This is a genomic window from Blautia sp. AF19-13LB (assembly GCF_003479105.1).
Taxonomy (GTDB): domain Bacteria; phylum Bacillota; class Clostridia; order Lachnospirales; family Lachnospiraceae; genus Fusicatenibacter; species Fusicatenibacter saccharivorans.
The window spans coordinates 358,868-467,599 of the sequence record NZ_QUGO01000001.1 but is presented as its reverse complement, the minus strand read 5'-3'; the positions used below and the strand labels follow the sequence as shown (position 1 = coordinate 467,599).

Annotated in this window: 97 protein-coding genes and 5 pseudogenes (1 of these 102 running past the window's edge); 11 read left to right on the top strand and 91 right to left on the bottom strand. The window is 44.6% G+C overall.

The features are described from left to right. Positions 1-524: 524 nt before the first annotated feature. Positions 525-1,628 (bottom strand): RNA-guided endonuclease TnpB family protein, encoded by a 1,104-nt coding sequence (locus DWX32_RS02240; protein ID WP_055265145.1) that lies wholly within the window; start codon positions 1,626-1,628, stop codon positions 525-527. Next, on the bottom strand, positions 1,609-2,046 hold the full coding sequence (gene tnpA, locus DWX32_RS02235) for an IS200/IS605 family transposase (RefSeq protein WP_117812949.1): 438 nt from the start codon (positions 2,044-2,046) through the stop codon (positions 1,609-1,611). The genes DWX32_RS02240 and tnpA overlap by 20 nt, the downstream gene beginning before the upstream one ends. A gap of 210 nt (positions 2,047-2,256) precedes the next feature. Here tnpA and DWX32_RS02230 point away from each other — a divergent pair, with 210 nt between their 5' ends. The 4 genes from DWX32_RS02230 to DWX32_RS02215 all read left to right on the top strand — a co-directional run bounded on the left by DWX32_RS02230 (position 2,257) and on the right by DWX32_RS02215 (position 5,221). Beyond that, positions 2,257-2,571: a hypothetical protein gene (locus tag DWX32_RS02230; protein ID WP_117812948.1), complete on the top strand. Its 315-nt coding sequence runs from the start codon at positions 2,257-2,259 to the stop codon at positions 2,569-2,571. A gap of 141 nt (positions 2,572-2,712) precedes the next feature. Next, positions 2,713-2,877, top strand: a complete 165-nt coding sequence (locus tag DWX32_RS02225; RefSeq protein WP_117812947.1) for a helix-turn-helix domain-containing protein — start codon at positions 2,713-2,715, stop codon at positions 2,875-2,877. A 132-nt stretch (positions 2,878-3,009) separates the two neighbouring features. After that, a complete protein-coding gene (locus DWX32_RS02220) occupies positions 3,010-3,582 on the top strand; it encodes a recombinase family protein (protein WP_055265151.1) in 573 nt (190 codons plus the stop codon). 19 nt (positions 3,583-3,601) lie between these two features. Then, entirely contained in the window at positions 3,602-5,221 is a 1,620-nt protein-coding gene (locus DWX32_RS02215; protein WP_055265153.1) for an AAA family ATPase, read from the top strand. A 66-nt stretch (positions 5,222-5,287) separates the two neighbouring features. On the opposite strand, the gene DWX32_RS02210 is transcribed toward DWX32_RS02215, so the two are convergent. The 53 genes and pseudogenes from DWX32_RS02210 to DWX32_RS20025 all read right to left on the bottom strand — a co-directional run bounded on the left by DWX32_RS02210 (position 5,288) and on the right by DWX32_RS20025 (position 65,028). Next, positions 5,288-6,469, bottom strand: a complete 1,182-nt coding sequence (locus tag DWX32_RS02210; protein WP_055265155.1) for a hypothetical protein — start codon at positions 6,467-6,469, stop codon at positions 5,288-5,290. Positions 6,470-6,562: 93 nt separating this feature from the next. Continuing rightward, positions 6,563-7,588 carry a hypothetical protein gene (locus tag DWX32_RS02205; protein ID WP_118659179.1) on the bottom strand — a complete coding sequence of 342 codons (1,026 nt, stop codon included), beginning with the start codon at positions 7,586-7,588 and terminating at the stop codon, positions 6,563-6,565. Positions 7,589-7,603: 15 nt separating this feature from the next. After that, a complete protein-coding gene (locus tag DWX32_RS02200; protein ID WP_117812944.1) occupies positions 7,604-8,986 on the bottom strand; it encodes a relaxase/mobilization nuclease domain-containing protein in 1,383 nt (460 codons plus the stop codon). Then, on the bottom strand, positions 8,968-9,363 hold the full coding sequence (locus tag DWX32_RS02195) for a hypothetical protein (protein WP_117805178.1): 396 nt from the start codon (positions 9,361-9,363) through the stop codon (positions 8,968-8,970). The genes DWX32_RS02200 and DWX32_RS02195 overlap by 19 nt, the downstream gene beginning before the upstream one ends. Positions 9,364-9,713: 350 nt before the next feature. Beyond that, the gene (locus DWX32_RS02190) at positions 9,714-9,998 is read right to left on the bottom strand and encodes a hypothetical protein (protein WP_117805179.1); all 285 of its coding nucleotides are present in this window, start codon (positions 9,996-9,998) and stop codon (positions 9,714-9,716) included. A gap of 64 nt (positions 9,999-10,062) precedes the next feature. Next, complete coding sequence (locus tag DWX32_RS02185; protein ID WP_118659178.1) at positions 10,063-10,458, bottom strand: hypothetical protein; 396 nt, start codon at positions 10,456-10,458, stop codon at positions 10,063-10,065. Between the two features lie 94 nt (positions 10,459-10,552). Next, positions 10,553-11,128, bottom strand: coding sequence for a hypothetical protein (locus tag DWX32_RS02180; protein WP_117805181.1), 576 nt, complete (start codon positions 11,126-11,128; stop codon positions 10,553-10,555). A gap of 12 nt (positions 11,129-11,140) precedes the next feature. After that, positions 11,141-12,196, bottom strand: coding sequence for an ArdC family protein (locus DWX32_RS02175; protein WP_117812942.1), 1,056 nt, complete (start codon positions 12,194-12,196; stop codon positions 11,141-11,143). A gap of 26 nt (positions 12,197-12,222) precedes the next feature. After that, on the bottom strand, positions 12,223-14,538 hold the full coding sequence (locus DWX32_RS02170; RefSeq protein WP_118595993.1) for a VirD4-like conjugal transfer protein, CD1115 family: 2,316 nt from the start codon (positions 14,536-14,538) through the stop codon (positions 12,223-12,225). Positions 14,539-14,552: 14 nt separating this feature from the next. Then, positions 14,553-16,241 (bottom strand): hypothetical protein, encoded by a 1,689-nt coding sequence (locus DWX32_RS02165; protein WP_118659177.1) that lies wholly within the window; start codon positions 16,239-16,241, stop codon positions 14,553-14,555. Between the two features lie 14 nt (positions 16,242-16,255). Further along, positions 16,256-17,821: a DUF6674 family protein gene (locus DWX32_RS02160; protein ID WP_118659176.1), complete on the bottom strand. Its 1,566-nt coding sequence runs from the start codon at positions 17,819-17,821 to the stop codon at positions 16,256-16,258. 18 nt (positions 17,822-17,839) lie between these two features. Further along, positions 17,840-18,085 carry a hypothetical protein gene (locus DWX32_RS02155; RefSeq protein ID WP_117805186.1) on the bottom strand — a complete coding sequence of 82 codons (246 nt, stop codon included), beginning with the start codon at positions 18,083-18,085 and terminating at the stop codon, positions 17,840-17,842. 22 nt (positions 18,086-18,107) lie between these two features. After that, complete coding sequence (locus DWX32_RS02150) at positions 18,108-18,584, bottom strand: hypothetical protein (RefSeq protein WP_117805187.1); 477 nt, start codon at positions 18,582-18,584, stop codon at positions 18,108-18,110. Positions 18,585-18,697: 113 nt separating this feature from the next. Beyond that, on the bottom strand, positions 18,698-19,192 hold the full coding sequence (locus tag DWX32_RS02145; RefSeq protein ID WP_117805188.1) for a hypothetical protein: 495 nt from the start codon (positions 19,190-19,192) through the stop codon (positions 18,698-18,700). Positions 19,193-19,283: 91 nt separating this feature from the next. Then, on the bottom strand, positions 19,284-20,237 hold the full coding sequence (locus tag DWX32_RS02140; protein ID WP_118659175.1) for an LPD25 domain-containing protein: 954 nt from the start codon (positions 20,235-20,237) through the stop codon (positions 19,284-19,286). 376 nt (positions 20,238-20,613) lie between these two features. Further along, on the bottom strand, positions 20,614-21,609 hold the full coding sequence (locus DWX32_RS02130; RefSeq protein WP_147398469.1) for a hypothetical protein: 996 nt from the start codon (positions 21,607-21,609) through the stop codon (positions 20,614-20,616). A gap of 66 nt (positions 21,610-21,675) precedes the next feature. Next, on the bottom strand, positions 21,676-21,939 hold the full coding sequence (locus DWX32_RS02125) for a hypothetical protein (RefSeq protein WP_117805192.1): 264 nt from the start codon (positions 21,937-21,939) through the stop codon (positions 21,676-21,678). Positions 21,940-22,546: 607 nt separating this feature from the next. Continuing rightward, positions 22,547-22,954, bottom strand: a pseudogene (locus DWX32_RS20830) (helicase); the annotation flags it as partial. Next, positions 22,947-24,803 (bottom strand): recombinase family protein, encoded by a 1,857-nt coding sequence (locus tag DWX32_RS02115; RefSeq protein WP_001820670.1) that lies wholly within the window; start codon positions 24,801-24,803, stop codon positions 22,947-22,949. The pseudogene DWX32_RS20830 and the gene DWX32_RS02115, both read right to left, overlap by 8 nt. A gap of 54 nt (positions 24,804-24,857) precedes the next feature. Beyond that, on the bottom strand, positions 24,858-25,049 hold the full coding sequence (locus DWX32_RS02110; RefSeq protein WP_001820669.1) for a hypothetical protein: 192 nt from the start codon (positions 25,047-25,049) through the stop codon (positions 24,858-24,860). 71 nt (positions 25,050-25,120) lie between these two features. Beyond that, the gene (locus DWX32_RS02105) at positions 25,121-25,351 is read right to left on the bottom strand and encodes a YdbC family protein (RefSeq protein WP_001206986.1); all 231 of its coding nucleotides are present in this window, start codon (positions 25,349-25,351) and stop codon (positions 25,121-25,123) included. Between the two features lie 45 nt (positions 25,352-25,396). Continuing rightward, on the bottom strand, positions 25,397-26,251 hold the full coding sequence (locus tag DWX32_RS02100) for a ParB/RepB/Spo0J family partition protein (RefSeq protein WP_000743700.1): 855 nt from the start codon (positions 26,249-26,251) through the stop codon (positions 25,397-25,399). A gap of 8 nt (positions 26,252-26,259) precedes the next feature. After that, positions 26,260-27,225, bottom strand: a complete 966-nt coding sequence (gene mobV / locus DWX32_RS02095; RefSeq protein ID WP_001820668.1) for a MobV family relaxase — start codon at positions 27,223-27,225, stop codon at positions 26,260-26,262. A gap of 517 nt (positions 27,226-27,742) precedes the next feature. After that, a pseudogene (locus DWX32_RS02090) lies at positions 27,743-28,775 on the bottom strand (AAA family ATPase). Positions 28,776-28,929: 154 nt separating this feature from the next. Further along, positions 28,930-29,404: pseudogene (locus tag DWX32_RS02085) on the bottom strand (RNA polymerase sigma factor). A gap of 83 nt (positions 29,405-29,487) precedes the next feature. Further along, entirely contained in the window at positions 29,488-29,913 is a 426-nt protein-coding gene (locus DWX32_RS02080) for a sigma-70 family RNA polymerase sigma factor (protein ID WP_000323895.1), read from the bottom strand. Between the two features lie 94 nt (positions 29,914-30,007). Continuing rightward, positions 30,008-30,517, bottom strand: a complete 510-nt coding sequence (locus DWX32_RS02075) for a sigma-70 family RNA polymerase sigma factor (RefSeq protein WP_105116765.1) — start codon at positions 30,515-30,517, stop codon at positions 30,008-30,010. Between the two features lie 490 nt (positions 30,518-31,007). Continuing rightward, entirely contained in the window at positions 31,008-31,178 is a 171-nt protein-coding gene (locus tag DWX32_RS02060) for a cysteine-rich KTR domain-containing protein (RefSeq protein ID WP_004614788.1), read from the bottom strand. 54 nt (positions 31,179-31,232) lie between these two features. Next, the gene (gene tet(O), locus DWX32_RS02055) at positions 31,233-33,152 is read right to left on the bottom strand and encodes a tetracycline resistance ribosomal protection protein Tet(O) (RefSeq protein WP_015521635.1); all 1,920 of its coding nucleotides are present in this window, start codon (positions 33,150-33,152) and stop codon (positions 31,233-31,235) included. Positions 33,153-33,518: 366 nt separating this feature from the next. Continuing rightward, on the bottom strand, positions 33,519-33,893 hold the full coding sequence (locus DWX32_RS02050; RefSeq protein ID WP_001129922.1) for a TnpV protein: 375 nt from the start codon (positions 33,891-33,893) through the stop codon (positions 33,519-33,521). After that, complete coding sequence (locus DWX32_RS02045; RefSeq protein ID WP_118659173.1) at positions 33,874-41,052, bottom strand: DUF3849 domain-containing protein; 7,179 nt, start codon at positions 41,050-41,052, stop codon at positions 33,874-33,876. Before DWX32_RS02045 ends, DWX32_RS02050 begins: the two co-directional genes overlap by 20 nt. A 15-nt stretch (positions 41,053-41,067) precedes the next feature. Continuing rightward, the gene (locus DWX32_RS02040) at positions 41,068-43,872 is read right to left on the bottom strand and encodes a C40 family peptidase (RefSeq protein ID WP_158579540.1); all 2,805 of its coding nucleotides are present in this window, start codon (positions 43,870-43,872) and stop codon (positions 41,068-41,070) included. Positions 43,873-43,955: 83 nt separating this feature from the next. Further along, positions 43,956-46,703 carry a VirB4-like conjugal transfer ATPase, CD1110 family gene (locus tag DWX32_RS02035; RefSeq protein WP_118659171.1) on the bottom strand — a complete coding sequence of 916 codons (2,748 nt, stop codon included), beginning with the start codon at positions 46,701-46,703 and terminating at the stop codon, positions 43,956-43,958. A 51-nt stretch (positions 46,704-46,754) separates the two neighbouring features. Next, complete coding sequence (locus DWX32_RS02030) at positions 46,755-47,093, bottom strand: PrgI family mobile element protein (protein WP_117805197.1); 339 nt, start codon at positions 47,091-47,093, stop codon at positions 46,755-46,757. A gap of 20 nt (positions 47,094-47,113) precedes the next feature. Continuing rightward, on the bottom strand, positions 47,114-47,974 hold the full coding sequence (locus DWX32_RS02025; RefSeq protein ID WP_118659170.1) for a hypothetical protein: 861 nt from the start codon (positions 47,972-47,974) through the stop codon (positions 47,114-47,116). 42 nt (positions 47,975-48,016) lie between these two features. Next, positions 48,017-48,352, bottom strand: coding sequence for a hypothetical protein (locus DWX32_RS02020; protein ID WP_118594779.1), 336 nt, complete (start codon positions 48,350-48,352; stop codon positions 48,017-48,019). 202 nt (positions 48,353-48,554) lie between these two features. After that, entirely contained in the window at positions 48,555-48,944 is a 390-nt protein-coding gene (locus tag DWX32_RS02015; protein WP_118594778.1) for a single-stranded DNA-binding protein, read from the bottom strand. Positions 48,945-48,955: 11 nt separating this feature from the next. After that, entirely contained in the window at positions 48,956-49,588 is a 633-nt protein-coding gene (locus DWX32_RS02010) for a hypothetical protein (protein WP_118659169.1), read from the bottom strand. Positions 49,589-49,600: 12 nt separating this feature from the next. After that, on the bottom strand, positions 49,601-50,746 hold the full coding sequence (locus tag DWX32_RS02005; RefSeq protein ID WP_118659168.1) for a hypothetical protein: 1,146 nt from the start codon (positions 50,744-50,746) through the stop codon (positions 49,601-49,603). Then, on the bottom strand, positions 50,728-51,093 hold the full coding sequence (locus tag DWX32_RS02000) for a hypothetical protein (RefSeq protein WP_147398468.1): 366 nt from the start codon (positions 51,091-51,093) through the stop codon (positions 50,728-50,730). The genes DWX32_RS02005 and DWX32_RS02000 overlap by 19 nt, the downstream gene beginning before the upstream one ends. 136 nt (positions 51,094-51,229) lie before the next feature. Continuing rightward, positions 51,230-52,027, bottom strand: a complete 798-nt coding sequence (gene srtB / locus DWX32_RS01995) for a class B sortase (RefSeq protein ID WP_117805203.1) — start codon at positions 52,025-52,027, stop codon at positions 51,230-51,232. 73 nt (positions 52,028-52,100) lie between these two features. Then, positions 52,101-54,770, bottom strand: a complete 2,670-nt coding sequence (locus DWX32_RS01990) for a SpaA isopeptide-forming pilin-related protein (RefSeq protein WP_118659166.1) — start codon at positions 54,768-54,770, stop codon at positions 52,101-52,103. Then, positions 54,767-56,167 carry a hypothetical protein gene (locus DWX32_RS01985; RefSeq protein ID WP_118659165.1) on the bottom strand — a complete coding sequence of 467 codons (1,401 nt, stop codon included), beginning with the start codon at positions 56,165-56,167 and terminating at the stop codon, positions 54,767-54,769. The genes DWX32_RS01990 and DWX32_RS01985 overlap by 4 nt, the downstream gene beginning before the upstream one ends. Beyond that, a complete protein-coding gene (locus tag DWX32_RS01980) occupies positions 56,167-56,697 on the bottom strand; it encodes a hypothetical protein (protein WP_022461030.1) in 531 nt (176 codons plus the stop codon). The genes DWX32_RS01985 and DWX32_RS01980 overlap by 1 nt, the downstream gene beginning before the upstream one ends. 63 nt (positions 56,698-56,760) lie before the next feature. Then, the gene (locus tag DWX32_RS01975; RefSeq protein WP_022461031.1) at positions 56,761-57,561 is read right to left on the bottom strand and encodes a TasA family protein; all 801 of its coding nucleotides are present in this window, start codon (positions 57,559-57,561) and stop codon (positions 56,761-56,763) included. Continuing rightward, entirely contained in the window at positions 57,558-58,064 is a 507-nt protein-coding gene (locus DWX32_RS01970; protein WP_117812927.1) for a signal peptidase I, read from the bottom strand. Before DWX32_RS01970 ends, DWX32_RS01975 begins: the two co-directional genes overlap by 4 nt. A 790-nt stretch (positions 58,065-58,854) precedes the next feature. Continuing rightward, positions 58,855-61,086 carry an Ig-like domain-containing protein gene (locus DWX32_RS01965; RefSeq protein WP_118659164.1) on the bottom strand — a complete coding sequence of 744 codons (2,232 nt, stop codon included), beginning with the start codon at positions 61,084-61,086 and terminating at the stop codon, positions 58,855-58,857. Positions 61,087-61,186: 100 nt separating this feature from the next. Continuing rightward, entirely contained in the window at positions 61,187-61,516 is a 330-nt protein-coding gene (locus DWX32_RS01960) for a hypothetical protein (RefSeq protein WP_055265160.1), read from the bottom strand. Positions 61,517-61,630: 114 nt separating this feature from the next. Beyond that, complete coding sequence (locus tag DWX32_RS01955; protein WP_158579539.1) at positions 61,631-62,884, bottom strand: leucine-rich repeat protein; 1,254 nt, start codon at positions 62,882-62,884, stop codon at positions 61,631-61,633. A 113-nt stretch (positions 62,885-62,997) separates the two neighbouring features. After that, positions 62,998-63,300, bottom strand: a complete 303-nt coding sequence (locus tag DWX32_RS01950) for a DUF6017 domain-containing protein (RefSeq protein ID WP_330378103.1) — start codon at positions 63,298-63,300, stop codon at positions 62,998-63,000. 127 nt (positions 63,301-63,427) lie between these two features. Beyond that, a pseudogene (locus DWX32_RS20680) lies at positions 63,428-63,721 on the bottom strand (transposase); the annotation flags it as partial. A gap of 15 nt (positions 63,722-63,736) precedes the next feature. Continuing rightward, positions 63,737-64,015, bottom strand: coding sequence for a hypothetical protein (locus DWX32_RS20030; protein ID WP_227093454.1), 279 nt, complete (start codon positions 64,013-64,015; stop codon positions 63,737-63,739). Between the two features lie 65 nt (positions 64,016-64,080). Then, positions 64,081-65,028: a transposase gene (locus DWX32_RS20025; RefSeq protein WP_227093453.1), complete on the bottom strand. Its 948-nt coding sequence runs from the start codon at positions 65,026-65,028 to the stop codon at positions 64,081-64,083. Positions 65,029-65,231: 203 nt separating this feature from the next. Here DWX32_RS20025 and DWX32_RS01940 point away from each other — a divergent pair, with 203 nt between their 5' ends. After that, positions 65,232-65,870 carry an EFR1 family ferrodoxin gene (locus DWX32_RS01940; RefSeq protein ID WP_118594765.1) on the top strand — a complete coding sequence of 213 codons (639 nt, stop codon included), beginning with the start codon at positions 65,232-65,234 and terminating at the stop codon, positions 65,868-65,870. An 88-nt stretch (positions 65,871-65,958) separates the two neighbouring features. Here the strand turns inward: DWX32_RS01940 and DWX32_RS01935 are convergent, their stop codons facing one another. From DWX32_RS01935 to pfkB, 5 genes are all read right to left on the bottom strand, one after another. Then, entirely contained in the window at positions 65,959-66,714 is a 756-nt protein-coding gene (locus DWX32_RS01935) for a DeoR/GlpR family DNA-binding transcription regulator (protein WP_118659162.1), read from the bottom strand. Then, positions 66,708-68,357 (bottom strand): phosphoenolpyruvate--protein phosphotransferase, encoded by a 1,650-nt coding sequence (gene ptsP, locus DWX32_RS01930; RefSeq protein ID WP_055265171.1) that lies wholly within the window; start codon positions 68,355-68,357, stop codon positions 66,708-66,710. The genes DWX32_RS01935 and ptsP overlap by 7 nt, the downstream gene beginning before the upstream one ends. A 263-nt stretch (positions 68,358-68,620) precedes the next feature. Next, the gene (locus DWX32_RS01925; protein WP_118659161.1) at positions 68,621-68,878 is read right to left on the bottom strand and encodes an HPr family phosphocarrier protein; all 258 of its coding nucleotides are present in this window, start codon (positions 68,876-68,878) and stop codon (positions 68,621-68,623) included. A gap of 68 nt (positions 68,879-68,946) precedes the next feature. Then, a complete protein-coding gene (locus DWX32_RS01920) occupies positions 68,947-70,860 on the bottom strand; it encodes a PTS fructose transporter subunit IIABC (RefSeq protein WP_118659160.1) in 1,914 nt (637 codons plus the stop codon). Between the two features lie 15 nt (positions 70,861-70,875). After that, a complete protein-coding gene (gene pfkB, locus DWX32_RS01915) occupies positions 70,876-71,784 on the bottom strand; it encodes a 1-phosphofructokinase (RefSeq protein ID WP_117804080.1) in 909 nt (302 codons plus the stop codon). A gap of 354 nt (positions 71,785-72,138) precedes the next feature. Between pfkB and DWX32_RS01910 the strand changes: the two genes are divergently transcribed. Next, entirely contained in the window at positions 72,139-72,930 is a 792-nt protein-coding gene (locus DWX32_RS01910) for a hypothetical protein (protein WP_022463094.1), read from the top strand. Between the two features lie 96 nt (positions 72,931-73,026). On the opposite strand, the gene feoB is transcribed toward DWX32_RS01910, so the two are convergent. Next, on the bottom strand, positions 73,027-75,372 hold the full coding sequence (gene feoB, locus DWX32_RS01905) for a ferrous iron transport protein B (RefSeq protein ID WP_055265179.1): 2,346 nt from the start codon (positions 75,370-75,372) through the stop codon (positions 73,027-73,029). Positions 75,373-75,448: 76 nt separating this feature from the next. Beyond that, positions 75,449-76,978, bottom strand: a complete 1,530-nt coding sequence (locus DWX32_RS01900; RefSeq protein WP_117508985.1) for an ASKHA domain-containing protein — start codon at positions 76,976-76,978, stop codon at positions 75,449-75,451. Positions 76,979-77,191: 213 nt separating this feature from the next. Between DWX32_RS01900 and DWX32_RS01895 the strand changes: the two genes are divergently transcribed. After that, positions 77,192-78,670, top strand: a complete 1,479-nt coding sequence (locus DWX32_RS01895; RefSeq protein ID WP_118594762.1) for a S1C family serine protease — start codon at positions 77,192-77,194, stop codon at positions 78,668-78,670. Positions 78,671-78,788: 118 nt separating this feature from the next. Here DWX32_RS01895 and DWX32_RS01890 read toward each other — a convergent pair whose 3' ends face one another. Then, positions 78,789-80,450, bottom strand: a complete 1,662-nt coding sequence (locus DWX32_RS01890) for a Na/Pi cotransporter family protein (protein WP_055265183.1) — start codon at positions 80,448-80,450, stop codon at positions 78,789-78,791. A 312-nt stretch (positions 80,451-80,762) separates the two neighbouring features. Here DWX32_RS01890 and DWX32_RS01885 point away from each other — a divergent pair, with 312 nt between their 5' ends. Then, complete coding sequence (locus tag DWX32_RS01885; RefSeq protein WP_118594792.1) at positions 80,763-82,178, top strand: NCS2 family permease; 1,416 nt, start codon at positions 80,763-80,765, stop codon at positions 82,176-82,178. A 101-nt stretch (positions 82,179-82,279) separates the two neighbouring features. On the opposite strand, the pseudogene hisI reads toward DWX32_RS01885, so the two are convergent. The 14 genes and pseudogenes from hisI to DWX32_RS01815 form a co-directional block, all read right to left on the bottom strand. After that, positions 82,280-82,591: pseudogene (hisI, locus tag DWX32_RS01880) on the bottom strand (phosphoribosyl-AMP cyclohydrolase); the annotation flags it as partial. Between the two features lie 55 nt (positions 82,592-82,646). After that, positions 82,647-83,183 carry an imidazoleglycerol-phosphate dehydratase HisB gene (gene hisB, locus DWX32_RS01875; RefSeq protein ID WP_243030477.1) on the bottom strand — a complete coding sequence of 179 codons (537 nt, stop codon included), beginning with the start codon at positions 83,181-83,183 and terminating at the stop codon, positions 82,647-82,649. A 54-nt stretch (positions 83,184-83,237) separates the two neighbouring features. Next, complete coding sequence (gene hisD, locus DWX32_RS01870; RefSeq protein ID WP_118659159.1) at positions 83,238-84,536, bottom strand: histidinol dehydrogenase; 1,299 nt, start codon at positions 84,534-84,536, stop codon at positions 83,238-83,240. Then, on the bottom strand, positions 84,533-85,171 hold the full coding sequence (gene hisG, locus DWX32_RS01865; RefSeq protein WP_022461875.1) for an ATP phosphoribosyltransferase: 639 nt from the start codon (positions 85,169-85,171) through the stop codon (positions 84,533-84,535). Before hisG ends, hisD begins: the two co-directional genes overlap by 4 nt. Positions 85,172-85,192: 21 nt before the next feature. Further along, on the bottom strand, positions 85,193-86,434 hold the full coding sequence (hisZ, locus tag DWX32_RS01860) for an ATP phosphoribosyltransferase regulatory subunit (RefSeq protein ID WP_118600646.1): 1,242 nt from the start codon (positions 86,432-86,434) through the stop codon (positions 85,193-85,195). A gap of 107 nt (positions 86,435-86,541) precedes the next feature. Next, a complete protein-coding gene (locus tag DWX32_RS01855; protein WP_117509155.1) occupies positions 86,542-87,090 on the bottom strand; it encodes a Holliday junction resolvase RecU in 549 nt (182 codons plus the stop codon). Positions 87,091-87,115: 25 nt separating this feature from the next. After that, positions 87,116-87,694: a signal peptidase I gene (lepB, locus tag DWX32_RS01850; RefSeq protein WP_022461878.1), complete on the bottom strand. Its 579-nt coding sequence runs from the start codon at positions 87,692-87,694 to the stop codon at positions 87,116-87,118. Then, positions 87,691-88,677, bottom strand: coding sequence for an RluA family pseudouridine synthase (locus DWX32_RS01845; protein ID WP_055226359.1), 987 nt, complete (start codon positions 88,675-88,677; stop codon positions 87,691-87,693). The genes lepB and DWX32_RS01845 overlap by 4 nt, the downstream gene beginning before the upstream one ends. Positions 88,678-88,689: 12 nt before the next feature. Continuing rightward, on the bottom strand, positions 88,690-89,307 hold the full coding sequence (locus tag DWX32_RS01840; protein WP_118659158.1) for a DUF4191 family protein: 618 nt from the start codon (positions 89,305-89,307) through the stop codon (positions 88,690-88,692). Positions 89,308-89,358: 51 nt separating this feature from the next. Next, entirely contained in the window at positions 89,359-91,302 is a 1,944-nt protein-coding gene (locus tag DWX32_RS01835; protein WP_055226360.1) for a YgiQ family radical SAM protein, read from the bottom strand. Positions 91,303-91,305: 3 nt separating this feature from the next. After that, on the bottom strand, positions 91,306-92,064 hold the full coding sequence (locus tag DWX32_RS01830) for a pseudouridine synthase (RefSeq protein WP_055218018.1): 759 nt from the start codon (positions 92,062-92,064) through the stop codon (positions 91,306-91,308). Next, on the bottom strand, positions 92,061-93,434 hold the full coding sequence (locus DWX32_RS01825; protein ID WP_055218352.1) for an RsmB/NOP family class I SAM-dependent RNA methyltransferase: 1,374 nt from the start codon (positions 93,432-93,434) through the stop codon (positions 92,061-92,063). The genes DWX32_RS01830 and DWX32_RS01825 overlap by 4 nt, the downstream gene beginning before the upstream one ends. Positions 93,435-93,458: 24 nt before the next feature. Then, positions 93,459-94,271: a GTP pyrophosphokinase gene (locus DWX32_RS01820; protein ID WP_118659157.1), complete on the bottom strand. Its 813-nt coding sequence runs from the start codon at positions 94,269-94,271 to the stop codon at positions 93,459-93,461. Positions 94,272-94,429: 158 nt separating this feature from the next. Continuing rightward, on the bottom strand, positions 94,430-95,890 hold the full coding sequence (locus DWX32_RS01815) for an aminoacyl-histidine dipeptidase (protein WP_082424449.1): 1,461 nt from the start codon (positions 95,888-95,890) through the stop codon (positions 94,430-94,432). A 76-nt stretch (positions 95,891-95,966) separates the two neighbouring features. Here DWX32_RS01815 and DWX32_RS01810 point away from each other — a divergent pair, with 76 nt between their 5' ends. Continuing rightward, positions 95,967-96,917, top strand: coding sequence for a nucleoside recognition domain-containing protein (locus tag DWX32_RS01810; RefSeq protein WP_118659156.1), 951 nt, complete (start codon positions 95,967-95,969; stop codon positions 96,915-96,917). Here DWX32_RS01810 and DWX32_RS01805 read toward each other — a convergent pair. The 4 genes from DWX32_RS01805 to DWX32_RS01790 are packed head-to-tail and all read right to left on the bottom strand — an operon-like array spanning position 96,891 to position 99,055. Then, the gene (locus DWX32_RS01805) at positions 96,891-97,514 is read right to left on the bottom strand and encodes an ATPase (RefSeq protein ID WP_117508991.1); all 624 of its coding nucleotides are present in this window, start codon (positions 97,512-97,514) and stop codon (positions 96,891-96,893) included. The genes DWX32_RS01810 and DWX32_RS01805 overlap by 27 nt on opposite strands. 11 nt (positions 97,515-97,525) lie before the next feature. Further along, the gene (coaD, locus tag DWX32_RS01800) at positions 97,526-98,038 is read right to left on the bottom strand and encodes a pantetheine-phosphate adenylyltransferase (protein WP_022461888.1); all 513 of its coding nucleotides are present in this window, start codon (positions 98,036-98,038) and stop codon (positions 97,526-97,528) included. Further along, positions 98,035-98,613 carry a 16S rRNA (guanine(966)-N(2))-methyltransferase RsmD gene (gene rsmD / locus DWX32_RS01795; protein WP_118659155.1) on the bottom strand — a complete coding sequence of 193 codons (579 nt, stop codon included), beginning with the start codon at positions 98,611-98,613 and terminating at the stop codon, positions 98,035-98,037. The genes coaD and rsmD overlap by 4 nt, the downstream gene beginning before the upstream one ends. Before the next feature lie 40 nt (positions 98,614-98,653). Further along, entirely contained in the window at positions 98,654-99,055 is a 402-nt protein-coding gene (locus DWX32_RS01790) for a methylglyoxal synthase (RefSeq protein WP_118659154.1), read from the bottom strand. A gap of 296 nt (positions 99,056-99,351) precedes the next feature. Between DWX32_RS01790 and DWX32_RS01780 the strand changes: the two genes are divergently transcribed. Next, positions 99,352-99,573 carry an alpha/beta-type small acid-soluble spore protein gene (locus DWX32_RS01780; RefSeq protein WP_022461891.1) on the top strand — a complete coding sequence of 74 codons (222 nt, stop codon included), beginning with the start codon at positions 99,352-99,354 and terminating at the stop codon, positions 99,571-99,573. A 112-nt stretch (positions 99,574-99,685) separates the two neighbouring features. Here DWX32_RS01780 and DWX32_RS01775 read toward each other — a convergent pair whose 3' ends face one another. The 4 genes from DWX32_RS01775 to DWX32_RS01760 all read right to left on the bottom strand — a co-directional run bounded on the left by DWX32_RS01775 (position 99,686) and on the right by DWX32_RS01760 (position 104,601). Next, complete coding sequence (locus tag DWX32_RS01775) at positions 99,686-100,204, bottom strand: DUF6465 family protein (RefSeq protein WP_055265199.1); 519 nt, start codon at positions 100,202-100,204, stop codon at positions 99,686-99,688. Positions 100,205-100,467: 263 nt separating this feature from the next. Then, complete coding sequence (gene recG / locus DWX32_RS01770) at positions 100,468-102,522, bottom strand: ATP-dependent DNA helicase RecG (RefSeq protein WP_118659153.1); 2,055 nt, start codon at positions 102,520-102,522, stop codon at positions 100,468-100,470. An 18-nt stretch (positions 102,523-102,540) separates the two neighbouring features. Then, positions 102,541-104,220: a DAK2 domain-containing protein gene (locus DWX32_RS01765; RefSeq protein WP_118659184.1), complete on the bottom strand. Its 1,680-nt coding sequence runs from the start codon at positions 104,218-104,220 to the stop codon at positions 102,541-102,543. A 24-nt stretch (positions 104,221-104,244) separates the two neighbouring features. Beyond that, the gene (locus DWX32_RS01760; RefSeq protein WP_022461895.1) at positions 104,245-104,601 is read right to left on the bottom strand and encodes an Asp23/Gls24 family envelope stress response protein; all 357 of its coding nucleotides are present in this window, start codon (positions 104,599-104,601) and stop codon (positions 104,245-104,247) included. A 244-nt stretch (positions 104,602-104,845) separates the two neighbouring features. Here DWX32_RS01760 and rpmB point away from each other — a divergent pair, with 244 nt between their 5' ends. Beyond that, a complete protein-coding gene (gene rpmB / locus DWX32_RS01755) occupies positions 104,846-105,031 on the top strand; it encodes a 50S ribosomal protein L28 (RefSeq protein ID WP_022461896.1) in 186 nt (61 codons plus the stop codon). 393 nt (positions 105,032-105,424) lie between these two features. On the opposite strand, the gene DWX32_RS19760 is transcribed toward rpmB, so the two are convergent. From DWX32_RS19760 to DWX32_RS01730, 6 genes are all read right to left on the bottom strand, one after another. Then, positions 105,425-105,571 (bottom strand): hypothetical protein, encoded by a 147-nt coding sequence (locus DWX32_RS19760; protein WP_167622772.1) that lies wholly within the window; start codon positions 105,569-105,571, stop codon positions 105,425-105,427. Between the two features lie 6 nt (positions 105,572-105,577). Further along, positions 105,578-105,982, bottom strand: coding sequence for a GerW family sporulation protein (locus DWX32_RS01750; RefSeq protein WP_118659152.1), 405 nt, complete (start codon positions 105,980-105,982; stop codon positions 105,578-105,580). A gap of 3 nt (positions 105,983-105,985) precedes the next feature. Then, positions 105,986-106,969, bottom strand: a complete 984-nt coding sequence (locus DWX32_RS01745) for a DUF2953 domain-containing protein (RefSeq protein ID WP_118659151.1) — start codon at positions 106,967-106,969, stop codon at positions 105,986-105,988. Further along, positions 106,966-107,295, bottom strand: coding sequence for a hypothetical protein (locus tag DWX32_RS01740; protein ID WP_022461899.1), 330 nt, complete (start codon positions 107,293-107,295; stop codon positions 106,966-106,968). Before DWX32_RS01740 ends, DWX32_RS01745 begins: the two co-directional genes overlap by 4 nt. Continuing rightward, positions 107,279-107,755 (bottom strand): NUDIX hydrolase, encoded by a 477-nt coding sequence (locus DWX32_RS01735; RefSeq protein WP_117508996.1) that lies wholly within the window; start codon positions 107,753-107,755, stop codon positions 107,279-107,281. The genes DWX32_RS01740 and DWX32_RS01735 overlap by 17 nt, the downstream gene beginning before the upstream one ends. A 203-nt stretch (positions 107,756-107,958) precedes the next feature. Further along, positions 107,959-108,732: the 3' portion of a peptidoglycan D,D-transpeptidase FtsI family protein gene (locus DWX32_RS01730; RefSeq protein ID WP_243037534.1), read on the bottom strand. The gene runs 585 nt beyond the window's last position; 774 of the gene's 1,359 nt are visible here — the last part of the coding sequence; its start codon lies off the right edge, out of view; it ends in the stop codon at positions 107,959-107,961.

Genomic DNA, 108,732 nt, shown 5'->3' with positions numbered 1-108,732 from the left:
GGATGTAGTAGTGAATTTATCACAATTTAAATGACGACTTGCAAGTCGCACACTATGACATCTGCTGACTTCCTATGATTCGTTGTTACTATGGCTGATGAAACCACTCATAGGATCTCCCCGGTTAAAATACGCTATCTTTCTCATCACCTATCCGCCATGTCTACTACCAGTCCTCTGTTAGCTATTGGACTTCAACTTGTTCAGCAGTCTTATCCGAACTGTAAGCCTTATACATGATTTCTGTCCGTCGGACCAATGGTTTGCCTCAGGCTTCCTTCAGATTCCATCTCACAATGGACACCCTTGCCTTGTTGGCTATGTGCTTCCCGCTAACAGGCGCACTTAGGACTTTCACCTTTAAGAATAACGTTCGCGCCGGGCGAACTGACATCCTCCCCCGCCTACAGAGGCGGGGGCTTCCTTTCGCAAAAAGCGAACCGTCGGTTCTCGTTCGATGACACCACTGTGTCAAGCATAAGCGAGCTATCCCCGTGTGCCCCACGGTTTTTTCTATATTCCTGTCACTGCAGGCTGTACATAAGACGCATACCCTCATTCCGGATATTGACTGCAGCATTGACATCCCTGTCATGGTGTGTACCGCATTTCGGACAGATCCATGCACGGATTCGCAGATCCTTCGTTTCGGTATTCTTATACCCGCATACACTGCACAGCTGGCTGCTTGCAAAGAAACGGCCTACTTTCACCAGCTGTTTTCCCTGTTCTTCCATTTTGTACTTCAGGAAATTCACAAATATCCCCCAGCCGTTATCCAAAACGGATTTGCCAAAGTGCAGCGCCTGTGACATTGCTTTCATATCGAGATCTTCTATACAGACGCAATCATACGCATCTGCAATCTTTCGCGATTGTTTGTGTAAAAAATCTCTGCGCTGGGCCGCTACTTTCTCATGCATTCTGGCAACCCGGATCCGCTGCTTTCCACGGTTTTTGGAACCTTTCTGCATTTTTGAGAGCTTTCGTTGTTCTCTCTTTAATTTCTGTTCCGCTTTTCTGTAATATCCCGGATATTCCGGTTCTCTGCCTTCACTGTCCCTGTACAGTTCCTGCATGGAAAAATCCAAACCAAGAAATTGATGCATGGGCTGTTTTTGTACTTGGTTTTCGTACTCGAACAGAACGCTTGCATAATAGTCCCCGCCCGGATTTTGACTGATGGTGACCGATTTGATCCGGTAATCTTCCGGTATCGCTCTGTGCTGTTTGACCTTCACATACCCTGCTTTTGGAAGCTTCAGGTGCCCATTTTCAAGGGCTACCGTGCCCTTCTGGTTATTCGTTGTATAAGAAGCGCGGGTTTTATGTCTGGATTTGAATTTCGGAAATCCAACTTTCGGATCCCGGAAGAAGTTATTATATGCCTTTTGCAGATTCATCTGTGCATTTGCAAGGGCTAGACTGTCAACCTCTTTCAGCCACGGAAATTCTTTTTTGTACTGCGCCGGGGTATTGTTCCGTTTCTTTTTCGTTTTCTCGTAATATTTGATTTTATCATCCAGCATTTTATTATAGATGAACCGTACACAGCCAAACGTTTTGGCAAACAGTGTTTTTTGTTCCCTGTTCGGATATATCCTGAATTTATATGCTTTGTTTGCCATAAGACCTGCCCCTTTTGCGGCTTTTTTCTCCCTGTGACTCAATATATTTTCTGATGACTTCTATTGGTGCGCCGCCTGTTGTAAGCAGGCAGAAACTCTGGCTCCAGAAACATTCTTTCCACAGTTTCTGCCGTATCTGCGGAAATTCTTTTTTCAGGAGTCTGCTGCTTGCACTTTTATATGCATTTATGAATTTGCTGATTTCTGAATTTGGGTGCGCCCGAAATAAAATCTGGACATGATCTTTATCATAATTCCATTCCTGCAACATAATGTTATACTTCGGTGCAATATACACAAAGATTTCCTTTGAACGTTCGGAAACCGTTTCATCAAAGACCTGCCTGCGGTATTTGACAACAAGGACAAGATGGTAATACAGCAAAAATACCGAATGTGCATTATTGTCTAATTCCATATATGTTCAGCCTTTCTTTTTTTCTTCGACTGATTTTATTATAACGCTTCTTATCCTGTATTTCAATATTTTATGACGGACGCAATTCATCCCCCACTTTAGAAGTCGGGGACTTCTTGCTGAGCATAGTTAAAAACTGAAAATGATACCTTCTATATTGTTTGCGATGAAAAAAGCGTATATCTGGTTACAGAACAACTTCCCATTGATATGGATTTAGCGCTCATTATTGATGACACGATAAATCAGTATAAGCATAAAACTCCTATGCCACTCAAGTCAAAGTTTAAAAAAATTTTTGATGATGCCTGGGGAAAGGCTCATTTGATGCAAATGGAAGATCTGCCGGCTGAAGAAAAATATGCTTTCTCTCTCTTTTACAAAAAGGCAAACGACACCATGACAGATGAAGAGAAAGAAAAAGATGAGTGGAGTTGGGATGATGAAGATCCTGTTGCTGATAAAGCAGACTTTTTGTACAGCTATAAACTCGCTGCTGACGTATTACAAAAAAAACGGTTATAGCTATGAATACGTAAAATTCGTTGCCGAATTAGACCATCACGATGTGCCAACTTTTAAAAACGATCTTGAGTGGTTGTATGACGGATTCTTTTGGCGGAGCACAATGGCAAAGTATATGTAATATCAAATGAGGAAGAAAAAATGGAAATAAGAGAGATGCTTTCTGAATCAAGAGCTGAATTCTCCAGGCAGTATAATATTCCTGTGCGAACTTTGGAAAACTGGGAATCCGGTAAGAGCAGCTGTCCTGAATATGTTCGTCAGCTTCTTGAAAAAGCTGTAAGGGAAGATGTGATGTCACAATAAAAATATCTAAATAGGGTGTACGTTTTTATACATTGTCAAATGGACAATAAAATGTTAAAATAAAGTCAGAGATTCAATTATTGAACAAAATGTAGACCATATCTAAGAAGTTATTTGTACAAAGAGGAAAAAATGAGTAAAGGTAAGAATATTGCTTATGTAAGAGTATCAACGGTTGAACAAAATGAAGCCAGGCAACGAGAGGCACTGGGAAAATATAATATTGATAAGTGGTTTATTGAGAAGGCATCCGGTAAAACGATGAAAAGACCTAAACTTCAGGAAATGCTGGGGTTCATTCGTGAAGATGATGTCGTATATGTGGAAGAATTTTCCAGACTCGGCCGGACTGCATATGATCTCTTAAGTATCGTGAAAAGAATCGAGAATACTGGAGCAAAGTTCGTAAGTCTCAAAGAAAACTTTGATACATCGACACCGACAGGACGTTTGCAGCTCACCATGATGGCAGCCATTGCAGAGTTTGAGCGAGAAATGATTCTGGAACGGCAGCGGGAAGGAATAGCCATTGCCAAAAAAGAAGGACGCTACAAAGGAAGAAACAAAATCGTTGTTCCTGGAATCGAAGAATACTATAATCGTTATATGACCCGACAGGCAACGAAAACGCAGATTGCAAAAGAATTGAAAATAAGTAGATGTACGCTTGACCGCTTGTTCCGAGAATATAAAATAAGTCAATGAAGAAATGGAGGCGCAATTTATGTATGAAAAAAATATTAATATTATTATGGGAAACCAAATCGCCACTTCATATGTTCGGAAAAGGGATTGTTATAATCAATTGAAAGGTTTCATGCAGCATGAATATCCTGGAAAGATTTGTGCTTTATATGGCCTACGAAGAACCGGAAAAACAGTAATGATGTATCAGTATATATCAGAACTATCGGATAAAGACAAAGAAAAAACAGTATATATTCTTTGCCTACGGGAATGTGATATGCTTGAATTGCGGCAGGCAATGGAAGATTTATACGATAAAGGCGTTCGCAACTTTTTCCTAGATGAAATAACGGAAGTTACAGACTTTCAAAAATATGGAAATACTTTTTCAGATTATTTTGCAGCAAAAGGAGCTAAAATCGTTATCGCTGGAACGGACTCATTGGGAATTATGCTTGCGCAATCCGATATTTTATATGATAGGATTCAAATGATACATACATCCTATATTCCTTTTGCGGAGTTTTCAAAACTTATCGAAAATGATTCCGTAGATGAATATATTGAATACGGAGGAACATTAACAAAAAGTCCATATAAAACATTGCAGGCCAGCGAAGAATATCAAAATACCGCTATTGTTGGAAATATTTTACATTCATTGGAGAAAAGCGAAGATGCAAGAAGGTATGGAGCTGCAATAACTGAGTTGTACGAACAGAATGAATTGAAATCTGTTTTGAATAAAATGATTAATAAGTTCAGCTATTACACTACGGTCAAAGCAGTTAACAAGTGTTTTAAAAGTGCCCCGCTGTATTCTACGATCCATAATATTCAAGAACCATCTTATGTGTCACTAATTAACACGGAAGAAGCCAATCAGGCAACCAAGAATGCTTTGGGAATTAAGGATTTGGATGAAATGCAAACGTCTTTAAGTAAGCGACATCTGGATGAACTAAAGAATTACTTGTTGGAACTCGAACTATTTCTCGAAATTCCATCATATATTTCATTGAATAGTGGGGAACGTTCTGAAGATTTAGAAATTTTTATGCAACCAGGTATGATATATGCCCATTCAACTGCTTTGATCAAAAATTTGGCGGATGATTCTATGTGGAAGGATACTTGTGGTATAGCTGACAGAAATTTATTTATTTTAAGAGCAGATCATTTCGTAAAAGGAATTTTACTTGAAAATATAATTCTTGCGGAAACATATAAAACATTCCAAAAGATTGATCTGGATCGTTATTACGTATCACAATTAAGCATCACCTTGAGAAACAACAACCAGCATGTTGAAGCTGATATGATACTGGTTGATAAGCAAAAAGGAGAAAGCTATCTGTTTGAAGTAAAATACTCTAATCAGATCGTAATAGATCAAACAAAGCATTTAAGAAACACTGATTTTTTGGAATATATAGATGAAAATTTTGGAAAGGTGAAAAGCCGTTTGGTACTTTATACGGGAGCTTCTTCAAAACAAAATGATGTACTTTATTTGAATGCAGCAACGTATTTAAAACGACTTTCGATAGTTTCCAATACTCCACGGCCAGAGATAAAACAATTACTTAATGAAAACTGCAATACTTCCAAACCAAATCTCAAGACTACATCAAGAAAGAAACCACGTAAACTATAATGAATAGAGAGCTATCATAATCACATTAACTTTAAAATCCGTGTCAATTATTGACACGGATTTTTTTCATAGACGAGGAGTTGATTTTTTAATATTTTTCTTTTTAGGTTGATCGGGAGACATATATATTTTTTTTGATTTAAGGATAGATCTTGATTGATGGACTATTAATTTGTTTAATTCAGTTACTCTCCATTTTGGTAAACCGTTTGATGAATCAGAAAATTCAAAGTCCTGTAAATTTCTTAGATCTGATCTTATATCTGGAGTCATTACCATGGCTGCAGTTTCTGAAAAGTCTGTACCGATTCGTGGAATTTTTTCGCTCAAATAGGAATCGAGATCACGAAAATCATCTTCCATTGCGTATGGTAATAAACTTTGATTGTGATCGAATACAGGTGCCATTTTTATCGGTTGAAGAGTATCAGTTTGAAATAATATTCCATAATTTCCTTTGTGACGGTCAGTGTTGACTATAAGGGCATCTAAAACTAGCATTCTACGAAAAGCGTTTTCGCTACCAATAGAAGAAAAGTATTGCAGGGTTTGGGCAATACCGGCTTCTACTCCGATGCATTTATAAGTTGGAGCGAAACCATATTGCTCATTTGTAAAAAGCGGACATTTAGAGGCTTTTTTTTCATGGTAATTTACAACATCGTATGGAACGGAGTCTGGACAAAATACAGCGGCTAGTTGTGAAGCATACATCTCACTGTATGGCTCAAACCCAGCATTCGCACCACCTTCAGACCCTCTTTTCATGAGGAAAATTTGATTGTCTAAACGAGTCCAACACTTTGCAAAAGTTCCATCAGTAGAAAATTCAGGGGAAGCTGTTGAAAAATGTTCACCATATAAACCACCTTCAAAGGCTATCCGAGCAACAACGTCATCGAAAGGATTTTGGAATAACGAAACATTATTCCAGGAAAGATGACTCTTTGCTAGACGAACCCAAAACGTATCATTTAAAGTTGCAGCATGTGTAACTTGAAGGAAGCCTTCTAAATCATAACAGTTGCAACGCTTAAGCAATTTTTCAATGTGCTGGCGATTGCTAGGTGCTCTACGATTTTCGATCCAGTCTTTAAATGTTTTGAAACCAATTGGTAATTGTGAAAATATATGATGAATTTCAAAATATAAGTCATTAAATTCATCTCTTGTACAGCTTACAGTTGCAACAATATTATCTTTATTCATTAATTCATATTCGTTTGTATTAAAATATGATACTGACATTTTTAAATCACCTCCGTAGTAATGGAACTATATTAATTTTATCATTTTCCTCAAAATAAAACAACAACTGTAAATGTGGAAGAAAGCTATTTATTATTTTTTTTTCTGTGAAGCTTTATGCAGCTGTTCTATTTTACGCTGTAATATTTTCATGCTGTCAATATCTGATTGTGCAGCAAGTGTTCGAAGATCTTCTAAGGTCCACTCTTCTGTTCCTGCTGCATCGAGAAAAAGCGCAGCCTGTTCTTCAGAATGGGATGGATCATAAATGTATTCCTTTGCAAGTCTCTCACGTTCAGCCTGTTCTTGAATGTATAGTTCTTCTTTGCGTTTTATTTTAGAGTCATGAAAAAAAGATGACCAGATTATTCGACGTTTAACGGGAATCTGTTCAAGCTGCTTCTCTTCTTCCTGGGCAATTTCATTTTCTTTAGCTTGATATACTTCCAACTGCTTTTCAAGTTCATCAATTCTATTATTCAGAATAGCAATTTGTTTTTCATAAGAAGCTGCAGTTCCCTGAGATTTCTGCAGCGATTCAGTCGCATCAACGAGTTGTTGCTGAATGGAAATTTTTTCTTTCTCTGAATCCTGCAGCTGATGAAAAATATCTTCCTTCTCAATGGAAATTTTTTCATGCTCCTTCTGCATAGCATTTATTCTTTCTTGCAGGTCACCTTTAGATTTATGTAGATCATCTTTCTCTTGCTGGACGGCAAATTGCTGCTGCAACAAAGCGGACATTTCGTTGTAAGCGTCTAGTTGGTTATGAATCAATGGAACGTATTGCTCCATTGATTTTTGAATCTGTTCAATATCTGCACTGCTTTTTTTTTCAATATAATATTTCTTCCGAATAGACTGAAAAATTTCTACAGAAGAATTTTTTACGGAATCTTCCAACATGGCTACGAGATCTTCCGGATCTTGATCGAAAAGACTGATCATGCGTAATTGCCATGATGTAGTATCCTCATTTATATAAGGAAGCATTTTTTCAATCCAATCTTTGGAAAATCCCAAATTCAGTAATAAACTTATTTTTCCACGCGCATTTTTTTCCTGTTGAGAATCTAAAATTTCATTACGTTTTTCTTCAGAATATTTTTGGAAAGCCATTTTCACTACTCCTCTTTATCTCTTTTGGATCTTTTTTAATTTTGATAAACGTCTGGATGCCTGTTGCAAATTTTTGATTTCTTTCTGTAGTTGTTTTTCTTTTTTACTATTAGATTCTTTTTGGTGTATCAATTCTTCGATCGGATAGTTTTCTTCGATCTCATCCAATCGGTTTTCAAATTTCCCTTCCATTTCAATAGGAACAGCGGCATTCGCAAATGCACTTTGAATGGAAAGATATTCGGAAATGACATTCTCTGTTTCTGAATCTTCACGGCTAGACTGTATTGCACGAAGTTCTCTTCGAATGGAATCGGTCATTTGATTCAATTCATCCAAGCGGGAGGACAAATCCTGAACGGTTCGAATTTTATTATCTTGCACGGTTTGCAGGTCACGCAAATTTCTATCAGCCTCTTTTGAATATTCTCGAATGTTCCCTGTGCCACTAGTAACTGTGCGTTCGGAATTTTTTAACCTCCAGTATGGAATCATATAACGTTTTTGATGCTGCGTAAGGTATAAACCATTTGCTGAACGAAAACCAGAGCCGATGGAAGATTCAAAACCTCGAATATGTGGTGGCAGTCGTTTTAATGATTCTGGAATTTCCATCTTATTTAATGAAATGCGCTTTTGAATACTTGCGACAGTGTATGATTTTCCAAGAACGTAATTTCTACGGTATCGTCCGGCCGGAGTTTTAAAATCTTTAAATGAAAGATATTCAGAATTCCATTTTTGTGAAAACCCAATTTTTACTTGATATGACTTCCTCATTATAGAAAGAAAATCATCGTAGGAATCAGATTGCGCTATTGCCATGTCAATAGCTTCACGTAATCGTTGACTTCCGGATGGATCTTTCTTTTCCCTCCATGTTCCATAATCAACGCCTTTTCTTTTTCCTGGAACGTAAGTCAATTTTTTCAGTCCATATTTTTCGCAAAGCTGATCCGTTATCGGTTGAATGTTACTCTTCCACTGTCCATCTGAATAATGATACTTTACTCCGTCTACTAAACTGACAGAATTAAAAACTATGTGAGCGTGCATATGCGCGTGATCTGTATGGACAGAAAAAACGTATTCATATTTTCCGGCGAGATATTTTTCACAAAAATCCTGAGCAATATTGAAGCAGGTGATAGCATCCGTTTCGCCTGGTGCGAAACTAATAATGAAGTGATAACATTGTCGGCCATCCAATTTGCGAAATTCTTGTTTTGTTGCCATCATCCGGTTATATACTTCCTGTGTAGTGGAACCCGCGTTTCCTCCGATATAACGCTCTTCTGTTTTGTCAGGATTCAAAATATAATCAATGCAATTATAGAGTCCTGCGTTAGGATTTCCGGATTTCCGTTCTTTGACATGACTCAGTTTGGTGATTGCCATTTTGAAATCTCCTCTTCCAATTTTTGAAAATCAAACTCTAATTTTTCAAGCTGCCGTTTACATTCAGAGATTTTTTCCAACATTTCTTCCGGATAAAAAGATCCTGCCGAATTTTTTTCGATCTGCAAAAGTTTGCTGTCAATATTGAGTAAGGCCTGTTCGACTTGACGAAAATTCTTTTTTAAAAAATGAAAATTTGAAATTGTGGAATCGTGTAAAACGCTGCATAAGTATTTTGAAATATTTATTTTTGTGGATTCCGGATTTTCCATTTTTGCTTTTTCTAAAAAAATATCATAATCAGTTTGAGAAATTCGAATGGCAACTACCTTCGTCAGTTTCTCAGAGGCAGTTGCTTTTTTATTTTCTTTTTCCATCAATACTTTCCTCTTTTCTGTACTCGGTGATAAAAATTTTCGAGACAAATCAATTAAAAAAAGCCCATGGACGTTTTACGACCATGACAAAAATATCCATGGACGTTTTATGACCATGGGCTTTTTGTGGAGAAAAATGCGTTTTTTATGAAAATCCCGGAAAGCCGCATAAACACTGGGGCTGCAGGCTCATGGACGTTTTACGACCATAAGAAACACATTCCTATTTCTTAATTAGCAAGATACGCAAATTGTAAACAATTTGCATCTTGTTAGGGAGTCCCCTAAGACCCCTTTTGCTCGATTTTATATCGAGCGTAGGTATAAGGTAATGTAAATTTTTACAATTCTTACTTAATGTAGATGAGATAATCTTCATCACTGTCTTCAAAATTTGTTTTATCACCATCATCAGTTGTGTTTGTTTCTATGTTCAATGCTCCAACAATTCCATCCATCACTGCGTCTGTGATGAGTTTTTTCAAAGAATTTTCTGGAGTGAAAATTGTGTCATATGCTTTTATTGCTTCAAGAAAAAAATCAGTTCGGTTTGCAAATCCATATTCATTGAAGCGTTCAATTTTTGAAATCAATTCGGGATTGCTCACATTGAAATGATAATTTTTGCTTTCCATTTGCTACCTCGATTCTATTTGAAAAACGGGACGTCCTCACCCCAAAAGGATGTCCCGCAAAAAATTAGTCAGCTAAAAACTCAAGATCATTTGAATCATAATGAGAAATTTTTTGTTCCGGAACAGTGCTGGATGTTTCTTCTGTTTCAGAATTTTCTTCTACGTCATCAGTTGATTCTTCTGAAGGTGCAGAATTTCCGGTCGATGGTGAAACTGAATTTTTCAACTCAGGAGAATAAGTGCTCTGCAAAAACTTCCACATCTCTTCAAGATCTGGCTTTCCATTTTTGCTTGCAGACTTCAAATAAGCTAAAGTCTCTTCGTAACTTTCTGTCTGATACTGAACAGTCAAACGTTCCTCTTCTGCCATAAGTTTATTGAGTTTATCCTTTGTCTTTTTGATTTCGGTCTGAACCTTTTTTAACTTTGCTGTTGTTGCCTGAGTTTTTTTTCTTTCCATTTTAGTTACCTCACTTTTAATTTTTTATGAAACACAGAATAGTGATTCTGCATTTTTCTGATTATTTTGAAATGTGTGGTGTGAAAATAATTCATTATTTTTGTATAGGGACAGTCTGTGATGCACGATAATGGACTGTGCAGCGTGATGATAATTTGCTTTGCACTGCAATTTCTTCTTGCGAATGAAAAAAAGTAAACTGCTTAATAACTTTAATATATTTCTCTTTATTGAATGGCTGCAGTGCCTGCAGTACAATGGCAGAGCGTATTTTTTTTGAAAAGAGGCACGGAAGATCGAGCATCCTGGCCCTTAATATTTTTCCGGTTGATGTATCGAAAAGTGCTATGAATAAATTTATTCCGTACTTACAATTCGGAAAAATAAATTGTTTGCTCTGCCATGTGTCTAAGTATGGAGAATATGAGATGCTGCACCAGTCAGAAGATCCAAAGCGAAAAGAGATAAACATGATTTTTGAAAATTCTGTAATTCGAATTTCAAATTTTTTTTCGAATCCATCCAATTCTTTCAAAGAAGGATTTGCTCGAAAAATAAAAAGCACTGCACCAACTTCATCAAAATGTATATACGCACTATCTGGATAGCCGATGTATTTTCTGATACTGCTGGATGGAAATTCGTCTGCGCATCTATTTTTCTTCTTCATAAAAAATCGTATTTACAGTCTTGGTGTTTTCTTTTTCTTTGGTTTTCTCTTAGCAGTTTTATTTACAACTTTCTTTTTTTCTGAATTCACTTCTAGTTCTTGCGGAAGTAATTTTGTTGCAAGCTCTGGAAAAGCTTTAACTATTTTTTGATCCAGGACAGTTGAGTGTTCCCTAAATAAGTCAAACATTTTCCGCATACTTTTATCCGGATGAAAATTGTTCGGATCGGATTTTTTCCAATCTTTGTAATGACCAGAAAGATGACTCTTTCTTTCGTCGGTTATTTCAAGCCCATAGTGTTGACAAAACATAATACTCATAACATCAGCTTCAAATTCTTTTTGATGCAAATTTGTATTCAGAGATTCTTCGACAGATCCATGTGCAAGAGCGTGTCCGAATTCATGTGTTAATGTTGAGAAAGCAGCGGTATCCTGTAAAGTTGAAGCAATATGAATTTCGTGTTCTGACGGACTGTGATAGCCATAAAGGGAAACTCCTTTAATATTTTGTTCCTGGTCTTGCAGAAAAACTTTAAGCCCAAGATTCTCTTCACAGTATTCTTTTAATATATTTGTGCAGCTTCTGTGAAATTCAGATGGAATTCCACGGTCAAGAAGCTTTGGATATTTTTCCGGAGGAAAGTTTGTCTGCGTAATATCAAATGTATATCCTTTTTTGAAATACGAAAGTTTCTCTCCTTCTATTTCTCCGACATCATAAGCGGCCTGCTGTTCTTTGGATGCTTTACTATAAGGAATATCTCCATCATCTGTTTTTAAAATAGTGATCGGTGTATGGACGTACACTTCCATTCCATGCTCACCTTTTTTTACAGAGTAACCAAGTTCTTTCCAGGCTTTAAAGGATTTACAGAGTAAAGCTCCTCTTTGCTGTTGAGCAATGAGCATCATGTTGCGTGGTGAATAAGCGTAAGAAAATTTGCTGGAGAACTGTAAAAATTCAACAATCTCTTCCGGATTTTGATTCCATCCATTAATAATCTCATTGATTTTCTTATCCAGACTTTCTAGTTCCTCTGATCTGTTTTTTTTCTCTTCGGCCATAAGGTATACTTCCTCTCTAAGTTACTTTAGTTTGCTTGTTTCATATAAAACTGCAGCATAAGACATAATTTTTCCGGTGGAAGAGTTAAACAATCTTTGATCTTCTTTTCCGGGATATGCCGATTCATAGCTTCTGTGATGTTTGATACTTCATCTTCGGAAAGTTCGAGTATATATCTTCGGATAACATCTTCCAGATTCCCGGAAAGATCCCAAGATTGACGCACATCATAAACAGAAATGGTTTCTGCGGCAGATTCTTCATCTGCCTCCAAGGAGGATGTGTTGTCTGACGTATCATAAATTACAGAATTCATTTTTTCGTTGACAGCATTCTGTAATTTTAAAGTGGCACTATCATCTTCCAATTTCTTTAACTGTTGAAGCAAAAAAAGATTTCCTTGCGGGCCATTCAGTTTCGGATCATCCAGATCCAGAGAACAAAATTCATCTTCGCTGAGTTCGAATAACATGCCGGAAGATTTCCCTTCTTTTAGATCATCGCGTATTTTTGCTTGAAGACCTTCATCCGGAAAATAAAATTTCTCCTGGTGATTTACTGTATGCAGGTTTCCGTTTTTATCACGGAAAATTTCAACTGGATGGGTATAAGGTCCATATTTTTTTGCCTTCAAATAAGAGGGATCATGGAATGGCTTATATTTTTTGTCGATGATTGGTTTACTTGCAAATGGAAGAATGATGCAACTGTCTTTATCCATTTGTGCAACTTCATTTGCATCCATAAGCGAACGCTGCAGGCGATCGTAGCTTGTGCTGCTGCTTCCGTTTTGACCGTATGAAACACTACCGGATGCCTTTTCGATTGTGGCAGCACCCAACATTTTACTGATAGTTTCCTGGGTGTCATACGCACCACGGCCGGAACCAAGAAATAAAAATACAGCACAGGAATCCATGAATACTTTCCATCCGTCACCCTTGTACATGGTTTGCAGCTGACTAATTGATTGCAGGAACAGCATGACAGCAATGTTACGAGATCGAAGGGTTGTGATTAAATGTTCAAAACCTTCCGGCCGTAACCCGTTGCCAAACTCGTCCATCCAACACTCAACACGAATAGGAAGAACACCATGGTAATTCTGATCTGCTTCTACCAAAAGTTCATCGAACAGCTGTTGATAAAGCATATTTCCCACAAAATTGTAGCTGCTATCGTTTTCTTTTAGGACTAGAAATAATGCTACTTTACTTTTTCCATCCCTGTGCCAACCGGTTCCAAGTTCCCATAAGTTCATATCATCTGCTTCAAAAATGCGCTGAATAGATTTCGAATAAAAGAACTTGAATTTTCCATTTAAAATTAAAAGAACGGAAGCAACTGTTTCGGGCGCACCTTCTTTTAATTTACGATAATCTCTGACAGCTGGATGATCTGGATACATATCTGCTAATGCATCCATTAATAAAGATAATTCTGTGGACTCTTCTTCATCCTCAGAGCGAGGTGGTACTTTTTTACTTTCCAGCTGCATGAGCTTTGTTACTTGATTTAAAGTTTGCGTAGCATATACAGGTTCCCATTTTAAACCGGCTTCTGCAAAAATCTTTTTTTTATCTGGTACAGATACAGCCCACACGAAATAAAAGAGAGACTGCAGATAAAGAGCGCAACCATCATCCCAGAAAGGGTCGCCTTTTTGGGCATCCGGGGGTTCCACAGACTTGAAAATATTCATAATCAATCGTGGAATATCATCTTCTGTTCGGATATAAACAAAAGGATTGTATCGATCAGAAGATTCCATGTTTTTTAAGTTCAAAACACGGATCTGATAACCGTTCTTTTGCAAATAGTTTCCATATTTTTCCACAAGTTCACCTTTAGGGTCCATGAATAAATAGGAAGAAATACATTTTAAAATATTTGGAGCAATCACAAATAATGATTTACCGGTACCAGGAGCACCGACAACAATCATATTATTATTTGGAAAGGATTTCGAACCGGATAAAGCCTGATTTACGTGTTTGGAAAGAATGCGGTTATTTTCCGGATGCTTAAGATCGGCCATGCGTTTATTTGCAGTGTCCGGATCATCCCATTCTGCAGAACCATGTTCGATGTCTGAATGTGTGTTGCGATGCGTATCCAAATAAAACGCAAGAAAAAATACCCATCCGGTCAGACCACATCCAAGACTAATCAATGTGTACTGATTAAAACAGCGCCATGGATGATTCATCCATGACGCTGTTTTAAGATTTATATCATTACCAGGTTCACCCAAAATACCTGCAAATACAAGGCAGATTAATTCGACCAAAATAAGAATAAGCACAAGACTTTTAATTGGAATCTTTTTTTTCTTTATCATTTTTTCTCCTTATATTAAAGCTTTAAGTCTTTTTTCCTTATAGGGGAAGATTTAGGCTTGTGTTTAGAAGCAGGATTTTGAGAAAACTTTAAAATCTTATTTTGATTCTGGCCGAACTGTTTTGTTATGTTTTTGCGTCGAACTGGATCATAATAAGGTAGTATTTGCGCTCCTTTCATATTCAATAAAGGATTCGATGTTGGTGAATCATTTTTAAAAATTTCATATTCCTTTTGTGGATCAATTGCTGAAACAAGAGTTTTTCCGTCATCAGCAATGGAAAAAAGAGGAAGTTTGATATGCAATTTAGAACCAGGAATACGAGAAATAAAAGTCTTGTCATCCATAATATCATCAACAAGACTACAATTAATGGTAACGGGAAAAGCTGCTTCTTGAGTAGAAACATCTGGAGAGCTTTGTGAAACAGTTTTTTCCATAGATTTTGCTTTTGATGATTGCTTTTGAGGAGCTTCGGACGGAGTTTCAGTTTCTGCATACGGAATATAATCTAAACGATGTGTTTCGTCAGATTGTTCTGTATACTTGGAAAATTCTTTTCCAGACAGACTGCCGGAAGGAGTCTGAAGAATCCCTTTTTCATCCGGACGATAGACATTATAATTTTTTTCCGGATCAAGAAAAATAATAAAGCCCTTACCATTGTCAACGGAAAGAGCTTCCTGAATACGAACATATTCTCGGTCACCTGTCTGCAGCGCAATTTCATCTTCTCTTCTGGCAGCTACTCTTTGAGAAGGAATATATCGTTCGATTAACCCTGGTCGGTTCTTTAAGGTTTCATAACGATCGACTTCTTTCCCAGCCAGGGCTTGCTCAAAAGACTGTGCATTCAGATTTTTTCCTTTCTGCCAATTTTTTGGATCGGTTTTTTCCTTTATTTCCGGCGAAGCTGTTTTCATATAATCTTCCTCTGACATACGGCCAGAATCAAAATATTCTTGTTCAGTTATATCTTCTACCAAATTTTTAGCTGCATCCGGAAATTCTTCTAAATATGCTTTAATAGCTGCTGCGAATTGTTGCAGAGATTGATTCGCAACGGCAATCTGGATGTGATTATCTCCATATTTAAGATCCGGAAGAACAGAATAGTTCACGCCACGTTCGTCCAATATATCCAGGAATTGCTCTAGTTGCTCATTATCTTCCGAAGCATCTCCGAGTGCAAGACTTTTGATTTTATAATTTCCGGAAGTAAGAGCTTTCAACTCTTCAAAATCCAGTGGACCACCAAGATCGAGCTGGTTTGTTACATAAGATTCGTATAATGCCTGCCATTTTGCAACGTCTTTTCCACGTATGGCAATTTGCTGGCAGGAATCCTGAATATCCAGATCAGGAAGGAGACAGTAGGTAATTCCAACCTCTGTCATGGAATCCATGAGTTTATCCAACTGTTCCGGATCGCGTGTGGGGAGATTTGCGATAATATAATCTCCATCACAGGCTTTCATGAATTGTGTAAAACTTTTGAAGTCTGACGTGGAGATTATATGTTGCTTATGTAGTTTCATACAAAATTGAATCAGTCGGAAGGGAGAAAGCAGAGCTTTATTTACTACCTTTCCGGTTACACTACCTGCGGAAGCTGCTGCTTTAACAGCCCCTTTAAGAATAATCATTTCTGTGTTGACCAAGATAGCAAGGTCACCACTTCCACCTGCATCTTCAGCTGCCATTTTTAATACCTCCTTTAAATAACCTTTTTAGTTGTCTTTTTTACCTGCTTCTCGGGTTTCTGCTCAGGACGTTGCATTTTAGAAAGTAATGTATTTGTTCTTTCCTGCAAATTACCCAATGTACGCTCCATAGCGTAAATCTTACGCTGGACAGAAGCAATCTTACCCTTTTCTGGGTCCCACGGGACATATTCAAGAAGTTCTTTTCCGGTCAATGCCCGGCCAACGTTTTTTACACTATTGGAAACATCTTGTACGGCCTGCTTTGCATCGTTCAGCCGCTGGAATAGTACATCGAGAGAATCCTGCGTATGCTGCATTCCCTTTTGCAACGAAGCCAAAGCTTTTGGAACATGAATTTTTTCAGCAAACGATAAAAGCGCATTTTTTCCAGCAGTTTTTAATTTACTCTTAGTCTGCAGAACAACATTGGCAAGGCGGGACTTGTTAAGTGTTATGAGTTTTTCACTCTGATCAAGATTATTCTGTACAGTATCAACACTGTCAGAATCATTAAAAAATCTTTCGTCAATAGAATTTACCTGTTCTTTGAGTTCCCTGAATTCTACTTGCATTTTCTGATGCTCTTCTTGTAATTTATCCAGATGACTTCCGAGATATTGCAACAGATTAGCTGCTTGAGACATATCATTTTTCAGAAGAGCCTGTAGTATCTCTTGAAATGGTTCCTGATCAACCAATGGAAGAGATATATCCATAAGATTTTCCATTTTTGCTTGTTGATGTTCTGCCTCCGGACTTTCCGGAGTGGTGTTTTGATGCTGCATAACTTCTTCATTGTTGGATGAAGGGATACTAATTTCAGGTGCAGAATTAAGATCAGGGACAGCAGTTTCTTCTGGAGTTTGTTCGGAAAGCGGAACTGCAACTTCTTCGTTTGGCTTTTCAAGAGTAATAGAACTTCTGGTTGGCCGCTGTGGAAGTTGTTTTCCAGAATTTAAACATTCCCTTGCTTCTCTTACATAGGAAAGTAGAGCATTTGCATAAGATACATTTTTTGAATCACAATTTAACTTCTGCAATCGTTTGGCTCCAAGTTCTGTATCGTTTAATTGTTGATGCCGCTCAAGGTAATCCGATAAAGCAGGTGGAACGCTGTGCGTAACGCCATCCATTAACGTGTCGGCCACTTTAACTTTAGAAAGATCAAGGAATGCATTATACTCCTGCGGCGTACCATTCATCAAATAATGAAGTTCATAATTAAGAACACCGGATTCTTGGTGAATCAAAAAGCTATCTGCGTCTGATAATGGGATTTTGTCTCCGACGGACAACTTTTCTACTGTACTTTGCAATATAAAAATCATAGGCTCTTGTACATCTAATTTACTTTGAGAACCCCATGTTTCACGGCGTTGCTGCATAGTAGCCAAAGGGAGTTTGATTCCATTTTTAATCTCTTCATCTGGCATTCCAGAAGCTTTTTCCAAGTTGATTTCATTAAGCTCATCATTAGTCAGTTGATATATGTACCTTCGAATAACATCGCCCAAAAGCCCGGTCAAGTCCCAGTCTTTCTTTCGTTCTTCAAAATTATTTTCAATTTCTTGTGACATAAGAACCCTTCTTTCTTTTTAGTTCATGTGTTGTAACTGATCCTGAAAGGATGTTGAAGTGTTGGATAAACGATTGGCTGTACGTTTCATTCCATATAATTGCTGAGAGTATAAAGCGATCGCGTGTTCTCTTTGATTTAAAAGGTATAGATTGATTTCCTCTAATTCTTCGTTGGAAAGTTCGAGAGTATGACGATCCAGAAGAGTTTTTAATGTGGATGAAAAATCCCAATCCTTTTTCCGGGGGCCCAGTGACTCTGACATATGGTTTCCTCTTTTCTACAAGTCAAATTTTACTCATCGTTTTTTTGGGACGTTTCAGTGGATGCTGCGTAGGACGTGACTTCTGTTTGCGCTGCTCTTCATATTTGTGGTCAATATATGATAAGTCCTGATCGCGAAGCGCACGTACATTTTCAGCTCGTAATTCATAGTCAGATCCATTACTTGGCTTACCTTCTGCAGCGAGATCTGCCTCGATTTCATCAAGAGATTCATAGTATGATCGGTAAATACTCGCAACTTCTTCCACGTCTTCCGGGGTATAACCATTTTTCAAGGCAATAATTTTATGCTTTTGGACCCGAGGATCTTCTTCTTGCTCAACAGTCTTATTTGGTTCATCAAATGCTATTTCCTGATCTATTTCTTGACGTAATTTTTCTGCTTTCATTAGGTCAAGTGTAGACACCATCGCAGATAAAAGCTGTTTTTGATTTTCAACCAGTACTTCTTGTCGCTCAATTAATGTATCTATATCCATAGTTTCTTTCTCCTTTTTTTGTAATAAAAAAGACTGCTTAGCAGTCTTAAATGATTGGGCGTTTTTGGGAACATTTTGTATGCTTGTTTACTGTTTTTTGCCTTTTGAAAATATTATTTGAAAAGATATTCTTTTTTGATATATTCTTCTAACGTCATTCCTGCGGCAGCAGATTCCTGATTAAGTTCTTCCTCTACAGGAATTAAATCCGGAACATAATCTGTAAATAGCGGCTCATCAGGCAAATCTAAACCAGAATTAAGGCAGTATCTACATTTGGATACATATTTATCAAAATCTGTCAAGTATTTTTGCTGCCATGATCCTTTCTTTACAGATTGCTCGTTAAAAATCTCGTGAATTTTCATGGATTTCTCAGAAAGTTCCGCTTGCATTTTGTCAATAGACTTATAGTATGATCGGCAAATACTAGCAATTTTCTCCGCTTCTTCTGGAGTATAACCCTTTTTCAAGGCATTAATTTTATGTTTTTGAATCCGAGGATCTTCTTCTTGCTCAATAGTTTTTTTCAGTTCAGCAGAAAGCTGTTTTTTATCTTTGATTGGTCTTTTTTGTTTTTGAATTAATGCATTAATATCAAATTTCATATTTCTTTCGCCTCTTTCATTTTTTCTCACTTTTATAATAACAGAAAATTAGGTATATGCAAGAAGCCGGGGATAGATTGCTGAACATAGGTTAAAGGGTTGGCTGTTTTTTTGTGGCTTTCTTATTCGTTGTTTGCTGCTTTGGAGAAATAAAATCATTTGCAGCATATTCCTCTACCGTCATTCCCGCAGCAGCAGCTTCCTGCTTAAGTTCTTCCTCTATTTTTTGCCTTTCTGCAATTAAAGCTGGATCGTAATCTTTTAACATCGGTTCATCGGGTAAATTCAAACCAGAATTAAGGCAGTATCTGCAGTCGGATACATAGTTATCGAAATCTATCAAGTATTTTTCCTTCCATGATTCTATCTCTACAGATGGCTTGTCAAACAGAACATGCACTGTTACTGATTTATCGGAAATTTCTTCATGTGCTCTCAAATACGGCACCAGCTTATTTAAAAGAAACAGTCCATTGGTACGGATTTTCTCTGCAAGTTCCGGTGTATTACTGGATGCCACCGAATCATAATACTCAGAATCATATGCATACATAAGTGCCATATTATGAAGGTGATCGATCAAGGAACCCTCATAATCACCGAAATCCTGGCGGCCTTCATAGGAAAAATTTTCTTTCCCCATATTATAATTCAACAGGAATTTTGTCTTTTCATAATAGTGGCCGCCATATTGTTCTCGAATATCGGCATCAATTAATTCAAACCTTTTATTTGCTTCTGCGAGCGGAATAACCTCGCCATCTTCAAAATCGTTACACTCTGACCAAGTTATTGTAACAGTAGGTTCTTTACAGCGATCCTGATAGTCCTTTGCAACACGTTCGATGCAATCATATTCGGAATAATTACTGCTGTCAGCATACATATCATATGCCTCTTTTGCGAGATCTTTCGAATATTTATGTGGTACATCATATGAATTTTCCAATTCGGCAACCATAAAACTGGTAACAAATTCTTCGTGGGCTTCCATAACTTCTTCGGCCGTCAAGGTATATTCTTTCCCATCTCGTTGTATTTTCATGTTTTTAATTCTTCCTTTTTTTGATTTGTGGTTCAAAAAAGGCAGCCTCAAAATTAGGCTACCTTTTTCGGAAAATTTATAAGTATCAGTTTTCCTTGGAGACTATGAATTCCAGGTTTCGTTCTCCATATACGCTATTAAGATGTTATTGAGGCGCGAAATATTATGTTTATTTTGCTCGATTTGCTTTTGAATCCAGTTTTTCTGTGTCTGATTTGTAATGTCACTTAAATCATACTTAATAATAACGTAAGTATCATCATATTTTGAGATTGCCGGTGAATCCATGGGAAGAAAAACCCACTCGCCAAATATGTCTCCGGTTTTGTATAAGTAATCATCTACAACCAGAACATATACGCCGGTATGTTTGATTTTATTGATTTTGTTCTGCATTTTTCTCCATTTCATTTAAGGCAGATTCAGAAAGTGGTGCATCACCGGCATCAGAAGTATTATTGGAATCTTCCTGGTGCCCTGTGGTGTCTGATGTATTTGCATCCATTTTCTTCATTTCCAGTACCTCACTCTCTGTCATGCCGGCAAATTCAAAGGAAAAGTCCTGGGAATTTTTGTTGTATGTAACCAGAGTTACGGTTCGGTTACTGTCATTCAGTACGAGATAGAATGTTTCCTTACTTGGTTTATAGGTTCCATAGGCCAGATATTCACCTTCCGTTGCTGTGATATTGTTTTCCGTGATCCATTTATGCAGTCTGCAGGGAAGAAACCAGCTTTTATTGTAACCATAAGCGTCTGTACATATGGCTGTGATAGAGTGGGCGGAATCTTCTTTTACCGGTGTGCATTTCTTCAGCCAATCGTCTTTCTCTTCATCAGACATATAGATCCAGTTACTTTGATTGATAACTGGAAGATAGTCGTTATTTTCATAAATATAATCTTCCCCAAGGATATGGTATTTATCTTCTTCTGATACAGAGGAAGAAGTAACCTCCCTTTCACTGGAAGAAGATGTTTCCGTTGTCTGTGTTTCTTTTCGTTGCTCTTCTTTTTCACTCAAACTTCTTTGGTCGATGTAATCGAGTGTTTCCTGCAGCGTGCTTTCTATGGTACGTTCAGACTCAGCTTTTTGGATGTTTTCAATATTCTGTTTGATATAAGAGTCAATTTCGGATTGCTGGTCATCCGATAAGTCTTTTACGGCATCCTGAATCTGCTGGATTGCCTCTTCCTTTTTTTTACTGTAGTCTGATTGCTCCACGGTAATAGAATGTCCAGTATTTGAGTTGCTGGAATCTTTATGGATAGCGACCGCGCCTCCAACCGTTGCTATTGCAAGAGCGGCCGCCGCTATGCTTATGGCAACCTCTTTTTTTGAAAATTTTCTTTTACTCATAAATGCCTCCAACAAAAAATGTCGTAAGAGAAAGATGAAATTTCCCTTAGCGACCTTTTTTTCTTTTTAACACCTTTTTTATTTCGAAACATCAATCATGTAGTCAACAACCTTCTTGTAAAGCTGCCGTTTTTGTTCCGAATAACCGAAATATTCAAATGCAAGATCTGGGGAATATTCGGCTTTTTCGACAAGCCGCTGCATAGCCACCAGTTGCATCAGAACATCCTCTCGTTTTTCTTCCGTATCAAGCTGCAGCTCACTTCCTAGCTGCATCCCAAGAATTAAAATAGCTCCGGCTTTTATCCGTAGGATTTTGCATTCTATTTCTGTTATTTCCATTGAAATCCTCCCCATTTTCTTATAAGCATAGTCCAACCACTTTTTTCTTTAGCATTGGTTTTGTTTTCACGGATGTGATTGGCGTAACTGCCATGTCGGAGTTTACTATTGCAGGTTGTTCATCATCTTCCAGTATAAGAGCATCTGTTCCTTTCTCATCCATGTTCAGGAGCGCATTCAGTTCTGCCAGTCGCTTTAGCTTTTCAGCGAGTTCTTCTTCCTGTTGGAATGGTTTCGTTACTTCTATTTTCGCTGATTCTAATTGATTAGTTAAGGTTTCAAGTCTGTCTTTGGCTTCGGCAAGCTTATCCGGCATGGTTTTCAAAACATTGTTCAATCGAATAATATTTCCAACTGGATCAGGACCAATCTCAACAGGGTGGTTCATAGCTCCCTTAAGTCTCAAAACGAATTTTCTATTAAAGGAATCGAATGCTATATTCATTGAAAATCCGAGATATGTTCCGATTTTGGCAGTTCCATCCGCATCAGTTTGAAAAAATTTTATGATAGCGTTTCCTGCATCCTTTCTTGTGTCATACACACCTGATCCAACCTGCATATGGAACTTATCTTTGCTTGTGGCAGCATTTTGTTCATAGAGAGCTATATCCTGTTCAAGTTTTTCGATTAGTTCTTTCACCATAACGATTTGGCGTGGATAATGCTGAACAATATTATCTTCCATCCGGTATTTTTGACTTGTATAGTTTGCTTTTAACAGTCTTAAACGTGATACCTGAATGTCAAGATCCATTTTTTCTTTGATATATGGATTTCCGGTTGCAAGAGCCTTTACTTCCGCATAGGATAGAGCGGATTCGTCTACATCTTCACAGCTACGGACCGGCGATTTGCTTGTCATGATCTGGCTGATGAATTTTTGCTTGTTTTCGATCAGCTGCCAGGAATAAGCATCAAATGTTCCTTCTGTAACATAACGGAATATTTTTACCTTGCGGTTCCGGTTTCCCTGCCTTAAAATACGTCCTTCCTGCTGTTCAATGTCAGTCGGTCATTTTTTGCGGACAGTTCATACATGCTATCCTTTTCTGTTCTCTGCTCCTGCGTTTGCTCTCGTTTGATTTCTCCCTCCGTATCTTCTTGGCACAAGCAGGACAATACCTTGATGCACCAGAGCCCGGGACATATTCAACGCCGCACACCGTACAATTTTTAGCGGGCATTGCTGCCCACCGTTTTGTAGGTATGATATGTAATTCATCGACAAAGCCGATGAATTTATAGTAAATCTTGATTTCCTGCTTCACTGTTCCGTCTGCCATCTTCTCACGCTCCGAAACAAGTATCTTGTCTATGAGTGCGTTTATAACTGTTGCATCCAGTTCTTTTAAGCCTTGATAATTTCGGATAAGGGCGAGGAAGTCACGGATTCCCCGTGATTTCTCGTAGCTTTCATTAAGAGTTTCCGTCACCTCTTTCAGCCTTGCTTCAATTTCAAGCTGCTCTTTCTGGTATTTCCCCGACATCATCTCAAAATTCCGCTCGGTAATACGCTCCATGACCTTATCCTCGTAGAGAGAGGAAAACAGCCTGTCCAGTTCCGCAAGGCGTTTGTTCAGCTTCTTACGTTCTTTCTCTAATGCTTTCGCCCTGCTCTGGTCTGTTTCCGTGAGCCGCTTTTCTATGGCCCTGACCGCCTTTTCATCATTCACTGCCATATCCGCAAAACAGTTGATGTCGGCAAGAACGGCATTGAATAAATCCCTTGCTTCTATATTGTGGGCACTACACTCGCTTCTTCCGTTTCTTGCATAATTATTACATGAATACTGTACACAGTCGATAATCTCTGGGCGTTTCCTCCTGTGTACGTTCATTGCCCGCAGAGCACATCCGCAGTCCACACACTTGATAACGCCTGCAAAAATATTTACAAATCCTCCCTTGTTCTGTGGAAGCCTACGACTTGTAATAAGCTGTTGGACAATATCAAATTCCTCCTGCGTGACTATTCCCTCATGGGTATTGGGTATCACTTCCCATTCTTCGGGCAGCTTAGAGGGGCGTTTCTTGCTTTTCATATTGGCGGCAATCCGTTTGTAGCCTACAAGATTTCCCGCATATATCGGGCTTCTTAAAATGCTCCTCACGCTGTTCCCACTCCAAATATAGCGTTTGTCCTCGTTCCCCTCAAAATGACGTTCAAAGCCTGTTTCGCCACGCTCCGCCGCATAAGCGGCAGGGCGTAGGATATGCTGTTTATTAAGATGTCTGCAAATTTTGGCAACTCCATTCCCTTTTAATGCAAGGTCGAATATCTCTTTTACAACATGTGCCACTTTATCATCTATCAGCAGATGGTTGTGGTCGGCAGGGTCTTTGATATAGCCATAAGGGGCGGTAGTTCCCATGAATTTCCCCTGTTGAAACCTCGCCCGATATGCCGATTTTATCTTAACAGATATGTCAGCGGCATACATTTCGTTTAAAATGTTGCGGAAAGGCGTGATGTCCATAGCAGATTTATTCAAGGTATCTACGCCGTCATTGACCGCTATATACCTCACGTTATGCTCTGGGAAGAAAACTTCCAGATATAACCCACAATCAAGATAGTTTCTCCCCAGACGGGATAAATCTTTCGTAATCACGCAGTTTATCAGACCGCTTTCAATGTCTTTTATCATATTCTGGAAACTTGGTCTTTGGAAATTTGTACCAGAATAACCATCGTCCACATACGTTTTTGCTATGTGCCATCCCTGCTTTTTCACATAATCCGTGAGGATGGATTTCTGTGTCGCAATGCTCGCACTCTCGTTATCCGTACCATCGTCTTTAGATAAGCGGCAATAAATGCCGACTAAATAGATTTTCTTTTCTTCTTTGATTCCTGCCATACTGTAAAACCTCCGTATCTGTCCTATCTGTTTTCATGTCCCATTGCGTACATTCTAAGCGGACAGCCCCTCATTGTCGAAGGTGTCGCCCTCGGCAATCTTCTTCCGAATATCCTCGGAGATAATCGGGACAAACGCTTCTGTAACGGTCTGTGTGCCGACATATTCACGGCTGATTATCATCTGCACTGGTGCTTTTGGCACGATACGCTTTCTCTTTTTATCTGCTTTCTTATCCTCGCCCATACTTAAATCTTCCTTTCCAGACAGGGCAGGGAAGAGTTTGGAAATGTCCCCGCCCTGCCAATCAGATACCATTAATCCTCGCTGTTTAATTCTTTCTGTAATGCTTTAAGGAGTGCCGCCGCTTCATCAGCGTTCAGCGTGATTCCCTTGCCGCACTTTTCACGGTTCGGGGAAAAGCTGCGGATGTCATACTTCGGCTCTTTCCCATTCCATGAAATGAGATTGATTTCCTTTGTGTAGCCACTGTCGCCCGTAGACAATACTGCGATTTCCTTTACGATTTCATACTGGATTTCTCTCATTCTCCATACCTCAACTCTCTGTATTTACTTCCCGAAAAAAGAAGATTAGCGGCTGTCACGGTTGCGTTTCCTCTGCAACTCACGCTCCAAAAGTTTGATGATGGTTTCCTCCATCTGCTTCGGCGTTGTGTTCTTCGGAAAGTATTTTTTCAGCTTGCTTGTGTTGATTTTCAAGGTTTCTTTCTGGTTGCCCTTTTCCTCCGTCATAATCGCAAATATCGTATCCATGTCAAGCCGCCCGCTCTGGCTTAACTGTTTCATCCGCTGTGCCTGTGAGAGTGAGGGCGTTGCTTCTTCGCTCTCCATCGTGGCAAAGAGGTTTTCCTGCTCGTCTTTCTTCAAGAAGGACAGTTCCACCGCAGGCGTGAGGGCGATTTTCCCCTCGTCCACCATCTGCAAAATCGGCGGTATCAGTTCCGTCAGGCGGATAAAACGCTGCACGGTCATCCTGCCCACGCCGAAGCCCTGTGCCACCTTGTCGTCCGTCCGCAACTTCGTCACAACTTGTGACGAGGTTAAGTCTGTGCGGAAACCCTGCCGCTTCATGGCTTCGGATTTCATCTTGTAAGCAAACGCCCGCTCCGATGGCAGGATATTCTCACGCTGCAAATTGCTGTCTACAAGGGTGATGATGGCTCGGTCACGGTCTAAGGGCAGGACAAACGCAGGCACGGTATTTATCCCTGCAAGTTCAGAAGCACGGACACGCCGCTGTCCTGCAATCACTTCATAACCGTCCCCGTCCTCTTTCGGGCGTGTGATTATCGGCGTGACAATGCCAAATTCCTTGATGCTTTCCGCTAACTCTGACAGTGTTTCATCTTCTGCCACATGAAACGGATTGTCGGGGAACGGGTACAAGTCTTTGGTCTTTAACACCTTAAAATCCTGTTTCTTCATTCACATATCTACCTTTCTTTCGCTCTGCTTCTATGATTTTTCTGCAATTCTTCCAACACTTCGGGCGGTATTTTTGACAGCAGCCGCCCCATCTGCTCGTTGGTTCTCTGCAATTCAAATATCTTCTGATTCGCTTTCTGCACCTTTAGTTCCTGCTCGTACTTTTCATCACGCATACGCCCCGCATAGTCTGATTCCTGCCCAATTCTCTCTTTCAAACTGTCGATATACGCCTGCTGTTTCCCGATTTCCTTAGAGAATTTCTCCACGTCTGGCAGCCATGCAGAGAGTAAATCTAACGCTTTATCCCTTTTCTTCCCTGCGTTAAAGGCGTTGATGTCGGATAGGGCAGACACGATTTCTTCATACTGTTTATCAAGCCTGCCGCCTAATTTATAGAGCCATGTGGGGACGTGTTTCCGCTTGGTTTCCATTGAGGACTGCCCCCGTTCAAGCTGATTCCACCGTGAGGACATCCGCTCATGGTAGGCGGTCTGCCACTCGGATAATGATTTCTGGTTGCCTAAGATAGCTTTCGCTGACAGCTTATTGTCTGGCGTAATCGGCACAAAGCAGAGGTGCATATGGGGCGTTCTCTCGTCCATATGGACGACAGCGGAGAGGATATTCTGCTTTCCAACACGCTCCGAAATGAAGTCAAGAGCCGTCTGGAAATACGCTTTTTGTTCTTCGGGCGGTAACTGGTTCATAAATTCTGGTGAAGCTGTGATGAGCGTTTCCACCATCATCACGCTGTCTTTCCTTGTCCTGCACCCCGCTTCGGCTACCATGCGGTTAATCTCTTTCTTGTAGGTGTACTTTGGTGGTGCTATGAGATGGTAATTGTTTTTAGAGCGTTCCATATCTATATCTGGGTTGCTTTTGTAGGCTTCTTTCTTCCGCTCGTTGTGGCGTTCACAAGCCGCAACGCCGCCCGCTTTTCGTTTCTGGAAACGCAGGATTGCATAAGGCATAGGCGGATTCCTCCTTTCTTTCGGCGGGTGACCGTCCTTTGGGGTGACAGCGGTGACGGTGGTGACAGCAGTTTTGGGATACCCCCTGCCGACTGCCGCAACTGTCACCCTCACCCCCTGCATGACGGTCATGTCGATGATGACGGTGTTTTTGGGATACCCCCCTCGCAAGAGCCGTCACCGTCATGCCGCCATTCTTTTATCCGAAGCCGTAAGGCGTAGGATAGCAGGGCACAGCCCTGCCTTAAGGGAGTCCAGAGGGAACGTCTGGCACACGACTTTGCAGGGCAAAGTGTAGTGTGTTACACCCTGTAAACGCAGTCGGAAAAATCGGAATGATTTTTCTGACCGCAGGGGTGGTTTTACACGACCGAAAAGGGCGAGTAAATCTCACGCCTGCATTTTGCGTTTACGGGGTGTTCTCCCGTAGGGATGACAGCGGCAGGGTATCCTAAAATCACTGTCACCACCGTCACTGCTGTCACCCGCAGGGCAGAGCCGCCAGCTTTACATGGCTTTAAGCGTCAATGACAGTAACAGGGGGGTATCCTAATATCGCTGTCACCACCATCACCGCTGTCACCCGCCCTCCTTGCAAGGGCAATCCGCCTGCCGTCTTTCCTGCGGCTGTACTGGTAGCAGATACGGTTCTCGCTTAAAAATGTGGTGCGGTATTCATTCAGCCATTTCGTAATCACCGTGGGTATGGTTTCCGTTTCCCCCATAGCGGCTAACAGTTCCGTTGCCGTGCCTATCCATTCTTCCTTATCCCTCATAAAATCCACCAACCGAAAAAGGACATCTGGTATCGTTTCTTTCGCAAGCTGCTCCTGCGTTTTCCGCTCCACAAGCTCCCAACGGCAATCACGGAAACGCAGCGTGTATTCCTGATAAGGCGTGTCCCTGCCCGTCACATACAGCTTGGCGGTGTCAGACGCACGTTTCTCCTTTTCCAGAACAAAGGTAGCGTCCGCACTCCCCGTTAATCCTGTCGTCCCAGACACCTTGTTGAACACGTCGCTGTCATTCTGCTTTCGGATGTGGTGTACGACAATGACCGCCAGAGAGTGCCTGTCGGCAAAGTCTTTGATGAGGGAGATGTCCCCATAGTCGCTTGCATAGGCATTGTCTTTTGAAGCTGTACGGACTTTCTGCAAGGTATCAATGACAATGAGCCTGCTGTCTGGGTAATCTTTCAGATAATCTTCAAGCTGCACGATAAGACCGTCTGACAGCTTGCAGCTTGCCACGGCAAAGTGGAGCCGCCCGCTTGCTTCGTCCGTCAAACGAAATAACCTGTCCTGTATGCGGCAGAACGTGTCCTCAAGGCAGAGGTAAAGCACATCGCCCTCCATTGTCGGCATATCCCATAAAGGGATTCCCTGCGACACGCATAAGCATAGCTTCAGCATGAGCCAGCTTTTGCCTATCTTCTGTGAGCCGCAGAACAGCGATAAGCCTGTCGGGATAAGGCTGTCCACCACAAAGGATGGTTTCTCAAGCGGTTCATAAAGGAGCGTTTCGGCGTTGACTGTCTGTAACTTCTGCATGGCTTTCCTCCTTTCGGGCGGTGTCTTTGTTTTCGTTGCACATAGGCGTTGACCTCCTTAAAAATAGATTTACTCCCACGGAAAAAAGTGAGAGTATGTAATGCCGCCAATCCCACACAAATAAAAAACAGATTTCTTTTTCGGGCGGTGTCGGTCACGGTTGGAGATATTTCTTCAATTTCCGCCTTTACTTTCTCCTTTGCAATCGCAACAGATTTCTGTATTGCCGAAGCGGTGCAATGCTCCATAGCGGCGATTTGGTAAAAATTGAACTCATACTCGTAGTAGAGCAGGAAACGCCGCCTTTGTATCTCTGGAAGGCTCCCAACCGCCTTATAGAGCGTTTCATTCCGTTCTTCCTCAACCATGCGTTCATCAAGGCTCTTAGGCACACGCAACGCCCGTCTGTAAAGGGTTTCGTCCCATACCTCGTTAAACTCCCTGTGCCGCTCGTCCCATTAGAAAAGATTCCTGTTCCTGCGCTCCATCTGCCGAAACTCCATAAAGAACTGTTCCGACACTTCCAACTCGTGGGATTTGCCCTGCCCGTCCTTAAAGCTGATAAAATACCTTGTGCCGCTTTCCGTGGATTCCTCCCGAAGCGTGTATGCCTTAACCCTGTATGCCATCCTGTTGTCCTCCTGCAAAAAATGAGTGAGGGGATTTCCATCCCTCACCCAGTAGCCCGCAGGATGGCAGGCTGTTTTAGAAGCTATAAAATTTTCCGCAGCTTCTTCCGCAGATGGTCTAACCTCGCATAGATGGCACCAGTCGTCAAATGCACAAGCGGGGCAATCTCCTTTGTGGAATACCCCTGCATTTTCAGCAGGACGATTTTCAAGGTACGCCCGTCCACCGTGACTAATACTTGATAGAGATTTTCGCTCTCAATCTCTTCCAGTAACTCCGCAACCGTACCCACTTCCGCCTGCCGCTCCCTGCCTGCCATGTCCTCAAGATATTCCGCAACGTCATTCGTCCATCGGTAAAACCGCCTGTTGGAATTGAAGTCTGCCCTGTCCGCCATGCGTATCTGCTCAATGGTCGCTTCATCAACGCCGCACTCACGCAGCAGCTTTTCCTCCGCTTCTTTCCAGATACGCCATTTCCTGTCCTCCCGTCCGTGGTTGTATGCCATTCTTACTTCCTCCAATCAGAATTGATTGAGAGGGCAGAGAAAAGCCCCCTCATCTTCCCAAAGGAAAAAACAAGGGGGCTGAACGCCTTAAATTTTAATTTTCTATTATCTTTCTTAGTTTTATTAGGATTCTGGCTTTGCGTTTGTTTACAACGCTCTGGGTTATGCCCAACCTCGCCCCGACTTCACGCTCGGAAAGTCCGTCAAAAAAGATTGCCTGTATCAGCTCCTGTTCACTATCCGACAGCAAAGGCAGGGCGGCTTTCAGCCTGTCCACCATGACCGCATTGACAACGGTTTCTGCAATGTCCACCGCTTCATCAGTGATAAAGTCCAGAGGATTCCCCTCGCTGTCCGTAAATCCGTCGAGAGATAGCAGTCTATTCTTTGTATCTAATTTTTGCAGATAACGCCACCGTTCCTTGTCACGGTAGAAGTCTGTGTATTGCTCCCTCACGACTTCAAGCAGACAGCCTTGAATGGGGATAAACAGCTTGTCCATATAGGTCTGGTCGGATTCCCTGCAACGGCAGAACTCCGTGTAGGATAATTCCACATAGCCGCCACTTTCTCTGATATATACCTTTCTTGGTGCATATTTCACCATAAATACCTCCCATCTGAATTTTTGAAATGTAAAAAATCCAGATGGAGAGGCGGAGAACGACACCGCATATCAGAAACAGCCCTACGGCACTTTCCAACAAAAATCGACAAAAGAAAAACCGCAAAGGCTCTGTGACCTTTACGGTTATAGGAAATAGTAATTCTATTGTATGGAGATTGTACTTCTACTTTCAAGGTGAGAAGTACCGTTGCACTGGCAGAAATTTTTTTAACTGGTTTCCTGCCGTTCTCTGATATGCTATGTATTGATAAATTTTGCTTCGTATGAGCAGATAGATAACTGCCCGAAAAAAGGACATAAAAAAATCCCTCCAAATTTAAAAACAAATTCAGAGGGTAATTTAGGGTATAACAAAATAACCCACCCGAATATCGTTTTTTTTATTTGGTGAGTTTGTTCTTTCAAATACGAAACAAAAAGAGCCGATGATTCGTGAATTGTTCCACAATTTCATCGGCTCTGCGTCTTAAGCGTCTGGCTCTTTGATGACAGTTATCTTCAAGTTGTCAACTTTAATCAATCTTTCTTGTCTGCATTTTGGACAATAAAGGGGATAATTCTCCAAAACAGTGTCCTTCCTAATTTTATTACGGGTTTTGCTCCCACAAACAGGACACAATATCCATTCGCATTTCATCATAATTAGTCTCTAATCCTTTCAAATCTCATTTTATATGACTTTTGCAAGCTGTTAAGCTAACTTGTGGAACATATGCCGAACCTTATCTATACGGCTATTCGGGCGGCGGGGTTGGCAAATAAATTTACCAATAGCTGGCTGGTATCCTTTTAACTCTGTCAAGCAGACTCCCTGCCCATTTGTGAAATAAGTTAAATCGTTCCTGTATTCTTGAATACATCTAGCAGGGATTTCTCCTTTCAGAATGACCTCGTCATTCTTTATCTGAGTACTTACAATATCTGCACAATACCTTGGAGCATCATGATACGCCCGTGAGAGATATTCCTGCGGTGCATAAATTTCAAAGTGGAGATATGGCTCTAATAGTTCTGTCCCTGCTTTTTTTAAAGCCTGCTCCAATACGATAGGGGAAAGCAGCCGAAAGTCTGCGGGGGTACTTACAGGACTATAATACAATCCATATTCAAAACAGATTTTACAGTCTGTCACTTTCCATCCATACAGCCCCTGCTCGCAGCCATAAAGAACCCCCTCCATAACCGCATTTTGGAACGATTGATTTAAATATCCAAGTGAAACTCTGCTTTCATACTGCACTCCGCTTCCAATAGGGAGCGGCTCTATGGACAACCCGACAGAAGCCCAGAAAGGATTTGGCGGGACTTCTATGTGGATGGTATATTCTGCTTTTCTAAGCGGTCTTTCCATATATATAACAGTAGGCTCTTTTATTTCTGCCTCCACATGATATTTTTCCTCAAGGATGGCACAAATGACTTCCATCTGCACATTCCCCAAAAAAGAAAGTATAATCTCATGCGTTGTAGTATCCACATAATATTTTAAAAGAGGGTCTGTATCAGCAATCTCTGCGAGGGCATTTAACAGGGCTTCCCTTTGCTCCGGCTTTTGCGGCTCTACCGTTGTCCGAAGTAATGGCATGGGATTATCAATCCGTGTTTTGTGAGGCAGGAGTTTTTCATTTCCCAGAATGTCGTTCAGTTTCAAAGTATCATCAGCTAAAATAACAATTTCTCCCGGACAGGCATGGTCAGCCGGGACGATTTCACCATTTGTCGGAACACACATCTCTGTGATTTTTATTTTCTCTTTTTCAGATATTCTAATAACATCCCTCAAATGCAATGTTCCGCTATATATACGCACATAAACAAAACGCCGCCTTTTCTCTGAATATTCAATCTTAAAAACCTGCCCGCATAGTTCAGATTGACCTTCAGGCGTTGATGAATAAAATTTACTGGCAATTACTTCTATAAGCTGCCGAATCCCCAGATTGTTTTTAGCGCTTCCGTGATAAACGGGAAATAACGTTCCGTTTTGGAATCTCCTGTTTTCTTCCTGTTCCAGTTCTGACATTTTAAACGGTTTCCCTGACATATATTTCTCTAATAGTTCATCGTTTCCCATAATTACCGCATCCCACTGTTCCATATCGTCATTGTCCGTTACATTTATATGGGGATGCTGCCCAACCTTTTGCTTCACTATAATTTCCGAAGAAAGCTTTGCTTTCATTTCCCGATATACCATTGGCAAATCAATCCCCTCTTGGTCAATTTTATTGATGAAAAAAATTGTCGGAATCTTCATTATCTGTAGTGCATGAAACAGTATACGGGTCTGTGCCTGTATGCCATCCTTTGCAGAAACTAATAATACTGCTCCGTCTAATACGGATAAAGAACGGTATACTTCCGCCAAAAAATCCATATGGCCTGGCGTATCTATAATGTTGACTTTTACATCCTCCCACTGAAAAGATGTCACTGCTGTCTGGATAGTGATTCCCCTTTGACGCTCCAAATTCATTGTATCTGTCCTTGTTGTGCCTTCATCTACGCTCCCTAGTTCTGCAATTGCACCACTGGTATACAATAAACTTTCCGTTAATGTTGTCTTTCCTGCGTCAACGTGAGCCAGAATGCCTAAGTTAATTATTTTCATGTGATTTTCCTCCTATCAACACCCAAAAAAGGGCATAAAAATACCCAGTGATAAATACTCCTATCACTGGGTAAATAACTCCAATAGCCCCAAAACACTTATATGTTTTCGGGCATATAAAATTACATGATAAAAGTATTCTTAAACTGGGTACAAAAAACTAAGCCCCATATTAAAAGTGAAACGGGACTGCTACTTTTTGTTCCCACTATCAAATTGACAGTTTATTTAAGAATACCTTGCCGCATATTTATTAACTCCTTGTATAATACTGAATCTAATTATATTCCTTAACCCTTTATTTGTCAAGCTGACAAACTAAAGCAGAAAAAGCGGCAGGATTTCCCCCTGCCACTAATCATCTGTTTATGCAAAAATAATTTCCTTTTCCACAATCTCCCTCGCACAAGCCCTTATGTTATTGAGGCATCCTGTCCATTCTAAGGCGTTTTCTGCCTTTAGCTGTTCCGTTATGCCCTGTGCCTGTTTCATACCCTCTATGAGCCTTTCAAAGCGTTCCTGTGCCTGTCTGTTGATGTCGGCAAGGTAGGCGTTTAGCCTGCCGCTTGTAAGAAGATTGGTGTATGTAACTTTACGGTACTGTTTTAGATAATCTAAATGCCGTTGCCCCCAGATGCCTATTGCCTGTTCTTCTTCGGCGGGTACAGTTAAGCACGGTATCAAATAATCCCCTTGCCTTTCGTATTTGCCGCCCAGTTCCTCAAATAATGATTTTGCCATTGTCTGTTACCTCCACATTCTTTTTTATTTTGAATGTCCGCAAAATCCGTCCTACATCGGATGGACGCCACGGTACATCAAGATGGTGCAACGCAATCAAACGATCCTGCACGTTTGTTCCAGCACCCATTTTAGAAGTAGATCCGATCAGAAAACGAACCTGTCCGCTACGGACTTTAGCAAATAATTCAGCTTTTTTCTGATCTGTATTGGCGTCATGAATAAATGCAATCTCATCTTCCGGCACACCCTTTTTCATAAGGAGAGACTTTAACTCATCATATACGCTAAAAGATTCATCCCTATTTTTCCTTGGCGTAGATAAATCACAAAAAATAAGCTGTGTAGATCTTTCTGAAGTGGTTTCTTCCCAGATATGATAAGATTTTTCGGCACACACTGCAACTTTTGAATTTTCATTCGCAGGTAGCATTTCGTTTATCAGACGCTGATCGAGAGCAAGTTTCCGGCCGTCGTTTGTTATCCTCAACATGTTGTCTTGATAAGGTGACACAAGCTGGTTTCTGACTGCTTCAGCGCGATTAGCAAGCGATGCAACCATTTCTTTCTGGTATTCGCTTGGTTTCAGAACTACATTTTCGTATTGAGCCTCCGGAACAGGAAGATTCAGCATATCTGCAGTTTTAATGTCGGCCGCTTCTTTGAATACTGAAATTAGCTCAGGAAGATTGAAAAAGCGAGAAAACCTTCTTTTTGTACGGTAACCAACCCCCTCTGGAGCTAACTCAATCGCTGTTTGTGTTTCACCAAATGATGCTGCCCAGGAATCAAATTGTGTCATTCCCAATCTTTTCAGTGTGCCGTACTGCAGATAACGCATATTTGTATACAGCTCTGTCATACTGTTGGAAATCGGCGTTCCGGTAGCAAAGGTGATACCTTTGCCGCCGGTTAGTTCATCCATATATTGGCATTTTGCAAACATGTCTGAGGACTTCTGGGCTTCTGTCTGCGGGATACCTGCCACATTGCGCATTTTGGTATACAAAAACAGATTCTTATAGTTATGGCTTTCATCCACAAACAGCCTGTCTATACCGAGTTCTTCAAAATTTACAACTTGATCTTTTCTGGTTTGGTCATAAAGCTTGGCAAGACGCGTTTCCAGACTCTTTTTGGTCTTTTCCATCTGTTTAATGGTAAAACGTTCGTCATTCTCTGCTTTTATTTTACGAAGTCCTTTTTCGATCTCATCAATCTGCTGTATGATTGTATTTTTTTGTCGTTCATCGGAAAGAGGTATTTTTTCAAACTGGCTATGTCCGATAATAACTGCATCATAATCTCCGGTAGCAATTCTGGAACAGAATTTTTGCCGGTTTGCCGGTTCAAAATCTTTTTTCCGGGCCGCAAGGATGTTTGCCCCCGGATATAACCGTAGGAAATCAGAAGCCCATTGTTCTACGAGGTGATTTGGGACAACAAATAATGATTTCTGGCATAAACCGAGTCTTTTGCTCTCCATCGCTGCAGCAATCATTTCAAATGTCTTTCCAGCACCAACACACTGGGCAAGTAATGTATTGTTGCCGTATAAAATATGGGCTATTGCATTTTTCTGGTGCGGCTTTAATTCAATATCTGGCGTCATGCCAGGAAATGTCAAATGAGAGCCTTCATATTCCCGTGGACGAACAGAATTGAATAGTTCGTTATACGTTTCTACAATCTTCTGTCTTCGTTCCGGATCACGGAATATCCAGTCTTTAAACGCTTCTTTTATGTTTTCCTGCTTTTGACTTGCAATAGTCGTTTCTTCCTTATTCAGTACCCTCCTTTCATCAAAGGTATCATAAATTTTTATGTCTTTCAAATTTAAGGTATCTTCCAGCAACTTATACGCAGTTACTCTTGTGGTTCCAAATGTGGTATTTGCAAAAGAGCGGGGAGTTTCAGCATTTTTTCCGGCAATGTTCCATGTACTTGTTATATTCGAAAAACTTGTTTTTACAGCACCAGGATCTAATAGATAATGTGGTGTTTGAAAGACTTCCCCCATGAAGTCATCTATATACTTCGGATCAATCCATGTGGCACCAATCCTGATCTCTATCTCTGAGGCATCGAGATTTTGGGGCTGTATCTGTTTAAGTGCCTGCACATTAATGCTAAACTCAGGTTTTGTTTCTGCGTAAGATGTTGCAATTTTGAGTTTTTCCCGGACATTACCGCTTAAATATTCATCTGCAGTCTCCCATTTTCCGGTGATTGGGTCTTCAAATATGACACCGCGAAGTTCTTCCACAATTTCTTTGGTATCTTTTCCGGAAAGTTCACTCATATACGGAAGATCAACAACAGCCTTTTCTGAAAGAGATACGGTCAATGCTTCACTGGCTGTGTCAACGCTTGTAACAACTTTCTCCTGCTTAATTGTACGCTTTTGGAATATAGCAGCCTTTTCCTTGAAATTTCCTTCTTCATCAAGGTTTTCTAATGAGCAAATCAGAGAATAACTGGAATCCTGATCAAATGCGATTCTGTTTGCACGCGAATTCAGTATACCGAATTTTGCTGTATATCCATCATACAACGCACTCAGTTCTTCCTGCTTTTGTTTAATGTCTGCATCGGAATACTCATTCAGCTGCAAATTAATTAACGCACGAGTACAATCCCGGATGCCGATCATTCCCTTGATCCGCTCTTTTGCTGTGGCCGAAACGTCAACAGGACGCATAACAGAATTTTCCCGGTAATAAATTTCCTTTCCAACAACCGTAAAGCTATAATTTTTGACGTTCGGATCTGCAGAAAGTAGCTCTTCTAAGTCCTCCGTAAGAATCTCTTCCGGATCAATCGCATCAAATTCTCCATTGATATTTTGCAGAGACTCCTGTAATTGTTCTTCAAACGGTTGCGAATCATCTGCTGTGCAGGTACTTTCCATTCCATAAGGACCGGATACCATTTCCATTTTTCCAACAATTTGTTCTGGATGTTCAACAAAATAATTGTTCATGGTAATGTCTGATCCATCTTTTCCAAGATAGACCCAATCCGGATCAGAAACAATCATATGATCCCGTTTTTTCAAAAACAAAATATCGGATGTTACTTCTGTTCCTGCATTCGATTTAAAGGCTTTATTTGGAAGCCTGACAGCACCAAGTAACTCGGCCCGTTGTGCCAGGTATTTCCGCACTTCCGGATTGGACTTGTCCAGTGTTCCTTTGCTTGTGATAAAGGCAACAATACCACCGGGACGTACTTTATCCAGTGTTTTTGCAAAGAAGTAATCATGGATCAGGAATTTGTTCCGATCGTATTTCTTATCTACCACCTTGTATTGTCCAAACGGAACATTTCCAATGGCAAGATCAAAAAAGTTATCTGGATATGTAGTTTTTTCAAAACCACATATCTGTATGTTGGCATGTGGATACAGCTGTTTGGCAATCCGTCCGGAAATACTGTCCAGTTCAACTCCATATAAGTTGCTTTCTTTCATGGAGTCCGGCATCATGCCCAAAAAGTTTCCAACTCCCATTGCCGGTTCCAGAACGTTTCCTTTGGAAAAACCCATTCGTTCCAAAGCACTGTAAATTTGCCGGATAATCACTGGACTGGTATAATGTGCGTTTAAAGTGCTTTCCCTGGCCATACGGTATTCATCCGGCGATAATGCAGCCTTTAATTGCTGATATTCTTCAGACCAGTTTGGTTTGCTTTCGTCAAAGGCATCCGCCAGTCCACCCCATCCAATATATTGACTGAGAACCTGCTGTTCTTCTGCTGTAGCGTATCTGTTTTCCGATTCGATCCGGTTAAGCAGCACAATGGCAGCAAGATTCCTTCTGAATTTCTCTTTTGGAGATCCTTCCCCCAAATGGTCATCACTGATCTGAAAATTGGAAGCTGCACTTTTATCCGGTGCAGCTTTACTTTCTTCTTGTTTTTCTTCGGTATCTGGCGTCGTTTCGTCTGGAATAGAATTTTCAATGTCTCTTCCATCTGCAGCAAGTTCATCGGCCCATGCCATGGCATCTTCCAAAGATTCAAAAGTTTCCAATGGCGGATAACCTTCTGCATCATAAATGGAATATACGGCATTTCCTTTGTTGATCCACAAAAAGACATCCGAAAAAAGCCTTGCGCTCCATTTTGTTGGATTTCCAAACGCATCATCTGCCTCATGTACCACCTGCCAGGATAACCGTTGCAGTTCTTCCCCATCAAGTTTGGCACCAACTTCCGCTTCATGTCGATCAATGTCTTCTTCAGCAAGAATGTCGATATAATAGTCCTCTACTTCAACTTTATCTGGCTTATGGTCAAATTCAAAGACTCGATTTTTACACTGAACATAATAAAAGTCCGGATCATCAACACAATTTCCGATCAGATATTTAACGTTTCCAGATTCCCACTGGTCAATCAGAATGCAGAGATGGCCATCCAGTGTAAGCTGTTCCTGTACTACCTGTTCTTTTTCATGCTGCAGTTTTTCATGCTGCAGGTTTCTGACTTGGTTTGTAAATCCATCCAAAATAGTTGGGTGGGTGTTTAAGATCAGTGTATTGCTCCATTCTCCTTCTGTAAGGATGGAACTCGCCCATTCTTTGTTTCTTAGAGAAAACCGACCTTCCTTCCATGCCTGCACAATGGTATTGGCCAAAACAAATTGTACACAGTCTATGCCGTATTTTTCTACAATTTCAGATACCGTATTTTGTGGAACGGAAAATCCATTGTATTTTTCGGCAATCTGTTTTTCGATCTCCTGTTTGCACTCTAACCGGATTCCGTTATTCAGCCGGGTAATTTCGGCTTCTTTTGCCTTTTTTTCCTGTTCTTTTTTATAATTCTTATACTCTTCTTTTTCCTGTGGTGAAAAGTATTTGTCTGCATAAATCAGCTCGCAGATTCTTTCTTCTACGACATTCCAATTTAAAAGGACTTTTGTATATGGATTTAAAAGGCTTCCTTTCTCCAGGAGAATACCTTTCGCATCATGTTCACTGTTGGAACTACTATTGCCAGGTAACGCACCGGATTGGCCACCAATCCCATATTCTTTTTTCAGAAAGTCTGCATTTTCTTTCTGGTTATGCAGGTCCATGAAATATTCGTAGATTCGAAATTTTCCATCTGCAAAACCACTTCCAATGCAAAGGGCATAGTCGATTTCGTCCTGTGTGATGAAATCTTCCTGTCTGACATCTACCGTATCATGAAGTGGAAAATGAATTCTCTCCCTGTCAAGATCCGCGATTTCGGATAATAGATATCCTGGAGATTTCACAGTTTTCGGCTTTAATTCTCCATAGGAAATCCGTGCATCGACATCTTCCAAAAAGCTTTCCAGCTGTTCTCTTCCTTCATGCGTAGAAAGAAGAGTTTCTATTTTTTCTATACTGTTAAGTTCTTCCGGTACATCATCTATCCAATCACGGAGAAAATAGCCGATCTGATAAGATACCCTCTCCATCTCTGTTTTGTCTACGAGTGCTGCCTCGTTCGCATCCATATACAAGCCATACGTAATCATGGCGTGAATGTACTTTTCGATTTGATCCCAGCTTAATGTTGTAACTACAGATTCCGCTGCCTGCATACCATAACCGGCAGTCATTCCGTTTTCATCAAACCATACAGATATTGGATGACCGTGTAATTCAAAACCTTTGCCGACCTGACTATATTCTTTTTTCAGGAAAGCAATTATTTCATCGGTACTTTTTCCTTCGGTATATTTGGCGTAAATCCGTTTCCGGCTATCTTTTTGCCCGCCACCACTTCGGATGATTACTTCAAGATCGGTTTCCGGCAAATAGAAAGCAGCGGGCATAGTATATTTTTTACTTGCTTCCGCTGCTGTAATTGATCCTCTCTGTTCCTCTGCTGATGGAAACAGACTTAATTGTGTGTATGATTCCTCTGGTTTTACAAAATTGGTCGGCTGTAAATCAGTTCTTTCAGTACGACTTCCTCCGCCCGGCTCTGGATGCTGTTCATCTTCTTCACCCAAAGCATCTGATCCTGTGCTTTGAGCTGTTCGTTTACTCCTTCTTTCTCCGCCATCTGGGATGTCAGGACTTCCATCCTCTCTCTTGCCTGTTCCTGAATCTCGAGAAGATGTGCTTTCAGCGTTCCTTCCAGAAACATTGCTGTTCTCGCCCCATCGTATCTCTCCCTCAGAAATTTGTCCCTCAGAAGTCCGTATTTCGTTACCATTCCCTCCGGTTCCGGATTTGCTTTCAGTTTCGGAATCAGATAATCTCCCATCTGTTCGTATTCCAGGTCCATTTTGTTTTCCTCCTTCAATATTATCTTTATCTTTGGAATTACCCTCTTGCAAACTTTCACGCTTTAAAGCATTATATCGCGGTTGTGGTGCATTTGCAAGTTCTTTTTTGGAGATTTCTTTTTCCTGTTCTTTCTCGCGAAGTTTATCATAAATGCGTACTGTTTTTCCGATTTCTGCAAGAACACCTCTGGCAGAATCATTAATTTTTGTTCCTAATACTGACAATGTTTTAATAGAAACAAACTGATTGATATAATCAAATGAAAATTCATGATCGGAAATTTCTATTTCACAGGCCGATAAAATTGTAAAAGAAACACTTTCCGATATAAGTTTTTTTAAGCAAAGAGCAAAGTCCTGTTCGCTCAGTTTATCAAATCCTATCCTATCCTGTAAATCCGGATAATCAATTTGAAGTTCTGTATAGGCATCCGCCGCGAGCTGATCTGAAATTTCAATAATTCTTTCTTCAAAGGGTTTTGTGCTGTCTGTACTGCCATATATTTGTTCGAGCCTATGCAGTACATCACTTTTATGTTCTTCCCGCAGTTTCCACGCCTTCGGATAACGTCCATTTGGCTTTACAGCATGAACATTCGAAACATCAAATACATATTTAAGCTTATGACCGTATGTTGCAGTATCATCCGGAAGTGCAATTCCTGAAGATCCTTTATTTACCCAGCAGTTCATACGTTTATTCCATATCTCGATGGAAGCACACGCTGTTGCATCCGGATTCTGTGCATAAATCAGAAGCTGTTCTTTAAACGGATATTTATAAATCCGTGCAGCGGAGGTCAGGAACTTCATCCAGGATTCCCGGTTCTGTGAAACCCTTTTAGCTGTTTTTTCTGCAAGATTCACTATGTATTCATATTTATCCATCTTATTTTCCTTCTACTATTGTGGCCGACAATATAATTGCGGCGAAAGATTTGATTGTGACATTGCCTGTTTACATACCCCTCTGGATTCATCTGCAGCATGAACCATTTCACCATTTCCAAGATATATGGCAACATGGGATATATTCCTGTATTTTCCGTTGGCCGAATAAGAATAAAAGATCAAGTCTCCCGGCTGCAGTTCACCATAGCTGACAGTCATTCCTTTGTTTACCAGGCATTCTGCTTCGCTTGCTGCATCCATTCCATTCAGATAAGTAATACCAGCTGCAGCATAACTCCGGTAAACCAGGGAAGAACAATCATACCATCCCGGATCATCTCTTCTGCTTTGGGAATAACCACTTCCTACAGCATTCAGAGCTGCCTGCACGGCAGCATTTCCGGACTCTCCGGCACCTATGCTTTTTTTCCAGGACCAGTCAATCCCACCGGCACCATTTTCGGATGGTGCATAAATGTCAAGCGTCCCATCAAGCTGCGCCAGGCAATCCGCTTTCTCATAGCTCCACCTGGATACGTTCGGTCTGCGGGCGATCATGGCATCATATGCCCTTTCAATAATTTCCCGGTCCGTTGATGCAGATGTTGTTCCATCAAAATATCTTTTCAGGCTTACAACATATTTTCCATCTCTGTTGCCAAAAGAAAGAACGCAGCCTTTCAAAGCATCAGACGCGTTTGTAAAATCAAAACCATAATATTCTGTCAGTGATGTAAGAAGTGGCTGCAGTGTTTGTGTATAGACGTATTCGCACTGGGCTGCCTCAAATGCAATCTTATGTTCTATGCAGATCGAATGCCATGCCCCGTAAAATCCGGCGTTATTTTTTAGTTCTGTGGTCATGCCAAGATATGGTTCAAACGGACCATATGTAGTTGGATCTTTTTCATAGCACCACCGAACAAACGGCCCAAGCTCATAACGATTGTCGAACTGAAATTCACCACATGCATTTCCGCCATCGCCACCAACCTGATCCGGGTTTCCGCCGGATTCATATTTTGCCGCCAGATAACAGGCTCCATCATAAGCGGAAGAAGCACTTTGACGTTCAGCCTTTACCCCAAGAAACAGAAGACTCAAAAGAAGAAAAAGCGAAATAATAGGAAGCAGCAAAAAAACATTGGATGCTATAATTTTAATGATGCCTGCGGATATTTTCGCCGTATTAATGACTCCATGCCGAAGTAGCATCCGCTGTTGATAATCAGCCCTTTTTTTTATCTCTTCTTCGTTCCCGGATAACCGGAGGGATTGAACGGTTGTATGGAAGTTCTTTGTTCTCCGAAACCATTTTAAGGATGCTCTAATTTTTCCCTCTTTACGAGAACTTTTTTCATTCTTTTTTCTTTTGCGGTCATTAGAATCTTTTTCATTCTTTCCTGACTTTTCTGTATCACTTTCTTTCCGATTTTTCTTTTTGGCTTTCCGTTTTTTACTTCCGGAATCATCCTCTGAGTCCTCTTCCTCAGCATGATCCATTTCTTTATTCCATTCCTCTACCGCCTGGGACGGTTTTATTTCCTGCCTATCTTTATCTTCTGCCGGATTTTTTTCAGATGTTTTTTCTGTATGTTCCTTATTTTTTATTTCCTTCTTCTGATTGGACGTTTTCTCCTCATCTTCACCAAGAGTTTCCTTTTTCTCTTCTGTTGAAGATTCTTCTGAAATTTCACTATCTTCCGAAGTATTTTTACTCGTGATTTTTTCTTTTTTTCGATTCTTTTTTAATTTTGTCAGATATATAAGTGTTTTTGATTTTTTTAAATCATTCTGGGAGTCCGGCTCATCATCTTCAACCTCTTTTTCTACATTCGCTGCTGTCATACCATGCAGCATGGATGCAGTATTCAAACTTTGATGCTGCTGTCTGAAAGTTTTACTCTGGTTGGATGATAATTCTTCCCCTTTAGAATCTTGTACTGTGGATGATTGTATCCTGCCAATCGTATATTTTCGGCTGAAATCCTTCTTTTTTTCTCTCTCATCCGTATTACTTTCTTCCTCTTCTTGTTGAAAAAGTGTCGGTTTTCCAGACAACGGATTTCCGTTTCGCTTCTCCTCTATTCCAATGCCCTGTGTGTTTTCTGTATCTTGCCGCCGCAGATATTTCCACATGGCCAGACGCATACTTTGTCGTTTTTCTTCTTTTATGTCATTATTTTCCGACATTTCCAGCTGTTCAGTATTCGGGATGGAAGCTCTCATCTTGGCTGCAGCATATTTTTTACCGTGATTTTCCTGAATCCGATTCTCTGATGCAGCCTCAATATTATCTTCCCGTTCTGAACCTGTACTTTTTAAAATAAAATGGGTTGTTTGTTGCTTCTCTTCTGCATGGGAACGTCCCGCTTCTGTTTGCACATATTTCTGTGTTGCCAGTCTTATACTTTTCAACTGCTGTTCCCGGGCAACTTGTCTGTCCGGTTTTTCTGGTATTTTATACGTCTCTGAAACAGGTGCATGGAACTGTGCAGCTTTCGCCTCATATTTTTCACTGGAGCCATTATATACAGGCTGTTCCGGTACATAATTTGATTCATTCTTATACCACAGGATTTCCGGTTGTACAGCAGCCTGTTCCGTATGTCCAGTGTTTTCCGGCAAGATACTTTGTGTATTTACTTGATTTTCCGGCTGCAAATATTTCTGCGTCGCCAGACGCATATTTTGCAGCTGTTGTTCCCGCGTAATATGGTTTCCTGTTATTTCCTGCGTTTCAGAGTGGCTCATAACAGATCGTATCTCTGACGCAGTATAGATTGCAGAAGTAGCACTGTGTACCGTCTTTTCCACAGATCCTGTTTTAACTTCCCGCTGTTTTGCCTGCCATGCAACTTCCGTGTGCTTGTCTTTTGGTGTCATGCGTTATCCTTCCTTTAGTTTTCCGGCATACGGTAACAACCTTGGATCTTTTCGATATATCCTTTTTTCACAAGAGATTCCAGTATCTCTTCTGCCTGTTTATTGGAAACACCGCATAAAATTCCGGCACCATAGCAATCCAGCCATTCATCACATTCGTCAGCTTCTTGTACTTTATGGTACATGAACAGCTCTTCTTCACTGATTGGCTCTTCTACTTCGCCATTTAAAAGCTCAACAGACTCTTTGTCTGGATCAGTGTCAAATGTTGACACCGAGTCTCTGTTTTCATCCGTGTCAATCTTTGACACGGATTCCAGATCATCTTCATGTTCATCTTGATCCGCTTCCTGGCTGTAAAATACGTTCCGATTTTCGGCAGCGGCTTCATGGAAGTTTGTACTGTAGAAATGATACAGCGGATTGTCCCGGCTAATCGTCGAATCACACTGCAAAATATGCCCGCCCCAGACAATCAAACTCTGGCCCGGTGTCGGATCAGAAAGCGCTTCAAACTCTTTCTGTGATAACTCCATAATCTGCAGCAATTCGTTCCGATCATCACCGGCCTGGTCAAGCAGCACCTTGAAATCGGAGTTTGATACAATCTCCATAATTTTCCGGTTGGCCGTTGCTGCTGAAACGTTCTGCAGACAGATCGTACAGATACCACCAAGTTTACGGTACGTCAGATACGCCTTTTCCAGCTCATTACAACTTGTCTCATGGCGGCAGACATATTGAGCCTCGTCAACGATAAAATGCGTTGCCCTTTGCTGTTCAACGTTGTAGGAAAAACGCTGCGTTAAAACATGCATGATTGTTATCATCAGCGGTTCCCACATCAATTCAGGGATATTTTTCATTCCAAATGCAACAAACCGGCTGCTGGTAGACAGTGTACTTTGTCCTTCCAATGTCAAAAAGCTATGCTTTGTATAAGCCTCCAGTGATCCATACAAATCACGCGCTTCCGGTTCCCGCTGTTTCTGGAAAATTGCTTCCAAATCAGAAAGCACCGGGGATATCGGTTTCTTTTTTGAAAACGTATTCTGATATAATTCCTCAACGCACCGGTAAATCAACGATTTATGGATACCGTTTGGACGTATACCGGTCATGATACTGTACAGAAATGCTTCCATATACTGCAGCTGGGAAAGGATATATTCTTCACGGCCCTTTGCATTCTTTTGCAGCAAAGATTCCGGAATCTCAAGAGGGTTCAGGCGCAGATCCGGATCAGAAAGATCAAAATACTGACCGCGGAATCTCTGGGTGATTCCCTTCATCTCATTCTGCGGATCAATCAGGAAAATATCATCTGTACTGTTAATCAATGTTTGTCCGATTTCCGTAATTTTCAGCAGCATGGACTTTCCAGAACCAGTGTGGCCAAAAATAACACCATTACTGTTTTTCAATGTCTTTCGGTTTCCAATGATCGGATTTCTGGTTTTTTTATTTATACCATACCATGTTCCGCCAGGCTGGATCAGATCCCAGGAATAGAATGGCTGGAATGCCAGATAAGAACTTGTCAGGACGGAACGCATATTATTTACACGCCTCGCTCCGATCGGAAGCAACGTATTCAGTGCCTGAATTTGCTGATCGTAGTAAGGAACAATCTGTATAGAATGTTTCCGGCAGCGGCGTCTGACTTCTGCCGTGTTTGCATCCAGTTCCTCTTTATTTGCTCCACGCACTGCCAACAGGATTCCTACATAGAAGCCATTTTCATCATCTTCCTCGATCTGATCCATATATTTTTTCAGATTGGCCTGCTTCTTTTTCTTTGCATAGGACGGCTCACTATAGAAGTTACCCATACTTGCATTGGCCTGTACTTCCTGCCCGATCGCATTTTCATTGTAGAAATTCGTGTTGCTGATTTTTCCACGTAACACTTCCCGTGGGATATATGCCGTATCTATGGTAAGGCAGGTATAAAACGGAAAATCTGTCAGTTCAAAAATCAACTTTTCTTCATTCAATCTGGTTGGCAGAACCGCAGCAAAAAGAATCCGCATACACTCTTCATCAAATTCCATGTAGCTTTTGTGATTCCGCACAGAATGTGGAAGGATTGAATTGCGAAAATCTCTTCCGGCCTGTACCATATCCTGAAACGGAAGAATAAAACTTTCCTCTCCATCATCTGTGAAAAAGTAATTTCTGATTTTCTGAAACCGCTGCACAGCGTTTAAAGGAACCAATTCCGAACCCATTGCATGAAAGATTGGAAGTGCTGTATGCTCGAATGTATCAAACCATCCTTCCGCTTCTTCTATTGACCGGCAATTTGCACTCACAGTCAAATAACGCTGTTTTCGAACGTTTTCCTGTCCCTTTTCAAGAGATTTTTTAATCATTTCGTTATTGTAGCGGGCCAGCTCTGGATACTCACTTTTATTTTCATCCTGCAACAGAGATTTCTGGAAATTTGTTACGTCCCGTGGTTCACACTGTATTGTGATCTTGAAATCTGTGTCCATGGAATTTAGAAATTTCCGTAGTTGAAACAGGATGCCGTCTTTTTGCTGCTTGTCCTGATCCACATAGTTTAAGTCTGAAAAAGAATACACACGATCAAATTTTCTCCGCTTTTTCCCTGCCCCGTTATTCGGTTCTATTTCAAATATTCCATTTTCGTGTACACCTGCAATATCCAGCATTTGTTGAATACTGGCCGGTGTCTGGTAAACTGGCTGTGTACATTTTTTATATCGGATAAATTCCTCATTCGAAAAAAATCCCATTCTGTTCCATCCTTTCCAAGTCTATAAAAAAGTCGGGATTTTTCCCGATCATTATTTTTCTTTTTTCAAATAATTTTTTCTTGCCTGGTTATATTCGTCACTTTTCCAAACAAGTTTGGCTGTGGACTTTCTGTATTTTCTTGCCCGGTAAAACTCTATTGCAGAAAGCCCGCTACGTGACTTCCATACCTGACTGAAAATGATAGCTGCAGCAACAGCAGTTCCAATCAAAAATGATATATATAAGTTCCATCCAAGTATAAAATACAACAAGATAATGATAATACCACAGGAGACAGCAGAAACGGCCATCACACCTAACTCTCTTGCTGTAAGTCCTTTCCAGATGCTATCCTTATATGCACCAAAATCTTCATTCATGTTTACCATAAGCTATGTCCTTCCTACTATTAAAATCCAAATGCTCTTCGAACCATCGCATCCGTACCAGATACTGATCCCGTTATAATAAGGATACCAAGAATAGCTTGAAGTCCTTCCCATCCTTGTGATCCCAACATTCCGCCCAATATATCTTCTGATGCAGTAGGGAACAGCCCACCGGCATTTATTAAAATTGTTCCAAGTCGCATCATTAGCATGATTCCTGTCATTTCAAACAATGCACAAAGAAATGTACGGACCCAGCTTGATCCGGTATGTCCAATTTCATGTGGGCCTGCATAAGTGGAAAGTGCAAGTGGTGCAACAGCCATATAAAAAAACAATTTAAGGAAAACCCTATAAACCGTCCATAATGTAATAACTGCGCCACCCAGGCAGATAAACAAAAACACAAGGCCAAACAGATTTCCAAAAATAAGTCCGGATCCACTCATTTCCCAGTCATCCCCTACTCTTATAACCAGTGAAGCGGCATCTTCCGGAACAATAATACCAAAAAATGCTTGTTCAATTTCAATCAAAAAAACGAGTATATTCGTGAGATTTAAAAAAACAGCATCCACAAGTGCCAGCTTGATAAAAAACTGGATGCTTGCTTCCATGGTCATTCCGTGTTTAATATCCGTTGTTTCTTTGAAAAAATTAATCATAAAGAAAACACTTACAAGTGTCGCACCTAGAATCTGTAGTGCCAGGAAAATCCGGTATCCTTCATCCCAAAGTTCACCATCTGCCAAACTTTGTGGACTCGTTTGCAGCATATCAAACGCATATGCAATTAATGAATTCCAAACATTGCACCCAAGGGAAAAGAAACCACTTCCCGAAAAAACCGTTTTGAAAAAATCTAATATCTCATTTATCATATTTTCTCCATGAGAAAAAGGAGGATAGCTCCTCCCTTTTCATTATCCCTTCAGAGCAGTTGTAATTACCGGAGCAACCAGCATAACTAACGCACCGCCAATCCCTTTTAAAGATCTTGTAATAGCACCTCCGCCTTCCTGTGCCTGCATGGAAGCTCCAAATTCAAATGCGTGCCATAATAAAATAACACCACCCACAGATTGTACCACAGCGCTGATCAGATTCCATAAAATTTCAAATTTCGCATTTATTGCGGTCGTTGCATCTGCAAAAACCATTGGCGCACCTACTCCCTGCAGGAACATCAAAAACGCAAAGCAAGCCGTATATTCCGTGACTTTTTTCAGTTTCTTTTTTACTTCGATTGGCTTTTTCATATCTTTTACCTCTTTTTGATCTAAAAATAGCCCGCACCAAATTTTGGTGCAGGCCTTATTTTCGTTTGTTCTTTCGTGTCAATCCTTCACACGACATTTTTTAATCGTCATCATCATCATGTTTGTGAAATCTTCCAATTAAAAATGCAATAACACATCCTACCACCGCTATAATCGGGATAATATACTGAATCGGCATTCTCTATTTTCCTCCTTTTTCTTCCTGTTTCAGAACCGGAAACTGGGGCAATCCAGTACACAATTCCAGTCCATTAAATTCTTGTTTTTCAATTATCTGCTGATAATCTACTGTCACAGTGACGAAATATACTTTTTGATTGTTGGCATCCCGGCCTTCCTCTGTATGAAGATGTCCCTGGACAAACACTGTCGTTCCTTTTTTTATTCTCTGAAATGTTATCATTGCCCGTTCTCCAAAGGCGACACAGTACATGTAATCGGAATAAGAACTTTTCGGTCGCTGCACGGCCAGGATGTACCGGCATGTTGGAACTGATCTCCCTCTCCTGTCTTTTTCATAGGAAAATTGTGGGACGCAGGTGCAAACACCCTGGATTTTAATCTGATTCATGTTTGCCCTCCTTATACCAGATTGCCAGTTGTATTTTCTTGACGGTAAGGCAGCCTCCGGTATCGCAGAACTTCCATCCGCAGTAAATCATCCCGCAGGGTTTCTGCATCCATGCCCTCAAATAAAATGTCAAGGGTTGTCTCAAAATCCCGGTAACGGCTGCGCTGGCTGTACGTAAGTGCCTTTTCAATCCTTTCCAGAATCGGACCATTTTCATAAAGTTCCTGCAATTCTAAAAGGGATTGCTGCAGTGTGTCTTTTCGCCGGAAATGTTTTATCATCCGGCTTTTAAATTCTGCCACATCAGCCGGGTTTAACACTTCCGGTTCCGTGTCAATGTTTGACACGGGAACTTCTTCTTTATCATTCGGAAGTTCTTCCGGCGCATTTTCCGTTTTTTCCTCTTCTATGACAGGTATATTCTTTTTTCGTTTCAAATCTGGAACATTTAAAACATTTTTCAGCTTTTTGGTATCAACCCCAAGCTTTTTTTCCAACGGCTCTTCTTGAGTTTCTTCCTTTTTCTGTTTTCGCTCTTGTATTAAACTGATTACAGCTGTTGCTGCAAAACCAAACGCTGCGATCGCAAGCACCGCGGTCATCAAGTAATATGGATTTCCCAAAAATGACTTTATACTTTCCATGGCCGATCTCCTTTACTTGAAATTCCGTGATGCATCTACCGCAAGTTCTACCAGCTCCTCTGCCGAAATTCTTCTGTCATACCATCCGGTCAGAACTGCCGCTTTTTCGTATTCATCATAAGATGCCTTATATTCCGGCATTTCTGCGTTCATCTGGTAGATGACTTCTTTTAAGTTCTTGGTTTCGCGGCGTGGAACACTGATTTCATAGCATGGAATGGAATCAAAGCGGAAATGATAATTCTTTTCGCCACATACCGCATCTACAATAATTCCATCCGTATTATGGCGGGTTGTCACATTTTCGAACTCTGGCAGTGTCAGCAAGTAATTCTGCAGTTCTTCTGCACTTAAATCGTGGCTTTCCGGCTGATTACTGTTTTCTTCCAGCTGTCTCTGTAATTCTTCCTTGTCTTTTGCCTGATCATCCAGATCTCTCTGCAAAGATTTTACCTGCTTATTTAGTTCAATGACTTTTCCTTGGAGTTCTCCATTCCGTTTTCGCAACTTTTCTTCTACTTCCGGATCAGTGCTGCTATCCTCTGCTTTTAACTGCAGGTTCGCAAGTTCAGCTTCCTTTGCATCAAAATCTTTCTGTAATTTTTCCATCTGTTCCGTTTTGGAATCACGTTCTTTCTCTGCCATGGAAAGACGGCTCTGCAATGTTTCAATTTTCGCCTGCAGTTCTGTTTCCTTATCCGTTGGAAGTGACATATCCGGATACAGTTTTAAATTTTCTTGCATCATCTTGAGGTTATCCCTCTCTGCCTGCAGCTCAATACTTAAGTTCTGTGCCTGCAGCTTTTCCATTTGCAGTTCCTGCTGTTTCTTAAGCAGCTCATTTTCCTGTTCCTGCTTTGCTTTCGCCAGGGATTCTTTTGTTTCCTGTTCCCAGGTTTTTAAAGCAGTTTCCTGTTTTTCCATGTCCTCTACTTTAGCTGCAAGAGCATCCTGGATCTGGTCCAGTTCTTTTTCCCGGTTATCCAGATCTGTTGCTTTCTGTTCCTGGCTATTTTTCTGCTTTTCCAATGCATTTGCAAGAGACTGCAGCTGCTTGGAACGGTCATCGAACAGCTTTTCACGTTTTTTATATTGCTCTTCTCGTTCCTGATACAGCTGATTCATTTTTTCGGCCATACTTAATGTATTTTCATCCATGACGTATCCTTTCTTCGGGCGCTTAGCCCAATATCTTTCTTACTCTTTTTTCGTATTGCAGTAAGAAACATCAATACACTCCAACTGCCGATAAAAAAAACGGCAAAAAAACAGATATGATTCCTATCTGCCGTATCCACCGGATCAGCCTTTAAAATCATACCTTCTGTATCTGTGTCAATGTTTGACACCTGTTTTGTGGTTTCCATATCGGTGTCAACGTTTGACACCGCTTGTGGCTTTTCCGTACTCGTGTCAACGTTTGACACCGCTTGTGGCTTTTCCGTACTCGTGTCAACGTTTGACACCGCTTTGGGATTTTCCGTATCCGTGTCAATGTTTGACACCGTTTTGCTGCTTTTCTGTCCCGTGTCAATGTTTGACACGGATTTTTCAGCCCGTTTTCCATTCCATAAGGAAACTCCGGTTCCGCAGAGCAGCAGGCAAGCCAAAATCATACAAATTCTGGCTCTTACTTTTGCTTTAAGACGCTTCCTTTTCCGCATTCGCGACCTCTTTCTGGGCAACCGTAACGGCGTGTATAACCAATCTGTAAGGACTGGAGCCATCACCTACGCAGGTGGATAAAGTAAAAACTTTCTCCTTTCCGGTCGGGGCAATATTACAGTCATATTCCGCATTCTGTACGGTTTCTGCAATCCATTGTTTCCATTCCTCGCTGTCACCTTTATATCCCAGTGTAAAAACATCACTGTCATACCGGGTGCTGTATACGCTGTATATCGCACAGGTATAAGTAGTTTCCGGTGTATAAACATATACATAAGGATAAGTGTTCCGGAAGTCCTTATCATGGTACTTTTTCAGGCTTCCAAACATTTTCCCGGATGCCATGTTATGCCCATATAAAATAATGTGGCTTTCTTCGAAATCTGTTCCGGCAGTTGCAAAAATGGAACCAAGAATATTGCTTTCTCCTGTTACGGTATGGTTCAGGTAATAACTGTTGTCCTCTCCTAAAGCAACCGGATAATCAATGGGTGTTCCGGGAACTGTGATCCATGCCAAAATCTCAGGATTGATCTGCTGTAAATTCTGAAAATCAACTATTCTTTCCATATTCGGATCTGTTTCCTCTTCCGGCTCATCTGTAGTTGATTCTGTGTTTTCTTCATCTGTTGTATCCGGATTTTGGATATAGCCACTGATAAGGTTCTGCTGTTCCCGGTCGGTTTGTGCTTCCTGCAAAATCCGTGGAAGATAAGACGCACCCAGCAGACATAAAATTGCCAGCAGGACACACCCAGCAGCTTTTCGCATTTTCACGCCTCCCTGTTCTTTAATGAAATACCCGTGTCAAACATTGACACGGGTATAAATCCGGTTTTGCTGGTTACTTTAACGGAATGATGTTCTTAACAGAAGTATCATGCGTTGTAGTTCCCCAGTCATCTTTCTGGTTTTCAAATGTGATGGATGTACCGGTTGGTTTCGCCTTTAAATTTGCATGTACGGAGAAAATTTTATCCGGAGCAACGCCCTTCGCCGGTTCCTGTAATTTTGAAATCTTTACATTCTCTGTTCCGGTAACGTTCACCAGATGATACCGCAGCACATCCTGTTCTGTTACTGTGTAGTCCTCTCCTACCGGGATTTTGTTCCAGGTGACAGAAAGTTCTACATATCCCTGTCCATCGGTATGTGAATTTACGTAATTTTCCGTGAACTCTACATAATTCTGGAAGGTACGGTCTTTCCCATTAATATCTTTTCCTTTTACGGTGAAGATAAAGGTTGGGTTTCCATGCGCCCAGGTAATATCGCTTGCTTTAATTTTCTTTACTATGGTAAGGTCTGCATAGCGCATATCCTTCATGGTGATGGTCTGCGTATCTGCTTTGCTTTCCAGCGTAAAGGTAATTGGATCAGCAAGTTTATAATAATCCGGGGCCTGATCCTCACGTAAAGTATACTGACCCGGTTTCAGTTTTTCGATCCGGTGCGGTGTGCTTCCGGATGTCCAGCTTTCTACCAGACGGCCATTGCTATCCAGAAGAGAAAGTTTCGCTCCGGAAATATTCTCTCCGGTACCGGAATCTACTTTTGCAAGATCCAGTTTTGTATAATCATTTTCTACCGTGATTGTCAGGTTTGACTGCCCATTGACTTTTCCGTCGGATACTGTGAAATCTTTCACTGCATTATCCAGTACGTATCCATCTTTGGTTGCCGTTTCCTGGTAATGCCAGGTTCCATCCTTCACACCATCAATCGTGATCCGTCCATTGCTATCTGTTTTCTGCGTTTTATCATAGCTCTTGTCATCATTCCAGATATGGAACGTAACACCTTCCATGACTGTGCCATCGTTTTTGCTTACTTTCTGCAGAACGATCGCATTTTTCTGGTTCTGTACGGCTACATTGACGCTGGTATGGCTATCATCCAGGGTAACTGCATGTTCTGTAGTATCCAGGACATATCCATCCGGAGCTGTTTTTTCTTTGACAATGTACTGACCAAGTTCCAGTTGTTTGCTGGCTGCCGATCCATTGCCATCTGTAGTTACGGTATCAACTACCGTATTGGCAGCAACCAGGGTTGTGCCTCCGGCTGTCTTAATATCCTTTGCAGCTTTGATTTCAAATACCGCACCGGAAAGTTTTTTATTATTCTCACCGGTTTTTGTGATTGTGATCTGACCGGTTTTTCTGGCATTTGTCGCATCCAGTGTTAAAGTAACAACACCTTCTTTTTCTGCTGTAAACTCATGTTCCCAGGTTCCGGTATATCCTGTCGGATTTTTGGTTTCTACTACTTTGAATTTTCCACCTTCTGAATCTTCTGCATGGAGATTTAATGCTCGATAAGCTTTATACTCATCTTTCCATTCGGCCTTGGTATACGTTACCCACTGGCCGCCTTGCATCTTGTAAACAGTGAATTCTGCGCCTTTTAGGGCTTCTCCTGTTGTTTCATCTGCCTTTTTGATGACAAGGTCAACATTTTTGGTCTGATGCATAACCATTTCTGATGTATAACCAAACTCAGAAGTATTCCATACGTGCCAATCTGTTGCCTCGGTCCGGCTTGATCCTTTCCATCCATTAAATATGGCATCCCCACCAGTAAATGTAAAGTCTTTTGGATATGATTGCACTGTGGTAAGTCCCTTACCTGGACCGTCCACATTTTGTATGGTTCCTCCATTATAAAAGACCATAGTCTGAGAATCGCCTTCATATGTGTAAGTAACCCATCCTTCCGGGTTATCCGGTGAAGTACCATCATCTGCATTTGAACCCTTTTTTGCTGACCAGATTGCATCCGTTCTTGCATCATAGATTAGACGATCATCAGCTTCCTTCGTGACATAAATGCCATCGACTTTTCCATCAATATAAAATCCCTGGGAATAGTCCAGATCAGATAAAGTGAAATGTCCCTTAACCTTAAGTGGATTTCCATTTTCATCGTAATATGAAAATCTTACCTTAATCCATTTCAAGCCTTTAATATCAATGACAGGAGTTGCACCGCCTTTTGTATTGTCTACAGAAACAACAACATTGTCTACATCTTCATATCCCGGATACCCGCTGATATTAGTATTCTGCCAGTCCAAAAACCAGATCCGCATGGTAACAGGTAAACCATTCGCATTACCTACATTGGTATACTCTGCATACATCTTTCCTTTTAATCTTTCATATGGAATAAAAGAATGCGTATTTCCACCATTGTCGCTAATATTCGATAGCGGCCACCATTTCGAACACACTTGAGCATATTTTTCACCATTAACGCAAAACTGATTATCCCATTTCGTACCATCTGTACTACCGAATGAAACCTTTGTGTTTGCTCCAATGACTGGCGTAAAATTGTAGGTTCCGTCAATCGTGCTGTTTGTATCTACCTTTTTTCCAATGCCAGAATCAACCACAGATGGTAACCCATCCATGCCTGCGCTGACAGCAAAAACATTTTCCGGGAAAGAAATTCCAGTTACCATCAAGGCTGCCATAAGCAGCCCTGACAGTGCCTTTTTCCATCGTTTCACAGTTTTTTCCTCCTCTCTTTCTTCTCTTTACGGGACAGTTTCACGGTTCCAAGAGCCGTTACCGCCGCAATTCCAAGAGGAACAAAAACGTATGGATCTGCAAGACCGGTTTTTGGTGCCGTAGTCTGCGAAATGGCAGGGGACGGTTCGTTTTTGCCCGGTTCTTCAGCACCCTGTACACGGAAAATCCAGTTTACCATGCTTTCCCGTTTTGCATATGCATTTTTCAGTTCTGCCGGTAACTGCAGCGTAAACTGTACCCGCGAATTTTTCCCTGTTTCCAGTGTTCCAAGACTGATTTCCTGATTCAGGGATGCAGCCTGCAAATCACCGTTATACAGGGTTTTTCCGTTTTGCGTGATCGTCAATTTAAACTGTTTTAAAAGGTCAAGTTCTTCATCCGTTAAATTTCCAGGCGTTTCCGTATGGAAGAAAAATTCGGCACTGGTTGCTGTCGTATTGGAAAGCTGAAAACTATCACTGATCGTATCGCCAGGCATTGCCGTCTGTAAATTTCTAAAGAAATCTTCCGGCGCAGCCACCAGCTTTCTGGCAGCCCCTTCATAAGTGACGGACATAGCGGTATACTGTTTTGTCACTTCTGTGATGCTGTTATCCGTCTCATGTACGCACTGTTCAATTTCCGTATCGCCCCATGGGGATTCCGAATTAAAATCCGGTGTAAAGTTTGCTGCCTGCACCGCTTCTGCGGTCACAGTAAGTCCAAGAACCCTGTCCTGTGCTTTTGATGTCCACGCTGCAGGAATCGTTACGTTCTGGAAAAAGTCTGCGGATTCTCCGTTTTTCAACGGCTGCGTATAGTAATAATACTCTCCCTGTTTTACCCAGACATCGGAAATTCCATCCAGCTCTTCATCACTTAAGACATACTCCACAGATGTTTCGCCGTTCTGGTCATCAGAAGGTGTTTCCGTAGGTTCCGGCGTTGTCTCCGGTTCCTCTGGTTCTACCTGTGCTGGTGTTGTTTCTTCTGTTGCGTTCGGCGTTTCCGTGGTTTCTGGATTTTCATCCTGCCTTTTCGTGTCAATGTTTGACACCATTTCTGAATTTTCCGTTCCCGTGTCAATGTTTGACACGGAGTCCGCTGCCTCTCCGGAATAAGTGGTTTTCACCCGGATATAGCAGGTTTCTGCGTAATTTGTGATTCTCGGAATTTTCGAAATGGTCTGGGAAGGAAGAACAATTCCCTCTTTCGGTCCTGCATAAACTTTTTCCGTATTACCATCTTTTTCGTATTCCTGGATTCCAATGTTTACATCACCGGTACTGATGTGGTTTGTAACGGTAACGCTGTCCTGATAGTAAGCATATGATCCACTGATGGTACTTACTGCCGTGACCAGAATTCCGGCTGCTATTGCAATTTTCCTTTTCATTACTGGCCACCTCCTCCAAACCGTTTCCATGCGTCCTGATAAGAAGTGTATTCCTTCTGACCATCTGTTGTCTGAACGGATTCCTCGTAAACTGTTACTTCCAGGTTATCCTGCTCATATTCATCTGCAACAGTAACCCCCGTAAACAGATAAGTTGTTGTTCCTCCAACCGGAACAGCTTTTTTGTAATAGTAATAGCCATCATTTCCCTTGACCCAGTTTGTGGTATCAAGTCCCGTGAACTCTTTTACAGGTTCACTGCATGTAATATATGCCCGGACATAGCAAGGTACATCTCCTGTATTTTTTGCCCTGACTTTTTTTACTACTGATCCGCTGGATGGAACCGGTGTCGGTGTCGGAAAATCCTCATCCGGAATAATGGTGTTATTTCCAGTCCTGATAATGTTTACTACTTCATCATGGTCCGTCTGGTAAGCAGAAGATCCCGATATTGCGGTGGCTGCTGCAAGAAAACCGCAGCAGCACATTCCGGCAATTGACAGCATTCGTTTTTTCTTTTTTTTCATGCTGTTTTCCCTTCTTTTTCAGAACAGTCCGGATGGCTTTCCGGACTGTTCTGAAAAGTATTCTTATGATAAAGTGTTGTTTCCATCCTGTTCCGGCTCAACCTGAACATCATCTGGGGTATTTGTTTTGTTTTCATCCGATGCTGCATTTCCGTTTCCATCAACGGTTGTAACCCCATTATTTCCGCTTTCGTCAGACTGCGGAGTCGTGATCTGTCCTGCCTGGCCCTGGTTCTGCAGTTCATATTTTTTCCATGCGGAAGCTGCTTTCTGTGGAATCGTGGTTCCTTCTCCGGTGTTGAGTTCCTGGATTGCATAGTAATGTACCGGCACATTCAGATCTTTTCCATCCAGCTGTCCCTCTACAATATTGGCAGCTGTCAGGCTTGTAAAGATCGGATCTGTTGTTTTTCCCGGTGCAAGTATTTCGTTATAGCTGTAGGTGTAAACCATATTATCTCCTACACGCTTGTTGTACATCAGAGTCCATTTCTTAGAAACATTGTTCATGGAGAACAGCTCTGTATCTTTTGCAACGCCTCCATTCAAACGGTTACCTGCAGCATTAACAGTAATCACCTTTGCAATCGGGATAGAAACATCCAGATATACATAAGCATCATTTTTTCCAACATTTTCGATCTGCGGGTCTTTTTTGATTACCTGGGTCGGAACGATATTGTTGGTTTTTCCATCATTATCCGGTGTGTAGTTCGGCTCATGGCCAACGATGTCTACTTTACCTACAGAAAATTTGTTGGTTACAGAATCATGATCTGTCAGATATGCCATGGATGATCCAACGGCCAGTGCGCCGCATAGTGCTGCTGCTGTAAAAAATGCTGCTACTTTTTTCTTTGTCATAATCGTAATTCTCCTTTTTTTCTTTTTGTTTTTTTTACCTGTTCCCGTTCCTTTGGTTCAGGTCTTTTCTCCGGAAAATAGAAAACCAGAAGCATAAACAGCGCCAGAAAACCTACGGTTAAAAACATGTGGTTTTTAGCCCACATGAATCCGTAGCCCAAATATGGAATGCAGAACAGATATGTTCCGCGAATGTTTTCTGCCGGAATGGTTCCGGAATCCGGATCTGTGTTTGCATCCCCTTTTGTCTGGTATCCCTCTTCTGTTTTTGACAAAATCCGGTGAGTCACCAGATCCCCGTGCCTCTCAAACGTAGCAATATTTCCTGGACGTACATCCCTCTTCGATGAATCCACAACTGCCACTGATCCTGTGGGAATCACAGGTTCCATAGAACCTGACAGAATCACATAACCCCTTAAATCACGGCACTGATAACAGGTAATACCAAGCACCATACAAACCAGAATCCATAGGAATGCGTGTATTACTTTTGTTTTCATTTTTCCTCTCTCTCCTTTTTTACTTTTTGTTGCCACTTTTTCCGTGCAACGGCGTCACCCCCTAAAAATGGGCATAAAAAATACACCAGCCCATGAAAACCATGTTCTGATGCATGAAAGCCCATTTTTCTTTTTTCCGTGTCAATCATTGACACGAGCAATTGAAAGATTTTTTTGTCCTACCTGCTGTCCCTTCTGTTTTCCTTCTTTTGCAAGTATAACATAGCATACCTTTCTGTGACGTGCAATATGACATTTTTTTGAAAAACATGACATTTTCTCAAAAAACATGACATTTTTTCAAAAGATATGACATTTTTTCAAAAAAGATGACATTTTTATAACTGCCTTTTTTCTAAAAAAGGGATGCACAAAGTTCTGCGCATCCCCCGTACTGCTTGACTTTTTTCGTCCGGCAGCTTATAATCAAATCAGAAGCAATCAAGGATATACCAGTGTCGGTGGTTGCCTTTCTGAAATAATCTAAATTATTACAAAGAGCAACAAGAGACATAGGCTATCCCCTATTTGCGGTAGGGAATAGCCTTCTTTCTACTTGCGGTGGAAGTTTATGTAAGATAACGCCGCAAAAACAACAAGTAAAAGCGTCAACACTTCCATTGTATTCATTGGCATTACCCCCTTTCTGTTTTCAGAAAGGACAACCACCAGACTATCCCTATCACGTTCTGATCTGATTAGATTCAGTATAGCATATCATCGACTATTTTACTACCTCTTCGACATACAAATCCCCTCTCGCAATTCGTCTACGAGAGGGGATTCTTTTTTATCGGATAAAGTAGTTTGTAATCTGATAATAATCGTTTTCTGTCATGCCGAGTACATCACTCATACCATCGTCCATATGTTCCCAGGTTGTTGCATAATCATAATCTTGATCTGAGAAGGAAAATACAGCTGAGAAATTCACAATCTTTCTTCCGTTATACTCCTGCGGTTGTCCATACATTACAGCGATTGCTCCATATGCATTATAATCATCCATCTGGTTTGCTTTATGGCCTGGAGAGGACATCCAAAGGTTGAAGATCTGGCGGGCAAGATCATCGGAATCTGTATATGACAGACCACCGCCGCAGCCGTTCTGTCTGCCACCATGCAGGGCCAGATTATCGGAAGTTCCATATCCTGGCTGTGTGATTGATCTCATGATATGGTATCCGGCAGCGGCAACGCTTCTCGGATAACAATGTTTTTCATCCCAAATCATAGCTGCATGTCCTTCTTTGACACGTTCTTCATTTACCAGGTCGAAAATCTTTCTGGAAACTTCCTGATCGTAAACGGTCATTCCAAGAGCCTCTTCGTTGGTATATGGGATATTAATTTTTACTTCTACGTATCTTCCAACAACACCTCCGTCTGGCTTAGATCCCATTGCATCAGCTGAGATAATAACTTTTCGCATACCATTTTTTTTATGAACGGTTACAAGTCCATTTTCATCTACGCTTGCTACTTCTGGATCATCCGAAGTCCATTTTACCGCTTTGTTGGTTGCATTTTCCGGATATACGGTTGCGGCCAGCTGCAGTGTCTGTCCAACTTCAGTTAATTCCAGATTACTGTTCGGTGTAATTGTTACGCTTGTTGCATAAACGGTTTCTGCTGGTGTCTCTGTTGGCTTCGGTGTCTCTGTCGGCTTTGGCGTTTCCGTCGGTTTTGGTGTCTCCGTCGGTTTTGGTGTCTCCGTTGGTTTTGGTGTCTCCGTTGGTTTCGGTGTCTCTGTTGGTTTCGGTGTCTCCGTTGGTTTCGGTGTCTCCGTCGGTTTCGGTGTCTCCGTTGGTTTCGGTGTCTCCGTCGGTTTCGGTGTCTCTGTTGGTTTCGGGTCCGGCTTTGTGGTCAACACACCATCTTTTCCATAATAGTTCCCATTTACCGTCTGATCCGTTACCATCTTGCAATTTGATCCAAAATAATAGGTCTTTCCGGAAATCTTCATCTGCATATCCTTGCAGGCTCCGCCCCAGCTCCGGATATAGTATTTTGCTCCGTTCTCCTCTTTCCAGCATCCGGAAAGCATAATTCCATTTCCGTCTACAAAATACAGGTTATCTTTGTATGTAAAGCTTGTGTTCACTGCCATGGTGCTGTCTGCCTGGAACCAGTACCATTTTCCGCCGGTTTTCAGCCACTCATTCTGATATGCTGCACCGTTATCATGCAGGTAATATTTTTTTCCGTTCCAGGTCTGCCAGCAGTTTTTATAAGCTCCGCCCCAGCTGCAGAAGAAATAGGTTTTTCCCCCGTCCGTGAAAGATTCATTTGCTTTCATAGTTCCGTCTGCGTTCAGATAGTAACGGTTATTGTCCCAGGTCTGCCAACCCGTTGCAATTTTTCCATCTTTTGCCAGTTTCCACTGTCCATCCATCACGATCCACTGCATGTTGGTTACTTCTGCAGCACTATTGAAGGTATACGAACGTCCATTGATCTTTGCAGACCGGCTTTTATAGGCTCCACCCCAGCTGCAGAGATAGCGGATTTTTCCGGTATCATCCAGTCTCCACTCATTGGAGCGCATACTTCCATCACTATTCATGTAGTATTTATTTCCATCCCAGGTCTGCCAGCCCGTTGCAATTTTTCCGTCTTTCACCAGATACCATTTTCCGCCTTTTACAACCCACTGAGAACCCTGTACCTTACTGTCTGCACCGAATGTATAACTTCTGCCGTTGATTCTTGCCTTGCAGTTCAGGTAAGCACCACCCCAGCTGCGGAAGTAGTAAACCGATCCATCCGTATCAATCATCCACTCATTGGCTTTCATGGTTCCGTCTGCATTCAGATAATATTTTTTTCCATCCCAGGTCTGCCAGCCGGTCTGTTTTACACCGTCTTTGTAAAAATACCAGGTTCCGGACTCCTGCGTCCATCCGGTTTTTCCAGCTGCCTGTACTGTCTGGGCAGAAACGGTTGGGAACATATTTGTTGCGGCCGGTGTGCCTACTGCCAGGCTCAGGCCAAGAAGTACCATTGCGATTCTTTTTCTCATACTTTTTTCCTCCGTCCGTGTCAAACATTGACACCGATTTTTCTGTTTGAATTCCGTGTCAACGTTTGACACGGGATTCCTTGTTTTGTTATTTCACTTTTTATTCCGGAATTTCTTCCAGAAGTTCCCCGGTATAATCTTCCCGTTTTCCGAGTTTTACGGCATCGTCCAGTTCGGACTGTTCCATGCATACACTTCCGATCGGGTGGATTCCTGGATCACAAAGAATCAGATACAGATTTCCCTGGTAATCTTCCGCTACATCACCATCCTGCCGGTAGCCAACAAACTCATGCTCAATCGGTATTTCTTCCGGATGCTCCAGATAGAATGGATCAAGCTCTCCCCAGTCCAGTGTGGAAAAATTGAAGTCCGGAAAACGTTCTGCTATTACTTTTTCTGCATTTTTTCGAAGCTCTTTCATGTCCATATGGTTTCTCCCCCTTTTTTATTTCTTTGGATCATATTATCATATTACCTTTCCAATTCCGTAATTACAAGAGTCTTTTGCTATTTTTCATATTGCATTTTTATTACATTCTAATCACCCCTCTGTTTTATCTGCATTTGTTGTTATTGTAATATGGCTTCCGCTGCTGAATGCGGCTTCCATAGATGCCTTTAATGCGTTCAGGATTTCATCTGCACTTTTTGTTCCCCCGTAGAAGCCCGTATTTGCCGTTTCCTGCGATTTTTCTGCATCGTACCGTAAAATGATCGTTAATCCTGTTCCAGCCGTTGCAGCGTCCGAAAACGAGCTTGAAAGGGTTGTCCTGGATGTACAGAAAACGGTAAGTGTTCCACTCAGGAACTTACAGCCGGAAAACAGGTTCCCGCTATCCGTACAGGAAGATGGGATTTCACCAGTTATGGATTCCAGTACGGTACATCCGAAAAAACTGCTGTTCATTTTCTGTGCAGCTGATGGGATATGCACTTCTTTCAGGTTGACGCAGCCATTGCAGATATTCGAGAGTTCCTTCGCACTGTCCGGAATCTGGACAGATGCCAGGGCCACACAGCCGTAATACATAGAATCCATGTTCTCCAACTGCATACAGGCTGTTGTATCGGCTCCCTCGATCAGCGCCGTATCACCGTAAAATGCTTTTTTTGCCTGTTTTATATTCCCCGGAAGTTCCATGGCCTTCTCCAGTGCAGTACACCCTTCTGCGCAGGATGTAATATCTTCCAGCCGGACCGCACCAGACATATCCGGCATACTGGTCATCGCTGTGGCATTTTTGAATGTTTCCACCATGCTTCTCACTGTGTCCGGAATGCGGCACAATGTTTCCAGGTATTCGTCATTTCCTGTAAACCAGTAGTCCATGCTCTCCACTTCAGCCTCCGGATCAATCCAGGTCAGCCGTTGAACGGAATCTTTCTTCCACGGCGCAGAATCTGATTTGAAATTCCGGACGCTTCCTTTTCCGGTTATTTCCAGATCCCCGTTGGAATACAGGACGGCTTCCACATCATCTGGATTTTCCCTGCCAATTTTGTACCGGACACTTTCATCACGGTCAATAAGCACTGTGATCTCTGCCTTGATGTCCGGATATGCCTTGGAGGAAACCTCTACGGTAACACTGTGACCATGTGCCGGCACTTTAGCCGGTGACACGCTGTATGTATCTGCATCCAGAAGCTGTTTCTGTTTCCCGGATATTCCGTATACGCGGAAATTTTTTTCTGAAAGCCGACTTCCGGCAGCATAGCTTTTCTCTGCAGCTTCCACCTTGATCGTTTCCGGTTTTTCCGGTGCAGCTTCTTTTCGAAATTTTGGCAGTACCAAAAATACGACTCCAACAAGAATCAGCAAAATAACAGAAATCAACGCTATGATCCACAAGCTGCTTTTCTTTTTCTGCCTTTTTTTCGCTGGATGTTTTTTTGATACGGCCATTTTTACTCTTTTTTCTTTTCCGTATTGTGCAGGCACTTCAGGATATAACAGATGTGATCTTTATCCAGCTTCAGGAACATGCTTTTTACAATCGAAACAGGACGTTCCTTTCCTCCAATCCGAATTGTTCCTGCATCCGGCGGCAGCATTAGGGTTTCTACAATCAGATCGATCAGTTCATCCACTTCCTGCTTGTTATAGATCGGCGGGTAGTTCTCGTAATCAATATTTTTCCGAATCAGTTCCCGGTAGGCAGATATCCGATCCATCATATCCATCCCATCTCTTTTTGTTCCCCGCTTTATATTATGATGTTAGGGTCAAAACCATAAATAACTTTGTCCTCTATTTCTATAGCACCTTGAAAAATTCATATTTTGTAGTGTAATACCGGATTTCTTCGGATATACGCTGGTATTCCCTTCCTTGATTTTATACAAGTACCGGATTTTGAGCGTAATGTCCTAAACCCTTCACATAGTTGAAGAGTTTTCTGAAATTCAATGCTGCTATCTTGGAACCGAAAAAGAACTTGCCCCGCTGTTTCCCACGAGGTATCTTTTCCAAGTGGTAATTCTTGCGTATATTCGATGGAACAGTTTCCACTCCATTACGCAGCCTTGTATAATTTTTGAATTCTTTGCTATTCATGTTCCGTTGGATTTTCGCACGTTCATGCGCTGCTTTGGATGTTACTATTTTTGCAACCTTCTTAAAGATCTTCGGCTTGCATTGATCCTGCTACGGACAGTTGGCACACTGCTCATGCAGAGAGGAAACGGCACACTGATTGCTTGGTTTCATATAAGAACAGCTTTTCGGTGCATGGCCGGCTGGACATCGGAGGACTTTTGTTCCCTCTTCGTTGAATTCAAAATCAGCAAGGATATCCGGAGCCGGTTTCCCCGTCAGACTTGTGGTAATCAGTTCTACGTTTTTATGAGCTGCAAGTTGCGTGTTTTCTGTTCCACTATATGCTCCATCCGTGACTATAACAGTCCGTTCTTCCTGGTTATCCATCTGCGCAAGGTGCTCCTGGATAAACTGACTGTCACTATGGTTGTTTTGCTCATACTGGTACTCTGTTACAACAGAACCATTGGCTCCAACGGATTCTTCAAGATTAGCAGCATATCCTCGATGCTCTTTTCCTGTGCTTTATTCCGGATTGTCGCTTCAGGGTCAGAAGGATTCTGCAGCATGGTTGATTTCATGCCGCCGTCTTCTTTCGTGCGGAGTCTTCGGTTTTCATTTTCAACAATGGTCTGTTCTGACAGGCATCTGACAAACAGATCATACTCTGTTGAATCATTGTAATCAGACTCACACAGGGCAAGAAGTTTATCCGCATCCGTTAAGAGCTGCTTCATGCGCTCATCTGCATCGGTACTGCGCTGATGATAAATCACTCTGTTAAAATCGTTAGGATCGATATAATGTTTTAAATCGTCAGACAGAGCGGAACCATTGATTTTATTCACATACATCGCCAGCTTTGCAATGCAGGTGTATATCAGTTCCATTCGGCTGAGCCTGCGGACGTTGGATTCGATCATCATGGAATCCATACGCCTGACTTTACCGCTGATTCCCACCAGTTTTGCAATGGAAGCACTTAAATCTTTCACACAATCATGATAAAGATCCTTGTTGTGAAGTGTTTCATAATCATAGCACCTCTTGGGGAAACGGCTTAAGGTCTTGTCACTCAAAGGCTGTTCTTCAAAACTTGTTGTGTGCAGTGCGTACTGAATTCGAAAATCCAGCATAAGATTTTCGACCATCTCGTCATCGGAATAATCAAAAAGCTCTTTGATAATGAGCGCACCAACAATCACGTTGATCGGAGTATTCGGTCTGGATGCCTTATCGCTGTATAAGACAGAAAAACGCTTTTCATCAATGGCAGGAAATATTTCATCGGCAAAGACTTTTGCCCAGGATTTTTCCAATGCTTTTTGTTCTCTGGCAGTTAATCCAGAAAAACTATCTGTAAATGACATTTGCTGGTAAGTATTTTCTTTGAATGACATAGAGATTGCCTTCTTTCCTACTAAGATATCTCTATTATACAGCAAGTAAACCATTTAGGCTTGTATTTACTACAAAATATATGAACTTTTCAAGGTACTATAGAGGGGCTTTTGACCCCAACATCATAGTTTTAAAATAATATAAAGCAAACGGATAAAAATATTTTCTCCGTCATAAACTTCAAAAAGAGAGGGAAAAACTTATGATTTTTTATTTTACCGGAACTGGTAATTCGCTTTGGGCTGCAAAAGAAATTGGAAAAGAGCTGAATCAGCCTGTTGAGAATATTATAAAACAGAAAACAGAAAGCAATTTTTTCTGCAAAGACGATATAATCGGTTTTGTCTTTCCTACCTACATGAGCGATCTGCCATGGATTGTAAAAGAATTTTTATTGAAGTTAACGGTCAATCCTGACTGCTATACTTTTGTCGTCATGACTTCTAACAATGGAAAAAGCGGAAATTCTTTTGTCAGCCTAAGTCAGGCACTTTCCCGCAGCGGTGCAAACCTGTCGGCTGTCTTTGATCTGCAGATGCCAGGCAACTGTTTAATCAGCTCAGAGCAGGAAAATCTGGAACGACTGAAAAAAGCACCGGAACGGTTAAAATCTATCATATCTTTTATAAAAGAACGAAAAACAAACTTTACATCTGACGGAAGTCTGCCAAAAGAAGATTTTGTTACTGCATCGTATTTTTATGGAGGACATTCCTGTGCAGCCTGTTATGCCTGTCTTCACTGGTGTCCCAAGAATGCTACCCTGCTTAAAGTTCCATTTTTGAAACATCGTCCGCAGTATCATCATCCAGATGTAACGCTGGCGGAAATCAAAGAATAAGTCTGTAAACGGCGCCCCGGTCCTGCATCCAAATGATCTGCAGGACCGGGGCGCTTTGCAATTTATGTGCGTGTAAGATGTTGGCTTTTTATTTTCGCTCCGTCTCGCATACGATGATATGTTTGCTCTTCTCATACCCGGGAACTTTCCGGTCCGTGATAAAAATCGGTTTTTCAAAGTCTGCGAAGGTAACGGAACTGATGCTGTTAAATTTGCTTGCGTCACAGAGGACGTAGCACTGGCGGCACTGCTCCATGGCGGTCTTTTTGATTACTGCTTCATTGACATCCGGCGTTGTGCAGCCGCTTCTTCTTGTGACACCGTTAGTGCCGAAAAAGCCTTTGGTGAAGTGGTATTCTTGAATCGTGCGGATCACCTGGTTTCCCACAACGGCTTCGGTGGAGCTTTTCAGCTCGCCGCCGACCAGAATGACTTTATAGCCGCGGGATGCCAGCCGCTGTGCGTGGGCAACGGCGTTTGTCACGAAAACGGCGGAGGTTGCCCGGATGAAATCGATCATATGCGCCGTTGTCGTTCCCGCGTCGAGAAAGACGAAATCGTCCGGCTCGATGAGGGATGCCGCATATTCTGCGATTTTCCGTTTGGCATCGCAGTTCAGCTCATTTTTCTGCGCAACGGTGTACTCGTGTGCCGTCACCTTCTGGCCGGCTTCCACGGCGCCGCCGAATACCTTTTCCAGTTTGCCCTCCTTGTCGAGCGCTGTGATATCGCGGCGTACCGTAGATTCCGAAGTGTCGAGAAGATCCCGGACTTCCGTCACGGTGATGCTTCCCTTTTCTTTTAACAGTTTCAAAATTATCTCATGTCTCTGCTGTGTTAACATTTCTTTCCTGCCTTATATTCTGCCACGTTTGTTTCCAGAATGATCTTGCGGAGCGGAAGGATGCTTCCCGGAGAAACGGAAAGTTCATCTACGCCCATCGCAAGGAACTCTTTTGTCAGCTCCTGGTCAGCGCCGAGTTCGCCGCAGATACCGGCCCAGATGCCGGCTTTGTGTGCATTCTCCACAACCATCTGAATCATGCGCAGGATCGCCGGGTGATGCGGATCAAAGAACGGATCCAGCTTTGTGTTCTGGCGGTCGATCGCGAGGGTGTACTGACTGAGGTCGTTCGTTCCGATACTGAAGAAATCAACCTCTTTTGCCAGCTCATCGCTGATGATGGCAGCCGCCGGGGTCTCGATCATGATACCCTGCTCTGGATTTCCGTACTCAATGCCCTGCTCAGCGAGAGAAGCTTTTACTTCCTCCACAATCGCTTTGATCTGGCGAACCTCGCCGACACTTGTGATCATTGGATACATAATGGCAATTTTTCCATATGCGCTTGCGCGGAACAGCGCGCGAAGCTGTGTCTTGAAGATCTCCGGCCGCGTCAGGCAGATGCGGATCGCACGGCAGCCAAGTGCCGGGTTCTCCTCTTTTTCCATCTCGAAATAATCGCACTGTTTATCGGCACCGATATCGAGGGTACGGATGATGACGCGTTTTCCCGCCATCGTCTCTGCTGCCTGTTTGTAGATACGGAACTGCTCCTCCTCTGTTGGATAGTGATCCTGCTCAAGATAGATAAACTCGCTTCGGAACAGGCCGATGCCGCCCGCGTCGTTCTGCATGACAGCCGCAAGGTCTTTGATGTTTCCGATATTAGCATACAGCAGAATTTTCTGTCCATCCAGTGTAATATTTTCTTTTCCCTTTAAGGTGAGGAGCAGTTTTTTCTTTTCCTCCTCCTCGGTGCGGCGCTTCTGCATGGCAGCAAGAGTCTCCTCGTCCGGATCAACATAGATGGTTCCATCGGATCCGTCCACGATGCCGAGCTTTCCGTCTACGCTCTCATCCAGCGGAAGCGGTGTTCCGACCAGTGCCGGAATCGCCATGGTTCTTGCAAGGATAGCGGTGTGGGAATTTAAAGAACCGTGTACGGTAACAAAAGAAAGAACTTTGTCCTTATCCATCTGTACCGTCTCAGACGGCGCAAGGTCATCTGCCACGATGATCGCCGGTTCGTCGTTTAAGGATGCGTCGGTGTCGTCTCCGTTTAAGATGGAGATCAGACGCTCGGAAATATCCTTTACGTCTGCCGCGCGCTCTCTCATGTAATCATCGTCCATGGCAGAAAACATCTGCGCAAAGTTGTCGCCTGTCGTTGCAACGGCATACTCAGCGTTGACGCCCTGGCTCTTGATAATATTCTCGACGGACTCGTTGTAGCCGTCGTCCTCCATCATCATCTGATGTACCTCGAAGATCGCTGCATTGGCCTCGCCAACCTCTTTGCATGCTTTTTCATACAGAACGCCAAGCTGTGCGATTCCTTTTGCCTTTGCTTCCTCAAACCGTGCCATCTCCGCATCCGGATTTTCTACTTTCACACGTTTTACCTGACGCTCATTCTTTTTGTATACGCGGATCTTTCCGATCGCAATGCCGGAAAATACGCTTTTTCCCTGATAAATCTGCATAAGTTTTCTCCACCTTTGTTCTCGATATCCGAATTTTCTGTCCAGACAGCCGGAGCGTGTTCAAAAAGGATTTCTTAGTTTCAGAAAGTTTTTCAAACACGCTCCTGCCGATTACTATATTGTAATTCTCCAGAGCCCCATCTCAATTCCGCTTACGCTCCATTTCGATGTGGCTTCTCGCCATATGGAATTCCAGAAAAAAGCACTCATTCATGCAAGCATGATTCGCACTTTTTTCTTCCATTCCGCATGGCTCTGTAGAATTACAAGTTCTCTTTCATGAAATTGCTGATTGCTTCGTATGCAGCATCTTCATCTGCTCCATCGAAGGTCAGGGTAACTTCTTCGCCCTGTTTTACAGCCAGTCCCATGATGCCGAAGATGGCTTTGCAGTTCATGGCTTTTCCGTCTTTTGCGATCTTGATATCACAGGAAAATTCTTTGACTGATTTTACCAGCATTCCTGCCGGACGAGCGTGGATTCCTTCTGGATCTGTTACAACATACTTAAATTCTTTCATGATTTTTTCCTCCCATAGGATCTTTGATATTTTTATTTTACTTTGTTTTCTGTCTTTTTTCTACTCTTTTATGCAACTTTTTTCTTTAAAACTCCAAGCAGAACTGCGGATACCACTGTTCCGATGACAACTGCCACCAGATAAAGCAGCGCATTTCCCATAACCGGTACAACGAAGATGCCGCCGTGCGGTGCCATTAAGGTACAGCCAAATGCCATGGAGAGCGCACCTGCGAGGCCAGAGCCGATGATGCAGGCCGGAAGAACGTGGATCGGGTCTGCTGCTGCGAATGGAATCGCACCCTCGGTGATGAAGGCGAGTCCCATGATGAAGTTGGTCGGACCGGATTCTCTTTCTTCTTTTGTAAATTTATCTTTGAACAGCAGGGTTGCAAGTGCAATCGCACACGGAGGAACCATACCGCCGATCATAACGGATGCCATAATGTCGTAGTTTCCTGCTGCGATGGCTGCTGTTCCGAATACGTAAGCTGCTTTGTTGAACGGGCCGCCCATGTCGATGGCCATCATGCCGCCGAGGATCATGCCAAGGATCAGCTTGCTGGATCCGCCCATGGAAGCAAGACCATTGTTCAGTACCGTGTTGACGGTTCCCATGATCGGCTCTACAATGAAGAGCATCAGAAGTCCCATCACAAGGATGCCGACTACCGGGTAAATCAGAACCGGCGCAATCTTTTCGAGTGCTTCCGGAAGTTTCTCACATGCTTTGCGGAGGCCAAGGATAATGTAGCCTGCTGCAAAACCGGCAACGAGTGCTCCAAGGAAACCGGAGGTTCCGCTCGATGCCATCATACCGCCGACAAAACCAAGGGCAAGTGCCGGCCGGTCGCCGATTGCCATGGCGATGTAGCCTGCAAGAACCGGGAGCATGAAGCCGAATGCCACGCCGCCGATCTGTTTGAACATCGCTGCAGCCGGGGTAATCGTACCGAAGTTTGATCTGGCTGCGGCATCAAGGGAGTTCATATCAACAAGAAGTCCGTCGATCAGGAATGCGATTGCGATCAGAATACCGCCGCCGACAACGAACGGAAGCATATGGGAAACACCATTCATCAGCTGGGTGTACAGCTGGTGGCCGATACCGCCGCTGTTCTTCTTCGTGCTTGCTGCGGCTGCCTGCGCATTGCTGCTCTTGTAAACCGGTGCGTTTCCGGACATCGCAAGCTCGATCAGCTCATCTGCTTTGCTGATACCATCGGATACCTGGCGCTGGATAACTTTCTTTCCGTCGAAACGATCCATCGGAACCTGTGCGTCGGCTGCAACGATGATACAGTCCGCATCGGCGATTTCCTGTGCAGTCAGCACGTTTTTCGCTCCGCCGGAGCCTCGTGTCTCGATTTTTACGAAGCATCCTTTTGCTTTCGCTGCTTTCTCGATTCCCTCGGCTGCCATGTAAGTGTGGGCAATACCGGTCGGGCAGGAAGTAACGGCGAGAATCTTCACCTGATTTTCTTTTGCTTCCACCGGCTCTGCAAGACGCTCATCTACGCTCTTTTTCTCTTCATCGGCGCGGTCGATAATGGCAAGGAACTCTTCCGGTGTCCTTGCGTTTCGAAGGCTCTTGGTGAACTCTTCATCCATCAGCATCATGGAAAGTTTACTTAAGACATCGAGGTGAACGTTGTCTTTCGTGTTCGGCGCTGCGATGAGGAACAGCAGGGTGACCGGCTCTCCATCGAGAGAATCAAAATCAACGCCGTTCGGGATAACCATGGCTGCAAGGCCCGGTTTGTTTACTGCATCACATTTTCCGTGCGGAATCGCAATTCCCTCTCCGATTCCTGTGGTGCTCTCTTCTTCTCTTGCGTAAACCTGTGCGCGGTACGCATCTTCGTCTGTGATCTTTCCGCTTTTGACCATCAGCGCTACGGCTGCGTCAAGCGTTTCCTGTTTGCTTTTCGGTGCGGCATCCAGCGCAATACTGCGGATGTCCAGCAAATCTGTGATTCTCATGAGACGTCCTCCCTTTTATTTTGTAATCTGTTCGTAGACAGATGCAATTTCCTCCCGGGTTGCAAGGTTTTCAGAAAAAGCACTTGCACTTCCCGCTGCGATTCCCATATGGAACGCATGGAGGTAATCTTCTTTTTCCATGTAGCCTGCCATGAATCCGGCTACCATCGAATCGCCTGCGCCGACGCCGTTGATGAGCTTTCCTTTCGGGGCCGGAGCTTCAAAGACCTCACCGGATGCGGCAACGAGAACGGCTCCTTCGCCTGCCATGGAAACCAGAACGTTCTGTGCGCCCTTTTCCTGCAGCTGTTTTGCATACGGAACAACTGACTCTCTTGTCTTTAATTCCACACTGAAAATCTCACCGAGCTCGTGATTGTTCGGTTTGATGAGGAACGGGTGGTACGGCAGAACCTTCATCAGCAGATCACGGGTCGCGTCTACGACGATGCGGACGCCCTTGCCGTCGAGCATTTCCATAATTTTCTGATAGGCATCATCTGCCATGGATGACGGGATGCTGCCTGCGAGGAAGAGAACGTCGCCCTCGCCGAGTGCGGAAAGCTGTTTCATCAGCTCTTCCACTTTTTTCTCCGGGATTTCGGGTCCCTGTCCGTTGATCTCAGTTCCGTCAATGCTCTTTAATTTGACGTTGATGCGGGAATATCCTTCTTCCAGCCAGATGCAGCCGTTTTTAATTCCCATCTGGTCGAGCCGTCCCGCGATTTCTTTTCCGGTAAAGCCTGCCAGAAATCCGAGCGCTGTGCTCTCAATTCCAAGGTTTCCGAGTACGGTCGATACGTTGATTCCTTTTCCGCCCGGAAGCATCAGCTCGGAGCTTGTGCGGTTGGTAAGGCCGAGCTTGAAGTCTTCCACCGATACAATGTAGTCCAGAGACGGATTGAATGTCACTGTGTAAATCATATTTCCCTCCTGCTTTATTTTGATCGTGTTTGCTTTGATGAGCTTATTATATCGTCATATTCATTCAAAATCAATCATTAATATTTCATGAATTTTACCTTCTCTTTTTGTCGCATTTGCATAAGTTTAGAGTTTTATGACGGATTCCCCCGTTTTATCGCCCTGTTTTGACCGAGTTTGACTGATCGTCATCTTTTCTTCCTTGTCACGCATCGATCACTTTATTCTCTCCATTTCGGTCATTTTTTATCAGACACTTTCTTTCTGTTCTCATTTTTGTACTTTACTTTTTCCGGATTTGGTACTAAAGTGAAAAGAAATCAAAAAAAGAATTTCCAGAAGAGGTGATTTTATTTGAAACGATACTATATTCTTCACTATTTTGATCCCGCCAATGTGGGCAGTTTTCTGCTTGTCTCACTGCTCGGCCTGATTCTGGTGCTTGCCCTTGTGCTTCTGATTGCAAAATTGCAGATTCAGCGGCAGCTAAAAGAGGAGACAGAGGAAAAAGCGAAAAAAATACGCCGGAAGAAACACCAGCGCAGGCAGTATCAGGTTGTGGAAAGCTTTTATGAGCTGGTTTTCTCCGGCACTTCGATTCTTCTCTTCCTCTCCCTCTATTACATTATCGATGAGCGTCTGCCGCAGATTTCGATGTACTGGGAGAAATATCAGGATGTAGTGCTTCTTGTCTTTATCGTGCTCTCCGTCTTTCTGACGAGCTGGCTCGATGTGGTTCTGGTAAAGCTCACGCACCTTGACCCGGAGCAGAAGGCGTCGGTGCGGCTGATTTCGGTCTTCTATATTGTACTGATTCTTCTGTACATCCGCTTTATCTACGAGGACACGAATTATGACGGGCTGATTCTCTATTTCCTGACGCTGACGGTCGGCCGCTTCCTGTATTTCGACTTTACGGTCAAGAGTTTTCTTGAAACGATGCGGGGCGTGTTGGAAAATCTACCGCTTCTTGTCATCATGAGCGCCTACTCCGGTTTCGTGTGCTGGTATGGGTTCCATGTCGGCTTTCTGCTGAAATCAAATGGTGTCATTTTGAGCACCTTTCTTGCCCATCTGTTTATGGACTGCTCGATCTTTCTGCTCCACAAAACAGGAATTTTAAAGCATGTGATACGAAAAATTTAAAACCGGCATTTTTTTACCAACCATATATCAAAAGCTCTGCAGATCAGAATTTTGCATTTTCTGTTCTGCAGAGCTTTTCTTATTTAACGTTCTTTTTTACATGCCAAACAGCAGTGCAAAGCCATGTACGACAAAAGCTGCCAGCCAGGCGATCACACACTGGGAAACGACAACACCGGCTGCCCATCTGCCGCCAAGCTCCCGCTTGATGGAAGCGACTGCCGCCACACACGGCGTATAGAGGAGGCAGAAAACCAGAAGGCTTAATGCGGAAACCGGTGTCAGGATTTCGGTCAGCTGCGCGGTCGTGCCGAACAGTACGGAAAGTGTCGAGACGACACTCTCCTTTGCCATAAATCCGGTTAGAAGGGCGGTCGATACTCTCCAGTCTCCAAATCCAAGCGGCCGAAAAACCGGGGCGAGACGGCCGGAGACAACGGCGAGAATGCTGTCCTTGGAGTCCTCCACGACATTGAGATGCGTTCCAAAGGTCTGTAAAAACCAGATCACAATCGTGGCAACAAAAATGACGGTGAATGCCCGTTGCAGGAAGTCTTTTGCCTTATCCCACAAAAGCTGTCCGACATTTTTTGCCCCCGGCATGCGGTAGTTTGGAAGCTCCATGACAAACGGAACGGCTTCCCCCTGGAATAAAGTTCCCTGCATCAGCATCGCCATCAGGACAGCCATGAAGATACCACCGAAATACAGAAGAACCATCACAAGGGCACTGTATTTCGGGAAGAATGCGGCGGTAAAGAACGCGTAAATCGGAAGTTTTGCCGAACAGCTCATAAACGGAGTTAATAGGATCGTCATTTTCCGGTCACGCTCGGAAGGCAGGGTGCGGCTCGCCATGACGCCCGGCACGGTACAGCCAAAACCGACCAGCATCGGCACGATACTGCGGCCGGAGAGGCCGATTTTCCGGAGCAGCTTATCCATCACAAATGCCACGCGCGCCATATAGCCGCTGTCTTCCAGAATGGACAGGAAGAAAAACAGGGTGACGATGATCGGAAGGAAGCTTAAGACACTTCCGACGCCGTTAAAAATACCGTCAATCACAAGGGAATGAAGCACCGGATTGACGCCCCATGCTGTCATGGCGCTGTCCACGAGCTCGGTCAGTTTTCCGATCAGAACCTCCAGCACACTCTGCAGCGATGCTCCGATCACATGGAAGGTCAGGAAAAAGACAGCCGCCATAATCCCGGCAAAACATGGCAGAGCCGTATATTTTCCGGTCAGCACACGGTCAATTTTTGTGCTCCGCACATGCTCGCGGCTCTCTTTTGGTTTTACCACGGTCTCACGGCAGACTTTTTCAATAAAATTAAAACGCATATCCGCAATCGCCGCCGCGCGGTCCAGGCCACGCTCCGTCTCCATCTGACAGACGATATGCTCGAGCATCTCTTTCTCGTTTTCATCGAGGGCCAGCTGCTCCAGGATCAGCGCATCGCCCTCTGCCAGCTTGCTCGCCGCAAACCGCACCGGAATATCCGCCCTTGCGGCGTGATCCTCGATCAGATGCATGATCGCATGCAACGCACGGTGGACGGCACCGCCGTGGTCATTCGCCTCACAGAAGTCCTTTCTGCCCGGTTTTTCCTGGTATTTGGCCACATGGACAGCATGGGCAACCAGTTCATCGATTCCCTCGTTTTTTGCAGCGGAAATCGGGATAACCGGGATGCCAAGTCTCTCTTCCATCTGGTTCACGAGCACAGAACCGCCGTTTTCGCGTACCTCATCCATCATGTTGAGGGCCAGTACCATCGGAACGTCGAGTTCCATCAGCTGCATCGTCAGATACAGGTTTCGTTCGATATTTGTCGCATCTACAATATTGATGATGCCGCGCGGATGCTCGTTCAGAACGAAATTCCGGGTGACGATCTCTTCGCTTGAATACGGCGACATCGAATAAATGCCGGGAAGATCGGTGACCAGCGTGTTTTTCTGGCCGCGGATTTCACCGTCCTTCCGGTCTACGGTCACGCCGGGGAAGTTTCCGACGTGCTGGTTGGATCCCGTTAATTGGTTGAACAGGGTGGTCTTGCCGCAGTTCTGGTTTCCGGCCAGCGCAAAGGACAACAGCTCTCCTTCCGGCAGCGGATGCTCCTCTGCCTTATTGTGGTACTTTCCGCCCTCTCCAAAGCCGGGATGCGGAATTGCTTTCGCATCCGGCTGCTCTTTTTCTTTTACAGCGTCCCGCATCTCATCAATGGCAATCCGTCCGGCATCGGCGAGGCGGAGTGTCAGTTCATAGCTGTGAATCCGCACTTCCACAGGGTCTCCCATCGGTGCATACTTTACCATCGTCACTTCCGCCCCCGGAATGATTCCCATATCTAGGAAGTGCTGCCGCAGCGCGCCCTCTCCTCCTACCGTGCGGACGGTCGCTGTTTTGCCGATCGGCAGTTCTTTCAGTGTCATATATTTCACTCCTTATTGATTCTCATTATCAATAGTAAGTATATGACACAATTCGACTGCGGTCAAGCAATTGCCATTATTTCTCTTTTTGTTTTTCTTCGAGCTTCTTCTGTACACTCGGAAACAGCTCCAGATCCGTGTGTGGGATTGCCTGGGCCGCTTTCATCATAGAGATGAAAGCGGCGACCTGGCCGAACTGGATGTAGACCATCTCGTCCAGAATGCGGTCAATATCGTCGATGCAGGTCCGATCCAGCAGGATTTTTTCTGCTCCCGCAAGCGACGTATTTCCGGCGCAGATCAGGCGGCTGCGGTCCATATCCGGGTACATGCCGATCGTGATGGCGGATTCCTTTGAAACGTGCTTTCCAAATGCACCAGCCGCGTAAAACCGGTCAATTTCTTCCATGGAAATGCCGGATTCACGCATCATGTACTCAACCATCGTGTAGGCCGCTGACTTTGTACGAAGGAATTCGGCGATATCACTCTGATAGAAGCACAGCCCTTCACTATATTCAACGCACCACTCTCCCGTCTCCGGGTCTTCCTTGATCTTTTCGGACCGCTCCGGCTGCAGGGTACCGAACAGGTTGATCCAGCCATTTAGGAATAATTCCGCGAGCAGATCGATAATGCCGGAACCGCAGATGCCCTTTGGCTTACCCTCTCCGATTACATGGCACTGGATTTTCCCGTCTTCTATTTTTACCGTATCAACAGCGCCTTCTGCAGCTCGCATGCCGGTTTTGACCACGCCGCCCTCGAGCGCCGGACCGGCAGCGCCTGCGCCGCAGAGCAGAAATTCCCGGTTTCCGACGACAAGCTCGCCGTTCGTTCCGATATCAAAAAAAACGCTGATCGTTTCTTTTTTATAGAGTTCCGTTGCGATCATACCGCTTAATATATCACCGCCCAGGTAATTGGATTTTCCCGGCACGCAGTAGACACATCCCTTCATGGGAAATCCCATCTCTTTCGCCGGAAGGAATCCGACGCGGTCTGCGCGCACGGCGTACGGGGATGAAAAGACGCAGAACGGATCCAGTCCCAGCAGGAAATGGATCATCGTTGTGTTGCCGGATACGACCATTGAGAGAACATCCGACGGCGCAATTCCTGTCTTTTGGCGAAGTTTTTCAAAGAGCAGTGTAAATGTCTCCATCGTACACGCACGGATGTCCTGCAGTACCTCCGGTTTATCCTTACAGGCAAAGATTCTCGTCAGAATATCGGTTCCATAGGCAGTCTGGCGGTTGTATTCGCTCTCCTCGGCAAGCACAGTACCGTCGCTGCAGTTTACCAGGCGCACAACGACGGTCGTACTTCCAAGATCAGCGGCATAGCCGTAATGCTCTGCTGCTGTATCGCCCGCTTCCAGATCAACCACCTGCCAGATGCTTCCATTCCATGCGAGGGAAACCGTTATGTTATAGTCTGCCTCATCGCAGATGGGATACAGTTTCTGCAGCGCTGGAAGGGTAAATGATGCGGTGATTCCTTTCTCTTTTAATGCATCCAGTATCCGCATCTGGCTGGAGCGGGCGTCCTCCTCCGTCGGCGGGACCAACCCCAGATACTGTTTCTGTGTTATTCCTCTATTCATTATTACTTCCTCATTTCCTGATCATTTTTCTGTTTCTTATTGTAGCACTTTTCTCTTTTCCAGAGAACTTATTTTTTTCACATTTTTACTACATTTCCATCACAGATTCCCATTATACTGCAAAGCATAGAAACAAAAAAGGAAGCAAACAAAACCGGAAGCCGATTCCGGAACACAGTTTAAAATACAGATACCAGAAAGGAAGCATTTATTATGATGGACTACAGAAACAACTACAATAACGAAAACGAAACCAATAATGAGAACATGATGGCAGCAGAGCAGAACAGCTTCAACGGAAAGAAACCTTCTTCCAAAAACAAAAAAGCTGCTAAGCTTGCAAAAAAAATCGGAGCCATCGCCTTAAGCGCAGTTCTGTTCGGCGGTGTTGCCGGCGGTACCTTCCAGGCAGTCAACCACTTTGCCGGAAGCACGACAGCCACTGCAACAACAACCACTGCACAGCAGACGACTTCCAACAGCAGCCTCTTAAAAGCCGCTGCCACATCCTCAAGCTCCACTTCCACCGGAACGATGGATGTTTCCACGATTGCGAAAAACGCAATGCCGTCGATCGTCTCCATCACAAACCAGTCCGTACAGGAAGTACAGAACTACTTCAGCATGTTCGGTTACGGTGCCCAGACTCCGCAGACCGAGGAGACCACAAGCTGCGGTTCCGGTATCATCATCGGAAAGAATGACACCGAGCTTCTGATCGTCACCAATAACCATGTAGTAGAAGATGCCGATACTCTTTCTGTTAGTTTTGTAAACAATCAGGTCTGCAAGGCAAATATCAAAGGTACCGATGCCGATAACGATCTTGCCGTCATCGCCGTTCCGCTCTCCGAGATCCCGGATGACACGATGAGCAGCATCGCTGTTGCCACGATGGGCGATTCTGATTCCGTTGAGGTCGGCGAGCAGGTCGTTGCGATCGGCAACGCACTCGGCTACGGCCAGTCCGTTACGACCGGTATCATCAGTGCTGCAAACCGTGTGATCGACAGCGATTCCTCTTCTGACGGAAGCTCCGATGGAACAACGGCAGATACTTCTTCCACTGATACAACCGGAAAGACCTACTTACAGACCGATGCAGCCATCAACCCTGGCAACAGCGGCGGCGCTCTTCTGAACATGAACGGAGAGGTCATCGGTATCAACTCCGCAAAACTTGCTTCTACAGAGGTAGAGGGCATGGGCTATGCAATCCCGGTCTCCCGTGTTTCCGATATCATTGAAAATCTGATGAATGAGCAGACCAGAACAAAGGTTGCCGCAGAAGATCAGGGAACGATCGGCATCAAATGCCTCGATGTCAGCAGCCAGATCCAGCAGGCATACAATATGCCGGCCGGCATCTATATCTCCGAAGTAACCTCCGGCGGTGCCGCTGAAAATGCAGGTCTGAAATCCGGATACGTTCTGACCAGCTTTGACGGACATTCCATCACCTCCACCAGCGAGCTGAAATCCCTGCTGCAGTATTACTCTGCCGGCGAAACCGTCGAGGTGGAAGTACAGGTTCCAGACAACGGATCCTATGAGACAAAGACCTTCTCCCTGACCCTCGGAACGAGCATCAGCTCTTCGGATGATCAGCAGAGCGATTCCCAGCAGAATGCGGGTTCATCCCGCTCTGCAGAGGGAGGAAATACCCTGACCTCCGCTACTCCTTCGATCTGACTGCCCGCTCTCCCGTGAAAGAAATCCATAAATAAAAAACATCATAAGCATGAAAGAAAGGCCCCGAAACATAACTCCAATGTTTCGGGGCCTTTCTCCTATTCTCTTAATCCATTTCTTATTTTTCTGCTCCTGCAACTGCCTCGCGGGCTGCTTTCTCTTCCGGATCTTCATCCAGAATGGAGAATGCAATATTGGTTGCATGGTCCGCGACACGCTCGAGTCCGGATACAAGATCGGAGAAGATCATGCCGGCTTCCGGCGTACATTCGTTGCGGGTCAGACGCTCTACATGCTTCTGCTGCAGATCCCGCTCCTCCTGATCAATGGAATTTTCAATATCAATGATCTCCTGCAGGTGCTGCAGATCATTCTTTGCAAACATTTCGATCGACTCATCGAGAATTTTTAATACCATATCCAGCATCTCGGAAAGATCCAGTTCGCCCTGTTTGCTGAAGGTCACATTGTCATTCGTCATCTGCACAGCAGAATCTGCGACATTTTCGGCATGATCACCAATCCGCTCGATATCATTGACCACATGGAACAGCGCACCGATGCGCATAACGTCTGATGTCGGCAGCGATGCCTGATTTAAGTGAACCAGATAGTTCGTAATCTCTTTGTTCAGGAAATTAATATTTTCCTCGACACGGTAGACCTCGTCGATTTCTTTCTGATCGCGGGTCACCAGCGTATTCATCGCGCGAATCAGGTTGGTCTCTGCCATCTGTGCCATACGCTCCATCTCACGGACAGCCTGCAGAACTGCAGTCGTCGGGGACATCGCATGTTTCGAGCTGATGTAGGCAAGCTCGAACTTTTTGTCTTCCTCGTCATTTCCGCGGATGATAAAGTACGTTGCCTTCACCAGAAGCGGGGTAAACGGCAGCATCAGGAGTACCTGGCATACTTTGATGATCGAGTTTGCATTTGCGATCATACGGCCTGCTTCGTTTCCGGAAATACCCATAAAGAAGTCAACTACCTGTTTTCCAAACAGCAGGAAAATAATGGAGCAGACAATCGTTCCGGAGATGTTGAACAGCAGGTGGACACATGCCGCACGTTTTGCATCTTTTTTGCAGCCGAAGCTGGCAAGAATCGCGGACATCGTACATCCGATGTTGCATCCAAGCATCATAAACAGACAGATCGGAAGTCCCATCAAGCCCTCTCTTGCAAGAAGCATGATGATTCCGACCGTTGCAGAGTTACTCTGCAGAATCGCGGTAGCCACCCAGCCGACTAAGAACGCAAGAAACGGATTCGTCAGGGATCCGAGGGCGTTAACGACTGCCGGGATCTCTTTTGCTTCGTTCAGGGCTCCTGAGATACCGGAGATACCCATAAACAGAATACCAAATCCCAAGATAACCTCGCCGAGACGGCTGATCGTCAGATTGTTCTTTACGAACATAACCATCAGAACACCGATGATGACAAACAGCGGCGCGATATCCGCAAGGTCAAACGCAATCAGCTGTCCGGTAACTGTCGTACCGATGTTTGCTCCGAGGATAATTCCAGGAGCCTGTGCCAGTTTCATCAGACCGGAGTTTACGAAGCTGACCACCATAACGGTTGTAGCGTTGGAGGACTGAATCAGCGCGGTAAAGAAAATACCGACCAGAAGACCGATCACACGGTTCTTCGTAAATACCTCCAGAATGCTTCTCATCTTGGATCCGGCAACCTTCTGCAGTCCTTCACTCATCAGCTTCATTCCATATAAGAAGAAGCCCAGACCGCCCATCAAAGACACTATTACACTCATATTCTTTTTTCTTCCTTGTCTTTTTCTGATGTCTTTTCAAAATCCCTGTCAAAGCATTTTCATGTTTTGGTCTCAATATTTTACATTTCCTTAACGCAGATTTTACAAGACACCTTTTTTATCATAAAAGAAATCATGACATTTGTCTATAGAAAAATTAAAAATTTCGACAAGAAATTTTCAGATTCTTTTCGTTTCTTTCTTGCATTCTACTTGATAATATTGTAACATTTAGGATGTTTCCATATTATGAGGCGACATTTCCGCCTACAAAATTCAAAAGGAGAGAAAACTATGGAAAAGTTTAGCAAGCTGATGGAAAACACATTCAAGCTGCGGGAAAATGGAACAACGGTCAAAACCGAGATCATCGCCGGTGTCACCACGTTCATGACGATGGCGTACATTCTTGCCGTCAACCCGAACATCCTTTCCTCCACCGGCATGGACCACGGCGCTGTCTTTACCGCAACGGCTCTGGCAGCCTTCCTTGGCACCCTGCTCATGGCACTTTTCGCCAATTATCCATTCGCTCTGGCACCAGGAATGGGCCTCAACGCCTATTTCGCCTACACCGTTGTTCTCGGCTACGGATATAGCTGGCAGGCAGCCCTGACCGCCGTTTTTGCAGAAGGTATCATCTTTATTGTACTTTCTCTGACCAACGTCCGTGAGGCGATCTTCAACTCCATTCCGGTCAGCCTGAAATCTGCAGTCAGCGTCGGCATCGGTCTGTTCATCGCATTCATCGGACTTCAGAATGCAAAAATTGTACTGTCGAACTCTTCAACCGTGGCAGGCCTCTATTCCCTGTCTTCCTACAATGCCAACCTGCAGTCTGCAGCCACATTAAACGGAACAGAGTATGTGGCAGGAACGTTTAACGATGTCGGAATCACCGTTCTGCTCGCAGTCATCGGTGTTATCCTCACCGCCGTTCTTGTCGTACGCAATGTAAAGGGAAACATCCTCTGGGGAATTCTTGCAACCTGGATCCTCGGCATGATCTGCCAGGCATGCGGTCTCTACGTTCCGAACCCGGCAAACGGCTTCTACAGCCTGTTCCCGGATTTTTCCAACGGACTTTCCATTCCAAGCCTTGCCCCGATTTTCGGAAAACTGGATTTCTCCATTCTGAAAACAGGCGAGTTCTTCGTGATCATGTTTGCATTCCTGTTTGTCGATATGTTTGATACCATCGGAACTCTGATCGGTGTATCTTCCAAGGCAAACATGCTCGACAAAAACGGAAAACTTCCGCGCATCAAGGGCGCGCTGATGGCAGATGCTGTTGCTACCTGCGCAGGTGCTGTTCTTGGTACTTCTACCACAACGACTTTCGTTGAGAGTGCTTCCGGCGTTTCCGAAGGCGGCCGTACCGGTCTTACCGCTGTTACCACTGCAATCCTCTTCGGCCTCGCTCTGTTCCTCTCCCCGATCTTCCTTGCCATCCCGTCCTTTGCAACGGCTCCGGCACTGATCGTGGTAGGCTTCTACATGCTGACCAACGTAGTCAACATTGATTTCAGCGATCTTTCCGAGGCGATTCCGTGCTACATCTGCATCGGAGCAATGCCATTCTTCTACAGCATTTCCGAAGGTATTGCCATGGGAGTTATCTCCTACGTTGCAATCCAGATCCTGAGCGGAAAAGCAAAAGAAAAAAAGATCAGCGTGATCATGTACATCCTGGCTGTTCTGTTTATCTTAAAATACCTTCTTCTGTAATGGCTTTTTAACGATACAGAACTGCATAAAAAGGCTCCTGTCCTACAGATTTTATTCTGTGAAACAGGAGCTCTTTTTATGCTCTGAATCAAAAATTTTTATTCTGCCAGGGTCCGGTAAAAGCAGGTACGGTTTCCGGTGTGGCACGCTGCGCCGACCTGTTCTACTTTGGCAAGAATTGTATCGTTGTCGCAGTCAATCAGAAGCTGTTTTACATACTGCACATGGCCGGAGCTCAGTCCTTTCGTCCAGAGCTCATTGCGGCTTCTGCTCCAGTACGTCATTTTTCCAAGGCGCAGTGTCGTCTCAAACGCTTCTTCATTCATGTAGGCGAGCATCAGCACTTCGTCATTTTCCGCATCCTGTACAACAACCGGAACCATGCCGTCGCTGTTTGTCTTAAAATCCGCCCAGGTAAAATCACATTTTAATGCTTGTTTCATGTCTTGTTCTCCTCTTTTTCTGCTCTTACAGGCTGCCCTTGGTCGAGAGCACGCCGGCAATTCTCGGATCGAAGGAAGTTGCCTCATCGAGTGCCTTCGCAAATGCTTTGAACATCGCCTCGATGATGTGGTGGTTATTTCCGCCGTCAAGCACTTTGATATGCAGATTCATCTGCGCCGCATAGGAAACGGCGTAGAAGAATTCTTTTACCATCTCGGTCTCCATCTCTCCTACTTTCTCCCGCGTAAATTCTGCCTGGAAAGAGAGATACGGTCTGCCGCAGAGGTCAACGGCCGAGAGCACCAGTGTCTCGTCCATCGGAAGGATTCTGTCGCCGTAGCGGCGGATGCCCTGTTTGTCGCCGACTGCCTCGCGGATTGCAGTTCCGAGCACGATACCGGTGTCCTCGATCGTGTGGTGGCCGTCTATATCAAGGTCTCCATCTACAGAAACGGAAAGGTCGAAAAGACCGTGGCGGGCAAAGCCGTCGAGCATATGGTCAAAAAAGCCGATGCCGGTGTGGATGTCGCTCTTTCCCGTTCCATCCAGATTTAATGTCATGCGGATCTTTGTTTCTTTTGTCACGCGTTCTACGCTGGCTGTTCTGTTCTCCACTTACTCTTCCCCCTCAAAACGGACGGCAATCGAATTGGCGTGTGCCGTCAAGCTCTCTGATTTTGCAAAGCTCTCGATATCCTCGTGGATCTCGGAAAGGGCTTCTCTGGAATAATAGATGATGCTGGATTTCTTCACGAAATCGTCTACGGACAGCGGGGAGAAGAATTTTGCGGTTCCGTTCGTCGGCAGGATATGGTTCGGGCCGGCAAAATAGTCACCGAGAGGCTCGCTGGAGTTCTCGCCGAGGAAAATAGCACCGGCGTTATGTACCTTCATCATATCCTCAAACGGGTTCTTCGTCACGATCTCGAGGTGCTCCGGTGCGATGGCATCTACGGTGTCGATCGCTTCCTGATGCGAATCGGTGACAAGGATGTAGCCGAAGTTGTCCAGTGATTTGGAGATGATGTCGCTTCTGGAGAGGACTTTTAAGAAACCGTTTACCTCTTCACTTACCTTCTCTGCCAGTTCCTGGGAGGTGGTAATGAGGATCGCACTTGCAAGCTCATCATGCTCAGCCTGGCTTAAGAGATCGGCTGCCACGAACCGCGGATTTGCAGTCTCATCAGCAAGGACAAGAATCTCACTTGGGCCTGCGATGGAGTCGATGCTGACATTTCCGTATACGGCTTTCTTTGCAAGGGCAACGTAGATGTTTCCAGGTCCTACGATTTTATCGACTTTTGGAATGCTCTCGGTTCCGTAAGCAAGGGCTGCAATTGCCTGTGCACCGCCGATTTTAAAGACGCGGTCCGCACCGGCTTCTTTTGCTGCCGCAAGGACAACCGGGTTGACTTTTCCGTCTCTGCCGCACGGCGTTGTCATGCAGATTTCTTTGACTCCTGCCACTTTTGCCGGAAGAATGTTCATCAGAACAGAGGACGGATACGCTGCCTTTCCTCCCGGAACGTATACGCCGACACGGTTCAGGGCGGTCAGCTTCTGGCCAAGCATCGTTCCGTTCTCGGTAGAGGTGAACCAGCTGTTCTGTTTCTGTTTTTCGTGGAACTCACGGATATTTTTCATGGATCTGCGGATGACACCGATCAGCTCTGGATCTACGATGTTGTACGCCTCATCAATCTCTTCCTGTGTTACTTCTACGGTAGAAGCATCGAGTACCGCGTGGTCGAATTTCTCGGTATATTCGAAAACGGCTGCGTCTTTTCTTGTTTTTACATTCTCAATGATCTCCTGCACGGAAGCCTCGTACGTTCCGTACTGTGTCGGGCTTCGTTTCAGCATATTCTCCAGAATATTTTCTGTGGTCTCTTTTGTCAGTTTTACGATTCTCATACCAGTGCTCCTTTCAGATCCTGAATTAATTTGGTAATTCTCTCATTTTCCATCCGCATGCTCACCTGGTTGACAACCATGCGCGCAGACAGCGGGCAGACCTCCTCGAGAACGGTCAGGCCGTTTTCCCGTAAAGTGCTTCCTGTCTCTACAATATCCACAATCACTTCGGAAAGTCCGACAATCGGTGCCAGCTCGATCGAGCCGTTCAGCTTGATCATCTCAACGGTCTGGTGCTTGCGGTTGTAGAAGTAATCCTTGGCAATGTTTGGGTACTTCGTTGCCACACGGATCTGCTGGTTGTGCTGCAGCAGCTCACGCGCGGACTCCGGTCCGCAGACACACATGCGGCACTTGCCGTAGCCAAGGTCCAATACCTCGTAGAGGCGTCTTCCTTCCTCCAGAATCGTGTCCTTTCCGACGATTCCGATATCCGCTGCGCCGTACTCCACATAGGTCGGCACATCCGGACCTTTGGCGAGGAAGAAACGGAGCTTATGCTCTTCGTCCGTGAAAATCAGCTTTCTCGTATCTTTATTTTTCATTTCATCGCAGGTGATGCCGACTTTTTCCAGCAGCTCCAGCGTCTGGTACGCCAGGCGTCCTTTTGTCAGTGCAATGGTCAAATATCTCATCTTTTTCGTACCCTTCCTCTCCTACAGCTCCACCGGCTGTACTTCTCCTGTCGACAAATCGATAGCAAGCACCGAATCGCTCTTCTGAATATAGACAATGCCGCCGAACTGGTTCTTTCTGCCGTATTCTTCATAATCTGCAAGAACCTTGTCCCTTGCAAAGCAGACCAGCGCGACATCCATGCCCTTGCTTCTGTGCTCGTTAGCAAGTTTTACGGCCAGCGGCTGAAGAAAATCCGGGTAGAGCAGCATCGTTTTCGTATTGGCAATCGGAAGAGAAATTTTCTGGCGCTCCAGTGCATTCATCAGAGATTCCATGACAGTACAGAATCCGATCGCCGGCGCTTTCTTTCCGAAGTGCTGCAGCAGTGCATCGTAGCGGCCGCCTTTTACGATCGGCTCGCCGGTGCCGTAGGTGTAGGCCTGGAAAATAATACCGGTGTAGTAATGGAATTTGCTTAAAAGGCCGAGATCGAAGAAGACGTATTTTTCATAGCCGTAATCTTTAACGATCTCATAGATCGTAGCCAGACGATCGAGTGCCTCTCTTGCCGCCGGATTTCTTGTAAGGCCTTTTGCCTTTTCGAGAATCTCTGCATTTCCGAACAGTTGCGGAACATCACGGAGTGCTTCAAACAGATCACTTCGAAGGTTCTGTTTTGCCAGCAGCTCCTCGGCGCCAAAATGATTTTTAATGGAAATCAGTTCTTTTAATTCGTTCAGAACATCCTCGGCGAGCGCAGCTTCCTCGGCGAGCGCCTGGAAGAAACCTACGTGGCCGATGCTGATCTGGAAATCGGTAAGACCGGCATCCAGCATAACTTTTACGGTCATCGCAATGATCTCTGCGTCTGCCATTGCGGAATCATCGTTTAAGAGCTCGACGCCCATCTGGGTGGACTCTTTTAAGCGGCCCTGATAGCTGCTGCTGTTGACGAAGCTGCTTCCTCTGTAGCAAAGGCGGATCGGCATCGTCTCTTCCATGAAATACATGGAGGCTGCGCGTGCAATCGACGGGGTAAAGTCCGGACGGAGCACAAGGGTGTTGCCGTCGCGGTCAAAGAATTTGTAGAGCTCGCGGGACGGTGTTGTTCCCACTTCTCTTCCGAATACATCAAAAAACTCGAACGTCGGTGTTTCAATATCCTGATATCCAAACGCATGAAATACCTGCTCAATCTGATTCTCCAGGTATAATTTTTTCGTACATTCCTGATTGTAGACATCCCGGACGCCTTCCGGGGTATGAATTAATCGATCCATGTTTTGTTGTCCTCACTTTTTCGCTTTAGTTCACTACCATATTACCATATTGAATTTAAAACTATGGTTAGTATATCGGAAAACATTTTCCCTGTCAACTCAAAATTTTAATCCGCTTTCGAATCCCGTATCTCCAGATCCTTCTGGATTCCGTTCAGGTACGGGACGAGAACGCTGCTTCCCGTTCTGGGAAGGAAGAATGACGTTTCAAGCTCGGTGTAGGAAAAATGCTTCTTTCCGCCGTTCTGTCCGCGGTCCCAGAAGGTTTTCATCGTCTCATACCGCAGGTAATAATATTCGTCCCGCGCCGTAAAATACAGCAGCAGGAAGGAAATCCCCCCCTGCTGCTCGAAATCTTTCATAAACGTGACCTGGTGCTCGTGGATGTTTGCGAGCGGAAAGGAATCCGTTTTGCACTCTTTGGCATCGAAGCAGACGGGAATGCCCTGTACAGCGCCGATGTAATCAACGGTACTCTTCTTTTCAAAATAAGCCAGCGTGATGTGTCTGCTCTCCTTATCTATTTTGATCGGGGTGATCGGCGTCGGCACCTTCTGGATCAGTGCCAGATGCTTGTCACGGTACTGCTCGTTTGTGCGGTTGATCATTTCCTCCAACGTTGATCCGCGGAGTCCCCTCGATGTCCATGCCATAATTCCTGTCCTCGTCTTCGTTCTGTTCTTATTCAATCAGAGAAATTTTGTTCAGCGGCCAGTAGCGCAGAAAGGCCTTGCCGATGATCTTGTCTTTCTCTACGTACGGATTCAGCCAGTAGCGGGAATCCTTTGATACGTTCCGGTTGTCGCCGAGCATAAAGTAGCAGCCCTCCGGCACCTCATACGGTCCGAAATCGCCGACCGGTGTTTCCGGGCAGAAATCATCGCGCAGCGGCTCGGTGGAATCGTTGATATACACCTTTCCGTCGCGGATCGTAACCGTCTCTCCCGGCAGTCCGATGACGCGCTTGATAAACTTCTGCTTCTCGTCGTCCGGATAATAGAAAATAACGATGTCATACCGCTGCGGATCGCTCTTTACATAAGCAAGGCGGTTACCGAAGATCTGGTCTCCGGTCATAATCGTGTTTTCCATGGAAGGAGACGGGATTCTTGCGTTGATGACAATGACCTGCTCCACAAAAACAACGACTGCCACGACAATGGCGATCATTTTTACATATTCCCAGATTTCCCGTCCGATGCTCGTCTCCTCCGTTTTTCTTGGTTTTGTTTCTTTCTTTTCGTTGTCTTTTCGGCTCATAATCCTTCTCCCGTCAAATGTTCTCCCTGTAAAATCCGGCGCACGGATGATGGCAGGGGCGCTGTAAAGGTTTTTCCGGACAGATCCGATAAGGTGCCCGTAAGCTCTGGAAATACCGCCTTCCACGAATGGAGAAGTTGGTATTTCAGTCCGTATTTTTCCCGGAAGCGGCGGTTAAACTCCGCATCCCCGTATTTCGTATCTCCCGCAAGCGGATGACCGATGCTCGCGAGATGGCTGCGGATCTGATGGCTCTTTCCGGTCACCAGCTCAACCTCCAGCAGCGTACAGCCTCTTCCGGCACAGAGCGGCCGGTATGCGGTTTCTATGTAAACAGCATCTCCCTGCTGCTCTCTCTGAATCGAAACACGGTTTGTCCTCTCATTTTTTGTGAGATATCCGCGGATCCGCTCTGTCTCTGTCACGGTTCCTTTTACAACCGTCAGATAGTATTTTCCAACAGCCCGCTCTGCGATCAGTTCTGAAAGCTGCTGCGTCGCCGCAACGGTTTTTCCGGCAAGAATCAGACCGCTGGTGTTCCGGTCCAGACGATTGCAGAGTCCGGCGCGGAACATGGTCTCCTCCCCGGCATTTTTTTCCGAAAGATAGGCGCCGAGCGCTTCGGTAAGGCTCACATCCGTCTCTTTCGCCTTCTGTGAGAGGACACCTGCCGGCTTGTTCAGGAAAATTACTTTTTCGTCTTCATAGACGATATCCAGCTTCGGATACTTTACCTGTTTTCCAGCCGCCGGTTTTTCCGGTGTTTTCCGAAATTTTTCGATGGTCTCTTCCGCCAGATACAGCCGGATCGTATCGCCTGTTTTCAGCTTTTCACTGCCGTCCGCCTTTTTCTGGTTCAGCACAATGTTTTTCTTTCGCAGCATTTTATAGAAGAAACTCTTTGGCGCCTCCTCCATATATTTGGACAGATATTTGATGAGCTGCTGCGCGCAGTCTTTTTCTGTCACGGTCAGTTCTCTCATAGCAATGGTCTCCTACAGTGCCAGCGCCAGCATCGTGTGTTTCACCAGTTCCGTGCGGGACAGATCCGGGTACCGCTCATCCGGTTTGAAGTTTTCACTGGCGCCCTTTTCCAGCTCATCGTAGTTGCGGTTCAGGGAATCGAGGCGCTCCAGAAATGCTTTTTCCCGATCAAAAATCTTCACATGGCATTTGTAGCCGTTGGCACGGATGATCTTGTTCAGATACGTAGCGCAGTCCTCGATCTGTTTCTGGTCTTTGGCGCGCGTGGTGTAGCAGGCGATCTCCTCACCGCAGAACGCCGCTGCTTCGATCATCAGACTCGATTTTTCCTGTGTGATATACATTTCATATCCCATCAGCAGTTTTCCTTTTTTTGCCTCAATGGCATCGTACACTGCTTTGTCCACTGACTTTTGCATAACCATCATGATAAAACCGACGGCGGCGCGGCAGCCCGGCAGACAGCCTACTACGGCGACAACCGTAAAAATGTTGCTCTTGTTTCCGTCTGCAAGCACAAGCCCGACAATAAAAACGATGGCCGGAAGGACGAACAGTCCCAGTGTCACAAGCAGTCTTTTTTTCTTTTCCCGGCGGATATAGCCGTAATCCCCTTTTCTGATCTTCATTCTTCTGTCATTTCCCTTCTTCGATAAGATCCCCGCTCATCTTCTGCGTGTTTATTTCTTTTTGTGCACGTTGCGGAGCGTCTTTTTCGGCCGTCCGCCTGTTTTGGCTTTTCCCTGTCCGGAACGGTCATTCGCCGTCTTCTGGCCAAAGCCTTTTCCGTTGGACCCTTTTCCTCTTGACGGTTTTCCTGCCTCCCCGGCCATCTTTCTCGGTCGTACGAGACATTTCGGTCCGAATCCGATCAGATCCTCCCGGTGTGTCCGGCGCAGTGCCTCGCAGACGAGCTCATAGTTCTCCGGATTCCGGTACTGAATCAGCGCACGCTGCATCGCCTTCTCATGCGGCGATTTCGGCACGTAAACCGGATCCATCGTCCGCGGGTCAAGACCGGTATAGTACATACAGGTGGAAAGTGTGGAAGGCGTCGGATAGAAGTCCTGTGCCTGCTCCGGGATAAATCCCATATCGCGGATGTACTCGGCAAGCTCCACCGCATCCTCCAAGTCACACCCCGGATGGGACGACATAAAATACGGAAGTGCGTACTGCTGCTTCCCCGTCTTTTTGTTGCACGCATCGAAGCGGCGGATAAATTCCTGATATACTTCGTGGCGCGGTTTTCCCATATAGGAAAGCACACGGTTCGAAACGTGCTCCGGCGCAACGCGGAGCTGACCGCTGACGTGATCCTTTACCAGCTCGGAAAGGAACGTCTGGTCTTTATCGGCCAGGACATAGTCAAAACGGATGCCGGAGCGGATAAAGACTTTCTTCACGCCCGGAATGTCTTTTAATTCCCGCAGCAGCTTCACATAATCTCTGTGATCTGCCACCATATTTTTACACGGCTCCGGGAAGAGACAGTTCCGGTTCGGGCAGGCGCCTTTGGTGAGCTGCTTTTTGCATGCCGGACCGCGGAAATCCGCCGTCGGGCCGCCGACATCGTGAATATAGCCTTTAAATTCTTTTTCCTGAACCATCTGCCGCGCTTCCGCCAGAATGGATTCGTGGCTTCTTGTCTGCACAACGCGTCCCTCGTGGAACGTCAGCGCGCAGAAACTGCAGGATCCAAAGCAGCCGCGGTTGCTCGTCAGACTGTATTTGATTTCCCCAAGCGCCGGCACACCGCCGTCTTTTTCATAGCTTGGGTGATAGGCGCGCATGTATGGAAGCGCATAGACATCATCCATCTCCTGCTCTGTCAAAGGACGGGAAGGCGGATTCTGTACAATGTAGCCCTGGCCCTCATACGGCTCTGCCATCGGCTTCGCATTGATGGCATCGGTATTTTTATACTGAATCGCAAAGCTCTCCGCATACGTCCGCTTGCTCTCCCGCACCTCCTCGAATGACGGCAGCACCACCGGGTCAATCAGGTGATCCAGCGTTTTGCTCCGATAAACGGTTCCCGGAATAAAGGTGACATCATGAACGTCAATGCCGGCCGCAAGTGCATCTGCAATCGCTACGATCGAAAGTTCTCCCATTCCGTACGAAATCAGATCCGCACCGGAATCGAGAAGGACGGAGCGGCGCACCTGGTCAGACCAGTAATCGTAATGCGAAAGGCGCCGGAGCGATGCCTCGATGCCGCCGAGGATCATCGGTGTATGTTTATACGTTCTCCGGATCAGATTGCCGTACACGGTAACCGCGCGGTCCGGCCGTTTTCCCATGACACCGCCCGGCGTAAAGGCATCTGTTTTTCGGTGCTTTTTCGCCACGGTATAATGGTTGACCATGGAATCCATATTTCCGGAAGAGACAAGAAAGCCAAGACGCGGTTCACCGAAAATCGAAATGCTGTTCTCGTCCTTCCAGTCCGGCTGTGAGATGATGCCGACGGAATAGCCGTTCGCCTCGAGCACACGGCTGATGATTGCCGGTCCGAACGAGGAATGGTCCACGTAGGCATCTCCGATGACATAGACAAAGTCAAACTGTTCGATTCCCCGTTCCTTCATCTCTTCTCTTGTAATTGGTAAAAAAGGCATGCTTTACTTTCCTTTCTGTGTTTCGGCGTCCGCTATGCCAAGCGCCGCTTTTTCTTCCTGCGTCAGGAGACGGGCACTGCCCTTTGGCAGCGCCGGATCAAGTTTCAGGCTCCCCATCGACAGCCGTTTCAAATAGACGACCGTTTTTCCGACCTTCTCAAACATGCGCTTGATCTGGTGGAAGCGGCCCTCACAGATGGTAATGCGGATCCGGCTTTCAAAAATGCCAGGCTCTTTTTCTGTCGTTTCCAGAATGGTAAGCTCGGCCGGAAGTGTCGGTTTGTCGTCCCCAATGTCGAGCCCTTCGGCAAATGCCTGCCGATCTTCTTCTGTCACTTTTCCGTCAATCACGGCCTCATACACTTTCGAGACATGCGATTTCGGAGAGAGCAGCCGGTGGGAAAGGGCTCCGTCGTTCGTAATCAGCAGCAGCCCTTCGGTGTCCTTGTCGAGCCGTCCGACCGGAAAGAGGTCTTTTCTTGCCGCATCACTTAAAAGATCGAGTACGGTCCGGTCACGGCGGTCCTCCGTCGCAGAGACGACACCCGCCGGTTTGTGGAGCATCCAGTATTCCATTTTCACATAGGAAATGCTGTTTCCGTCCACAGTCACCTGCGCTTCATCCGGGTCGACTTTCAGTTCCGGGGCTTTTGCCGTAATTCCGTCTACGGCCACCCGTCCCTTCCGGATCAGGGCCTTTACTTCCTGGCGTGTTCCCACACCCATGTCCGCCAGATATTTATCGAGTCGTAATTTACTCATACCATCCGCCATCCTGCATAATATTTATTCTTTAACGTTCCGTTGTTTATTTTTCCCCAGCCAAGTGGGAAATCATCCAGGCACACAAGCACCCAGCCCTTTTTCCCCTGACACTCTTCTTCGGAAAACGAGAGTGTCTCACCCTTTAAGTAGCGCATGACACGGTCATCTCCCTTGGGAATGGTCAAACACGAAACGTATTCTTCTTTTTTCAGATACGCCGCCAGCGCCTGGGACGGCTCGAAGCGGTTTTTCTTTACGGTGCCAAGCGAAAGTCCGGTCCGCAGATAGCGCAGACCCTTTGCCGCACAGACACCTTCCGGCAGAAAATAGAGCTGGTCTTTCACAAGGGCAAACGAACCATTCTTCCAGTCCACGCGCACGCCAGCAAGAAACTCTTCCGCCTCTTTCGGCAGCTTCTTTGTCGTTTCCAAAAGGCGGGACGGCTGCCGTTTCCGGCTCTCTCCCTGCTTTTTCAGGAGCGCCACGAAATGGCCTTCTCCCTCCATCCGCTGCGGGAAAATATGAACGCACCGGGAAAGATCGCGGCCATTCACGGATACTCCCGGCGCAAACCCTTCGTAACCCGGGGTAATTTCCTGCACTTCCATATCCGGATGCGCATCCAGCAGCCCTGCGATGACCTCTTCGTTCTCCTTTACAGAAAACGTACAGGTAGAGTACAGCAGCTCTCCGCCCTCTGCAAGCATCTGATACGCCTGCTCGATCAGTTTTTTCTGGATCGGCACATAATGCTCCGGCCCATTTTCACTGTAGTAGCGCAGCATTGAGCTCTCTTTTCGGAACATGCCCTCCCCAGAGCACGGCGCGTCAAGAAGGATCTTGTCAAAAAAGGCCGGATACAAGGTTACTAATTTTTCCGGATCCTCGCTCGTCACGAGAAGACGTCCCACTCCCTGGATTTCCAGGTTGCGCAGCAGCGCCTTCGCCCGCGAATTGCTGATATCGTTTGCCAGCAGCATGCCGCCCTCACCGATCCGGCTTCCCAGCTCCGTTGCCTTTCCGCCCGGTGCCGCACAGAGATCGAGCACACGGTCATCCGGCTCAATTGGAAGGCGGGATGCCGGTGTCATCGCACTCGGCTCCTGCAGATAATACAGGCCCGCATAGTAATCGGCATCCTTTGCCGGATTGCAGCTCTCTTCATCGTAATAAAATCCATTTGGGATCCACGGAACCTTCTTAAGCGGAATATCGGTCCGCCTAAGAAACTCTTCTGTCGAAATTTTTCCGTTGTTTACCCGCAGTCCTCTATGTACCGCCTCGTCAAATGTCTTGCGGTATGCCTCATATTCTTCCTCACCGAGCAGCTGTTTCATCTCCTGCTCAAAGGCTTCCGGCAGTGTGATCATATCCGTTTATCCCCTTTTGTTCTAAAGTTCGTCTGTAATTGCCTGTGCGCGGTATCCCTCTGCAATTAGATCCAGTTCTTTGTGGAACCGTTTTAACTCCTGCAGATCGTTCTGCGCATAGATGTGATAAAACTCATCCTGAATTTTTTCTATTTCGCGTTTGTTCGTCACCTTGTAAAGATTCTCGATATTATTCAGGATATCCGTGATCAGATTCCGCTGTATCTGGGAGGAATTCTGTGCATCCATAATCTCACTCCGCACAGAGGACATCTCATTATCCAGCACAATAATCGCCTTTGCAGCTGCACTTAAGCGCTCCCGGATGTGATCCGGAATGTTTGCCTTATATTTGTACTGCAGCGAGTGCTCAATCGTCGCCCAGAAATCCATCGCCATCGTGCGGATCTGGATTTCCACCTGGATGCGCTTCGGGCCGTTCATCGTCTCCACGGTATAGTAAACAATGAGGTGATAGCTCCGGTAACCGCTGTCCTTCATGTGGCGGATGTAGTCTTTCTCGCTCTTAATCTCAATATCCGACCGCTTCTGGATCAGGTCGGCAACCTTTTCGATATCTTCAACGAACTGGCAGATGATGCGGATGCCCGCGATATCCTCCACCTGCTCCTCCATCTCTTCGGGCACAATGCCCTTTCTCTGCATTTTTTCCAGAATACTGGAAACACTCTTCACACGGCCGCTCACGCTCTCGATCGGTGAGTACAGCCCTTTTCCGTGGTGCTCCTTGATCAGATGCCGGAATTTCACCTGTAATTCCTTGACAGCCAGCTCGTATGGTTCCAGAATCTCATGCCATAACAGTATATCCATGTCCCCTAATCTCCTTTTTTGCTCCTGCTTTCAGCCATTTTTCTTATCGGATGGTAAACGCTTTGGAAATTCAATCCCCACCCTGTTACTTTATGCCTGTCTTTTCTGTTTTATGACTGTTTTTCAGAAACTTTTTTGAAATAGACACGGGCAGTTTTTTATGCCTGCCGTTTCGAAAGCTGCTCCAGAACGCGGCACAGGTACTGATACGTTCTCTCCACGGAGGAAATCGAAAGCCGCTCCTCGGTCGTGTGGATTGCTTTCATGTTCGGGCCGAAAGATACACAGTCAAGACCGGAAAGCTTTTCATAGAACAGACCGCATTCCAGTCCGGCATGAATCGCTTCCACTGCCGGTTTCTGTCCATACATGGCTTCATATTCCGCCACCATCAGATCGCGGAGGGCAGAATCCTCTTTATACTCCCATGCCGGGTACGCGCCCTCTACGTGGAACTCACCGCCCAGGAAACCGATCAGATACTCCAGCTTGTCGGAAAGGGCTTCCTTTGCACTTCCCACGGAGCTCCGCACACTTGCACACGCATGCAGGTGATCCGGCTCTAATTTCAGAATACCGAGGTTCAGGGATGTTTCCACCAGTCCCGGGATCTGGCCGCTCATCTTCTGTACCCCGTTCGGAAGATTCATCAGGAAAAAGACGGTTTTCTGCAGGCTGACCGGATGAAGCGCCGGTGCAGCGCCCTCGCCTGTTTTCTCTACCGTAACGGTAATACCGTCATCTGTTCCGCTGTACTCTCTGCAAAGATTTTCGGTGAAGCGTGATGCTTCCTCTTTTAAGATCTCTTTCTCTCCGCCGTCGATGGCAAGAAGCATGCGGGTTGTCCGCGGAATGGCGTTGTCTTTTAAACCGCCCTCCAGCTCGATCAGGGCATAATCCATCTTTCCTGCCAGTTCGTACAGGAAACGGCCCGCCAGAATGTTGGAGTTGGCACGGTTTTTGTGGATTTCCGTACCGGAATGGCCACCGGCAAGACCGGAAATCGTCACTTCCATCTGCTCACCCATCACTTCGCTTCTGCGCACCGGCAGATCCATCATGGCTGTCATACCGCCTGCGCATGATACAGTGAGAATGCCTTCCTCTTCAGAATCCATATTTAACAGTGTTCTTCCCTTTAATTCATTCCCGTTTAATGCTGCTGCGCCGAGCAGTCCGATCTCTTCATCCGTCGTAATCAGTGCCTCGATGGCCGGAAGCTGCAGATCATCCGATTCCAGCACAGCCAGCATATAGGCAACGGCAATTCCGTCGTCTCCGCCAAGCGTCGTGTCCCTGGCATAAATCTCATCGCCGTCGATGTGAAGCTCAAGGCCGTCCTTCGTAAAATCGTGGCTGCTGCCCGGCTTCTTCTCGCAGACCATATCGCAGTGGCCCTGCAGAATCACGGTCGGAGCCAATTCACATCCCTTCGATGCCGGGCGGCGGATGACCACGTTGTTGGACGCATCCTGATACCAGGATAATTCATGGTCCCTTGCAAACTGAACCAGATAGTCGCTCACTTCTTTTGTGTTTCCGGAGCCGTGCGGAATGCGGCAGAGCTCTTCAAAATAATAAAATACACGTTCTGGTTTTAATCCTGCTAATACGCTCATTTTTTCTTCTCCCATCTTCTTTTTTTCAAAGCTTCGTCATACTCTATTTTAGAAAGCGGGAGGAGGTTCGAACGTCATGAAAAAATCACTTTTATTTCTCTCTTCCCTGCTTCTTTTTTTCTGTCTTCTTATCTTTCCCGCGCGGACTTTTTTCTATGCCTGCGAGGGTGTCAATCTCTGGTTTCATACCATTCTTCCGTCACTTCTGCCGTTTCTGATTCTGACATCTCTTCTTCTGGAAACAGGAGCCGCACGGCGGATCTCTGCCCGTGCAGAAGTTTTTTTTCAAACGGTTTTCGGTCTTTCCCCGGCTGGGTTTTATGCACTTTTTCTCGGTCTTTTCTGCGGTTTTCCCATGGGAGCGCGCATCACTGCCCAGCTCTATGAGGCAGAAGAAATTGACCGGAACGAAGCGTGCTATCTTTTAACCTTCTGCAGCAGTCCGAGTCCTGCCTTTCTGTCTTCCTATGTTATCTTAACTGCGTTTTCCGGACAGATCCATCCCGGCTTCGTCTTCGGCGTGCTTTACGGTTCCAATTTTCTAACTGGTTTTCTGTTCCGGCTTGTTTTCCGCCGCTTCCGCCTGCACCGGCACACCGCCCATCGGACACATTCCATGGAAAAAAAAGAGATGTCAAAACAGACTTCCAAAGGAAACCTGCTGGACACCTCTATCATGAACGGATTTGAAATCATTACACAGCTTGGCGGATACATCATCCTGTTTTCCATTCTGTCCGGACTTCTGATGGATCTGCATCCGTTTGGTTCCGCCTCGCCCCTGCTCTGCGGCGTGCTGGAAATCACGACGGGAATCGCACAGCTTGCCGCGTCCTCTCTTCCTTACGCCGGAAAAGTCTCTGCTGTCCTTACCTGCGCCGCCTTCGGCGGTCTCTCTGTCGCTGCCCAGACAAACTGTATGATCCATAACAGCGGTCTGCCCCTCTGGCCTTATCTTGCCGGGAAGCTCTGCTGTGCTGCTTTCGCAGGAACGCTTGGTTTATTCCTCTTCGCTTTCCTCTTCTGATGCCGGATCATATTCCGGTACGACAACTTCTTCCTCTGGCTGCTCTTCTTCCGGAGCACCCTGCGGGGAGAGCTCACTTCTGTTCTGAACAACGGTATTGTAGCAGCTTGTCAGGGATTCTACAAAGCTGTTGTATTTCTCTCCTGCATCGTTTAATGCAGTCGTCATAATATTGCTTAAGTTGGCAAGCATATCATCGGTATATCCGATGGCGCCGAGACGGATGCTGTTGGCATCGTTGGTTGCAGCATCCAGGATTTCCTGTGCCTGCTGGTTTGCATTGTTGACGGTCTCATTTGCCTGTGCGTATGCTGTCTGCATCACTTCACTCTGCTCTACCATCTCTCTTGCCTTTGCCTGTGCCTCTGCAATGATGGCATCTGCCTTGTTCTGTGCGTCTGCCAGAATCGCATCTTTGTTGCTGATGATCTTCTGGTACCGTTTGATCTCGTCCGGTGTTTTCAGACGGAGCTCACGGAGAAGCTCTTCTAATTCTTCTTTATTTACAACGATTTTGGTGGTAGACAGCGGCTGATATTTACAGCTCTCTACATACTCCTCAATTTCTTCGATGATCTGTTCAATTCTGCTGCTCATTTTAATTCTCCTTATCTTTTATCCTGCGGCATTCCTTCTGAATTTCGGGCGGCATACTTTGCGCGGATTTCTTTTTCCACAAAATCCGGAACAAATTTGTGAATGTCGCCGCCAAAAGCAGCTACTTCTTTTACTACCGTGGAGCTGAGGTACGCATACTCCAGCGAGGTAATCAGAAACGTGGTATCTACTTCCGGTTCCAGAACGCGGTTCGTCTGTGCCATCTGCAGTTCATATTCAAAGTCTGTGATCGCGCGGAGTCCGCGGACGATCGTATGCGCCTGGCATTCCTTCGCAAAATCAACAGCGAGCCCGCTGAAAGAACGGACTTCGACATTTGGAATGTCCTGGGTCGCTTTCTTTAGTATATTAACACGTTCTTCCACAGAAAACAACGGAGATTTTGAGGAATTATGTAAAACTCCCACGATTACGCAGTCAAAAAGCTTGGATGCACGCAGAATGACATCCAGATGACCATACGTTACAGGGTCAAAAGTTCCCGGGTATACGGCTGTCTTCATGATTCTTTTACTCCTTCGTATTTGCTTTTCGGGGTAAGGAATACATGGACATTTGTCTTATAGATTTTTTTCTTCAGAATTTCGTATCCGGCATCCTCCGCCCAGTCGAAATCAGTATTCAGCGATGCTTCTACAATAATTAAGGTATCCTCACCGATAAAAGAGGCGTCGCGGAACGCATACAGCACGTCCTTTTCCAGTCCCTTATCGTATGGCGGGTCCATAAAAATGCAGTCAAAAGGCTCCTGTCCCTGAAGCGACTGCAGAGCTGCATGCGCTTCCATGGGCAGGAGCACTGCCTGCTGTTCCAGCTTCGTAAATTTTAAATTCTGCCGGATACAGTCTGCTGCAGCTTTGTTCTGCTCTACGAACCACGCGCGCTCGGCGCCGCGGCTCAACGCCTCGATTCCGATCGCCCCGCTTCCGGCGAACAGATCGAGAAAACGCGCATCCGGCAGATACGGCTGAAGCATGTTAAATAAGGTTTCTTTGATCCGGTCCGTCGTCGGCCGGGTCTGTCTGCCGGGAACCGTCTTTAATGGAAGACTCCGGCATTTTCCTGCTATTACTCTCATGTTGGTCTTATTTTCGTCCTTACTGTTTTTGTTTGATGGATCAGTCGGCTTTCAACTGCTCTCTCCAGTCCAGATCTCCTCTTGCAAGTCCCAAAATCAGAGACTCCGCGGTTCCGATATTTGTTGCAATCGGGATATTGTACTGGTCGCAGGTACGGATAATTTTGTAGACATCCGGCTCTTTCGGATTGATCATCGTCGGATTGTAAAAGAAAACTACCATATCCATATCGCCGCGTTCAATCATCTCGGTAAACTGTTTGTCTCCGCCTACGCTTCCAGGCAGAAACTTGTGTACATGAAGGTTCGTCACCTCTTCAATCCGCCGTCCGGTGGTTCCGGTGGCGTACACCTCATGTTTCATGAGGATTCCCTTGTATGCAATACAGAAATCCTCGATCAGACTCTTCTTGCTGTTGTGTGCTATGATTCCAATATTCATTACTGCAAACCGCCCCTTCTCCTGTTTTTACTACCATGTACAGCAATTATAACAAATTTATTTTCAATACGCAATTCTTTTTGTGAATTTTTTACACAGTTTTTATATTTTTTTCTGCCGTTCCATTTTTCCTTCTTCTTTTACTTTCTCCGCTTTTCCGGAAAAAATACAGAATCTGGAAGTTTATTTTTGTTTTCTTTCCACATACTATGACCGTAGCAGAACAGATGAAAAACACATCCGGATCTGCTTCACAGCAGCTTTTAACAAGCACAAAGATAAAGGAGGGAATGAACATGGCGAATCGTTCATCGAATACCGCAGCAGTACCAGAAGCAAAAGGCGCTCTGGACAAATTCAAATTTGAGGTGGCAAGCGAACTCGGCGTGCCGCTCAGTGATGGCTACAACGGTAACCTGACTTCCAAACAGAATGGTTCTGTCGGAGGTTATATGGTCAAAAAGATGATTGAGCAGCAGGAACGCCAGATGTCCGGCGGTTCTTCTGGCCAGTACTAATCATCCCGGTATAACATCCTGATGCCGGAACAGGCATCAAAAAGCGTGAGCTCTTTTCTTTTCGGAAAAGCTCACGCTTTTTTCTTGCTCCTGCAGAGCTGGTACATAATACTTACAGATCAATGCTTCCGGTTACATCATCATTGATTACGTAGTAAGCAGTAAATTCCTCCGGTTTTACATAAACCTTCAGGCTCTTTAATTCCTCTGCTTTCTTGCCATATCCTTCGATCCAGATCTGCTGGATTCTCTCGTACAGATCTTTCTCCTTGATTTCTCTTCCGCCGAACTGCAGAATCATCTCCTGCTCCGCTTCTTTCTTTGCTGCTTTTGCAGGTGATTTTTTCTCTGCCGGCTTTTTCACTGCTGCTGGTTTTTTCGGTGCAGCCGCTTTCTTTGTCGTTGTTTTCTTTGCTGTTGTGCGGGTTGTTTTTGCAGCTTTTGCTGCCGGTTTTTCTTCTGCTTTTGCAGGTGCTTCCTCTGCTGCTGCAGTTTCCTTTACAACTTCTTTTGCAACTTCTTTTACAGCTTCTTTCTCTGCCGCGGTTGTTTTTTCTGCTGCTTTGGTCTCTACTTTTACTGTCTCGTTCTCTGCTGTCTTAGCCTGGGCAGCTGGTTTTTTCTTTACCATATCTGTTTCCTCCCATTTGGACCGGCCCTGTATATTTTGGAAGAGCCGTCCTGCGAACTATCATTCAGGCGAACGCTTGACACTCACGGTCCGCACATTTTTTGATTCCTTGTTTATGATACATGAATTTTTTTGTCATTTCAAGTAATATCTGATTTCGCACGAATTTTCCACGAAATTGTACAGTCATTTTCCATATTATCCAATCAGGCTGTTATTTTTATCCGATTTTGCATTTTAAAGCCGGATTTTTTTGTAACTTTTCACAATCCAATGTCGTGGTTTTCCAGATCAAGATACGATTTCATTACCTTTTTCAGCAGTTCATGCTCCGGTTTTTCAAAATAAGGATCGTCGGCAAGCAGTTCTGAAGCCGCCTCACTCGCTTTCTGCAGGATATCGGCATCCCGGAAAATATCTGCCATCTGGAATTCCATATCCCCGCTCTGGCGCGTTCCCAGCAGATCGCCGCTGCCGCGCAGTTTCAAATCTTCCGAAGCAATATAAAACCCGTCGTTCGAATGGTTCAGGATTTCCAGACGTTTGGCGGTCTCCTGATCTTTGTTTCCGCGGATGAAAATACAGTAGGACTGATGCTCTCCTCTTCCGACACGTCCGCGGAGCTGATGGAGCTGTGCAAGGCCGAACCGTTCGGCATTTTCCACCATCATCACCGTCGCATTCGGCACGTTGACACCGACCTCCACGACTGTCGTCGAGACGAGTACCTGGATTTCTCCGCTGGCGAACCGCTCCATGATCTCGTTTTTCTGCGCCGCCTTCATCTGTCCGTGCAGCATCTCTACTGTGATGCCCGGCAGCTCTTTTTTCAGGAGCTGTGTATAGTCGGTGACGTTTTCCGCTTCCAGACCCTCGCTCTCCTCCACCATCGGGCAGATCACATACGCCTGACGGCCCAGTTCGACCTGACGCGTGATAAAGCGGTAAGCTTTTGGACGGTAAGAAGTATCCACCACACAGTTTTTGATCGGCAGACGCTTCGCCGGAAGTTCATCAATCACAGAAATCGAAAGATCTCCGTACAGAATGATAGCTAGGGTTCTTGGAATCGGCGTTGCACTCATAACGAGAACATTCGGCGGTTCCCCTTTTTCAGCAAGTGCCGTTCTCTGCCGGACACCGAAGCGGTGCTGTTCGTCTGTGATGACAAGCGCCAGATTTTTGTACTGTACCTTTTCCTGAATCAGTGCATGTGTGCCGATCACCATTTTGCAGCTTCCGTCTTCCAGACTGGCATAGATTTCCCGGCGTTCTTTTGCTTTCGTGGATCCAGTCAGAAGGCGGGGATTGTATTCCGTCAGATTGTTTTCTTTCAACAGAGTGCAGAGCGATTCATAATGCTGCCGCGCCAGAACCTCCGTCGGAACCATCAGCGCCGATTGGTAGCCGTTCTCAGCTGTCATAATCATTGCAAGGAATGCCAGAATCGTCTTTCCGCTTCCGACATCTCCCTGTACCAGCCGCGCCATGTGGGTATGGCCTTTTAAGTCCCGCTCCAGTTCGCCCCACACGCGCATCTGTGCATTCGTGAGACGGTACGGCATATTTTCGATGACTTCCTCCGTCTTCCAGACGGCGCGGATCGGGAACACATTGGTAATTCCCTCCGTCTGCTCTTTTAACTGCCGCAGGGACAGGATGAAGAGAAAAAACTCTTCGAACACAATTCTGCGCCGCGCCGTTGCCAGATGCTCCTGGTCTTTTGGAAAATGAACCTCATGGAGGGCATAATTGATTTCACAGAGTTCATACCGGGCACGGATTTTCTCCGGCAGATAGTCCTGCGCAGGTGCGCATCGTTCCAGCACCTGTGCTACGGCCTTGCTCACCATCTTGTTCGTGAGACCGGCTGTCAGCCCATAAACCGGCTGAAGACTTGCCAGAAGCTCATGGTATGCGGCAGGAGTGAAGATTTCCGGCTGCTCCATCACGAGACGGCCTGATTTTTCCTGTATCTTTCCGCGGAAGATAAAAACACTGCCTTTCTTCAGCGTGCTCCGCAGAAACGGCATATTAAACCAGGTAAGCTGCAGCCGCACCGGCTCCTCGTAGAGTTCCAGGACAACGACGCTCTTTCTCTGGTTTCCTTTTACCGACGGACTGTGGACAATTCTTCCGTATACCGCATTCTTTTCCTCTTGTCTGCATTCGCGAAGGGGAACCGGCTCTGCATAGCAGTCATAATCTCTTGGATAATAATGCAGAAGCTGCTGCAAATTGTAGATTCCTACTTTTGCAAACAGCTTCTCCGTTTTTTCACCGATCCCCTTCAGTGTTGTCAGGGGTTCCGTATTCATATTTTTCTTTCCTTACTCTTATTCAACCGAAACGACACAGTAGTAAATCGGCTGTCCGCCATAGTTTACTTCCACATCGCAGTCCGGATATGCCTGCTCGATTTTTTCGCCAAGACTTTCGGCATCTTCCTCACTCATATCTTCACCGTAGTAGATGCTGATCAGCTCGCTGTCCTCATCGACCATGGCGCGGATGGTTTCTTCTGCAACGGTAAGAATATCCTGTCCGACAGCGAGAAGTCCGTGATCGCCAAGTCCCATGATGTCGCCCTGATGGATCTCTTTCTCATCGATGTGGGTATCACGTACCGCGTACGTTACCTGACCGGTTTTCACCATCTGGATGCCCTCTGTCATGGCCTCCTCGTTCTCTTCTGCAGATTTCTCCGGCACATAGCTGATCATGGCTGTGATGCCCTGCGGAACGGTTTTGGTCGGAACAACGATGATATTTTTGTCCTCAGTCATGGCTTTTGCCTGATTTGCTGCGAGGATGATATTTTTGTTGTTCGGCAGAATAAAGATATTCTTTGCATTGACCTTCTCAATTGCAGTCAGCATATCCTCGGTGCTCGGGTTCATGGTCTGACCGCCCTCGATCAGGTAATCAACACCGAGTCCCTGGAAGATCTCTTTGATTCCCTCTCCGATGGACACGGCGATGAATCCGTTCTCCTTCGGCGGCTGTTTTGCTGCTTCTTTTCTCTTCTTATCTTCCTCTGCCTGCTGTACTGCGATCTTTTCTGCGTTCTTGATCAGGCGCTCCTGATGCTCCTCACGCATGTTGTCGATCTTCATTCTGGTCAGCTGTCCGTACGTCAGCGCCTTGGAAATTGCTTTTCCAGGATCGTTGGTATGTACGTGTACCTTAACCAGCTCGTCGTCTGCAACGAGAACGATCGAATCTCCGATTCCGTTCAGGAAATCTTTGAATGCATAAACCTCTTCATCCGGAAGCGGGTTTTCCAGCATAATGATAAACTCGGTGCAGTAGCCGAATTTGATTTCTTTTTCTGTCTCTTTGGACGGTCTGACAAATTCTGTCTTTGCTTCCGGCATCTCGAAATTCAGATCAATCTCTTTCCCGAGGAACGCGTCATATGCGCCCTGCAGTACGGTTAAGAGACCCTGTCCGCCGGAATCCACAACGCCTGCCTCTTTTAATACCGGCAGCATCTCTGGTGTCTGGGAGAGCACGTACTCTGCATGCGCGAGAACGTCCTCGATGAATGCGTTCAGATCTTCACTTTCCGGTGCAAGCTCTGCTGCTTTCTCTGCTGCTCCCTTTGCCACGGTCAGGATGGTACCTTCTTTTGGCTTCATAACGGCTTTGTATGCAGTCTCGACTGCTTTTTCCATTGCCTCTGCAAGAATCTCTGCATTCAGCTCTTGATAGTCGCGGATCTTCTTGGTAAAGCCACGAAGGAGCTGGGAAAGAATAACGCCGGAGTTACCTCTGGCACCGCGCAGAGAACCGGAAGAGATTGCCTTGGAAAGGTTGTACATGTTCACTTCTGTGAGCGAGTTTACTTCCTTGACTGCGGACATGATCGTCAGCGTCATGTTGGTACCTGTGTCGCCGTCCGGTACCGGGAACACGTTCAGCTCATTGATCCACTCTTTCTTTACTTCCAGATTTTTTGCACCAGCCAGAAACATTTTTGCCAGTAAGCCGGCATCAATTGTATTTGTAGCCACTTTCTTCATTTCCTCCTATTACCATCAGTCGATGACGCGAACGCCTTCAACCAGGATGTTGATTTTTTCAATTTCCATTCCGGTGAACTCTTCCACCTTGTATTTCACATTATTGATCAGGTTATCTGTTACGGCAGAAATACTGACTCCGTAAGAAACAATCACGTGGAAATCCAGGGAAATTTTATTTTCCGAAATCGATACATTAATTCCGTGTGTCAGACTCTCTTTTTTCAGAAGTTTGACCAGTCCATCTTTCATGTTTACCGCTGCCATTCCGACAATGCCGAAGCACTCCACAGCAACGCTGCCCGCGTACAGGGCGATTACATCCGGATTGATTACGATTTCTCCCAAGCCTGTATTCATACGACCTTTCATGCCTTGTATCCTCCAATTCCATCATACTATTCAAAACACATGGAGACAGGAATAACTGACTCCACTCTACGATACATTATAACCGCTTTTCCGCAAAAAAGAAAGTTTAAAATGAAAAACCTTCAAAATTCATATAATTTTTTCATTTTTTACTTGCAAAACCGGTATAGATCTGTTAGAATGACTTATGTTGTGAGTCTAAAATGCGTTTTGACTCAAGTACGTATGTCAAGGAGGTGCAATCATGGCAAAGTGTGCAATTTGTGAGAAGGGTGCTCATTTCGGAAACAACGTAAGTCATTCACATAGAAGAAGCAATAAAATGTGGAAATCTAACGTAAAATCTGTCAAAGTTAAAGTTGACGGTGTACCGCAGAAAATGTACGTATGTACTTCCTGCTTAAGATCCGGAAAAGTAGAGCGTGCATAAGTTGAATGGTTAAAAGGCCTTTCCAGTCCGGGAAGGCTTTTTTGCTGTTCAAAAATAGAATTAAGATTTTAAAAAAAGTTTTGGGAAGAGCAAACAGGACATAAGTTTTCGCTTATGCCCTGTTGTGCTCTATTTTTTATATTTTAAAAGGGAGAAAAAAATAGCGTGGTCTCTTAAGCTGAACCTGCCAACGATCCATATGCTTAGCAAAAGAAAAAGAGCATCCTACCGAAACTTTCGTTCTGGTAAGACGCCCTCGTCTTGATCTATGATATTAGTATAGTTGGCTGATTCATTTAAGATGGACTTATTATAGCGCAGCTTTCTTCATTTTGCAAGTATTTCTCTGTACAAATCAGCCAGTTCATTTCCGATCTTTTTGTGCATCTTTCACTATTCCCCTGTATTGCAGAACAGATGATATCCCACGCACAGCAGCAGAGCGGCCGCAAGAACCGTAAGAAATGAGCTGCGGATCATCAGGCTGATGAGAAGCCCGACCCCCATCCAAAACAGCAGAAAACCTAAAATTCTGCACAAACGAGCTTACTCCTTATCCGCCTCTTGGTTTATTATATGCTCTACTTTCTCTGCGGTATACCCGTCCTCTTCCTTTTTGCCGGTAAAGCGGCTGATCAGATCCGGAGCCATGTCAATGATTTTGGTCACAGCATCCTGGTTTTTGATGTTGACCAGACGCGTTCCGTTTTTGCTGATGACAAGAACGGCGCTCGGAGAAATTTTTCCGCCCATACCGCCTCCTGCATTGTTCTTTGCATTTTCTGCGAATGCACCCGCTCCCACGCCGAAGGAAACGTCTACCAGCGGCAGAAGAATCGTATCCTCAATGTGGATCGCCTCACCTACGACCGTCTTTGTTGTGATAAAACTGTCCATTCCGCGGAACAGTGCTTCTATGGTATTCTGAAATGTGTTGTCCTTTTCTGCCATCTTTTAGGCCTCCTTGTGTTTGAAATGTCGTATGGTTTTCCGAAGATTCTGATCCCGGAATAATCGAAGTGCAATGCCGGCTGCTGTCACAGCCTGAAAACTTCCTTTCATCCGGACATCGCCCTGGAGAATTTCCTGTTCGAAATCCGGCTGGATGGAAAGGTCTTTCGGCAGTTTTCCATAAATCATACCCAGAATGCCGAGTGTCTCTCCGGTCAGTGCCGGATCGTTAAATCCGAACCGGACTGTGCCGGTTACTTTTTTCGGTGCTGCTTTCTTCAGGAAATAAAGCACTTCTTTCTTTGCATGGAGCAGCGCCTCACGGAACATCTTCGAACGGAAGAATTTTTTCACACTCTCCCACTTTCTTTTTAACCGTCTGCCTGCCTGGATTTTCTGCTCCAGTTTTTCAAGCAGACGGAACGGAAGTTCCAACAGCCGGAAAGCTGTCTGCAGCAGACGGCTGGCAAGATTCAGCAGTTTTTCCGGAAGATATTCGATCCTTCCGAAAAACCGTTCCAGAATGCTTTTTTTCGGCGCATCCGGTTCCTGCTCTTGCTCTGGCTGCTCCTTCTGTGCTGTCACCTTCTGCTGCTTTTCTTTCTGGTCCGGTGCTTTCTGCTCTGCTGTTTTTTCTGCTTCCAGCGCATTTTCTGTCTCATTTTCCTCCGTCCGGGGCACGGACGCTTCTCCCCGGCGGATCTTTTTCAGCCGCCGTTTCCATGTTTCCAGTGATGCCCCGAAAAGCAGAATCTGCGCCTCCGGCTTCTGTTCCTCATACGAGGCCGTCAGCGCGACAGCTCCGAAAAGCCACGATACTCTTCCGCTCGCTTTTACGCAGGCAAATCCCTCTTCTTCTTTCAGAACCTGCGCCCGGTAGCAAAAAGGAAGAAACAGGACGGTGCAGACGATAAGAAGCACGAGAAGCAGTAAAACAAGGATTAAAATCCCCAGTGCCTTCAAAATCATGAATAGTATATGTATCATTCACATCCCTCAATCCGGTTCAGCAGCCATTCCCGGATTTTTACTTCTCCGGTTTCCCGATAAGTTTCCAATGCGATCGCCTCCACAAGCTCAAAAGCTTCCTCGCGCGACACGGCAAGTCCGACAATCATCGGACAGTTTCTCCGCACGGCCGGCTGCAAAAGCAGATCCGCCGGAATTACATCCAGATTGTTCTGCTGATTGGAAGGCAGTGTGAGGAGCCAGACTCCCGGAACTGCTTTTTTGTTCTCAATCCGGCGCATCCATTTTTTCTGTTTCTTTTTTGCAGTATCCCCGACGTACAGATTTTTATACCAGTTTACCATATTTTCCCTGAGCCTGTGGCTGAACCTTCCATAAATTTGCTCTCTTCAGTTCCAGATACTCCTGATAGGCCTTTTCCAGAATCTGCCGTTCATTGGAAAACTTCAGCAGATGATATGCTTCGTGATACTTGTAATAGCCCGAATCCACAAAGTATTCTTCTCTCTGTGGACGGCTGTAGTAGCCGGATGAGACCATCAGATACCAGTGCACCTCTTTTTCCACGGTGTCCTCCGGAATGCTGAAGCTGTACTGGCTTTTTCCCACGTACTTGATGATGGTGCCGTGTACGCCGGACTCCTCATATACCTCGCGGACAGCAGTCTGTTCATGGGTTTCTCCCGGCTCAACGGTTCCTTTCGGCAGAACCCAGCCTTCATATTTGTTGCGGTAGCTTTTGTAAAGCGTCAATATTTTTCCACGGTAGATTACGATACCTCCGCAGCTTACTGCTTCGATCATACGTTTTAAGCTCCTTCTGGCTTTTTCCATTCCCTGACAGCTCTTTTCTTCCCGCTTGCCGCCAGATCTTCTGTTAAAAAGTATACCTCTTTTCCCGCCCCCGCGCAACCTTAAAACCGCATCCTTTTTCTAACATTTTTCTAAAAATTCAGAAAACGCGCCCGAACCCATCCTTTCCGGTTCGAACGCGTTTTTTTCATCGTTTACTGCTGTGCATAATATGCTTCAATTACCTGTCTTGCAATCGGTACAGCGACTTCACTCGAATATCCGCCGTTTTCTGCCACAACAGCAATGACAATATCAGGATCATCCGCATTGGAGAATCCGACAAACCAGGAATGCGGTGTCTCTCCGTCGCTTCCGTGTTCTGCGGTTCCTGTTTTACCGGCGATATTGTACGGCAGATCCGAAAGTGAAACTGCAGTTCCGCTCTGGACAACGCCTTTCATCAGCTCTGTCAGCGTATTGGCTTCGCTCTCGGACATTACCGTGCCAAGAGACTCTTTGTAAAAGGTTTTGACTGCCTGTCCGTCCGCAGACACAATGTTGTCCACATAACGCGGTTTGATCATTTCTCCGTCATTTGCAACCGCGGAGGCGATCAGTGCCATCTCCATCGGTGTTACCAGCGTATCGCCCTGACCAATGGAGGTCTGCATCACAAGAGCATCCGCCGTTATCGAATCAAGGTCGAAAGAACTTTTGCTGGTCGGAAGCTCCAGATCCAGACGGCTGTTCAGATACAGGGAATCCGCCAGCGAGCGGAAGGCATCTTTATCCAGCCCAAGGCCAATCTGTGCAAAGGCAGAGTTGCACGAATGTGCAAACGCACCTGCAAAATCTTCCGGTCCATGCACTTCACCGCCGGAGCAGTGAATCGTATAGTTTCCTGCTGTCAGCTCACCGTCACAGTCGAACGAAAAACCGTCCAGTGTGCCGTTCTGACGGAGATACGCAAGCGAAGTAACAATCTT

What these genes read in the sequence shown, in the direction of transcription:
- hisG (WP_022461875.1), bottom strand. Translation starts at nt 85,171, where the DNA reads ATGAGATATTTGACCATTGCACTGACAAAAGGACGCCTGGCGTACCAG.
- srtB (WP_117805203.1), bottom strand. Translation starts at nt 52,027, where the DNA reads ATGCGAAAAGCTGCTGGGTGTGTCCTGCTGGCAATTTTATGTCTGCTG.
- DWX32_RS02170 (WP_118595993.1), bottom strand. Translation starts at nt 14,538, where the DNA reads ATGATAAAGAAAAAAAAGATTCCAATTAAAAGTCTTGTGCTTATTCTT.
- tnpA (WP_117812949.1), bottom strand. Translation starts at nt 2,046, where the DNA reads ATGGAATTAGACAATAATGCACATTCGGTATTTTTGCTGTATTACCAT.
- DWX32_RS02035 (WP_118659171.1), bottom strand. Translation starts at nt 46,703, where the DNA reads ATGGGATTTTTTTCGAATGAGGAATTTATCCGATATAAAAAATGTACA.
- DWX32_RS01965 (WP_118659164.1), bottom strand. Translation starts at nt 61,086, where the DNA reads ATGAGAAAAAGAATCGCAATGGTACTTCTTGGCCTGAGCCTGGCAGTA.
- DWX32_RS02215 (WP_055265153.1), top strand. Translation starts at nt 3,602, where the DNA reads ATGTATGAAAAAAATATTAATATTATTATGGGAAACCAAATCGCCACT.
- DWX32_RS02010 (WP_118659169.1), bottom strand. Translation starts at nt 49,588, where the DNA reads ATGGAAAGTATAAAGTCATTTTTGGGAAATCCATATTACTTGATGACC.
- DWX32_RS02240 (WP_055265145.1), bottom strand. Translation starts at nt 1,628, where the DNA reads ATGGCAAACAAAGCATATAAATTCAGGATATATCCGAACAGGGAACAA.
- rpmB (WP_022461896.1), top strand. Translation starts at nt 104,846, where the DNA reads ATGGCAAAGTGTGCAATTTGTGAGAAGGGTGCTCATTTCGGAAACAAC.
- DWX32_RS01940 (WP_118594765.1), top strand. Translation starts at nt 65,232, where the DNA reads ATGATTTTTTATTTTACCGGAACTGGTAATTCGCTTTGGGCTGCAAAA.
- lepB (WP_022461878.1), bottom strand. Translation starts at nt 87,694, where the DNA reads ATGAGCCGAAAAGACAACGAAAAGAAAGAAACAAAACCAAGAAAAACG.
- DWX32_RS01815 (WP_082424449.1), bottom strand. Translation starts at nt 95,890, where the DNA reads ATGAGCGTATTAGCAGGATTAAAACCAGAACGTGTATTTTATTATTTT.
- DWX32_RS01920 (WP_118659160.1), bottom strand. Translation starts at nt 70,860, where the DNA reads ATGAGAATCACAGATTTGCTGGACATCCGCAGTATTGCGCTGGATGCC.
- DWX32_RS02080 (WP_000323895.1), bottom strand. Translation starts at nt 29,913, where the DNA reads ATGGCATACAACCACGGACGGGAGGACAGGAAATGGCGTATCTGGAAA.
- DWX32_RS01970 (WP_117812927.1), bottom strand. Translation starts at nt 58,064, where the DNA reads ATGAAAACAAAAGTAATACACGCATTCCTATGGATTCTGGTTTGTATG.
- DWX32_RS01900 (WP_117508985.1), bottom strand. Translation starts at nt 76,978, where the DNA reads ATGAATAGAGGAATAACACAGAAACAGTATCTGGGGTTGGTCCCGCCG.
- DWX32_RS20025 (WP_227093453.1), bottom strand. Translation starts at nt 65,028, where the DNA reads ATGTCATTCAAAGAAAATACTTACCAGCAAATGTCATTTACAGATAGT.
- DWX32_RS01820 (WP_118659157.1), bottom strand. Translation starts at nt 94,271, where the DNA reads ATGGATATACTGTTATGGCATGAGATTCTGGAACCATACGAGCTGGCT.
- DWX32_RS02140 (WP_118659175.1), bottom strand. Translation starts at nt 20,237, where the DNA reads ATGAAAATACAACGAGATGGGAAAGAATATACCTTGACGGCCGAAGAA.
- hisD (WP_118659159.1), bottom strand. Translation starts at nt 84,536, where the DNA reads ATGAGAATCGTAAAACTGACAAAAGAGACCACAGAAAATATTCTGGAG.
- DWX32_RS01895 (WP_118594762.1), top strand. Translation starts at nt 77,192, where the DNA reads ATGATGGACTACAGAAACAACTACAATAACGAAAACGAAACCAATAAT.
- DWX32_RS02025 (WP_118659170.1), bottom strand. Translation starts at nt 47,974, where the DNA reads ATGATAAATGAGATATTAGATTTTTTCAAAACGGTTTTTTCGGGAAGT.
- DWX32_RS01810 (WP_118659156.1), top strand. Translation starts at nt 95,967, where the DNA reads ATGAAAAAATCACTTTTATTTCTCTCTTCCCTGCTTCTTTTTTTCTGT.
- DWX32_RS02200 (WP_117812944.1), bottom strand. Translation starts at nt 8,986, where the DNA reads ATGGCAATCACCAAACTGAGTCATGTCAAAGAACGGAAATCCGGAAAT.
- DWX32_RS02155 (WP_117805186.1), bottom strand. Translation starts at nt 18,085, where the DNA reads ATGTCAGAGTCACTGGGCCCCCGGAAAAAGGATTGGGATTTTTCATCC.
- DWX32_RS02100 (WP_000743700.1), bottom strand. Translation starts at nt 26,251, where the DNA reads ATGAAGAAACAGGATTTTAAGGTGTTAAAGACCAAAGACTTGTACCCG.
- DWX32_RS02015 (WP_118594778.1), bottom strand. Translation starts at nt 48,944, where the DNA reads ATGAATCAGATTAAAATCCAGGGTGTTTGCACCTGCGTCCCACAATTT.
- DWX32_RS02060 (WP_004614788.1), bottom strand. Translation starts at nt 31,178, where the DNA reads ATGAAATGCGAATGGATATTGTGTCCTGTTTGTGGGAGCAAAACCCGT.
- DWX32_RS02030 (WP_117805197.1), bottom strand. Translation starts at nt 47,093, where the DNA reads ATGGTAAACATGAATGAAGATTTTGGTGCATATAAGGATAGCATCTGG.
- DWX32_RS02105 (WP_001206986.1), bottom strand. Translation starts at nt 25,351, where the DNA reads ATGAGAGAAATCCAGTATGAAATCGTAAAGGAAATCGCAGTATTGTCT.
- DWX32_RS01790 (WP_118659154.1), bottom strand. Translation starts at nt 99,055, where the DNA reads ATGAATATTGGAATCATAGCACACAACAGCAAGAAGAGTCTGATCGAG.
- DWX32_RS02110 (WP_001820669.1), bottom strand. Translation starts at nt 25,049, where the DNA reads ATGGGCGAGGATAAGAAAGCAGATAAAAAGAGAAAGCGTATCGTGCCA.
- rsmD (WP_118659155.1), bottom strand. Translation starts at nt 98,613, where the DNA reads ATGAGAGTAATAGCAGGAAAATGCCGGAGTCTTCCATTAAAGACGGTT.
- DWX32_RS20030 (WP_227093454.1), bottom strand. Translation starts at nt 64,015, where the DNA reads ATGGATAACCAGGAAGAACGGACTGTTATAGTCACGGATGGAGCATAT.
- DWX32_RS01750 (WP_118659152.1), bottom strand. Translation starts at nt 105,982, where the DNA reads ATGGCAGAAAAGGACAACACATTTCAGAATACCATAGAAGCACTGTTC.
- hisB (WP_243030477.1), bottom strand. Translation starts at nt 83,183, where the DNA reads ATGACATTAAATCTGGATGGAACGGGAAAGAGCGACATCCACACCGGC.
- DWX32_RS01805 (WP_117508991.1), bottom strand. Translation starts at nt 97,514, where the DNA reads ATGAGCAGCAGAATTGAACAGATCATCGAAGAAATTGAGGAGTATGTA.
- pfkB (WP_117804080.1), bottom strand. Translation starts at nt 71,784, where the DNA reads ATGATTTACACAGTGACATTCAATCCGTCTCTGGACTACATTGTATCG.
- recG (WP_118659153.1), bottom strand. Translation starts at nt 102,522, where the DNA reads ATGAATACGGAACCCCTGACAACACTGAAGGGGATCGGTGAAAAAACG.
- DWX32_RS02005 (WP_118659168.1), bottom strand. Translation starts at nt 50,746, where the DNA reads ATGGATGAAAATACATTAAGTATGGCCGAAAAAATGAATCAGCTGTAT.
- DWX32_RS01740 (WP_022461899.1), bottom strand. Translation starts at nt 107,295, where the DNA reads ATGGTAAACTGGTATAAAAATCTGTACGTCGGGGATACTGCAAAAAAG.
- DWX32_RS01960 (WP_055265160.1), bottom strand. Translation starts at nt 61,516, where the DNA reads ATGGACATGAAAGAGCTTCGAAAAAATGCAGAAAAAGTAATAGCAGAA.
- feoB (WP_055265179.1), bottom strand. Translation starts at nt 75,372, where the DNA reads ATGACACTGAAAGAACTGCCGATCGGCAAAACAGCGACCGTCCGCACG.
- DWX32_RS01890 (WP_055265183.1), bottom strand. Translation starts at nt 80,450, where the DNA reads ATGAGTGTAATAGTGTCTTTGATGGGCGGTCTGGGCTTCTTCTTATAT.
- DWX32_RS02150 (WP_117805187.1), bottom strand. Translation starts at nt 18,584, where the DNA reads ATGGATATAGATACATTAATTGAGCGACAAGAAGTACTGGTTGAAAAT.
- DWX32_RS02225 (WP_117812947.1), top strand. Translation starts at nt 2,713, where the DNA reads ATGGAAATAAGAGAGATGCTTTCTGAATCAAGAGCTGAATTCTCCAGG.
- DWX32_RS01835 (WP_055226360.1), bottom strand. Translation starts at nt 91,302, where the DNA reads ATGCCTTTTTTACCAATTACAAGAGAAGAGATGAAGGAACGGGGAATC.
- DWX32_RS01975 (WP_022461031.1), bottom strand. Translation starts at nt 57,561, where the DNA reads ATGACAAAGAAAAAAGTAGCAGCATTTTTTACAGCAGCAGCACTATGC.
- DWX32_RS01830 (WP_055218018.1), bottom strand. Translation starts at nt 92,064, where the DNA reads ATGAGTAAATTACGACTCGATAAATATCTGGCGGACATGGGTGTGGGA.
- DWX32_RS01745 (WP_118659151.1), bottom strand. Translation starts at nt 106,969, where the DNA reads ATGATACATATACTATTCATGATTTTGAAGGCACTGGGGATTTTAATC.
- hisZ (WP_118600646.1), bottom strand. Translation starts at nt 86,434, where the DNA reads ATGGATCGATTAATTCATACCCCGGAAGGCGTCCGGGATGTCTACAAT.
- DWX32_RS02115 (WP_001820670.1), bottom strand. Translation starts at nt 24,803, where the DNA reads ATGGCAGGAATCAAAGAAGAAAAGAAAATCTATTTAGTCGGCATTTAT.
- DWX32_RS02160 (WP_118659176.1), bottom strand. Translation starts at nt 17,821, where the DNA reads ATGTCACAAGAAATTGAAAATAATTTTGAAGAACGAAAGAAAGACTGG.
- DWX32_RS02190 (WP_117805179.1), bottom strand. Translation starts at nt 9,998, where the DNA reads ATGGAAAGCAAAAATTATCATTTCAATGTGAGCAATCCCGAATTGATT.
- mobV (WP_001820668.1), bottom strand. Translation starts at nt 27,225, where the DNA reads ATGCCTTATGCAATCCTGCGTTTCCAGAAACGAAAAGCGGGCGGCGTT.
- DWX32_RS02165 (WP_118659177.1), bottom strand. Translation starts at nt 16,241, where the DNA reads ATGGCAGCTGAAGATGCAGGTGGAAGTGGTGACCTTGCTATCTTGGTC.
- DWX32_RS01735 (WP_117508996.1), bottom strand. Translation starts at nt 107,755, where the DNA reads ATGATCGAAGCAGTAAGCTGCGGAGGTATCGTAATCTACCGTGGAAAA.
- coaD (WP_022461888.1), bottom strand. Translation starts at nt 98,038, where the DNA reads ATGAAGACAGCCGTATACCCGGGAACTTTTGACCCTGTAACGTATGGT.
- DWX32_RS01925 (WP_118659161.1), bottom strand. Translation starts at nt 68,878, where the DNA reads ATGAAAGAATTTAAGTATGTTGTAACAGATCCAGAAGGAATCCACGCT.
- DWX32_RS01980 (WP_022461030.1), bottom strand. Translation starts at nt 56,697, where the DNA reads ATGAAAAAAAAGAAAAAACGAATGCTGTCAATTGCCGGAATGTGCTGC.
- DWX32_RS02185 (WP_118659178.1), bottom strand. Translation starts at nt 10,458, where the DNA reads ATGGAAAGAAAAAAAACTCAGGCAACAACAGCAAAGTTAAAAAAGGTT.
- DWX32_RS02210 (WP_055265155.1), bottom strand. Translation starts at nt 6,469, where the DNA reads ATGTCAGTATCATATTTTAATACAAACGAATATGAATTAATGAATAAA.
- DWX32_RS01840 (WP_118659158.1), bottom strand. Translation starts at nt 89,307, where the DNA reads ATGAAGATCAGAAAAGGGGATTACGGCTATATCCGCCGGGAAAAGAAA.
- DWX32_RS02180 (WP_117805181.1), bottom strand. Translation starts at nt 11,128, where the DNA reads ATGAAGAAGAAAAATAGATGCGCAGACGAATTTCCATCCAGCAGTATC.
- DWX32_RS02175 (WP_117812942.1), bottom strand. Translation starts at nt 12,196, where the DNA reads ATGGCCGAAGAGAAAAAAAACAGATCAGAGGAACTAGAAAGTCTGGAT.
- DWX32_RS02205 (WP_118659179.1), bottom strand. Translation starts at nt 7,588, where the DNA reads ATGGCTTTCCAAAAATATTCTGAAGAAAAACGTAATGAAATTTTAGAT.
- DWX32_RS02050 (WP_001129922.1), bottom strand. Translation starts at nt 33,893, where the DNA reads ATGGCAAAATCATTATTTGAGGAACTGGGCGGCAAATACGAAAGGCAA.
- DWX32_RS01775 (WP_055265199.1), bottom strand. Translation starts at nt 100,204, where the DNA reads ATGGTAAAGAAAAAACCAGCTGCCCAGGCTAAGACAGCAGAGAACGAG.
- ptsP (WP_055265171.1), bottom strand. Translation starts at nt 68,357, where the DNA reads ATGCAGATTTATCAGGGAAAAAGCGTATTTTCCGGCATTGCGATCGGA.
- DWX32_RS01935 (WP_118659162.1), bottom strand. Translation starts at nt 66,714, where the DNA reads ATGTTAACACAGCAGAGACATGAGATAATTTTGAAACTGTTAAAAGAA.
- DWX32_RS01780 (WP_022461891.1), top strand. Translation starts at nt 99,352, where the DNA reads ATGGCGAATCGTTCATCGAATACCGCAGCAGTACCAGAAGCAAAAGGC.
- DWX32_RS02195 (WP_117805178.1), bottom strand. Translation starts at nt 9,363, where the DNA reads ATGGAAAAAGAAAATAAAAAAGCAACTGCCTCTGAGAAACTGACGAAG.
- DWX32_RS02145 (WP_117805188.1), bottom strand. Translation starts at nt 19,192, where the DNA reads ATGAAATTTGATATTAATGCATTAATTCAAAAACAAAAAAGACCAATC.
- DWX32_RS02220 (WP_055265151.1), top strand. Translation starts at nt 3,010, where the DNA reads ATGAGTAAAGGTAAGAATATTGCTTATGTAAGAGTATCAACGGTTGAA.
- DWX32_RS01845 (WP_055226359.1), bottom strand. Translation starts at nt 88,677, where the DNA reads ATGAGAGAACTGACCGTGACAGAAAAAGACTGCGCGCAGCAGCTCATC.
- DWX32_RS02045 (WP_118659173.1), bottom strand. Translation starts at nt 41,052, where the DNA reads ATGGATAAATATGAATACATAGTGAATCTTGCAGAAAAAACAGCTAAA.
- DWX32_RS01760 (WP_022461895.1), bottom strand. Translation starts at nt 104,601, where the DNA reads ATGAAAGGTCGTATGAATACAGGCTTGGGAGAAATCGTAATCAATCCG.
- DWX32_RS02020 (WP_118594779.1), bottom strand. Translation starts at nt 48,352, where the DNA reads ATGAAAAAGCCAATCGAAGTAAAAAAGAAACTGAAAAAAGTCACGGAA.
- DWX32_RS02125 (WP_117805192.1), bottom strand. Translation starts at nt 21,939, where the DNA reads ATGGAAATAACAGAAATAGAATGCAAAATCCTACGGATAAAAGCCGGA.
- DWX32_RS02230 (WP_117812948.1), top strand. Translation starts at nt 2,257, where the DNA reads ATGGATTTAGCGCTCATTATTGATGACACGATAAATCAGTATAAGCAT.
- DWX32_RS01985 (WP_118659165.1), bottom strand. Translation starts at nt 56,167, where the DNA reads ATGAAAAGGAAAATTGCAATAGCAGCCGGAATTCTGGTCACGGCAGTA.